Origin of the sequence: Bradyrhizobium sp. WSM2793 (genome assembly GCF_000379585.1) — a bacterium.
GTDB lineage: Bacteria > Pseudomonadota > Alphaproteobacteria > Rhizobiales > Xanthobacteraceae > Bradyrhizobium.
Genome location: NZ_KB902770.1, coordinates 53531 through 165733, shown reverse-complemented (window position 1 = coordinate 165733; position 112203 = coordinate 53531). Strand labels below are relative to the sequence as shown.

Genomic DNA, 112203 nt, shown 5'->3' with positions numbered 1-112203 from the left:
GTGGACCAAGTACAGCGTCAATAAGATCATCAAGCAGTATGCCCACCTGCTGCTCGACACTTCTGCGGCGCTGGAGATGTTGACCTTCAAGTCGCCCGAGAGGGCCGAGGCGGTAGCCGCCTTCGCGGCCAAGCGCAAGCGTTTCGCGGAGCGATGAGATGAACGTCGCTGCGATTACATCCGGCGCCCAGTTGGCCGATACGACCATCGCGCAACTTTTGGCTGCGCGACTTGCGGAGCGGCCCGACAAGATCGCCGTGCAACAAAAGCGTCACGGCGCCTGGACCGCCATGACGTGGGGCGCCTATGCGCAGCATGTCGTGAACCTGGCCAGCGCGCTGCAGCGTGCTGGTCTCGAGCGCGGCGATCGGGTCGCGATCATGGGCGATTCGTCCGAGGAATGGTTGATCGCCGACATGGCCACGATGTGCGCCGGCGGCGTCATGGTAGGCGTGTACTTCACCTCGTCACCTGAAGAAGTGGCTTACTGTCTCACGGATTCAGGCGCGAAGTTCGCGTTCGTCGGCGGCGAGCAGCAGCTTCGCATCGTGATCGCCTCCAATCAGGCCGAGCAGCTCCGCGGCATCATCGTGCTCGACCCGGATTGGACCGGCGAGGCCACGGCGTCGATCAAGTCGCTGGCCGACTTTGTCGGAGCACACGACGTCGATGCGCATGATTATCTGCAGAAGGAGAGCGCGACAGCAAAGGCGTCCGATGTCGTCAGCATCGGCTATACGTCCGGGACGACCGGGAACCCCAAAGGCGCCATGCTGACGCACCTTTCCATTCTCGCCGGCGTTCATTGCATCACCCTGTTCGGCCCCAGCATGCGCGAGGAGGAACATCGGGTGGTGGTGCATTTGCCGATGTCGCATACCGTCGCGCGCGGGCAGGCGACGACGTTGCCGCTGATCGCCGACGCAGTTCCTTATTTCGGCGAGACGACCGCGGACTTCGCCCAGACGATCAAAGAGGTGAAGCCGACCTACTACATGGCGCCGCCGCGGTTCTACCAGCGTTTTGCGACGCAAATTCTCAGCAAGGTGCATCCCGCTGGCGGCGCGGGAGATCAGAACTACACGCTCGCCATGACGATCGCGCGCAGGGCGCTCGAAGACCGCCAGGGCGGCCACGAAGACGCCTTCGTCTCGAAACTATTCGCGGCCTGCCGCGAGCAAGTGTTCCTGCCGCTGCTCGCGGAGGTCGGTTTCGACGAGCTGAAGGTCGCGTTCACCTCGTCGGCGGCGATGCCGTCCGAGCTGATGTCGCTGTGGCAGCTGTGGGGCTTGCAGCTCAAGGAGTGCTACGGCCAGACCGAATTGGTCGGTGCCAATCTGGTGCAGATGGCGGAGTGGCCGAAGGCCGGCAACGTCGGGGTCCCGTTGCCGGATCCGGCTTGGGAAACCGCCGTGCTCCAGGACGGCGAGATGATCGTCCGTGGACCGGGATTGTTCGCGGGCTATTGGAACAAGCCGGACGAAACGAAGGCCGCGCTTCGCGACGGCTGGCTCTACACCGGCGACATCGTCGAAGTGTCGCCGGAAGGAATCTTCAAGCTGGTCGACCGGAAGAAGGAGATCATCAACACGTCGAACGGTAAATCGATCAGCCCAACTCAGATCGAAAACGAGCTGAGGCACAGCCCCTTCATCTCCGAAGCGGCGGTCATCGGCGAGGGGCGAAAATATCTCACCGCCCTGATCGAAGTGGATGCTACTGCCACACTGGACTGGGCGAAGTCGCGCGACGACAAGATCACAGGTTACGCCGACCTGGCAGCCTCCGAGATTGTCAACCGGCTGATCGAGGCGGAGATCGGCAAGGCCAACGGAAGGCTGGCGCGAGCCGAGCAGATCAAGGCGTTCCGCATTCTGCCGGAGGAGCTGTCGCTCGAGAACGGCGTGATGACGCCGACGCGGAAGAAGCGTCGCAAGCAGATCAACGAGCGCTATCAGTCGTTGATCGCATCTCTCTACGACGAAACCGAGGAAAAGCTGATCAAGGCCGAGATGGGCCTTTGACGTCGGCGGTCGCTCCCCAAACCTACGAAGCTACTAGTCAAGATACAGTTCACTCCTTCAGCAACAGGACATCGAGATGACCAAGCGAAGCGGAATCACGCGGCGGACGATTGTCGGAAGCGGATTGGGAATTGCGGCAGGCCTGGTATCAAGGCCATCGTTTGCGGCGACCACGAAAGTGAAGGTCGGAGCGATCATGCCCAGCAGCGGCGTGCTGGCGTTTCCCGGTCAGGCCTGCGTGCGCGGCATCGATCTCGGCGCCAAATTCGCGCGTGAGAAGTTCGGCCTCGACATCGAGATCGTTCACGCCGACACGCAAAGCCGTCCGGAGAACGGCCGGATTGCCGCCGAGAGCCTGATCCGGCAGGGCTGCACCGTGCTGATCGGCGCGTGGGATTCCGGCGCCACCATTTCGGCGCTGCAGGCCTGCGAGGCCGCCAAGGTGCCGATGGTGGTCCACATCGCGAGCGCCACCCAGGTGACTTCGCAGGGCTTCACCCAAGTGTTCCGCTATTACCCCACGTCGCTGACCATCGTGCGGCAATCGCTGGCCGAGCTGAAGTCCGTGCTCGGCACGCTGAAGGATCCGCCGAGCAGCGCCGTCGTTCTCCATCTCAACAACACGATGGGGCAGTCGACGGCGGCCAGCATCGATCAGGCGTGGAAGGAGGTAGGTGTTCCGCTCAAGATCGCGCAGTACGTTGCCTATGACGAGAAGGCCAAGGACCTGTCGGTGGAAGTAGCCAAGGCGAAAGCGTCGGGTGCCGATGCCTTGATCTCGGTCACGCGCGTCAACGACGCGATCATGATCGCGCGCGAATGCATCAAGCAGGGCTGGGATCCCAAGATGGTGTTTTCGCCTAACTCCAACGGCGTGTCGGACAAGGCGTATCACGACGCGCTCGGAAAGTACGGTGACGGTCCGGTTCTGTCGGCGTTGTGGCTCAATCCCAAGGGCACCGAGACCGACAAGATCATGAAGATGTTCGCGGCCGACTACCCGAGCGACTGGTTCGATGCCAATGCGGGCTGCGCGTTCGAGGCGGTGCAGATCGTCGCAGATGCCGTGACGCGGGCGGCGTCGCCGGAGTCACCAGCGATTCACGGCGCGCTCAAGACGACCGACATGAAGCCTTTCCTGATGTACGGCGACAACACCAAGTTCGACGAGACCGGCCAGAACATCCACTGTTCGATGGTGATGCTGCAGGGTTTGAAAGGCAGGCCGCGGGTGGTGGCTCCAAAGGCCATCGCGGAAACGTCGCTCGAATATCCGCTTGCGCCTTACAGCAAACGCTGAGCTCGTCCCGTGCGGCCCCGCGAAAGTGTCGTGGGGTCGCGGTCGTCAAATACCGAGGCAGGGACGTGCGAGCTAGGGCAAACTGTCCGAATTTATCAGGCGCGACCGCTCGGCAAGGAAGCGGCGAGGGCTCTGTCCCATCGTCTTCTTGAACATCGTGATGAACGCGCTGGGCGTTTCGTAGCCCAGTTCCAGCGACACGGCCTGGACCGAACTGCCCGCCGTGAGGCGTTGCATGGCGATCAGAATGTGGAGACGCTGGCGCCAGCGCCCGAAGGTCATCCCTGTTTCCTTGGCGATGAAGCGTGCGAACGTGCTCTCGCTCATTGCGTAGCGCGAGGCGACTTCGTCCATCGTGCTGCGGTCGCCCGGATTATTCAACAAGGAAGTGGCGAGGTGTTGAAGACGGGCGTCGGGGGAGATCGGCAGATACATTTCATCCGTCGTCGGCATCTGCACGAGTTCGTCGAGCAATACCCGGCCGAGACGGCTGGTCGGTCCTTCCAGCGGATAGAGCGGTGGGAACACCGAGAGGCGGTGGATCAATTCGCGCACCAGCGACGTGATCATCAGCGTGCAGCAGGTCCGCGGCAGCATGCTGACCTGTGGATCGATGAACACGGTGTAGAGTTTGCCGAAATCGGCCACGCAATTGCTGTGCTGCACGCCGGCCGGGATCCATACCGCGCCTTGCGGAGGTACGATCCACAAGCCGCCAGGCGCCCGGCACATCACCGAGCCATGAGATGCGACGACCAATTGGCCTTTGCGGTGTGAGTGCAGCGGTAGGTCGTCGTTGTCTTTGCTGGTTTCGAGACAGAATGAAGTGACGGGACGATCGAACTGATCCGGATCGACCGGATCATAGTTGATCCGAAGATCGGGCAGATCCATTCGCGCAAAATCCGGATCGAACTCGGTCTCGGGCGGCATTTCAATCCTGCCTATTCGTCAAGTCAGTCAAGCCTTGATGCAGATCCTGCTGTTAACTGAGGTTAGCTGTTTTGAAAGGTCAGGTCACTAGTCGCGGCGAGCCGTTGAGTTCGCTGATCTGCGACAAGATGCCCGCTCCTGCGGCGTGAGCGCTTAGTGATGCGTCATGTTGCGCCGTGACCAAGCGGAAGCACCTGTCAGGCGGCCCACGGTTCGATCACTTGCTGATTAAACCAACAGCAGAGAATGCTGCGACGCGAGCCTCGGCGTCCCTCCGGAGTCGGGCAATCCGTCGGAACGCGGCCGTATTCAGCAGCACGTGCCATAGCACCCGATGCTACCAAGTGCCGGCTTTCTGGAGCCCGACGCATGACTGCACACATCGATCCGCCACGCAAGGCGGTCAACGCCGATCAGGACACGGTCGAAACCGCCGATTGGCTCGCATCGCTTGGATCGCTCCACCGCAGCGCCGGTGCCGAGCGCGTGCGATACATCCTGGCTGCGCTTGATCGGCGTGCGAAGGAGCTTGGAGTTCTGCCGGACTCTCCGCCGTTTTCGCCCTATCGCAATTCGATTCCGCTCGAGCAGCAGAAGCCCTACCCCGGCAACATCGCGATCGAGACGCGCCTGACGGCGATCATTCGCTGGAACGCGCTCGCGATGGTGGTCCGTGCCAACAGGGCCTATGGGGAACTCGGCGGGCACGTCGCCAGCTATGCCTCAGCCGCGGAGATTTTCGAAGTCGGATTTAATCATTTCTTTCGCGCGTCAAGCTCCGAGTCGGAGGGGGACTTGGTGTATTTCCAGCCGCATTCGTCTCCCGGAGTCTATGCACGAGCGTATCTCGAAGGCCGTCTGTCGGACGAAAATCTCAAGCTGTATCGCCAGGAACTGAGCGGTCCCGGTCTGTCGTCCTATCCGCATCCCTGGCTGATGCCGGAGTTCTGGCAGGTGCCGTCGGCGTCGATGGGCCTCGGCCCGATCAGCGCGATCTACCAGGCGCGGTTCATGAAGTATCTGCAGCATCGCGGCCTGGTGCAGACGGCTGGTCGCCACGTCTGGGGTGTGTTCGGCGACGGCGAGATGGACGAGCCGGAATCGATCGCCGGGCTCGCCCTGGCGGCGCGGGAAAATCTCGACAACCTCACCTTCGTCGTCAATTGCAACCTGCAGCGCCTGGATGGGCCGGTCCGCGGCAACGGCCAGGTGATTCAGGAACTCGAATCTCTCTTCCAGGGCGCCGGCTGGAACGTCATCAAGGTGTTGTGGGGATCGGACTGGGACGATATCTTCGCACGCGACAGCAAGCATGCGCTGCTGCGCAAATTCGCCGACACCGTCGATGGCAAATATCAGACGCTCGGCGCCAAGGATGGCGCCTACAACCTCGCCAACTTCTTCAGCGAGGACCCCGAGGTCCGGGCGCTGGTTGCGCACATGTCGGACGCGGATATCGACGGCCTGAAGCGCGGTGGCCACGACTTCAAGAAGCTGTTCGCTGCCTTTGCTGCCGCTAAGGACATGAAGGGTCGGCCGACCGTCATTCTGGCGAAGACCAAGAAGGGCTACGGCATGGGCGGCGCCGGCGAGTCGCGCATGACGTCGCACCAGGCCAAGAAGCTCGACGTCGATGCGCTGTATGCGTTCCGCGACCGGTTCGCTCTGCCGCTCAGCAACGAGCAGGTCGAGAATCTGGAGTTCTTCACGCCTGCGGAAGACAGCGCGGAAATTCAGTATCTGCGCGCCCGTCGCGCGGCACTCGGCGGCTACATGCCGGTGCGGCGACGCGCTTCGGCGACGCTGCCGGTGCCGCCGCTGCAATCCTACGCGGAGTTCGCGTTGCGCGGCGACGGCAAGGAGACGTCGACGACGATGGCGATCGTGCGGCTGTTCACCAATTTGCTCAAGGACAAGACGCTCGGCCCGCGCATCGTTCCCATCGTCGCCGACGAAGCCCGCACCTTCGGAATGGCGAACCTGTTCAGGCAGGTCGGCATCTACTCGCCGGCAGGGCAGCTCTACGAGCCGGAAGATGCCGGCTCGATGCTGTACTACAAGGAAGCGATCGACGGTCAATTGTTGGAGGAAGGGATCACCGAGGCGGGGGCGATTTCGTCCTGGACCGCGGCGGCGACCTCCTACAGCATCCATAACTTCCCATTGCTACCGTTCTATATCTACTATTCGATGTTCGGCTTTCAGCGGGTCGGCGATCTGATCTGGGCGGCGGCGGACCAGCGCGCGCGTGGCTTTCTGATCGGGGCGACGGCCGGCCGGACGACGCTCGGTGGCGAAGGCTTGCAGCATCAGGACGGGTCCAGCCATCTGATGGCGGCGACCGTTCCGAACTGCCGGGCCTACGATCCGGCATTCTCCTACGAGGTGGCCATCATCGTGGATCACGGCATGCGGTCGATGCTCGAGCAGGGCAACGACGAGTTCTATTACCTCACGGCGATGAACGAGAACTATGCGCAGCCCTCGATGCCCGACGATGCGCGCGACGGCATCATCAAGGGACTCTATCGGGTTCTGCCGAGCGCTAACGGGCCGGCGAAGATCAGGCTGGTCGGCTCGGGCGCCATTCTTCCGGAGGCGCTCGCTGCCGCGGCGATGCTGCAAAGCGAATGGAAAGTGCCCAGCGAAGTCTGGTCGGCAACGAGCTTTTCCGAGCTGGCGCGAGAGGCGCGTGAGGTGGAGCGAACTAATCGGCTCTCGCCGCTGTCGACCCCGGTCGAGAGCCACGTCGCACAATGCCTCGGCGGCAAGGTGCCGATCGTCGCGGCTTCGGATTATGTCCGGGCGTATCCGCAACTGATCGGTTCTTACATCGAGGCCCCCTATACGGTGCTGGGCACCGACGGCTTCGGGCGCAGCGATACGCGCGCCGCGCTGAGATCTTTCTTCGAGGTCGATCGCAAGCAGATCGTCGTTGCGGCGCTGTCGGCGCTGGCAAAATCGGGTGACGTGGCGCGTGAGCAGGTCGCCGAAGCCATCGCCAGCTACGAATTGCCGACCGGCGTTGCATCGCCTTGGTCTCGCTGACAGAGGGCGGAGCGCGCATGTCTCATTCAATTGAAGTCGTTCTGCCGGATATCGGAGACTACAAGGATGTTCCGGTAGTCGAGATCAATGTGTTGGTCGGCGACGAGGTCACAATCGACATGCCGTTGCTGTCGATCGAGTCCGACAAGGCGACGATGGAGGTGCCATCCCCGGCCGCAGGCACGGTGGCCAAACTGATGATCGACGTCGGGGCGCGGGTTTCACAAGGTTCGGTTCTGATGATCCTCGAAGGTCGCGGTGAATCCACCGCGCCTTCGCCGGCGGCTGCGTCGTCGCCACAGGTGGAGCAACGGTTCTCGCAGCAGGAGGCGCTGTCACAGGCGGCGCCCGCCGCTCCAGTCGATGGTTCGCGAGCACGTGCACAACAGCCGCGGCCCAGCGGGGCTGCGCATGCGTCGCCGTCGGTGCGCGCTTTGGCGCGTGAGCTCGGCGTGGCGCTGGACTCTGTCGTGCCCACCGGCCCCAAAGGCCGGATTCTGCGCGAGGATGTGGCGGCCTTCGTCAACGGACTGGCGCGGTCGGGACCGGCGCTGGCGCTTGCGCCCGACGCGCCGGTCGATCGGCCCAAAGTGGATTTCGAGAGGTACGGCGCGGTCGAGCGCCTGCCGCTGACGCGGATCCAGAAGCTGACCGGCGCGAACCTCTCGCGCAACTGGACCGTCATTCCCCACGTGACGAATTTCGACAAAGCGGATGTGACCGACGCTGAAGCCTTCCGCCAGCTCGCCAATGCCGAGGCCGCGAAGGACACGGCGAAACTCACCATGGTGTCGCTGCTGATCAAGGCCGCGGCCTTGGCGCTGCAGAAGTACCCGCGCTTCAATTCATCGCTCGATGGCGACGAACTGATCCTCAAGCACTACGTCCACATCGGCTTCGCCGTCGACACGCCGAAAGGTCTGGTCGTGCCGGTGATCCGGGACTGCGATAAGAAGGGCCTTCGGCAGATCGCCGCCGAGATGCGCTCGCTTGCCGACAAGGCGCTCGCGGGGCAGCTCGCGTCGGGCGACATGCAGGGCGGCTGTTTCTCGGTGTCGTCTCTGGGAGGCGTCGGCGGTCAGGGATTTACGCCCATCATCAATGCGCCCGAGGTGGCAATCCTCGGAGCCGGTCGTGCCGCCACCGAGGCAGTCTGGAATGGGCGCGAATTCGAACCGCGGCTCGTCCTTTCCCTGAGTCTGTCGTGGGATCACCGGGTCGTCGACGGCGTAGCCGGGGCCCGGTTCCTGGGCTTCGTCGCGTCGGTGCTCTCCGATCTGCGGCGTTTCGCATTGTGAGGACGCAGATGCGGACAGAGGAGATCCGGGTCCCCGACATCGGGGACTTCCGAGACGTCGAAGTCGTCGAGATCCACGTCAGGGCGGGCGACGTCGTCGCGCGAGAGCAGGCGTTGATCACCGTGGAATCCGACAAGGCGACGCTGGAGATTCCGTCGCCGATTGCAGGGGTGATCACGAGCATTTCGCTACGCGTTGGAGACAAGGTGTCTCAAGGCACCATGATTGGCACGGCGTCGGCGTCGGACAAAGCGGGCCCGCAAAGCGAGGCGGTCTCGGCGGATCAGGCCGATGCTGGCCAGCGTGCAACAGATCATGCACGCTACGATCTCGTCGTGATCGGAGGCGGGCCGGGCGGCTATTCAGCAGCTTTTCGGGCAGCAGATCTTGGACTGAGGACCGCGATCGTCGAACGCTACGGCACCTTGGGCGGAGTTTGCCTGAACGTCGGATGTATCCCGTCGAAGGCGCTGCTTCATGTTGCGGCCGTCAAGGAGGAGGCCGAACGGATCGCCGACCTGGGCATTCGCTTCGCCGCGCCGCAGATCGATCTGCAGGAGCTGCGCGCCTTCAAGCACGGCACTGTCAAGAAGCTGACGGATGGGCTGAGCCAGATGGCGGCAGCGCGCCGCGTCACGGTGATCCGCGGCACCGCAAAATTCGCCTCCGCCACGCGGCTCGAGATTGTCGGTGAGGGGGCAGGATCGCAGCAAATTGAATTTGGTCAATGCATCATCGCCACGGGCTCGCGCGCGGTGCAGCTGGCGGTGCTTCCCAAGGACGAGCGGGTCGTGACCTCGACCGGCGCGCTCGCGCTGCGAAGCATTCCGGGCCGCATGCTCGTGATCGGAGCGGGGATCATCGGGCTGGAGATGGCGACCGTCTACAACTCGCTCGGCACCAAGATCGATCTTGTCGAAAGGCTTCCCGATATCCTGGCGGGCGTGGATGCCGACGCGGTGAAGATCTGGCGTTCGCGCAACGCGCATCGCTTCGAGCATATCGACGTCGCAAGCAGCGTATCAACCGCCGAAATCACGCCGGACGGCGTGAGTGTCGGTACCACAGGCGCATCGGTACGGACACGATCGTACGATTTGGTGTTGCAATCGGCCGGCCGTGTTCCCAACAGTAGCGAGCTCGGCCTCGAACGGATCGACGTTGCCATCGATTCGAACGGCTTCATTCAGGTCGACGAGCAGATGAGAACGACGGCGCGCAACGTCTTCGCCATCGGCGACGTCGTCGGCGGTTCGATGCTGGCGCACAAGGCCGTTCACGAGGGGCACGTCGCCGCGGAAGTAGCTGCCGGGAAGCCGGCGGTCTTTACCGCGAAGATCGTCCCCAATGTCGCCTACACCGATCCTGAGATCGCCTGGGTCGGCAAGTCCGAGCGTGATGTCGCCGAATCCGGAGGGAAGATCCGTTCGGCAAAATTCCCGTGGGCCGCGTCCGGCCGGGCCATCGCGTCGGGCGCATCCTATGGCATGACCAAGCTGTTGTTCGACGTCGAAACCAGTCGCATCGTCGGGGGTGTGATCGTCGGACCGCATGCCGGCGATATGATCGGGGAAATCTGTCTCGCGATCGAAATCGGGGCTGACGCGATCGATATCAGCAAGACCATTCACCCGCATCCGACCCTCGGCGAGACGATCGGCATGGCTGCCGAAGTCTATGAGGGCATTTGCACCGACCTGCCTCCAATCGCCCGAAAACGGTAGACCAGTTGGCCCAATCGATGTCCGTTATCGAAGCCCTTGAACAACGTCGCGCCGGCGCAAAGCTCGGCGGCGGGGAGAAGCGCATCGAGGCGCAGCACGCCCGCGGCAAGCTGACCGCGCGTGAGCGTATCGAGCTGTTGCTCGACAAGGGATCGTTCGAGGAGTTCGACATGTTCGTCGAGCACCGCTCCACCGAGTTCGGCATGGAGAAGAACAAGGTGCCCGGCGACGGCGTCGTCACGGGGTGGGGCACCGTCAACGGCCGCAAGACGTTCGTGTTCGCCAAGGANTTNACGGTGTTNGGCGGCTCGCTNTCGGAAACGCANGCGCTGAAGATCACNAANCTCCAGGACATGGCGATGAAGGCGCGGGCGCCCATCATCGGCCTNTATGACGCGGGCGGCGCCCGCATCCAGGAGGGTGTCGCCGCGCTCGCCGGCTATTCCTACGTNTTCCGCCGCAACGTGCTNGCCTCCGGCGTGATCCCGCAGATCTCCGTCATCATGGGCCCTTGTGCCGGCGGCGACGTCTATTCGCCTGCNATGACCGACTTCATCTTCATGGTGAAGAACACCAGCTACATGTTCGTGACCGGTCCTGACGTCGTGAAGACCGTCACCAACGAGGTCGTCACCGCCGAAGAGCTNGGCGGNGCCTCGGTGCACGCGACGCGCTCCTCGATNGCNGACGGCGCCTTCGAGAACGACGTCGAGACGCTTCTGCAGATGCGCCGCCTGATCGACTTCCTGCCGTCCAACAACAGTGACGGCGTGCCGGAATGGCCGAGCTTCGACGACATCGGTCGCGTCGACATGTCCCTGGATACGCTGATCCCGGACAATCCGAACAAGCCTTACGACATGAAGGAGCTGATCCTGAAGGTCGTGGACGAGGGGGACTTCTTCGAGATCGCGGANANNTTCGCCAAGAACATCGTCACNGGCTTCGGCCGCATCGCNGGCCGNACCGTCGGCTTCGTCGCCAACCAGCCGATGGTGCTGGCCGGCGTGCTCGACAGCGACGCATCGCGGAAAGCCGCGCGCTTCGTCCGCTTCTGCGACGCCTTCAACATCCCGATCGTCACCTTCGTCGACGTGCCGGGCTTCCTTCCCGGCACCGCACAGGAATATGGCGGCCTGATCAAGCATGGCGCCAAGCTCCTGTTCGCCTATTCGCAATGCACCGTGCCGCTCGTCACCATCATCACCCGGAAGGCCTATGGCGGCGCCTTCGACGTCATGGCCTCGAAGGAGATCGGCGCCGACATGAATTACGCCTGGCCGACCGCCCAGATCGCGGTGATGGGCGCCAAGGGCGCGGTCGAGATCATCTTCCGCTCCGACCTCGGCGACCCCGACAAGATCGCCGCCCGCACCAAGGAATACGAAGACCGCTTCCTGTCCCCCTTCATCGCCGCCGAGCGCGGCTACATCGACGACGTCATCATGCCGCATTCGACGAGGAAGCGGATCGCGCGGGCGCTGGCGATACTGAAGGACAAGAAAATGGAAGCGCCGGCGAAGAAGCACGACAACATGCCGTTGTGAGAAGAGCAGTGTTCAAACGCATCCTGATCGCCAATCGCGGCGAAATCGCCTGCCGGGTCATCAAGACTGCCCGCAAGATGGGAATTCAGACGGTTGCGGTTTATTCCGAGGCCGACCGCGATGCCCTCCATGTCGAGATGGCCGACGAGGCCGTGCTGATCGGCCCGCCGGCAGCCGCCGAGAGCTATCTGGTGATCGAGAAGATCGTGGAGGCTTGCCGCAAGACCGGCGCCGAGGCCGTGCATCCCGGCTACGGCTTCCTTTCCGAGCGCGAAGCGTTTCCGCGCGCGCTGGAGGCCGCCGGCATCGTCTTCATCGGCCCGAACCCGGGCGCGATCGCCGCGATGGGCGACAAGATCGAATCCAAGAAGGCCGCTGCGAAGGCCAAGGTCTCGACCGTGCCCGGCTACCTCGGCGTCATCGAGGACGACAAGCACGCGGTCAAGATCGCCGACGAGATCGGCTATCCCGTGATGATCAAGGCCTCGGCCGGCGGCGGCGGCAAGGGCATGCGCATCGCGCATTCGACGGCCGAGGTCGCCGAGGGCTTCAACCTCGCCAAGGCCGAGGCCAAGGCATCGTTCGGCGACGACCGCGTCTTCGTCGAAAAGTTTATCGTCGATCCCCGCCACATCGAGATCCAGGTGCTGGGCGACAAGCACGGCAACGTGATCTATCTCGGTGAGCGCGAATGCTCGATCCAGCGCCGCAACCAGAAGGTCATCGAGGAAGCGCCGTCGCCGCTGCTCGATGAAGCCACCCGCCGCAAGATGGGCGAGCAGGCCGTCGCGCTGGCAAAAGCCGTGAATTACGATTCCGCCGGCACCGTCGAGTTCGTCGCAGGCCAGGACAAGAGCTTCTACTTCCTGGAGATGAACACGCGCCTCCAGGTCGAGCATCCCGTCACCGAGCTCGTCACCGGCATCGATCTCGTCGAGCAGATGATCCGCGTTGCCGCCGGCGAGAAGCTCGCCATCGCGCAGAAGGACGTCACGCTCACGGGCTGGGCGGTGGAATCGCGCCTTTATGCCGAAGATCCGTTCCGCAACTTCCTGCCCTCGATCGGGCGGCTCGTGAAGTATCGTCCGCCGGCGGAAGCCAGCAAGGACGGCATCACCATCCGCAACGACACCGGCGTGCAGGAGGGCGGCGAGATATCGATCCACTACGATCCGATGATCGCCAAGCTCGTCACGCACGCGCCCTCGCGCGCGGCCGCGATCGAGGCGCAGGCCACCGCACTCGACTCGTTCTATGTCGACGGCATCCGCCACAACATCCCGTTCCTGTCGGCGCTGATGCATCATCCGCGCTGGCGCGAGGGCCGGCTGTCGACCGGCTTCATCGCCGAGGAATTCCCTAAGGGCTTTGCGGTGCGCGTGCCGGAAGGCGAGGTCGCGCGGCGCATCGCCGCGGTCGGCGCCGCCATCGACCACGTGCTCGGGGAGCGCAAGCGCCAGATCTCGGGCCAGATGGGCGGACGCATCATGCAGCGCGAACGCCGCCGTGCGGTCTGGCTCGAGCGCCAGGAGATTTTGCTCGAGGTTGCGCGTGAGGGCGAGGCCATTGCGATCCGCTTCGTCGACGCCGAAGGCAAGGCCGGCAACGCGCATCTGTTGCAGTCGCCATGGAAGCCGGGCGATCCGGTCTGGCAGGGCACCATCGATGGCCATTTCGTCGCCGTGCAGGCGCGCCCGATCGCCAACGGCATCCGTCTGGCGCATCAGGGCGTCGAGGTGCCGGTCTATGTCTGGACCGAAGCGGAAGCCGCATCGGCCCGGCTGATGCCGGTGACGACGGCCTCCGACACCGGCAAGAAGCTGCTCTGTCCGATGCCCGGCCTCATCGTCTCGATCGCGGTGACCGAGGGGCAGGAGGTCAAGGCCGGCGAGACGCTCGCGGTGGTCGAAGCCATGAAGATGCAGAACGTGCTCCGTGCCGAACAGGACGGTACGGTGAAGAAGATCCACGCCAGCGCCGGTGCGACGCTGGCGGTGGACGCGCTGATCTTGGAATTTGCGTAAGCAGGCCATGTAGCCCGCGATGCGTGGTCGACAATTAGGTCGGTAACCGGTGCGAGATCAGGAATGTCGATGTCATTTCCAGATGAATGGAAGAGGATTGCCGAGAAGGAACTAAAAGGCGATCCCATCGCGCTCGTGCGGAAGCTTCCGGAGGGCATTGAAGTCAAGCCGATCTATACGGTGTCTGATTTAGATGGGATCGAGCATCTGGACACGTTACCTGGCATGTCGCCGTTCGTTCGCGGTCCTAAGGCGACGATGTATACTGGCAGACCGTGGACAATCCGCCAGTATGCGGGATTCTCGACTGCAGAGGCGTCAAACGCATTCTATCGTTCCGCCCTTTCCTCAGGACAGAAGGGCTTGTCGGTTGCATTCGACTTGGCGACCCACCGCGGCTATGATTCTGATCATCCTCGCGTCCTAGGTGATGTCGGGAAGGCGGGCGTTGCCATCGACTCAGTCGAAGACATGAAGATCCTCTTTGACGGCATTCCCCTCGGGGAAACGTCGGTGTCGATGACCATGAACGGAGCGATAATCCCCATTCTCGCAACCTTCATTGTCGCCGGTGAAGAGCAGGGAATTCCGCGCGAAGCTCTCTCGGGAACTGTCCAAAATGACATTCTGAAGGAGTTCATGGTCCGCAATACATACATTTATCCGCCGGAACCATCGATGCGCATTGTTGCTGACATTATAGCGTTTACCGCGCAGAACATGCCGCGCTTCAACTCCATCTCGATTTCAGGCTACCATATGCAAGAGGCGGGGGCGACGCTCGTCCAGGAGCTGGCCTTTACGCTTGCTGATGGACGTGAATACGTCCGGTCTGCTCTTGCCAAGGGCCTTAACATCGATGACTTTGCAGGGCGGCTTTCATTCTTCTTCGCTATCGGAATGAATTTCTTCATGGAAGCGGCGAAGTTGCGCGCTGCTCGGCTTATCTGGTCGCGTGTTATGGCGGAATTCAATCCTAAAAAGCAGTCGTCCTTAGTGCTTCGTACGCACTGTCAGACGTCGGGAGTGTCCCTCCAGGAGCATGATCCGTATAACAATATCGTGCGGACCGCTTATGAGGCCTTAGCCGCCGTTCTGGGCGGCACGCAATCGCTGCACACAAATTCGTTCGACGAAGCCATCGCATTGCCTACTGAGTTTTCGGCTCGGATTGCCCGGAACACCCAGCTGATCCTTCAGCATGAGACGGGCGTCGCCGACGTCGTCGATCCCCTCGCGGGATCCTACTATGTCGAGCGCCTGACGGACGATCTCGTCAAGGCTGCCTGGCAACTCATGGAGGAGGTCGAAGAGCGGGGAGGGATGGCGAACGCGATCGCGACAGGGTGGCCTAAGCGATTGATCGAAGAATCGGCGACGCGCAAGCAGGCCGCGATCGATCGCGGCGATCAGGTTATTGTCGGAGTTAATCGGTTTCGGCTTGAACAAGAGGAGCCAATCGACATTCTGGAGATCGACAATTCGACTGTGCGCGCTTCGCAAATTCGCCGCCTGACCGATATCAAACGGTCGAGAGATTCTAAGGGCGTCTCCAGTGCGTTGGCTCGACTAACCCGGGTCGCGCAATTAGGTGAGGGAAATCTGCTGGAAGCCGCGATTGAGGCCGCTAGGTCTCGAGCAACCGTCGGCGAAATGTCTGATGCAATGCGGCAGGCTTTTGGAGATCACCAGGCGATACCCGATGTTGTTTCGAGTGTCTATGGCCCTGCTTATGGAAACGATCCCGAGTTCACCAATCTTGTCTCGCGGCTCGACGAAGTGTCACAAGTGATTGGCGTGAGGCCAAAGATTATGGTCGCCAAGCTAGGACAAGATGGTCATGATCGAGGTGCGAAGGTTATTGCGTCGGCATTCGGCGATATGGGGTTCGATGTTGTTGCCGGTCCTTTGTTTCAGACGCCAGCCGAAGCTGCCGCGATGGCCGTTCAGGCAAAGGTACATGTTCTGGGGGTCTCGTCGCTCGCGGCCGGTCACAGGACGCTCGTTCCTCAGGTTGTCAGGGAGTTGAAGCTGGCTGGCGCTGGCGGCATCATTGTTGTTTGCGGGGGCGTCGTGCCACGGCAGGACTACGAGGAATTGCTTCGGAGCGGAGTGGCAGCCGTGTTTGGACCTGGTACCAACGTACTTGAGGCCGCTATGGCAGTTCTCGATCTTATCGAGGGACGGCGAAGAAATCGCTGATCGAGGCCCGACCGCTTTGAAGTTGCACGGGCTTCGATCAGGATCCGTTCTATTCATCCAAGCACTAGCGCGCGCCGCGAGCGTACGGACCGCGGCTGGCCCGCGGGGGTGATGGCCACTTCGGTTAGCGGCACGTCGAAGACGTCATGGAGAAGAAAAGCGGCCCGCTCCAGAGGAGACAGACGCTCGAGGGCCAGCATCAACGTGACCGTGACGTCGTTGGCGACCGTCTCGTCTGGCTCCATGGAACCCACGAGAGGATCTGGCAGCCAGGGTCCCAGGTAGGCTTCCCGGCGCGCGCGCGCGGCGCGCGTCGTCAGGGCACAGGCGTGTGACGATGCGGGTTAGATGGGCGGGAGGCGAATCGACGTAATCCTCCACCCCGACCCACCGCAGCCATGCGTCCTGAACGACCTCCTGCGCCTCGGCGAGCGAGCCCATCATCCGATGGGCCAGGCGTGTCAGGCGCCTGCGCTTCGCTTCGAACTCGGTGTCGCCGACTCGATGGAAACCCGTTGGCCATAGAGTTGGCTGCCGCCGAACGGCTGCCGAAATCGCTGCCGCCTGTCATCCGTCGGGGAGGAAGCAATAGCCTCGTCCTGGTACATTGGAAACATAGCCATCGCACTGCGACGCTGCCATCAGCGGCGACGACGTCGTACGAGATCCGCCCCGCTGGCAAATAGAACAGCGCGCCCGCTCGCAAGGGCCTTCGAGCCGCTGCTCGGCTCATTAGCCGCCCGAATAACGGGCAATCGGAAAGGGCGCTTTCTCGTCCGGTGTGGGATACCGGATTGATCCAGCGAAACGAGAAGCGCTTCTGCAGGCGATCGCCGGCTTGGAGCAGCAACGACGGTGCGACGGCGCTTACGCGTGGGATCTCTTCGAGGACGCGGCTGTGAACGGCCGCAACCTGGAGGCTTTCAAGGTCGCCTCGTGGCTCGAGCACCTGAGGCAGCCCAGCGCGTGACAAACGCTGACCGTGCATCCAGGATGCGATCGGCGGCGTCAACGCATCAGCCGCTCCAACCATTACGCATTTCATCGCCACCGATCTTCGGATGCGCGATTAAGCGGGCTCATTCCCCTGCGGCGATCAGAAGCCGAAGGACCGGATTTGGCCAGAGTTGGCTTCGGGGAGCCTTATGGGTCCGATCTGAAACCCGTCATTTTTTAAGTGGGCCATTTTTGGCGGGTTGAGTGTTACGGCTTCTCGCCTACGCGCCGTGTATCGCTAAGACGGACTCACAGCGGGCCGGAAAGCCCATCATGAGTCTGCGTTCCGCCGACAGCCACCACCTGTCGCAAGTCAGCTCATGGCGCAAGGCTGACGTGATGCAGTTACCCGCCGAAGTGCGCTCTCAAGGCCAAAGCAGGCAAGACGATCCCTTGCAGTTACATATTCAGCGAGCAGGTTCAAATTTGACGAAGGTCGCGCTCTAGCTGACGACCAAGGTGGCTAGGAATTGCTCCATGGATGGCTGTGCAGCTTTCTGCATCTTGTGCAGATCTTCGGGCTTGAGATTTGTATATCGGCGCAACATTCGCCAGTCTTTATGGCCTGTCACCATCGCAACCTGCTGTATCGAAAAGCCCGCTTCGAAGAGTCTACTTGTTCCTTCATGGCGCAAATCGTGAAAGCATAGGTCATCTATATCGATAGCGTTGCATGACCTGCGGAAGGCAGCTCCTACCGACTTCGAGTGGTATGGAAAAACGCGTCCGAGGCCGCGCGTGAGAATCCGCTGCTCGAGCATAAGCTGCCAGGCATCGTACCCGGTCGAATTGAGGAGAGGAACCACTTGGTGGTTTCCGTCTTTGCGTCGAGGATCTTTGCGGTCGCGAATAGTGACGGTTCGCTTTGACATGTCGACATCAGTCCACTCGATGCGGCAGATCTCAGCTTGGCGCATTGCTGTCGCCACAGCAAAGCGAACAATTCTACCGAGTGGTAGATACTGTTGGGCGTTAGATTCGGTGTATCCGATCAGTCGATCGAGTTCGTCTTGGCTAGGGCGCCGATCTCTCTCGTTTGACTTTCCGACGAGATCCAGGTGCTTTAGCGCAGCTCTGGCCAGCTGTACGTTCTCGACTGAAACGTTAATGCCGTGGACTGCGGCAGCGTGAAGTAGGATCGTTCGGATGAATGAGAAATCGATCGCAAGGGTCGCCGGTCCAGCGCCTTGAGCAGCTCGCTTTCGCCCGAACTCAATCAATCTCTCCCTGGTCAGCTCTTTGAGGTTTGTTCGTCCAAGCGAGATCTTGAGGGCCTTGAGCACCATCGACTTGGATCGTCGTACGGGCTTGCCGACCTGGGCAAGATCGTCGAGATGCAGGGTGATCAAATCGGAAAAAATTCGAGGCTGCTCAAAAGGCCGGGAACGTCGAATTGGGGTGCCGCGATCGATAGAGCGCTCCACATCAAGCGCCCATTCTTCAGCATCGCGCCGTCGCACGAACGTGTTTGCGATGTACTCGTTTTTCCTCCTGACCTGAACGCGCCAGCTTCCCGATCTGAGTTTTGTAAACGTCGGCATTGCGTGTGCACTCCACCCCGATTTCGTGTGCGCTACGTGTGCACCGGGAGATCAAATGCGGTACAAACGTGTGCAATTTGGGCTAGTTTAAGTGCACACGTGTGCACCTGGTTCACGTTCTAGTCCATTGAAAGAATAGGACAACTTATTGAAATATCAAGACTATCGCTTTTCCGTGGCCCCCATGATGGACTGGACTGATCCACGCTAGCTCACGTTGCCTGGTACTGGATGAGTTCGACTTGCGGCCGACCTTACGGAGTGAACGTGCTCCAGGTCGCGTGTTCGCTCGCAAGTCTAGCAATGGCGAGAGGCGCCCTCCTAGTGGGGCGATCAGTGATTGGTTCTTAATTCCGGCTACCAATCGGCTCGGCCTAAATATTTATTCGTGTCGGAAGTTGTTCTTGGGGTTGTTGGTATTTCTGTTGGTATGGGCCAGACCCGTAGCAAACAAACTGAACGATTTCAGTTAGCTAGGTGCCAATATCCGTTACCTCGTGGGTAATGGAAGGGCCGAAATCGGCATGATAGGTTTCTGGTCATGAACGCACATGCATCCACGGCACAGGCCGACCGCAGCCAGCCGGTTCACATCGGCGACCATTTGCGCGAATGGCGGCAGCGCCGCCGCATGAGCCAGCTCGATCTCGCGGGCGAGGCCGAAATTTCGGCGCGTCACCTAAGCTTCGTCGAGACCGGCCGCGCCGCGCCCTCGCGCGACATGGTGCTGCGGCTTGCCGAGCGTCTCGACGTGCCCTTGCGCGAACGCAACGTGCTGCTGGTCGCCGCCGGCTATGCGCCCGCGTTTCAGCAGCGCCCGCTGGAGGACCCGGCCTTGAAATCAGCCCGCCAGGCGATCGACCTCGTGCTCAGGGCGCATGAGCCCAATCCCGCGCTCGCGGTGGACCGGCACTGGAACCTGGTATCGGCGAACCGCATGGTGGCGCCGCTGCTCGACGGCATTCCGCAGCGGCTGCTCGGCCAGCCCTTCAACGTGCTGCGGCTCGCCTTTCATCCCGAGGCGCTGGCGCCGCGCACGGTCAATCTTGCGGAGTGGTGCGGTCATCTTTTGGAGCGTCTGCACCGCCAATGCGAGGTGACGGCCGATCCTGAGCTGATCAAGCTCTACAACGACCTCAAGAGCTATCCGATCCCGGCGCGGACGGGGCCGCTGTCGAGCGACAACGTCGCGATCCCGTTCAAGCTGCGTCACGGCGGTGAAATCCTGAGCTTCTTCTCCACCACCATGGTGTTCGGCACGCCCGTCGACATCACCCTGTCGGAGCTGGCGCTGGAGACCTTCTTCCCGGCGGACGAGCGCACCGCCGAACGGCTGAAGCAGATGGCGGCCGGGCTGCCATAGCGCCGTTTACAGGCAGCAGCGATCCCCGCATAATCCGTCGATGGACACACGCTCGTTTCGGCGATTGCGCCCGGCCAATCCCGTCGGCGATCTCTTGCGCGCCTGGCGCATGCGCCGGGCGTTGAGCCAGGCGGAATTGGCATTCGAGGCCGGCATTTCGGTCAAGCATCTGAGCTATGTCGAGACCGGCAAGGCGGCGGCAAGCCGGGACATTCTGCTGCAACTCGCATCCGCTCTCGATTTGTCGCTGCGCGACCGCAACGCGCTGCTCGAGGCCGGCGGCTTCGCCCGGCAATATGGCGAGCGCGATCTCGCCGCGCCCGAGCTTGCCGATGCGCGCCGGGCCATCGATCTTCTGCTGCGGCGGCACGAGCCGTTTCCCGCGATCGTCACCGACCGGCGTTGGAACGTGATGCAGACCAACCGTGCCGCATCGCGCCTGATGACGATGCTGCTCGGACCTGAGCGCATGCAGCGGCCGCTCAATCACATGCGCATGTTCCTGGCGCCGAACGAGCTCAAGCCGTTCGTCGAGAACTGGACCATGGTGGCCGCGGCTCTGCTGTCGCGCGCCCGCCATGAGGCAATGGCCGCGCCGCTCGACGAAGCCTTGCAATCGACCTGGCGCGAATTGATGCGGCTGCCGGAGCTTCCCGCGCTTGGGATCGAGGACAACGCCGTGCCGGGGCCGCTCTGCGAGGTGCGCCTGCGCAAGGGCGACGCCGGCGTCTCACTGATCGGCGCGGTTCTGACTTTAGGCACGCCGCAGGACGTGACGCTGCAGGAGTTGCGCGTCGAGATGTTCATGCCTGTTGATGCCGCCTCCGAGGCGACCCTGGTCGCGTTTGCGGCTCAAGACGCCTGAGCTTGCGCGGCCTCACGCCGCTCGAAGCTCATGGCCTGCATCACCTCGGCAAACGGACCCTTGAGATCGCTCAAGGTCGCCGTGGTGAGGCCGGCGCCGTTGGCGCCAACGCGCGTGGCGGCGCGGATCAGGATCCATTCGCTCTCGGGCGGACGGAAGAAGTAAAGGCTGATCTCGGGATTGATGAAGGTCCAGTCGCGCATGTCGACGATCTGCGCGACCCCGCTGGCGAAATCCGCGGCCTGCACCGCCTGGAGCAGCGGCGTGTTCGGCTCGCCCTCGACCAGCGCCGCGTCAAGCCGCATCCAGGCCGCCGCCGGGCCCGGCTTCTCCAGCGCGCCCTCGATCAGCCGCACCGACACGTTCTGGAAATAGCGGCTCCATTTCTGCGCGAAGGCCGGCGGCGGGCTGCCCGCCTCGGGCGCCTTGTCGAGCGCCATGGGGCTCGCAAAGGGATCGGTGGGGGATTCCCCGCTCGGCGCCGTCAGCAGCGCCGTGCAGCGGCCGATCTCGGTCTCGCCGTCCATCAGCCGCACCTGCAAGGTCTTGGCCTTGCGGCCGTCGCGCAGCAATTCGCTGACGGGCCTGAAGGCGCGGAGGCCCGCCGGTCGCCACAGATCGAAGGTCAGGCGTCGCACAACAAAGCCGGATTCGACGGCAAGACGCTCGACCTCGCGGGTCATCAGGGCAGTGGTGGCGCTTCCCTGCAGCATGTCCGGAGACCACGGACCGCCGGCATGCTCCGTAGCCCGGAACTGTTGGCCTTCCGGCCTGAAAATGGCGCTCATCGCGGTCTCCTCTCGGACTTGATTGTGGCCGCGAGTATCGGGGCGGGGTGCAGCGGTCACAATAACCGCAGAGGTGAAGTCGTGAGCCATGCAGGACCGGCGGCTTGCGCCGCCCCCGGTTCGGCTTATCTTCCGGCGAACCCGTGACCCGCCCGAAGGAGGCGCCTGACATGAGCACGCTGAAACCGCTCCAGATCGATGTCGTCTCCGACGTGGTGTGCCCCTGGTGCTATATCGGCAAGCACCGGATCGAGAGTGCGCTGGCGCTGGTGCCGGACGTTCCGGTCAAGCTCAATTTCCGCCCGTTCTTCCTCAATCCCTGGGTGCCGCGCGAGGGCATCAGCCGCGAGGCCTATCTCACTCAGAAGTTCGGCTCGGTCGAGGCCTATAAGGGCATTGCCGGACGCGTCGTTGCGGCCGCGAGCGAGGAGGGCCTTCTCTACAAGCCCGAGCTGGTGGCGCGGCAGCCCAACACCACCGACTGCCATCGCCTCATCCTGTGGGCGGAAGCGATCGGCAAGGCGCCCGAGATGAAGCAGCGCCTGATGGAGCTGTATTTCCGCGACGGCGGCGATCTCACCGATGTGAACGTGCTGGTGCAGGCGGCCGCCGATGTCGGCCTCGACGCCGAGGACGTGCGCCGGCGCCTTGCCACCGACGAAGACGTTGCGCGCGTCTCGGCCGATGCGCAGGAGGCGGCCGAGAAGGGAATTTCCGGCGTACCGACCTATGTGTTCGCGCAGAAATATGCCGTCTCCGGTGCTCAGGACCCGAACCTGCTCGCGCGCGCCATCCGCCAGGTCTCGGAGGAGATCAACGCCCAGGCGGCGGAGTAGCTTTCGCTTATTTGCGGAGCCGGCGGACCACGTGTCGCGCGCCCTCGTGCGCGGCATTGAGTCCGGCTAGTGCTGCGTGAATCAGCGCCACGACCGGATCGTGCCGCCGCAGCGGGATCAGAACGTCGCCGACCGCGAAGCGCCCGCGCCAGATCGGGTTGATCATGGGGTGATCGGCGCTCGCGGTGGAATCCGCGCTGGTGATGGCGGGATCGGCGCAGAGGTGGCGAGTGAGATCGAGCGTCAGCTGCACGCCCGGCGAATATCTTGCAAAGCGCTCGTCGATGCCGAGCTTGAAGAAGAAGGCGCGATCCTGGTGGCGCAGCACGATGCCCGCGGCCACCGGTGTCGTCCCGGCGCGAAGCGTGACGATCTCGCACTGCGCGGTCTCCGCCAGCGCCGGCACCGCGCGGCGAATGAAGGTCGCATCGCCGGCATGCTGAACCAGCGCGGTGCCGCGCTTGCCCTTCCAGCCGCTGGCTTCGAGCTGCAGGAATGTTTCGAGCGCGGGCCCGATCTCGTCAGGCCGGCGTGCGACGTCGAATGTAACAGGGCCGTGCTCTTCGAGGCGGTGGCGTTGTCGGCGCAGCTCCTTGAGCTTCTTGGTGCCCAGTGCGTCGCGCAGCAGCGTCTCGGCATCCTGCGTCGCATCGAGGCTGGCGCGGATGTAGGAGGAAAGGACGCGCGGCCTCAGGCCGTCGCGGATCAGGACCTGCTCGAGCGCAGTCATCGCGGCGCCGTCGAGCGCGACGTCGTTCAGCACGAGCGCATGCGCGCCGGCCTCGCGTGCCCGCTGCAACAGCTGCGTGGCCGCCTCGATCGGGGCGTCGCGGTCGATCAGCGGGCTGCACAGCGTGCCGTAGGGATGCGCGCTCACCAGCGCGGGCAGGGGAATCTTCAGGGCGTGCCACAGCGGGACCACCGGCATCAGCCCGATCAGCCGCGTCGACGTGCCGTCGAATGCGGGCAGGGCCGAGGCGTTCGTGCGGCCGCGCGCGGTGGCGCTGACGGCGAGCTCCCAGGCGGGCAGGTAATATCCGTTCGGCTCGATCGCCCGCTGCGCGAGCGCGCGCCATTGGCCAGGATCGATCGCCGCGAGCGGGACGCGCGCCGCCGTGGCATCCTCTGCCGATGCCGCATGGATCGCTGCCTGCTGCGCGATATCGACCACGTCCCCTCGTCCCGTTCACGCGGGCAAATGCCGCGTCACGTGGTCATGCTTAGCGCAAAGATTGGAAAATACCGTTGGGACGCGGCTCCAATTCGAACGGTAATGTTAACGTTTCGTTGAGCATCCTGCGCCGGATTGCTCAACGCAGACCTTACTTGTCGCCGGGCAGGAAGTGATCACGGGCGCTTGCCCGTCCACCGCCGGCGGTATCGGTTATCGTGACCTCGACATCGCGCGAGGTCTTCGGCAGATCGGCAGGCCCGACCTGCACCGACAGTCTGACCTCGCGGGTCTGGTCCTGTCCGACCTCGACGACGGGAGCGGCTTCGATGCCCGCAATCCGAATGTTCGCGCCGGGCAGCCCGGAGACCTCGATCGCAAACGATCGCTGTGCGCCCTTGTTGAGGATGCGCACGGTGTAATCGTTACGCACGCCGCCGTCCGAGAGCTGAACGAACAGAGGATTGCGCTCGTGCAGCACGTTGACGTCCATGGTCGCGCGCGTGGCGAGGGTGTAGACCATGATGGTGCCGACGATGCCAATGGCTGCGGTATAGATCAGCGTGCGCGCGCGAACGATGCGATAGATCGGCGGCTTGCCTTCGCGCCGGCGCTGCATGTTGATGTCGGTGTCGTAGCCGATCAGGCCCTTGGGCCGGCCGATCTCGCGCATGACGTTGTCGCAGGCATCGATGCAGAGGCCGCACTGGATGCAGCCGAGCTGGATGCCGTGGCGGATGTCGACGCCGGTCGGGCAGACGTTGATGCATTGGTGGCAGTCGACGCAATCGCCGGCGAAATCGCCAAGAGCGCGGGCGGTTTCCGCCTTCTTCACCGACATGCGCGGCTCGCCGCGGTCGCGGCGATAGGTGACGTTGAGGGCCCATTCATCGGTCAGGGCCGCCTGGATGCGCGGCCAGGGGCACATATAAATGCACATCTGCTCGCGGGCGTGGCCGGCGAAGACGTAGGTCGTTGCAGTCAGGATGCCGATCCAGAGATAGGCGATGAACGGGGCCTGGAAGGTTGCGAGCTCCTTCACCAGCGTCGGCGCATCGTCGAAATAGAGCACCCAGGCGCCGCCGGTCCACCAGGCGATCATGATCCAGAGGAAGTGCTTGAGCGCGACCTTTCGGATGTGGTCGAACGTCCAGTAGCGCTTGTCGCCCTGCATGCGCTCGCGCCGGTCGCCTTCGACCCAGCGCTCCACGGCATAGAACAAATCGGTCCACACCGTCTGCGGGCACAAATAGCCGCACCACAGTCGCCCCGCGACTGCGTTCATCAGGAACAGTGCCATCGCCGCGATGATGAGCAGGCCGGTGAAGTAATACACTTCCTGCGGCCACAGCTCGATGAAGAAGAAATAGAAGCGGCGATGCGGCAAGTCGATCAGCACGGCCTGGTCGGGCAGGCCGGGTCCGCGATTCCAGCGCACGAACGGCAGGAGATAATAGATCCCGAGCGTGACGCAGAGGATCGCCCATTTGATGCGGCGGAACGGCCCGTGGACCGATTGCGGATAGACCTTCCTGCGCTTCTCGTAGAGAGGTCCTTCGATGAAAGTGTCGTCGGTCATGCCGCGCTCCCGCGTTTGCGCCGGCGAAGTCCTAGGGTGCGCAGAAGAGGCGGTACAGAGTCTCCAGCACCACGCGGACTTCCCGGCTCGCGATGCTGTAGTATATCGTCTGGCCGTCCCGCCTGGGTTTGACCAGGCTCAATGCGCGCATCTTGCCGAGATGCTGCGATAGCGCCGCCGAGGACAGGCCCGCGATCTCGGCGAGTTCGCCGACGGACTTTTCGCCCTCCAGCATGTTGCAGAGAACCAGCAGGCGCTTGGGATTGCCCATGGCGGTGAGGAGGCGGGAGGCCTCTTCGGCCTTCTCCTCCAGAGCGATCAATTCCTGATTGCGGGGCTTGCGATTCATGGTCGGCTGATATATTAGTATATTCGAAAATAAGAAACAATTGAAATAAAGGTATTCGCCGCCCGTGAAGGGCGCTCTCGGTCCGGAGGGTCGAATGGTTGCAACGTCTTTCACGCCAATGGCTTCGCTTGTGGGCGGCGTGCTGATCGGCCTGTCCGCCGTTCTGCTGATGTGGGCGAAGGGACGGGTCGCCGGCGTCAGCGGCATCGCGGCACGGTTGTTTCCGCCCTATGAGGACGGCGAGTTCGCCGGTCGGCTCGCCTTCGTCGCCGGCCTTGTCGCCGCGCCCGTGCTGGTGCGGCTCGCCACGGGAGGCCTGCCGTCGCAGACGATCGAGGCGGGAACGGCAATGCTGATTGTCGGCGGCCTGCTCACCGGCTTCGGCTCGGTGTGGGGCAGCGGCTGCACCTCCGGCCACGGCGTCTGCGGCCTGTCGCGGCTCTCCACGCGTTCGCTGGTCGCGACCGTGACCTTCATGGCAGCCGGCATGGCGACCGTCTTCCTGACGCGGCATTGGAGCTGACGCCGATGGCCATTCTCGTTCAATTCGTGATCGGCCTGATCTTCGGTCTCGGCCTCATCGTCTCCGGCATGTCCGACCCGGCGAAGGTTCTGAACTTCCTCGACGTCGGCGGCATTCCGGCGGGGACATGGGATGCGAGCCTTGCCTTCGTGATGGCCGGCGCGGTGGCCGTGACCTTCATCGGCTTCAATCGCGTCCTGCGGCGCGCCCGTCCGTTCTTTGCCGAACGATTTTTCCTCCCGACGCGAAACGATATCGATCCCAGAATCGTCGCAGGTCCGGCGATCTTCGGTATCGGCTGGGGATTGGCCGGCTTCTGTCCGGGGCCGGCGCTGACCGCGCTCGGGTTCGGGTCTTCTTCGGCCTTCATCTTCGTCACGGCGATGTGTGCCGGCATGGTGCTCGCACGCTTTGTCGCCCACCTGCCGTCGCTGACGCGCTTCGTCGCGCCGGCCGATCCGCTCGAAACCTGAAGTCACTGCAGAGAGTAAAGATCATGGACAAGAACTATCCCGACATCGTCAGGCAAATCTCCGCCAACATGCGCAAGCTGCGGAGCGACATTCCCGAGACCATGAAGGGATTTTCCGCACTCGCCCAGGCTGCCACGCACGAGGGTGCACTGGACAAGAAGACGAAGGAGCTGATCGCGCTGGCGCTCGGTGTCGCCGCGCGTTGCGACGGCTGCATCGGCTTTCACGCCGAAGCCCTCGTCAAGCTCGGCGCGACGCGCCAGGAGGTCGAGGAGACGCTCGGCATGGCCGTCTACATGGGCGGCGGACCGTCGCTGATGTACGCCGCCGATGCGATCGCGGCCTACGAGCAGTTTCAGCAGCAATCCGTCGCCGCCTGACGTGGTGATCTGAGTCAAGCACGCGACGGGACCGGGCGAGTTGTCTCGTCCGGTCCCGTCCGTGCTCGATCTATCAACTACCAGCGGTCGCCGACACCGACGCCCACGCTGACGCCGGGTGTCCGGATGCCGACGCCGGCACGCGGACCATCGTCCCAGTCGCGATAGGTGCGTCGCTCATAATAGCGATCGCGCGGCATGGTCGCGTAGGAGTCGCGCACGATCACGCGCGAGCCGCCGCGGGTGCGGTAGCAATTGCCGGCGTCGTCGCAGACAAGCCGGACTTCCTGAATGAGATCGGGGTTCGTGTATTCGCTGGTCGAATAGATGTCCGCCGCCTTGGCACCGGTTGCCGCGGCCAGCGCGCCGACACCCGCCAACAGCGCAATCGTAAATGTCTTCATCGTGTCCTCCACCGAAACTGCCCTCGGCGGTAACAAGAAGGGGAGGCGGCGATCGTTCCCGGTTGCGATGCTGGTTTTTCCCGGAACCGGAGCTTTGTTACGCAGATTCGCTGCTAGATCGGCTCGTAGGTTTCCGTTCCGCAGATGTCCTCGGCTTCTGCCCGGCGGCGGTCGACCACTTTTCCGCCTGATATCGTCACGATGTAGGTCTGGGCGCCGAGCGAGGTGCCGGTCGCAGAGGTGAGCTGGGCCCGGACGCAGGCGGTCCAGCCCGGCCCGCGCACCTCGCGGTGGGGCGCAGCGACGTGCACCTCGCGCGGATAGGAGGTGGCAAGGAAGACGACGTCGATCTGCTCGCGCACCACGCGCTTGACGTCGGGGGCGGGTTCAGGCGGCGGCTGCTCGGTTTCCTTCATGCGCATGAATTCCGGCACCGGCGCGCGGCTGTCGGCAAAGCCGCAGGCGCCGAGCGCGAGCGCGCCGGCGAGCAGCGCCGCATGAGCAATGATCCGTAACATCCGTGAAGGTCCCCTGCGGGCCAACAGATAGGCAGGAATGCGATCCGGCGAAGTCCCCGGCGATCAAGATTTGCTGAAGTCTCCAGGAGGTCCTGGAACTCGCGGCATTTCATATTCCGGAATTGCAGGCTAAGTTTGTACCCCAGACGAGGGGGGTTGCATCAATGAGGATTTTGGTCATCGCGGCTGCGGTCATGGCGCTGACGGTTGCATCGGCGCAGGCGCAGGGCCGGCGGCCACCCAATGAGGCAGCTAAACCGGCGGACAACAAGCCCAAGGTCGACGAGAAAGCCTACAAGGCCGCGCTTGAGCGCATTCCCGAGCCCAAGGACAAGTACGACCCGTGGGGCGGGGCCCGCCCGAGTGAACCCGCCAAGAAGCCGAAATAGGGCGAGGCGAGCGTTGCGGACCGGCCTGCGATTTCCGATCGGGCTCGTTGCGCTGCTGTTGATCGCCGTGCGGCCAAGCGCGGCCTGGGAGAGTTGGGGCGGCGATGCCGGCGGCTCGCGCTTCTCGCCACTGCAACAGATCACGCCCGACAATGTCGGCAATCTGGTTCGGGCCTTCGAATTCCGCACCGGCGATCTCGCGGTGCGCCCGCCGCAGGTGATGCGGCGAACCAAATTCCAGGCAACGCCGCTGTTCGTCGAGGACAGCCTGATCTTCTGCTCGCCCTTCAACGAGGTGATTGCGCTCGATCCCGGCTCGGGCGCGCAGAAATGGCGTTATGATCCGAAGATCGCGACCAATCAGCGTCCCGCCAATCGTTACGTCTGCCGCGGCGTCACCCACTGGACCGACGATGAGGCGCCCGCGAATGCCGCCTGTCGGTCGCGCATTTTCATGGGCACGAACGACGTCCGCCTGATCGCGCTCGATGCGAAGACGGGAATTCCCTGTGCCGGTTTCGGCAATAGTGGCGAAGTGAAGCTCGATATCGGTATTGCCCTGGAATGGCCCGGCGAGTTCCAGATCACCTCGCCGCCCGCCGTCGGTCGCGGTGTCGTCGTGGTCGGCTCCTCGATCTCCGACAACCGACGCGTCGATGCGCCGAGCGGCGTCGTACGTGCGTTCGATGCGCGCACCGGCCGGGCGCGCTGGAGCTTCGAGCCGCTCAAGCGTGACGGCATCGAAGCCGGGCACGCCAATGTCTGGGCGCCGATGTCGGTCGACACGGCGCGCGGCCTGGTGTTCCTGCCGACGTCTTCGCCGTCGCCGGATTTCTGGGGCGGCAAGCGGCCGGGCAACAACGAGCATGCCAATTCTGTGGTCGCATTGCGCATCGAGACCGGTGAGCTCGCATGGGCATTCCAGACGGTGCACCACGACGTCTGGGATTACGATCTGGCGGCGCAGCCGACGCTTGCGCGCCTCGATGCGGGAGACGGCCAGCGCGACGTCGTGATCCAGCCGACCAAGCAAGGTTTTGTCTTCGTGCTCGACCGCGATAGCGGCAAGCCGGTCTGGCCGGTGGAAGAACGTGCGGTGCCGCAGGGCGGCGCGGAAGGGGAAACGTTGTCGCCGACGCAGCCGTTTCCGACGCATGTGCCGGCGCTGACATCACAGGCGATCTCGACCGACGACGCGCTCTCGCTGTTGCCGGAACTGCGCCCCTCGTCCTGCGAGCGCCTGTTTACGGAGGCGCGCAACGAGGGTCTGTTCACGCCGCCTTCCGTGCGGGGCACGCTGGAATTTCCCTTCACCGGCGGCGGCGTGAACTGGGGCAGCGCGGCCTTCGATCCGGTCCGGCAGATTCTCTACGCCAACACCGGGCGCGCCGTTCATCTCATCAGGCTGATCCCGCGCACCGAGGCCGCCGGATTCAATCCGCCGCCGGGGCATGATTTCGGCCAGCAGCGCGGCGCGCCGTTTGCGATGTCGCGCGCGGTGGCGATGTCGCCGCTCGGTCTGCTCTGCAACAAGCCGCCCTGGGGCGAGATGGTTGCGGTCGATCTGAAGGCCGGCAAGATCCTCTGGCGTTCGACCGTCGGGACCACCGAAGACCTGGCACCACTCGGCGCGCCGCTGCCCTGGGGCGCGCCTCTCGTCAACGGAGTGGCGGTCACGGCAGGCGGCCTCGTCTTCACCGGCGCGATGGATGCTTATCTGCGCGCCTTCGATGCGCGAAGCGGCAAGGAACTGTGGCAGGGACGGCTGCCGGTGCCCGGCGTCGCCAATCCCATGACCTATCTGTGGAAGGGCGAGCAATATGTCGCGATCGGCGCCGGCGGCCACTCCGAAGTCGGCACCTCGATCGGCGACAGCGTGGTCGCGTTCCGCCTGGCGCGGCCGGGCGAGGCGCCGACATTGTGGTCGCGCACCATCGATCGTCCCGGTGGACGATTTTTCGGAGCATCCGCGGCGATCGGAATCGCAATCGCCGCGCTCGTGATCGCAAGCCTGCGCTGGCGTCGCCGTCGTCGTATCACGCAATCATAATCGTGTTGTGGATGCGATGCGAACGTTCGTTCACATCGCGCGCGCTATTGCACGAAGGCGAGGCCGACGCGCTTGTCACTGCGCCAAACTGTGCGACAATTCCGCACGAAATCGTCGCGCGCGATCGATAGCGTGAACGATTGCGGCAATGTGACGGGGGTGTCGAGGTCGATCGCCGCGCCGCCCGCCGACATGTTTCGCACGGTGCAGGGGATGCCGCTGCTTTCGAAGGTGATCGTTCCACCCTTGAAAACACGGTGCCGCTGCGCTGTACGCTTCTCGATCATCCGCGTTGGTCCATCATGATGATTGTGAAGTAATGCATAGAAATTACGTTGAACTAAACTCAATACTGGCGCTACTTGCACAGCGCTTCAGACTTCGTTTACGACGTTGACGCGGAGAATCTCTCCGCCGACTTTCCCCACACGCACTTCTTTTATGGCGCTACGCGCCGATGGAGATACTGATGAAGACCACGCTTTCGATTTTGCTCGCCGCCGCGTTCTCGCTGTCGTCGATGCCCGCCCACGCCGTCAAGTGGGACCTTTCGACCATGAGCTGCAAGCAGTTCCTCGAGAGCGGCGAAGACAACATCCAGGTCGTGCTGACCTGGATGGACGGCTGGTACAAGGGCGACGAGGACAACGCGATCATCGACACTGACGTGTTCATCGAGAACGCCAAGAAGTTCGGTGCCTATTGCGGAAAGAATCCGACCGCCAGCATCGTCACCGCAGCCGACGAAGTGCTCGGCAAGTAATCTTTGAAGCCACCTTTGAAGCTTGCCGACTGAAGCGCGGACGCAATCGTGCTTTCCGTCTCTCGCTTTGATGAGAACGTCATCGAGAGCCGCGGTGCGCTTTGCGCCCACGCGGCTCTCTTCTTTTGAGATGCTGCTCAGCCCGGCAGCATCGCGAACGCGCTCGATACCATCGCGATCGGTTTGTTGTCGGTCGCCGAGAGCAGCGTGACGCGGCCAAAGCTCATGGTGCGCCCGAGCCGCACCACGCGCGCGTCCGCCAGCACGTCCGACGAGGAGGCCGCGCGCATGAAATGCGTGGTCTGGTCGACCGTGGTCATGGGGCGGTAGCCGCGATTGGCCGCGAGGTTCGCGATCACCATCGCGGTGTCGGCGAGCGCCATCAGGGCCTGGCCGCAGACCATGCCGCCGTTCCGGCACAGCCGCTCCGAGAACGGCATGCGCAGGAGTGCGCCCGGCTGCCAGTCCGGCGCATCCGCCGGCTGCACGTGCTCGAGGCGCTCGACCGCAAGATTGAGATCCTGGACCCAGGGCGCAATAATCTCGCCGAGGATGCGTCTGGCGTCGGAGAGGCCGAATTCGGTGTCTGGCTGCATTTGCATTGCTGGCGCGCTCTTCTGTATTGCCGGATGTTTCGTCCCATTGTGCGCGCATCGGCGCGGCAAAGTCACCCGGTCTGGGGCCGGTCCCGTCGGCTTGAAAATGCCTGACTTGGCCCGATATGATGGCTTGCTCGGGGTATGGGTGGATGATGTTGCGTCGGTGTGTCCTCGTCTTTTGTATGGCCGCGCTCGGCCTCGCGCTGAGCGGGTGCACCAAATGCGGTCCGATCTGGGACGACTGGCTGCATGCGCCGAAATCGTGCAGATCGGATCGGCTCTAGGGGCCCGGACGGCCTCGGCGGTCGCGACCGGCCGCGACAAGGATGACCAGGCGCGGGCGAACCGTGCCTCCATGGATGATCAAGGAGTAGACGATGAAGCTTTTCCGTTTGGCCGCGGTGCTGGCCGTGCTGGCGGGACCTGCCTATGCGCAAATGCCCAATCTGAATTTGCTGCAGGACGCCCCGAGCAAGACCCCCGAGGAAAAGGCCGCGGAAGCCGAGCGTGACAAGGCCTATAAGGAAACGCTGAAGAAGATCCCGGATTCCAAGACGTCCAACGATCCCTGGGGCGGCATGCGCTCCGATCCGCCGAAGCAGCCGGCGGCGCCGAAGGCCTCGGCTGCAACCAGCGCGCCGAAGAAGTCCAAGAGCGGCACCGCCGCCAACTGACGAGCGGCGCCAGCTGACCGCAGCTCCATCCGGGGGCGGCACAACGCCTTCGGGAGGGGACTCCTCTTCGTCCGGCCCACGCCCTACATTTGGCTGGACCGTAGCGCGTAGAGGAGGAGGACATGGCCGATCGTCCGCGGGATCTCGCCGAGCGGATGGCGGGCCGGCGCAAGATCGCCGGCAAGCCGGGCCAAACGGTCGGCGACGGCTATCTGCGCGAGACCTTCACGCTGCCGCGCGCGGCGGCACGGGAAAGGGCGCAGGCCTTCTTCGCCCGCTACCCCAAGGCCGGCTACATGAGCGCGGTCGAGACCTGGCGCGAGCTGCCCGGCGGCGACATCGAATTCACCATGCGGCGGCTGCCCAGCGCGGATTGAAGCTGCTTGCTAGTCGAGGGTTTCGGCAACGATGCGGATCCGGAACACGGGCTCCTTGGCCTCGTCCAGCAGCTCCATGTGCCATTCGGAATTTTCCTGGAGCTTGCGGGCAATGCCGGCGGTCATGTCGGCGCAGACATTGGTCATCTCTTTCCAGGCCGAATCGCGATCGGCGAATTCCGTCGCCTGGTCCGCGCAGCCCGAATAACGGCCATTCCGGATTCGAAAGAAATACAGTGGCATGGCTGGCACCGATCGCGCGCGTGATGGCCTTGCCCCCAGGGCCATGAGCGCGCGCAGTCCAATCCCAAACCACCGTCAGATCAATTCCGGGCGGCTACGGATGATGTTCCGCCGCCAGCCGCGGCGGCACAAGGCGCCATCCGACGCCGACCTTCATCCGGCCGGTTCAGTCGGCCCGGCCGATCGCTTCAGCTCCCGATCGATGCGCAGCTGCACGCGCCGGATCGCCAACAGATCGATTTTCGTCTCGGTCTTGCCGGTCTTGACCTGCTCGCCGATGCGGAACTGCCATTGCCAGATTCCGGGAATCGCCGTCTTGGCGACAGTGAATTCGATGCCCCTGTGATTCATGGTGACCTCCCCACGATTCACTCTCCATGTCTGCAAACATGTTGGGCGTCCCAATATTCCGGAGACAAGCAAATTCTGTCGGTAAGCCCCGGATAGTTCGGGGATATCTCGAAAGCGCGCGTGCGCCGAAACAAGCGGAGCCGGCTTTCGAAAGACGCCGGGCCGTGAGACAGTAAGGCTGTCGCATACCCGTGGTTCTCCGACCATGAACAAAGTTCCTGGGCTGCACCCGGTTGCGCCGGTACGCCGATCGGACGGGGCCGCGGGGGGCCCCGCCGAGGATCACTGATTTCCCTGCAAGCGGCGGCATATGCCTTGCTTGGTCTGAACGACGGCAAGAAACAACATGGGCCCGGTCATGCTCGGCATTCCCCGCCGCTACAGTCATTTCGTCTTCGGAATCATCCAGTCCGGACTGACCTCGCTGATCGCGGCGGGGATCGCCAGCTTGCCCGCCGGCAGCGCGATGAGCTTCGTCGGGCACTGGATGGTGTCGTGGCTGATCGCATGGGCCGCGATGCTGCCGATCGTTCTGCTGGCTGCGCCCGCGATCCGCACTTTCTCGCTGCTCCTGACCCAGGAGGAGAGAGATCCGCGAACCGCCCGGCACGGATGAAAAAGCCCCGCCTGGGGAGAGCCAGGCGGGGCAAAAAGTTATTGGAGGCTGAGGTGCTGGGCTGCAACACCATAGCCACATCATTCTAGCCGGCTGCGCTTACGGCAGCCTGACAGGCGGCGGATTTCCGGGCCGAGCGTCGAGGCCGCAGACTGGCCCCGCACCGGTCCCAATTTCGACATCCGTTCGCACAACTGCGGACACACCGGTCGGCAAGATTCCACATCGTTCGGCGCAGCCATGGGGGAAACGTGGCACGCCGACCACGGGGTGGCATCATGGATAACGTAGAGCGGTCATTCGCCGCCGCGACAGCGGCTGGCTTCGTGGTGCTGGTGATCGGCCTCGTGCTGCTGGCGCTGCTTTAAAACAGGCGCGCGAGCGGCAGCCTTTCCCCGGATGACGGGTTACGGGGCGTGCCGCATTCTCAAAACTGGAAAAACAACCCCATGCACAGTAGGCGGCATGGAAATTCGGTTGTTCTTTCAGTGACTTATGAGTAGTGTTTAGATACCGTCATTCCGCGCGATGCGCCCCGTGGAACCGCTCAAATCGACTCGAGCTGCGCTGCCGACACCTTGCGGTGATCGGACGACTGCTTCCCGCCGCCGCCGCCAGCCGCATCGCCGGCGCGCCCTTATCAGCTTCGGACGCCGGCCCCCGGGCCAGGTTTAGTGGATCTTGATTTCGTTCAGGGGAAGGTGGAGCTCGGCGGCGCGCTCTTGGCGGTCCTTCTTGCGGAACTCGTTTTCCGCGCGCTCGAACTTCATCAGCTCCTCCTGCGCCGCCTCCAGCAGGGGATTGCGCCTGATCGTGTCGCGGTTCGTGTTGTCCGTCATGACTGAGATCCCCAAAGTTGCGGTCCCATCCTGGAGAAGGCCCAAGACCGCGAAAAGGTTCGGTGCCGCAGGATTACGGAATTCTGACGGCGGCCGGGCCATGCGTCTTTGATGCGCGTCAGCTTCGGCCGGGCAATGACGTTGCGGCAGCCCTGTTATTTCGGCGGTTGCAGCCCGGGGGATATGACCCAGTCGTGCAGATGATTGGCGACATCGGCCTGGCGGGCCTTCTTGAACAGGGCGTCCCGCTCGGGCCCGGGCGGAAGCCTGGAGGCCTGCTCCTCGACCTGCTTCACCCAGGCGGAGAGTCGATCTTGAAGCGTCAGCTGCTGCTTGAAACGTCGCCGCTTGAGCATGGCGCGCTCCTTTCCGTGCGAGGAAGGCGGGAGCGCAATCGGGCGTTCTCATCACCGATAGTGGCCACGGTTCGTGCGGTGATGGCCCATTGAGGACCATTAACGGGACCGGCGTCTGTCCAGTTGTGTGCACAACGCGAATGAGGAGAGGGACTGGGGGGATGCTCACGGACAACCCCCAAATCCGCAAAAGAACATATTGCGAACCTAGAACAAATGGGGTACGTTACTTTTATCGACGAGCCGCCTCGCCAATCGTTTGTCCCTCACGCGAATCCTCGCCATAAGGAGCACGACCCAATGTCCGCCACTGCCCTGCGTATCGTCGAAGGATCTTCCATGGACAAGAGTAAAGCTCTGGCCGCCGCGCTCTCTCAGATCGAGCGTCAGTTCGGCAAGGGCTCGGTGATGAAGCTCGGCAAGAACGACCGGTCGATGGACATCGAGGCGGTGTCGTCAGGCTCGCTCGGGCTCGATATCGCGCTCGGCATCGGCGGTCTGCCCAAGGGACGCATCGTCGAGATCTACGGGCCGGAATCGTCGGGCAAGACCACGCTGGCGCTGCACACGGTGGCGGAAGCGCAGAAGAAGGGCGGCATCTGCGCCTTCATCGACGCCGAGCATGCGCTCGATCCGGTCTATGCCCGCAAGCTCGGCGTCAACATCGACGAGCTTCTGATCTCGCAGCCCGACACCGGGGAGCAGGCGCTGGAAATCTGCGACACGCTGGTGCGCTCGGGTGCGGTGGACGTGCTGGTGGTTGATTCGGTCGCAGCGCTGGTGCCGAAGGCCGAGCTCGAAGGCGAGATGGGTGATGCGCTTCCGGGTCTGCAGGCGCGCCTGATGAGCCAGGCGCTGCGCAAGCTGACGGCCTCGATCAACAAGTCCAACACCATGGTGATCTTCATCAACCAGATCCGCATGAAGATCGGTGTGATGTACGGCTCGCCCGAGACCACCACCGGCGGCAACGCGCTGAAGTTCTATGCCTCCGTCCGGCTCGACATCCGCCGCATCGGCGCGATCAAGGAGCGCGACGAAGTGGTCGGCAACACCACGCGCGTCAAGGTGGTCAAGAACAAGCTGGCACCGCCCTTCAAGCAGGTCGAGTTCGACATCATGTACGGCGAGGGCGTCTCCAAGATGGGCGAGATCCTCGATCTCGGCGTCAAGGCCGGCATCGTCGAGAAATCCGGCGCCTGGTTCTCCTATGACAGCCAGCGTCTCGGCCAGGGTCGCGAGAACTCGAAAGCCTTCCTGAAGGCCAACCCCGACATCACCGCCAAGATCGAGACCTCGATCCGCCAGAACTCCGGTCTGATCTCCGAGCAGATTCTGGCCGGTACGCCCGAGAGCGACGCCGACGGCGAGGAGCCGGCAGACGAGTAAGACGAACCGCGAAAGCTTTTCGCGAGGAGCGGGCGCTGAAGACGTTGAGTTGCCGACGTCGTCAGCGCCCGTTTCGTTTTGCGTTGTCGGGATCGGGTGGTGGTGTGATGAAGCGTCTGATCCTGACCAGTGCGGCCGGCGCCAATCTCGCCAAATCGAAGCTGGCCGAGATCGTCGTTCTGTTCTTTTTTCGCTTCACGTGGGGGCCGTTGCCTTCGTCCGACTATTTCGCAGCCTATTTCGGGGCGCAGTCAGGGACGCTCAGGCCGGGCGATCATTGGTCGGATTGGGGTACAAAATGGCCCTCCAAGTTCAAGGAACTCAGGAAGCTACCCTTTGCCGATTTTTGCGAGCGCTATGACGAGATCGAACTTTGGTTCGATCCGAGCCCAGACGATCAACTGCAGCTGATCTGGCTGCTCGACTATCTTGCCTCATACCCTGAGTTGCTGAAAAAACTCAGGTTGCGTCTGCTTGCATCCGATCTCTTCGATCTGAGAGACCGAGTTTCCGAAGCGTCCGCGTCGCATATTCCTATGGTGGATGTTCAGGCCCGTGAACTTAGCACTGCCAGAATGGCCTGGCAGGCCTATCGCACGCCGACGCCCGAGGCCTGCGCCAACCTACTTTGGAGCGATCTGAGCGCCTTGTTGATGTTGCGACCGGCATTGCAAGAGCTGTTGGCAGAGCTACCGTCATCCTCGACGGGTCTTGGTGCGACCGAGATGCGATTCCTGGAGCTGCTTTCCAGAGGATTTGCAAATACGAACGCCCTGTTTCATCTGCGCTCGCAGCGGCGCACGTACGTGTTCAGCGAATTTGATTTGGGTTCGCTGTTGGAGGGGCTCGCGCTTGGCCCCAGGCCCGCCGTAGCCGGTTTGGGCGATGAACTGCGTACAATCGACCACGGCAATCTAAGGGCTCGGCATGAGGTCTATCTCCGCAGCCGATTGTCGTTGACCGAGTTCGGGAAGGCTGTCCTGGCCCATCAGGAGGATTTCAGCCGATACAATCCGATCGACCGCTGGTGGGGCGGCACGCATCTGACCAATGATAAGCTATGGCGCTACGGCGCAGTCCTGACGAAACCCTGAGGATCCCGCATGACGCGGCTCATCGTGACGACCGATTCGTCCGCCGCCGGCGCGATACAAGGCGCCGGCCTTGGCGATCTCGTCCTTGCGATCGGGCGCCGGCTTGTCTTGGGGCCGCTGCCGTCTGATGCGGAACACCGGGCATTCTTCTCCCCGCGAACGACCCAAGCGCTCGGCCTGCACTGGCTGGACCACACCCCGGCCTGGCGTCTGGAAGGGTCTGGGGTGAGGGGGCGCGGACTGGTCGACCTGTTGTCCGAATGCGACACGGCCGAACTGTGGATGGGATCAGAGCCAAATGCACAGTTAATTCTGCTTTGGTTGCTCGATCATTGCAGCACCGAGAAAGCGGCAGTTTCCAAGCTCTCGATACGTCACCTGGACTTTGCCGTGGGTGATGTCGCGCCGGAGCAACTTGTGAAGCTGAATCCGCCAATAGGAAAACTTGCGGAAGATCACCTTGAACTGGCCGGTCGCGCATGGTCCGCTTATTGCGGACCCACGCCGCAGGCCTGGTTCAACCTGCTTGAAGCGGACTTGAGTCCGCTTCCGCAGCTCGAGCATTGCGTTGTTGACCTGCTCGAAGAGCTTCCAAACGTGACCAGCGGCCTCGGGACCACGGAGAAACGGATGCTGCAACTCATCGCGCCGGGCGAAGTGCAGCCCTTTCACGTCTTCCCGGGACATCAGAAACCCAACGACCGGCGCGTGTACGATTACTGGGAGGTCGGCGCGCTGCTCGATGGACTCGCGCGATGTCCAGTGCCGGCCGTAGCCGGGCTGGAGGAGGGGCCATTCACGCTCGACATGCATGACGATGCTCGCCGTTTCGCGCAATACAAGCAGTCCCTAATGTCGCTCACCGATTTCGGGATGGCGGTGCTGACGGGAGAAGAGGACTTTCGGCGCCATAATCCGTTTCGCCGCTGGTGGGGTGGCACACTTCTCACCAGCGAACGGCTTTGGCGATGGGACGCCGAGCACCGCGCGTTGATCGCACCTGACTAAGGGCGCGCAAGGCTCTCAGCGTTCCTGTACGCGAATCAATTTTTAAGAGGCGATCGTGTCTCATTTGATCTTATCCACGAACCACCTTGACGAAGACGTGCTTGCCCAGTCGCGCCTCGCGAATGTCGTGGTTGGATTCAATCTACGCTTCGTGTGGAGGAAATTGCCTCCCGAGGAACAACTATTGCTTGGGTTGGAGCGCCGATCGGCGAAGCACGGCAATCCTGGCGATCATTGGCTCGATGAGGCTTGTCGCGGCTCGCTGGAGGGGTTCGGAACGCGTGATATCGGTTTCTTCGAGCTGTGTGCGAAGTTCGACTCAATTGAAATCTGGGTCGACCCTCGACCAAACGATCAGCTTGTGCTGATCTGGCTGCTGGACCTGCTTCGCCCCTACAAGGAGATTACGACGAAGCTCAGTCTGGCGCACACAGATGATCATGTTGCGGACTATGCTCCGGAATCTGTCGCAAAATGGAAGCTGCCGGCCTTCAAGGTGACCGAAAACCATTTGGCCTTGGCACGCCGCGCCTGGCAAGCCTATCGGGCTGAAACGCCAAAGCCCTGCTTCGATCTTCTGATGACGGATCTGACGGCCCTGCCGAGACTTCGGCCGGCGCTCATCGCGTTGCTCGAAGAGCTTCCGGACAGTGTGACGGGCCTGGGTGCCAGCGAAATGGATATTCTGGAGTTTGTGAACGATGGGCACACCGACCCGAGGATCGTCGAGGGAGCGAGGTGGCTTCGCAATGTGTTTGACGAAAACGACGCGTTTGATGCCTTGCTCGAACTGGGGGCGCACCCGGCCCCGCCGATCCTGCTGGGCGATCCGGCATTCGACAATGAGGATCGCTATTTCGGCAGGAGCGAGTGGAAGGTCACGCTCACTGAACTCGGGCGTTCAATTTTTGCGCGCGAGGATGATATGTGGCGCCACAACCGGATTTATCGCTGGTGGGGCGGGACCGAACTCACCAACGAACGGCTCTGGCGCTGGGATCGTGAAGGCCGGCTGTTGATTGCGCCATAGCGGCGCATCCGGTGCCGTAGGGTGGAAAAAGGCGCGCAAGCGCCGTGCCCACCATTTTCAACAAGCAAGAGGTGGTGGGCACGCTGACGCTTTGCCCACCCTACGAGAGCTCCGCCGACGAGACCTCCGTCGTGGCTTACTCCGCAGCTTGCGCGTAATCGCTCACGGGCGGGCAGGAGCATACGAGGTTGCGGTCGCCGTAAACGTTGTCGACACGGCCGACGGGGCTCCAATATTTGTCGGTGCGAGAGGTGCCCGCGGGGAAGCAGCCTTCGGCGCGGGTGTAGGCGCGCTTCCAATCGTCGTCCACGATGTCGTGCACGGTGTGCGGGGCGTGGCGCAGCGGCGAGGCTTCGATCTTGAAGCGGCCGGCCTCGACCTCGGCGATCTCTTTCCGGATCGCGATCATGGCATCGCAGAACCGATCCAGCTCGGCCTTGGATTCCGACTCGGTCGGCTCGATCATCAGCGTGCCTGGCACCGGGAAGCTCATGGTCGGGGCGTGGAAGCCGTAATCGATCAGGCGTTTTGCAATGTCGTCGACGGTGACGCCGGACGTCGTCTTCAGCGGACGGGGGTCGACGATGCACTCATGCGCGACGCGGCCCTTGGCGTTCTTGTAGAGCACCGGGAAGTGCGGATCGAGGCGCGCTGCGATGTAATTGGCGTTGAGGATCGCGATCTCGGTGGCGCGCTTCAGGCCTTCGCCGCCCATCATCAAAATGTAGATGTAGGAGATGGTGAGGATCGAGGCCGAGCCGAACGGCGCCGCCGAGACCGGGCCGACCGAAGCATCGCCTTGGGTCGCGGGGTGACCGGGCAGGAACGGGGCGAGGTGCGCCTTGACCCCGATCGGGCCCATGCCGGGGCCGCCGCCACCGTGCGGGATGCAGAAGGTCTTGTGCAGATTGAGATGGCTGACATCGGCGCCGTAATCGCCGGGCCTGCTAAGGCCGACCTGCGCGTTGAGGTTGGCGCCGTCGAGATACACCTGGCCGCCATGGCCATGCACGATGTCGCAGATCTCGCGGATGTGCTCCTCGAACACGCCGTGCGTCGAGGGATAGGTGATCATGACAGCGGCGAGGTCGCTCGAATGCTTCTCCGCCTTGGCGCGGAGATCATTGACGTCGACGTCGCCGTTTGTCTCGCAGGCGACCACCACCACGTCCATGCCGACCATCGCGGCCGAGGCCGGATTGGTGCCGTGGGCGGAGGAGGGGATCAGGCAGATCTTGCGATGGCTCTCGCCGCGCGCGGCGTGATAGCCGCGGATGGCAAGAAGTCCGGCATATTCGCCCTGCGCGCCGGAATTCGGCTGCAGCGAGATCGCGTCATAGCCGGTGATGTCGCACAGCCACTTTTCCAGCCGCGCGAACAGCGCGTGATAGCCTGCCGCCTGCTCACGCGGCACGAATGGATGCAGCGAGCCGAACTCCGGCCAGGTCAGGGGCATCATCTCGGTGGTCGCATTCAGCTTCATGGTGCAGGATCCCAGCGGGATCATGGCGCGATCGAGCGCGAGGTCGCGGTCACTGAGCTTGCGCATGTAGCGCAGCATCTCGGTCTCCGAACGATGCGCGTGGAAGACGGGATGGGTGAGGAAGGAGGTCGCGCGCTTCAGTGCCTCCGGCAGCGCCTCGCGCGTGGTCGCCTCTAACTCGGCATAGGCGAGCTTGCCGCCGAACGCGCGCCAGACTGCTTCGACCGTCGCGGGCGTTGTGGTCTCGTCGAGCGCGATGCGCAAGCTGGTGTCGCCGACCCCGAGATTGATCTTCTCGGCCGCCGCGCGCGCGACGATCTCGGCGCGCCTGGCGCCGGCATCGACGCTGAGCGTGTCGAAGAAATTCTCGCTGTCAGGCGCAAAGCCAAGCTTGCGCAGGCCGCTCGCGAGCACGGCGGCGCGGCGATGCACGTTGCGCGCGATCTGTGAGAGGCCCTCGGGCCCGTGATAGACCGCATACATCGAGGCGATCACGGCGAGCAGCACCTGGGCGGTGCAGATGTTGGATGTCGCCTTCTCGCGGCGGATGTGCTGCTCGCGGGTCTGCAGCGCGAGGCGGTAGGCCGGTGCCCCGCGCGAATCCACGGAGAGGCCGACGATGCGGCCGGGCAGCGAGCGCTTCAGCGCATCGCGCACTGCCATGTAGGCCGCGTGCGGTCCGCCATAGCCCATCGGCACGCCAAAGCGCTGGGCCGAGCCGATCGCGATGTCGGCCCCTAACTCGCCCGGCGAGGCGAGCAGCGTCAGCGCCAAAAGGTCGGCGGCGACAATCGCGAGTGCGCCCTTGGCCTTCAGCGTGGCGATTGCAGGCCGGAGGTCGCGCACCGCGCCGGAAGAACCCGGATATTGCAGCAGCGCGCCGAGCACGTCGGCCTGGTCGAGATCGGTGAGGGGATCGCCGACGACGAGAGTCCATCCGAGCGGCTCGGCGCGGGTGCGCATCACGGCCAGCGTTTGCGGATGCACGTCCTTGTCGACGAAGAACGCTTGCGCTTTCACCTGCGAGTGACGCTCGGCGAGCGCCATGGCTTCGGCGGCCGCGGTGGCTTCATCGAGCAGCGAGGCGTTGGCGACGTCGAGCCCGGTGAGGTCGCAGATCATGGTCTGGAAGTTGAGCAGCGCTTCCAGCCGGCCCTGGCTGATCTCGGGCTGGTAGGGCGTGTAGGCCGTGTACCAGGCCGGGTTCTCCAGGATGTTGCGCTGGATCACCGCGGGCAGGATCGTGCCGGAATAGCCTTGGCCGATCAGCGAGGTGAAGACCTGGTTCTGCCGTGCGAGCTCGCCCATATGCGCGATCGCCTCGGTCTCGCTGAGCGGCTTGCCGAGGTCGAGCGGGGCGGCCTGCCGGATCGAGGCCGGCAGCGTCTCCGCCATCAGCGCGTCCACACTCTTGGCGCTGACGGTTTCGAGCATGGCGGTGACATCGCGCGCCGACGGGCCGATGTGGCGGCGAACGAAACTGGCGGCGGTGTCGCCGTTGGTCTTGCGGTGCGCGGTCATCGCTTGCTCCATCGTCCTTAAGCCGTGTGCGCCTTGTAGGCGGCTTCATCCATGAGGCCGCCGAGTTCGCTTCTGTCGGCCATCTTGATCTTGAAGAACCACGCCTTGCCTTGCGCGTCCGAGTTCACCAGCGCCGGCTCGGCCGCGAGCTCGGCGTTGGTCTCGAGCACTTCGCCTGTCACGGGCGCGTACACGTCGGAGGCCGCCTTGACGGACTCGACCACGGCGGCGGCTTCCGCCTTCTTCAGCGTGCGGCCGACCTTGGGCAGTTCGACGAACACGACGTCACCGAGCTGCTGCTGGGCGTAGTCGGTGATGCCGACGGTGGCGACGTCGCCCTCGATGGCGAGCCATTCATGGTCGGAGGTGTACAGCGTCGTGGTCATTCTCGAATCCTCAGCGTTTGTAGGTGTTTTTGACGAAGGGCATGGCCGCGACAGCGACCGGCAGACGCTGGCCGCGCACCTCGGCGAAGAGTTGTGTGCCGAGCGCGCTCGATGCGGTGGGCACATAGCCCATCGCGACCGGCGCATTCAGGCTTGGGCCGAAACCGCCCGATGTGACTTGTCCGATCGGCTCGCCGCCCGCGTCATTCGCAAACAGCAGCGCGCCCTCGCGCACCGGCGCGCGTCCCTGGGCGAGCAGGCCGACGCGGCGGCGGGCCGCGCCGTTGTCGAAATGGGCGAGGATTTTTTCGGCACCGGGAAAGCCGCCGGCGCGCGCGCCCCCGCTGCGGCGGCTCTTCTGCACCGACCATTCCAGCGCGGCCTCGACCGGCGTGGTCATGGTGTCGATGTCGTGGCCGTAGAGGCAGAGCCCGGCTTCCAGCCGCAGGCTGTCGCGGGCGCCCAGGCCGATCGGCAGCACGTCGGGATTTTCGAGCAGCGTTTTGGCGAGACGTTCCGCATCGGCCGCGGGAACCGAAATTTCAAAACCGTCCTCGCCGGTGTAGCCGGAGCGCGAGACGAAGCAGTCGAGGCCGGCCACCTTGCGCGGGCCGGAATCCATGAACTTCATGGCGGGCGCCTCTGCACATAATGTCGCCAGCGCCGCCTCGGCCTTCGGCCCCTGCAGCGCGATCAGCGCACGATCTGCGAGGGAAGCGATGATGCAGTCGTCAGAGAGATTCGCGCGCAGATGCGCCTCGTCGGCGTCCTTGCAGGCGGCGTTGACAACCAGGAAGAGGTGATCGCCGAAATTGGCGACCATCAGGTCGTCCAGAATGCCGCCGTCGGCGTTGGTGAACTGGGCGTAGCGCTGCCGTCCCGGCGCGATCGCCACGATATCCTGCGGCACCAGCCGTTCCAGCGCGCGGGCGGCGTCCTCGACCCTGCCGGATTTCGGCCGGAGCGCGATCTGGCCCATATGGGAGACGTCGAACAGGCCGGCGGAGGCTCGGGTGTGGAGGTGCTCCTTCAGCACGCCCGCAGGGTATTGCACGGGCATGTCGTAGCCCGCGAACGGCACCATCTTGCCGCCGAGGGAGACATGAAGCCCATGAAGGGGCGTACGTTTCAGGGAATCTTGGTCGTCGCGCGCTAGCATCACAGGGGCCCTCGGCGGTTCCCCCGGGACGATTCCCTGAGGACACCAGTCGAAGCCCCATCTGTCGCTGTGCCTGAGAGTATTATCCCGTCGGCGGGAGCCATCCGGGTCTAAACCCGTCGGCGCCTCTTTCCAGATGCTGTCAAAGCCACGCGGTCCTTTTGCCTGAGAGTTTCCGGGGCGGTTGCTCCTTCGGCGCCGGCTGCCTAAAGCCGGTCTCTCCCGACGTGGCCGTACGATACAGATGGGTACAGACCACAGCGGGGCCAAGCCTGTCAACGCGTCCGCTTGCCCTATCAACGGGATTGCAGCGGGGATTGAGCGGCTGCGGCAACCCTCTGATCTCCTTGCACAGTTTCTGGACAGCGAAGCTGGCCTTGTCTAAAAGCGCTGTAGCCCGCAGATATCAGCCTAAATGTCAGGTTTGGATGGCCTATAGCGGGTCCAAGCACACCCGATTGGATGAACATGAGCGGCGTCAACGAGATCAGGTCGACCTTTCTGAACTTCTTTGCCGAGAACGGCCACGAGATCGTGTCGTCCTCGCCATTGGTGCCGCGCAACGATCCGACGTTGATGTTCACCAATGCCGGCATGGTGCAGTTCAAGAACGTCTTCACCGGCGTCGAGAAGCGGCCCTATCAGCGCGCCACCACGTCGCAGAAATGCGTGCGCGCCGGCGGCAAGCACAACGACCTCGACAATGTCGGCTACACCGCGCGCCATCTCACCTTCTTCGAGATGCTCGGCAACTTCTCGTTCGGCGACTACTTCAAGGAGCGCGCGATCGAGCTCGCCTGGAAGCTGATCACCAAGGATTTCGGCCTCAACAAAGACAAGCTGCTCGTCACCGTCTACCACACCGACGACGAGGCGCACGGGCTCTGGAAGAAGATCGCCGGCTTCTCCGACGACCGCATCATCCGCATTCCGACCTCCGACAATTTCTGGGCGATGGGCGACACTGGTCCGTGCGGCCCGTGCTCGGAGATCTTCATCGATCGGGGCGATCACATCTGGGGCGGCCCTCCGGGCTCGCCGGAGGAGGACGGCGACCGCTTCCTCGAATTCTGGAATCTCGTGTTCATGCAATATGAGCAGGTGACGAAGGAGGAGCGCGTGGATCTGCCGCGTCCCTCGATCGACACCGGCATGGGCCTCGAGCGCATGGCCTGCATCATGCAGGGCGTCGACAGCGTGTTCGAGACCGACCTGTTCCGTCATTTGATAGATGCGACATCGTCCGCGCTCGGCAGTGGACCGAATGAGCAGACCGTCGCCTCGTTCCGCGTCATCGCCGACCATTTGCGTTCCTCGGCCTTCCTGGTCGCGGACGGCGTGCTGCCCTCGAACGAGGGCCGCGGCTATGTGCTGCGCCGGATCATGCGCCGCGCGATGCGCCATGCTCAGCTGCTCGGTGCCAAGGAGCCGCTGATGCACCGCCTGGTCTGGGCGCTGGTGCGCGAGATGGGCCAGGCCTATCCCGACCTGATGCGCGCGGAGAACCTGATCGAGGAAACGCTGCGGCTGGAAGAGACCCGCTTCCGCAAGACGCTGTCGCGCGGCCTTGCCATCCTCGACGAGAAGAGCGCGTCCTTGAAAAAGGGCGACATGTTCGACGGCGACGTCGCCTTCACGCTGTACGACACCTACGGCTTCCCGCTCGACCTGACGCAGGACGCGCTGAAGTCGCGCGGCATCGGCGTGGATCAAGCTGCGTTCACCGACGCAATGGAGCGCCAGAAGGCCAAGGCGCGCGAGTCCTGGAAGGGGTCCGGGGAAGCTGCGTCCGAGGCGATCTGGTTCCCGCTGCGCGAAAAGCTCGGCGCCACCGAATTCCTCGGCTACGAGACCGAGAGCGCCGAAGGCGTGGTGTCGGCGCTGGTGAAGGACGGTGCAGAGGTCGCCAGCCTGAAGGCCGGCGACACCGGTGCGATCGTGCTGAACCAGACGCCGTTCTACGCGGAGTCGGGCGGCCAGGTCGGCGACACCGGCGTGCTCACGGGCGAGGGCGGCATCAAGTTTCGCGTCACCGACACGCAGAAGAAGCTCGGCGATTTCTTCGTGCATGTCGGCAACGTGGAGAGCGGCGAGCTGAAGCTCGGCACCGCGCTGCAGCTCGAGGTCGATCATTCCAGGCGCTCCTCGATCCGGGCGCATCATTCGGCGACGCATCTCATCCACGAGGCGCTGCGCCAGGTGCTCGGCGACCACATCGCCCAGCGCGGCTCGATGGTCGCGCCGGATCGCCTGCGCTTCGACTTCGTGCATCCGAAGCCGATCACGGCAGAGGAGCTGGCCCGCGTCGAGGACATCGCCAACGACGTGGTGCTGGAGAATGACGAGGTCACCACGCGTGTGATGGGCGTTGATGAGGCCCGCGAAGCCGGCGCGCGCGCCCTGTTCGGCGAAAAATACGGCGACGAGGTTCGCGTCGTCTCGATGGGCCGGACCGCGCGCGAGCGCGGCGCCAACGCGCTCGGCTGGTCGGTCGAGCTCTGCGGCGGCACCCATGTCAAGCGCACCGGCGACATCGGCCTGATCACGCTCACCGGCGAGAGCGCGGTTGCTTCGGGCGTGCGCCGCATCGAGGCGCTGACCGGCAATTATGCGCGCAGGCACGCCAACGAGACCATGGCGCTGGCCAAGACCGCGGCGAACGAGCTGCGCACGTCGCTCGACGACGTTCCGGCGCGCATCACCGCGCTGATGGAGGAGCGCAAGAAGCTCGAGCGCGAGCTCTCCGACGCCCGCAAGAAGCTGGCGATGGGCGGCGGCGCTTCGGCCGGCAGCAATGGCGCAGCTTCAGGCGTGCGCGAAATCGGCAACGTCAAGCTGATGGCGCGCGCGGTCGAGGGCATCGAGATGAAGGATCTCAAGAGCCTCGCCGACGACGGCAAGAAGCAGATCGGCTCCGGCGTGGTCGCCATTGTCGGCGTCACCGAGGACGGCAAGGCCGGCATCGTGGTCGGCGTCACCGCGGATCTCACCGCGCGCTTCAACGCGGTCAACCTCGTGCGCGTTGCCTCCGAGGCGCTCGGCGGCAAGGGCGGCGGTGGCCGGCCCGACATGGCCCAGGCCGGCGGCCCTGACGGGGCCAAGGCGACCGAGGCGCTGGCGGCGATCGAAAAAGCAATGGCAGGCGCGTAAACGGCCATGCGCCCCGGTCTGCGAGGGCGTGGGCTTCGCGATCCCAATTTGAGGGATCGCCTCTACGAATTGCTGGAGCACGATCCGCTGGCTTATTCAGCCGGATCGCGCTTCATCCAGCTCATCATCGGCGTCATCGTGCTCAATGTGGCCGCGATGATCCTCGCCTCGGTGCCGGAGCTGGACGCCCAGTTCGGCACGGTGTTCTCGGCCATCACCGTCCTGTCCGTGATCGTGTTCGCGCTGGAATATCTGGCGCGGCTGTGGACCGTGGCGGGCCACACCCAGCGCAAGGGCTCCGCGCTGTCCGACCGGCTGGGCTACGCCTTCTCCGCGCTCGGCATCATCGACCTCATGGCGTTCCTGCCGGCGGCAATCGTGCTCGCCACCGGCCGGCACGCGACGCTGGCGGCGCTCGGGGTGCTGCCGTTCTTCAAGCTAATCCGCTATTCGCCGGCGATGCGCTCGTTGCTCGCCGCCGTGCATGCCGAGCGTCGCGCGCTGATCGGTTGCATCGTCATCCTGATCGGCGCGGTCCTGACCTTCGCCTCGCTGCTCTACGCCATCGAGCGCGACGTGCAGCCTGACAAGCTCGGCACCATCCCGCAGGCGATGTGGTGGGCGATCGTGACGCTCGGCACCGTCGGCTATGGCGACGTCGTGCCGGTGACGCCGCTCGGCAAGCTGGTCTCCACCTTCGCCATCATCTCAGGCTTCGCCATGATCGCGCTGCCGGTCGCGATCATCTCCACCGCCTTCGCCGAAGAGGTGAAGCGGCGCGATTTCGTCGTCACCTGGGGCATGCTGGCGCGGGTGCCGCTGTTCTCGCATCTGTCTGCCGCGGAGATCGCCGACATCATGCGGCTGTTGCGCGCGCGCACCATCGAGCAGGGCGAGATATTGGTCCGCCGTGGCGATGTGGCCTCGTCGATGTATTTCATCACCGCCGGCGAGGTCGAGATCGCGCTGCCGAGCCAGCATGTGCACCTCACGGACGGCACCTTCTTCGGCGAGATCGCGCTGCTGCATAAAACAAAGCGCAGCGGCACGGTGACGGCGACGCGCAAGACGCGCCTTTTGGTGCTCGACGCCCAGGATTTTCACGCTTTGATCGAACGGATGCCGACGCTCGCCGACCACGTCCACACCACCGCCAAGGCACGGCTTGCCGACAGCGGCGATCTCGCGCTCGCGGAGCTGGCGCAGGCGGAGAAAGACGGGACCGACCGCTGAGCGGTCAGCCTTTCTTCAGGAAAACATACTCGGCCGAGTAGGGTGCGCTCCTGAACTCGCCGGCCTTGTCGCACGCGCCGTCGAGCTTGCCGCCATGGGTGTTGATGCGCTGCACGGTCGTCACCGGCGTCAGTACACCGCTGCCGCGGCGGGCGGTTACGTCCAGCTTCAGCCAGGGGATATCGGCCGCCGTTGCGCCCGGCGCGTTGCCAATGGCCTTGCCGACGACGGCGCTGCCGTCGGCGAGCTCCCAGTTCGGGCCGGCATAGTGCCGGCCGATTGTCTTGCCCTCGGACAGCAGCGTCGCGATCGGTTCGCGGAAGGCCCAGGCGAGCTTGCCGTCGGTGCCGGCCTTGCACTCATAGACCTGCGCGCCCTCGGCGTGGACGCTAAGCACGACGCTCTCGCCCGGCGCGGCGATGGCGTCGGGGAGCGGCTCGGCAGCCCCGGCCGGTCCGATCAGGGCCGCGAGCAGCATGGTGGGGCCGGCAAGCTTGATGAACATGGTGGCATCTCCGCGCAAGGTCTCAAAAAGAAACGGGCCGCGCTGTTGCGCGGCCCGTGATGATGTCTGGCCCAGTCGGGCGAAATTGCGGTCGGCTCAGGCCGCCAACTCTTTCGTGAGGTTCTCCGCGACCTTGTCGAGGAAGCCGGTGGTCGAGAGCCAGCGCTGGTCGGCGCCGACCAGGAGCGCGAGGTCCTTGGTCATGTAGCCGGCCTCGACGGTGTCGACGCAGACCTTCTCCAGCGTGTTGGCGAACTTGGCGAGCTCGGCATTGTTATCGAGCTTGGCACGGTGGGCGAGGCCACGGGTCCAGGCGAAGATCGACGCGATCGAGTTGGTCGAGGTCTCCTTGCCCTTCTGGTGCTCGCGGTAGTGGCGGGTCACCGTGCCGTGGGCGGCTTCGGCTTCCACGGTCTTGCCGTCGGGGGTGAGCAGCACCGAGGTCATCAGGCCGAGCGAGCCGTAGCCCTGCGCGACCGTGTCGGACTGCACGTCGCCGTCGTAGTTCTTACAGGCCCAGACATAGCCGCCGGACCATTTCAGCGCCGAGGCCACCATGTCGTCGATCAGGCGGTGCTCGTAGGTCAGGCCCTTGGCGTCGAACTCCTTCTTGAACTCGCGGTCGAAGATGTCCTGGAAGATGTCCTTGAAGCGGCCGTCATAGACCTTGAGAATCGTGTTCTTGGTCGAGAGGTAGACCGGATAGTTGCGCAGCAGGCCGTAGTTGAACGAGGCGCGGGCGAAGTCGATGATGGAGTCGTCGAGATTGTACATCTCCATGGCGACGCCTGCGCCGGGCGCCTTGAACACTTCCTTCTCGATCACGGTGCCGTCCTCGCCGACGAACTTCATCGACAGGGTGCCCTTGCCCGGGAACTTGATGTCTGTGGCGCGGTACTGGTCGCCATAGGCGTGGCGGCCGATGATGATCGGCTTGCTCCAGCCGGGAACCAGGCGCGGCACGTTCTTGCAGATGATCGGCTCGCGGAAGATGCAGCCGCCGAGGATGTTGCGGATGGTGCCGTTCGGCGACTTCCACATCTGCTTGAGGTTGAACTCCTTCACCCGGGCTTCATCCGGGGTGATGGTGGCGCACTTGACGCCGACGCCGACCTTCTTGATGGCTTCGGCGGCGTCGATGGTGACCTGATCGTTGGTGTGGTCGCGGTACTCCATGCCCAGGTCGAAATACATCAGCTCGACATCCAGGAACGGGTTGATCAGCTTGTCCTTGATGTACTGCCAGATGATCCGGGTCATCTCGTCGCCATCGAGCTCGACGACGGGATTGGATACCTTGATTTTTGCCATGATCGGGGAAGCCTCTTGGGAACGGCGCTTTTGGCGCGCCACGGGAATATCCGCCGCCTCTTAGCACCCAGACGCGGCGGGCGAAAGCCAAGGGATTATGCACTTTTAGCTCATCCAGCTTCCCCAGACGTGGGGGCAGGGCCGCCCTGCCGCAGGGCCGGATCCGAGGATCCAGTGGAGATTCAAAAGTCGATTCCAACCCGTTATTTCCCTTGAGAATTTCGTCAGGACAGGCAAACGAGGCGGACAGCGCCGGCCGGCCCAGGGACGACTTGGGAAAGGCTGGCTTGAATCAATTCCTGAGAGTGCCCTGGCAAGGCCTTGAGACGAAGAGTGAAAGCGAAACGAGATGTCGGGGACTGACAAGAGCAAGGCGGGTTTGTCCCTCGACGGTCCCATCGTGATCCTGGTCGAGCCGCAGCTCGGGGAAAACATCGGCATGGCCGCGCGCGCCATGGGCAATTTTGCGCTCGGCGCCTTGCGCATCGTCAACCCCAGGGACGGCTGGCCCAACATCGCGGCACAGCGGGCCGCCGCCGGCGCCGACCACATTCTGGAAAAGGTCGAATTGTTCGGCACGGTCGAAGAGGCCGTCGCCGACCTCGACCTGCTGTTCGCCACCACGGCTCGCCCGCACGACCAGGCCAAGCCCGTGGTCGGGCCGGAGGCAGCCGCCAGCGAGATCGCAGGTCACGTCGCGACCGGCGGCAAGGCCGGTATCCTGTTCGGCCGCGAGCGCTGGGGCCTGACCAACGAGGAGGTCGGCCTCTCCAACCGCATCATCACCTTCCCGGTCAACCCGGGCTTCGCCTCGCTCAACCTCGCCCAGGCCGTGCTGCTGGTCGGCTATGAATGGTTCAAACTGATGACCTCGGGCGAGCTGCCGCACGCCATGCCGGAGCGCTCCGAGCGCGCCTCGCAGCACCAGATGCAGGCCTTCTTCGACAACCTCATCCGCGAGCTCGACAAGGTGGAATTTTTGCGCCCGGCCGAGAAGCGCGACACCATGCTGGTGAACCTGCGCAACATCTTCAGTCGGATGGAGCCGACCAAGCAGGACATGCACACCCTGCACGGGGTGATCATGGCGATCGCCGAGGGACGCAAGGGCCCGGCCAAGGGCGGCGTGCTCGACGGCGAGCAGGCGACGCGCCTGCGCGCGCTCTTGGCCGAGCACGGGCAGGGCGGCGGCGTGCCCGACAGCGGCTCGACCGTGCGCGGCCTCGCCCGCCTGCTTCGCCGCAACCCGACCGATGCCGAGCGTCTGCTCTGGCAGGCTTTGACCCGCGACCGTCGCTTCGCCGGCCAGTTCAAGCGCCAGACCCCGGTCGGCCGCCACATCCCGGACTTCGTCTCCTTCCCGCATCGGATCGCGATCGAGCTGGTCAATCCGGGCGAGGGGGAAGCGATCGCAGCGGATCGCGCATCGCGGCGGGCCTGGCTCGAGGCGCGGGACTATCGGGTGCTGGAGATTCGCGCCGCGGATGTGGAGCGGGATCTCGAGGCGGAGCTGGCGCGGCTGCAGGGGATGATCGAGCAAGCGATGTAGGTGCCGTAAGGCATAGCTCTCGTAGGGTGGGCAAAGCAAGCGTGCCCACCATCTCTCGCTGATCATCAAGAGAAGGTGGGCACGGCGCTTACGCGCCTTTGCCCACCCTGCGGCACTTCCTGCTGGTCGGCAGCGGATGACGTCAGCGCTGAAACACGACCTTGCCGCCCACGAGCGTCATGTCCACCTTGATGTCCTTGATCTGCTCCTCCGGCACCGCCGTGTAATCCGCGGAGAGCACCACGATGTCCGCAAGCTTTCCGGGCTCAATGGTCCCTTTACGTGCTTCATCGAACGTGTAGCGCGAAGCCGCGCTGCTGTAGAGCCGTAGGGCCTGCTCGCGCGTAATGGCTTCTGCCGCGCCGTAGACGTTTCCGTTGGGGTCCTTCCTGGTCACCATAATGTACATGTTGAGGAAGGGGTTGATCGGGTTGACGGGAAAGTCCGTCCCGGCGCCGAGACTATTGAGGCCCATTTTTTCGATTAACGTCCTGGTCGGTACGGCGCGGTCAGCGGTCGCTTTCCCGAGAAATCGTTCGACGGTCGCTGCCTTATCCCACATGAAAGCGTTCTGGAAATCGACACGGGCTCCCAGCTTCTGCGCCCGCTCCATCTGTTCTGGCCGGATCAGGCTGGCATGAATGAGGACGAAGCGACGGTCTCGGATCGATTTCTCCTTATCCGCGGCCTCGAACGCATCGAGCACCTGGTCAATACCAAGGTCACCCACCACGTGGACACCGACCCGCCAGTCATATCGGTGGCAGATGGAGACGAGTTGTTTCAATCGCTCAGGTGTCTGCTGCGCAACGCCATGATAGTTGTCATGTGACTCGGGATACACCTCGCGCATGAGCGCTGTCTTCAGCGTCATGCCGCCGTCGTAGAAGATCTTGATTCCTGCGAACTTCAGCCAATCGTCGCCAAAGCCTGAAGAGGCCCCATTGCCTGCCATGATCGCTTCCCACGCGGTCAGATCGGCCGGGGGCTCCGGTCGAAACATCACGCCGGTGCGCAATGTGGCTTTCCCGGATGCGACATGCTTCTGCAGCATGCGGATATCGCGTGCCTCTGTCGCGCCTTCGACCACGCTCGTGATACCGAAGCTGTTCAGCACACTTTCGGCAATCGTGAATTGCCGCATCTCATCGTCTTCTGTCCAGGGCGGTACGGCCTTCTCGACCCGATCGATCGCCGTCTCCACCAGCACGCCGGTCAATTCACCGGCCGCGTCGCGCTCAAACTTTCCCCCGTTCGGATCCGCGGTGGTCTTGTCGATTCCGACCCGCTGTAGAGCCATGCTGTTCGCCATCGAGAAATGCCCGACGGTGCGAAGATAGACCGGATTGTCTGGAGCAACGCTATCAATCTCCTGCCTGGTCAGATATCGCTTCTCGGCCAATTGTGAAGGCGGATGCCACGCGCCACCTACAATCCACTCGCCCGGCTTCTTCTTCGCAGCGAATGCCTTGATGGCCTCGAGCGCTTCGGCGACCGTCTTGGCTCGGCCCATGATGACGACATAGTCGCCAAGACCAGCGGCCTTGAAGTGAGCGTGTGTATCGATCAATCCGGGGATGACGGTCTTGCCAGCCACATCGAGCACGCGGGTCCGAGCGCCGGCGAGCGACCTCATCGAAGCACTGGTTCCGGTTGCGATGATCTTTCCATCCGCGACGGCCACTGCCTCCGTGATCGTCGATCGCTCATCCAGCGTCAGAACCTTTCCGTTGATGAGGACCAGGTCTGGCGCGTTGAGCTCCGGCTGCTGCGCCTCAACATTTGCGACGCCAGCGAACCACATGCCCGCGGCAACGATTGCAAATGCCATTAACTTGCGAACCATCACGTCCCCCTGGATCTTGTTTTTTCTGGACGAAGATTTTCAAGGGTATCTTTGATCAAACACGGGTTCAACGCTTCTCAAGGCCTGGCAGCGTCCACATGTTGGGCAAAGTGGATCGCGCCCCGGGCCAGCCGAGCGGCTGGCAGGCCCGGGCTGGTGCCAGGCGCTCGTGTCGCCCCTACGAAAGACGCCCGAGCTGCACGTCGCGCTCCACCGCAATCCATGTCTCTCGCCCCGTAGCCGCGGACCAGGGCCGCCTTGTCGTCGGAGCCGACGCCGGCGACGACGCGCAGGCCGAGATGACGGCCGAGGTCGACGGCGGCAAGCCCAACTCCGCCGGCCGCGCCGGTAACGAGCAGCGTTTCGCCGCGCTCGACTCGCGCAACGGCGCTTCGCGCCTTTGCCTACCCTACGAGATCAATGCAAGCTCACACCGCCTCTAACTGATCCGCCGCGCGCTTCTTCTTCGCCTTCGATTGCCCGAGCAGCGGACCCGCGGTGAGCGCTGCCGTGTCTGCCACGCCGGGATCACGCGAGATCATCGCGGCGACGATGGCACCGTCGATGATGAGGCCGAGCTGATGCGCGAGCATTGCGGGCTCGCTCGAGCCCAGCTCGGCGGCGAGCTTCTCGATGTGGCCGAGTACGATCTTCTTGTGCTTCAGCGCGATGTTGCGGAATTGCTTGGCGTCCTTGTCGTGCTCGCCGACCGCGTTGATGAAGGGGCAGCCGTAGAACCGCTCTTCGGCAAACCAGCTCTTCAGGGCCGGGAAGATGCGCGTCAGCTTGGCCTGCGCGTCGCCGCCGCCATCTTCCATGGCGCCGATGAACCATTCGCGCCATTGCTTGCCTTCGCTCTCCAGCACCGCGTTGACGAGGTTGGTCTTGGAGCCGAACAATTTGTAAAGCGTGGTCTTCGCGGTGCCGGCCTCCTCGATGATCGCATCGATGCCGGTGGCGTTGATTCCGTTCTTGCAAAACAGATGCGAGGCGGCGCTGAGCAGGCGCCCGCGCGCGGATTCGTCATCGCCGGCGCCTGAATGCGGCGCGTTCTTCTTCGACGACATCTTGTTCAGTGAAGGCTTGTTCAGTGAAGCTTTGGCCATGGATTGCAACTTAATCGCAGCCGCGCGGTATCTTCAAGTCGCATCTGCTCCGCGCTAAAAAGATTCGCACTGGCGATCTCATCTGCATGGCCTTTGAGCAGAGCGCGGCTGATCAATCCGCAGGCAGCCATCGCTAAGCGGCTCCAATGCCTCGCATTTCGTTTTCGGTCTCGTCTGGCACGCTCCATGCAAGGAAACAGACCGTTCGGTATCCTGCCGTTTTCCACGGCTGCCAGGGAGAAGATGATGACTGCCGTCGTTCAAAAGACAGTGCTGACGGGGTGCCTTGCGCCCATCGACAAGAATGGCCTCGAGCAACTGATCGCGAGCGGCAAGGCCAATCCGAAGGTCGTCAAGACCTTGAAATGCAAGACGGTCGCGGAAGGCAGATTCCGCCACGCCAACTACATCCGCAATCTGCAGCCCTATATCGTCGACGAGCCGCCGGGGCTGCTGGGCGACGACACCGCGCCCAATCCGTCGGAAGCCTCGCTTGCTGCGCTCGGCTCGTGCCTCGCGGTCGGCCTGCACGCCAACGCCGTGCATCGCGGCTGGATCGTCAACAAGCTCGAGCTCGAGCTCGAAGGCGATCTCAACATCACGGCGGTCTGGGGCACTGGCGACACCTCGGACAAGCCGGTCGGCTTCACCGATGTCCGCGTCAAGGTCGACATGGCGTGCGAGGGCGTCTCGCAGGCCGAGATCAACGCACTGGTCGCCCATGTGAAGAAATGGTCGCCGGTCGCCAACACCTTCACGCGCCCGGTCAATCTCGAGGTCGGCATCTAGCTGTTAGCAACCAGGACAAGGTGCGGGAGACGATCATGGAGTCACTGGCTTTATCGCGGGCCGAGGTTTTGGATCAGCCCGCACCGTCCATTGCAGGGGAGGTGGCGCGGATCGCGCGCGAAGATCTCGCGTCGCTTGCCCCCGGCATCGACGACGGCTCGGTCTATCCGGCCGAGGTGCTGCGCAAGTTCGGCGCGGTCGGCGCCTGGGGCAGTCACGTGCCGCATGAAGGTCCCGCGGATCTGCGCTGCGCGATCCAGGCGATGGCTGCGATCGGGGAGGTCTGCGGCGCCACGGCCTTCATGGCCTGGTGCCAGAACACGCTGGTCTGGTACGCGGCCAACTCGACCAATCTGAAGCTGGCAAAACGTTTCGGCGATGCGTTCTCGACCGGCCGCGTGCTCGGCGGCACCGGGCTTTCCAACCCGATGAAGAGCTTTTTCGGCATTGAGAAACTGAAGCTGAAAGGCAAGAAGGTCGAGGGCGGTTATATCGTGCGCGGCGCGCTGCCCTGGGTCTCCAATCTCGGCCCCGATCATTATTTCGGCACCATCTTCGAGCGTGAGGAGGATGAAGGTACTGTGATGTTCCTGGCCGATTGCTCGGACCCCGCGATCACGCTGACGCCGTGCAAGCCGTTCATGGCGATGGACGGCACCGGCACCTATGGCGTGCAGTTCCGCGATGTCTTCGTGCCGGACGAGCTGGTCCTTGCTGATCCTGCGGCGCCCTTCGTGAAGAAGATCCGTGCCGGCTTTATCCTGCTCCAGGCCGGCATGGCGCTGGGAGTGATCCGCGATTGCATCAACATCATGGACGAGGTCGGAAGTCCGCTCGGCCATATCAACCGCTATCTGCCGCAGCAGCCGGTGCATTTCCGCGATCTCGCTGCCGAGCTCGAGGCCGAGACCATGGCGCTGGCGCGCGATCCCTACAACGAGGACGAGACCTACTGGCGCAAGGTGATCGCGCTCAGGCTTCGCGCCGGCGAGGCCAGCGTCGCGGCGGCGCATGCGGCGATGCTGCATTGTGGCGCACGCGGCTATCTGAGGAGTCACCGCGCGCAACGACGGCTGCGCGAGGCCTATTTCGTCGCGATCGTCACGCCGGCTACCAAGCAGCTGCGCAAGATGCTCGCCGATTACTGAGCTTCACGAGTCCACCCCAGAAGACCACTTAACCTCAACGGAGAGGCTGCCAATGACGGACGTTCTGATCTCTGCCAGCGAACTTGCCGATCTCTTGAAGCTCGAACCCTGTGTCGTCATCGACACCCGCAATCCCGACGCCTATGGCGCCGGGCACCTGCCGGGCGCCGTGAACGTGCACGAGATCTTCACGTTTCTCGCGACCTCGACGCCGGAAGGCATGAGCGAGCTGAAGACCAAATTCGCCGACGCCTTCGGTGCTGCCGGCCTCTCCGGCAAGGAGACCGCCGTGATCTACGAGCAGTCGATGAATTCCGGCTTCGGCCAGTCCTGCCGCGGCTACTATCTGCTCACCATGCTCGGCTATCCCAAGGTGAAGGTGCTGCATGGCGGCTTCGACGCGTGGTCGGCCGCGGGTCTTCCGGTGACGAAGGATGTCCCGGCGCCGGCGAAGGCCTCGTTCGCGGTCGTGCCGGAAGCCGGCGATATCCTGATCGATGCGAAGACCATGCTCGCCGCGGTCGGCAAGCCCGGCATCGCCATTCTTGACGTGCGTGATGTCGACGAATGGATCGGCGACAGCTCTTCGCCCTATGGAAAGGATTTCTGCCCGCGCAAGGGCCGCATCCCCGGCGCGGTGTGGCTGGAATGGTACCGCATGATGAAGCCGACCGCGGAAGGGCCCCGCTTCAAGTCCAAGGACGAGATCCTGGCCGAATGCGCCACCGTCGGCATCTCGCCGACGACGCCGGTCTATCTCTATTGCTTCAAGGGCGCGCGCGCCTCGAACACCTTCCTGGCGCTGAAGAATGCCGGCGTGAAGGACGTCCGGATGTATTTCGGCTCCTGGAACGAATGGTCGCGCGATCCATCGCTGCCGATCGAGCAGGGATTGCCGATTGCATCGGGGGTGACGACCAAGGCGGCGTGAGCGCGCTTCCATCCAGCCTGACTAGATCGGGCCGTGTTGCCACGAAGGAAGTGCACTCCCTCTCCCGCTTGCGGGGGAGGGTTGGGGTGGGGGTGTTCCTCAGCGGGATTCCCAGTGTGGAGAGAGCCCCCACCCGGCGCTTCGCGCCGACCTCCCCGGCAAGCGCGAGAGGTGAAATGAGCCCGTGGCCAGCATCGAAGCTGATCGCTTCATGCCAAACCGTTGAGGCCAGTCCGCGAACGCGGCGCAATTCCCAGCGCCTTGATCCGCGAGGCCAGCGTGGTCGGCTTGATGTCCAGCATCTCGGCCGCGCCGCCGGGGCCGAAGACTTTTCCAGCGCAGGCCTCGAGCGCGGCCAAAATGTTGGCGCGCTCGTGGTCGCGCATTTCCGACGACGTCATGACGGCGGGACGCGCGTCGAGCTTCTGACGAGCGGCACCGCTAGGCGCTTGCGCGCCGGAGGCGTCAGGCAGATCGATGCGCAGGCGGCCGTTCTGCGACAGGATCGCGGCGCGCTCGATCACGTTCTGCAGTTCGCGGACATTGCCGGGCCAGTCGTAGCGGGTCAGCCGCCGCGCGTCGCCCTCCGACAGGCGCAAATTCGACTTCAACGCCTTGCTCTCGCGCGTCAGGAAGTGCTGGGCGAGCAGCGGAATGTCCTCGCGCCGCTCGCGCAAGGGGACGGTCTCGATCGGGAACACGTTGAGGCGGAAATAGAGGTCTTCGCGAAAGCGGCCGCGCTGGACCTCCTGCTTGAGATCGCGATTGGTCGCGGCGATGACACGAACGTCGACCGCGCGGGTGCGCGCCTCGCCGACGCGCTCGAAATGGCCTTCCTGCAGCACGCGCAGCAGCTTACCTTGGAGTTCGAGCGGAATCTCGCCGACCTCGTCGAGGAACAGCGTGCCGCCGTCGGCGAGCTCGAAGCGGCCGATGCGGTCGCGCGTCGCCCCGGTGAAGGCGCCTCGGACATGGCCGAAGAACTCGCTCTCGAACAATTCGCGCGGGATCGCGGCGCAATTGACGCGGATCAGCGGCCGGTCGCTGCGGGTGGAGTCCTCGTGGATGGCGCGCGCGATCAGCTCCTTGCCGGTGCCGGATTCGCCGTTGATCATTACCGCCGCGGTGGTTGGCGCCACCAGCTTGACCTGCCGCAGCGTCTTCTGGATCGCCTCGCTTTGACCGATGATGCCGCGCGGATTGGTCTCGATGCGGATTTCTTCCTGGAGATAGGCGTTTTCCAGCTCCAGCCGTTCGCGCAGGCGGTCGACCTCGGCAAGGGCGGCGTGCAGCTTCTCGTCGGCCTCACGGCGCTGGCTGACGTCGCGAAACACCACGACGGCGCCGACCACGACGCCGCGATCGCGGATCGGAGTCGATGTGTATTCGACCCAGGCGGGCGAGCCGTCCTTGCGCCAGAACACCTCGCCGTCGACCTGGTGCACGGCGCCGTCGCGGAAGGCGGCATAGATCGGGCAATCGTGGTTGTGATAGTGGCGGCCGTCGTGATGAGTGTGGTGGACGATCGGGTGGATCTCCTTGCCGACCAGCTCTTCGGCGGTCCAGCCGAGCATGCGCTCGGCCGCGGGATTGACGAAGGTGGTCTTGCCTTCCGCGTTCACGCCATAGATGCCTTCGCCGGCGGCGCGCAGGATCAGCTGGTTCTCGCGTTCGATGTCCTGAAACACGCGCTCGACCCGCTGCCAGGTCGAAATGCCGCCGCGCATGTGGTCTTCGGCGGCGGCATCGACATTGCGCCGGCGGCGCGCTTCGAGATCGGTCAGCGTCAGCAGCAGCAGCGAGCGGCCGTCATGCGGCAGCAGGCAGCCGGCATATTCGAGCCGGAGATCTTGCCCCGTGGCATGGCGGGGATTGAGCGCCGTGGTCCAATAGGCGCCCTTGTGCAGCACGGCCTGGGTGAAGACGGTGAGGGCGGCAAGCTCGCCGGCGTGGAGCGTGCTGGGCCTGGTCTGCCGGAGCAGGGCGCGGTCGTAGCCGAGAAGAGCACAGGCGGCGGGATTGGCATCGACGATCTGGTCGCCGTAGGGGTCGACCAGAAGCGTCGCCTCGACGGAGAATTCGAACGCCGCGATGCGCGGGTCGATGGCGGAAGCCACATCATCGTGGACGGGCACTGGCGTCGTTGCCATTACGAAATCTCGTCATTGAACTACGAAAATTCGTTTATCACGAGTTTTCGTAGTGGCCAAGCGCAGGCGAAATTACTGTGTCATCAAGGCGCTGGCCGCTTCTAGGGTCGTGGCATGCTCCTTGCGTAATTCCTCCCCGCAATGACGCGCAGGAGGGCCGATGTCCACGTTCGACAATCCGTTTGATCCCGATCGCAACCTTCGAGCCGGCTGTATCTGCGGCCAGCATCGCTCTGCGGCGGAGCACGAGCAGGCGATGGCTCTGCATTGCGAACCGGTCGAAAGCCAAGAGAAGCGTTACGAGGGCGTCGTCGCCTCCGCGGTGATGCGCGCGATGTTTCCGCAGGACGTGGCGCGGCGTGCATTCCTGAAGTCGGTCGGCGCATCGACTGCGCTTGCCGCACTGTCACAGTTCTTCCCGCTCAAGACGGCGACCGAGGTGTTCGCGCAGGCCGGTACGCCCGAGAAGAAGGACCTCAAGGTCGGATTCATTCCGATCACCTGCGCCACGCCCATCATCATGGCGGCGCCGATGGGCTTTTACTCCAAGCACGGACTCAATGTCGAAGTGGTCAAGACCGCCGGCTGGGCCGTGATCCGCGACAAGACCATCAACAAGGAATACGACGCCGCGCACATGCTGGCGCCGATGCCGATCGCGATCTCGCTGGGCCTGGGCGCAAACGCCATCCCGTTTGCGGTGCCCGCGATCGAGAACATCAACGGGCAGGGCATCGTGCTGGCGGCCAAGCACAAGGACAAGCGCGACCCCAAGGATTGGAAGGGCCTGAAATTCGCCATCCCGTTCGACTATTCCATGCACAATTACCTGCTGCGCTACTATCTCGCCGAGCACGGTCTCGATCCCGATACCGACGTGCAGCTGCGCTCGGTGCCGCCGCCGGAGATGGTCGCCAATTTGCGTGCCGACAACATCGACGGCTTCCTCGCGCCCGACAACATCTGCCAGCGCGCGATCTATGACGGCGTCGGCTTCATGCATCTGTTGTCGAAGGAGATCTGGGACGGGCATCCCTGCTGCAGCTTTGCCGCAAGCCGCGAGTTCATCACGTCAGCGCCAAACAGCTTTGCGGCGCTGACCCGCGCGATCGTCGATGCGACCGCCTATGCCTCGAAGGCGGAGAACCGCAAGCAGATTGCGGAGGCCATCGCGCCGGCCAACTACATCAACGCGCCCGTCACGGTGCTCGAACAGGTCCTGACCGGCACCTATGCCGACGGTCTCGGCGGCGTGAAGACCGACGCCAGGCGCGTCGATTTCGATCCGTTCCCCTGGCAATCCTTTGCTGTGTGGATGCTGACGCAGATGAAGCGCTGGGGCCAGATCAAGGGCGACGTCGACTACAAGGCGGTGGCCGAGCAGGTGTATCTGGCCACCGACACCAAGAAGCTGATGACGGAGATGGGCCTGTCGCCGCCGGCGAGCGCATACAAGTCGTTTGCGGTGATGGGCAAGACTTTCGATCCGGCCAAGCCGGAGGACTATGTCGCGAGCTTCAAGATCAGGAAGTCGTCGTGATGGGCTGCGCTTTCTCCCCAGCGTCGTCCCGGCGAACGCCGGGACCCATACCCCCAGGGAGACGTTTGGCGAAGACTCGTCGTTCGGTATGCCCACCGATTGCGATCGATAGATTCCGCGGTATGGGTCCCGGCGTTCGCCGGGACGACATTGGGAGAGGGAGATGACCAGCTCCTCCCTCCGTCTCCGCGCCGGTCTCGTTTCCATCGCGCTGCTCGCCGCGTTCCTCGGCATCTGGCATCTCGCCACGCGCTCGACGGGCCCCGTCGCCACGATGAGCCCCGAATATGCCAAGCTGATGGGGCTGACCGCGACGCAGGGCAAATCGGCGATGCCGGGGCCGCTCGACGTCGGCGCCAAGCTGTGGGAGCATCTGAGACGGCCGTTTTACGACAACGGGCCGAACGACAAAGGGCTCGGCATCCAACTTGGCTATTCCATCGGGCGCGTCGGCACCGGCTATCTGCTCGCGGTGCTGGTCGCGATCCCGCTCGGCTTCCTGATCGGCATGTCGCCGCTGCTCAGCAAGGCGCTCGATCCCTTCATCCAGGTGTTGAAGCCGATCTCGCCGCTGGCCTGGATGCCGCTCGCGCTCTACACCATCAAGGATTCCTCGATCTCGGCGATCTTCGTCATCTTCATCTGCTCGATCTGGCCGATGCTGCTCAACACCGTGTTCGGCGTTGCCAGCGTGCGCAAGGAATGGATCAACGTCGCGCGAACGCTCGAGGTCGGCACCGTCAGGCGCGCCTTCACCGTGATCCTCCCGGCGGCGGCGCCGACGATCCTGACCGGCATGCGCATCTCGATCGGCATCGCCTGGCTCGTGATCGTCGCTGCCGAAATGCTCGTCGGCGGCACCGGCATCGGCTACTTCGTCTGGAACGAGTGGAATAATCTGTCGATCACCAACGTGATCATCGCGATCCTCCTGATCGGGATCGTCGGCATGCTGCTCGACCAGATCCTGGCGCGCTTCACGCGCATGGTCACGTTTCCGGAGTAGGGGCGATGACCGACAAATTCATCTCCATCGAAGCCATCGCGAAGCGCTATCCGGGCGCCGGCGGTGCCACGACCACCGTTTTCGAGAACCTGTGGCTCTCGATGGCGCGGGGCGAGTTTGCTTGCGTGATTGGGCATTCCGGCTGCGGCAAGACCACGGTGCTCAACATCCTCGCCGGCCTCGATGCGCCGAGCGAGGGCGCCGTCATCGTCGACGGGCAGGCGATTTCGGGCACCAGCCTCGACCGTGCGGTGATCTTCCAGAGCCACGCGCTGTTGCCCTGGCGCACCGTGCTCGGCAACGTCACCTATGCCGTGAGCTCGAAATGGCGCAGCTGGGACCGCGCCAAGGTGAAGGCGCACGCGCAGAGCTTCATCGACCTCGTTGGTCTCACCGGCTCCGAGCACAAGCGGCCGTCAGAGCTGTCCGGCGGCATGAAGCAGCGCGTCGGCATCGCACGTGCGCTCTCGATCACGCCGAAGATCATGCTGATGGACGAGCCGTTCTCGGCGCTGGACGCGCTGACGCGCGGCACGCTGCAGGACGAGGTGCGGCGCATTTGCCTCGAGACTGGGCAGACCGCGTTCATGATCAGCCATGACGTCGACGAGGCGATCTACCTCGCCGACAAGATCTTCCTGATGACCAACGGGCCCGGCGCGGTGCTCGCAGAGGTCGTGGAGAATCCGCTGCCGAGAGACCGCGGCCGCATCGATCTGCACCGCCATCCGCTCTATTACGCGCTGCGCAACCACATCATCGATTTCCTGGTGACGCGCAGCAAGACGTTTACCGCCGAGACACCCGGTCACGATCCGCGGAATGTGCCGCTGGTGCATATCGGCAAGCCCGGCCTGACGATCGCGACCAGTGGTGACGAGCAACGCCAGACCTTGATTCCCGGGACCAGTCCCGGACTGACTGCCTGAAACGGAGACCTGACATGAAACGCGAAGACCTCACCGAGAAGCTGCTCGACATCAAGCGCGAGAAGGGCTGGAGCTGGAAGCACATCTGCGACAAGATCGGGGGGTATTCCGAGGTCCTCATCGTCGGCGCCATCCTCGGCCAGATGAAGCTGACGAAGCCGCAGGCGGCCAATGCCGGCGAGCTGTTCGGTCTGTCGAAGGCGGAGACGGCGATGCTCAACGAGGTGCCGATGCGCGGCGCCGGCACGCCGATGCCGCCGACCGATCCCTTGATCTATCGCTTCTACGAAATGGTGATGGTGAACGGTCCGGCCTGGAAGGCGCTGATCGAAGAAGAATTCGGCGACGGCATCATGTCGGCGATCGACTTCGACATGGGAATCGAACGCGTCGCCAACCCGAAGGGCGACCGCGTCAAGATCACCATGAGCGGCAAATTCCTGCCGTACAAATATTACGGCGCCAGCGGTAACGTGCCGGAATACGGCTTCAAGGAGGAGTGACTGCGGCGAAGGCGGCGCGCAGGTCCTTGATCGGTGCCATCTCGCGAACATAGGTGAAGGAGCCATTCTCCTTCATCTCGCGCGCGCTCTTCAGGAAGGCGGCCAGCGCGTATCGCGACATGGCGCCACCGACGCTGATGCGCTTGACGCCGGCCGCGGACAATTGCGCGAGCGTCAGCGTCGGATCGGCAAAACCCATCACGAGGTTGAAGGGTTTTCCGACCGAGGTCACGACCGTCCTGATCGTGGCAAGGTCGTGGACCCCGGGGGCGTAGAGGACATCCGCGCCCGCCGCTTCGTACGCCTGAAGCCGCCGGATCGTGTCGTCGAGATCGTTGCGCCCGTGGAGAAGGTTTTCCGCCCGCGCCGTCAGCGTAAAGGGAAACGACAGCGAGCGCGCCGTCTCGACGGCCGCCTGCACGCGCTCGACCGCCAGTGAGAAGTCGCAGATCGGCCGATCGCGATCGCCCGTCGAATCCTCGATCGAACCGCCGACCGCACCGGCCTCGGCGGCGCGCCGGATCGCCTCGGCCGCGCGTCTCGGATCGTGCGCGCCGCAGTTTTCCAGATCGACGCTGACCGGAAGATCGGTGGCCTGCGCGATCGCGCGGCAATTCTCGAGGATCTCGTCCAGGCTGACGGTCGAGCTTCCCTGCATGTTGGCAAGGCCGAGGCTCGTGGTTGCGAGCGCCTCGAAGCCGGCCGCGGCGAGCAGTTTTGCGGTGCCGACGTCCCAGGGGTTGGGAATGATGAACGCACCGGGCCGCTCGTGCAGGGCGCGAAATGCTTTCGCTTTGTCCAATTGGCTCGTCATGGCTCGTCTCCGCTTGACCTTGTCTGCCGGCAAGCCTTAGGGGCATTCTCGCCATCCGCCAAATTTGTTATTCCTCTTATAGTCATCAGTTTTTTGCATGAGGTGTCCGCCATGGACAGCGATGCCCTCAATACCTTCCTGACCGTTCATCGCAGAGGCGGGGTCTCGAATGCCGCGAAATTCCTGCATCGCTCGCAGCCGGCGATTTCGCGCCGTATTGCGCTGCTGGAGCAGGAGCTCGGCGTGCCCCTGTTCGAGAGGATCGCGGGCCGTACGCGGCTCAGCGACGCCGGGCGCGTGCTGATCCCCTATGCCGAGCGCGCCGTCGCGGCGGCGCAGGACGCCGAGCAGGCGATACGCGCGCTGACCAAGCAGCCTTCGGGTCCGGTTTCGCTGGCCGTGACCGGCACGCTCGCCGACGGCCGCCTGTCGGGCATCATGAAACGGTTTGCCGCGGATAATCCCGCGGTCGCGCTTGCCCTGCGGACCGCGACCAGCGCGGAGGTCTCTGATCTCATCCGGCGCGGCGAGGCCACGATCGGCTTGCGTTACAATACCGACCTGGCCGGCGATCTCGCCTGTGAGCTGGTGCTGAGCGAGGCGTTGCAGGTGGTCTGTGCGTCCGACCATCCGCTCGCCAACAAGCGCGTCAAGCGGCTTGCCGAGCTTCGCGGCGAGCGCTGGATCGCGTTCCCGGAAACGCGCGGCCGCCGTGAGATCGCAGCGGCTCACGTGTTCGCGCTGTTCCTGACGCAAGGCCTCGGGGACGTGGAGTGGACGGCGGTGGACAGCCTCACGGCGCAGAAGCGGCTCGTGGAGGCGGGCTTCGGCCTTGCGCTATTGGCGCGGAGCCATGTGGCGGAGGAGCTGCATGCGGGAGCGATCTCGACGATCACCGTCGGCGATCTCACCGCGGACCAGCACATTGTCCTGGTGACTCGTCTCGGCGGCTTCCTGAGTGCTGCCGCTCAGCGTCTGCTGGAGACCATCCGCCGCGACTACGCCACGTTCGACGGCCCGGCCAGGCGGGGCGCCCAAAAAAGACCGCCGGCGCGCAAGGTCATTGCGCGCCGGCGTCGGGCCTGAACGTATTATTTCCCCGCCTTCACCTCGGCGGCCGCTACCGCGAGCAGCTCGCTCATCTTGGCGCGAATCGCCTGCTCGGTGACGGCGACGTTCTTGGCGGCGAAATCGGTTGTCAGCTTGCGCAGGACGTCGGCATCGCCGGCCTCCTCGAAGTCGGCCGCGACCACTTCCTTGGCATAGGCTGTGGCGGCATCGCCGGACATGCCGAGCTTTTCGGCCGCCCACAGCCCGAGCAACCGGTTGCGGCGGGCCTCCGCCTTGAATTTCTGCTCCTCGTCGAGGGCGTATTTCTTCTCGAAACCTTCCTGGCGCTTGTCGAACTCGCTCATACCTGTTCCAAATCCCCTGCTGAATGGAGCGGGAGCCTTCCGTTGCGGCGACCCGACTGCATGCCTACATAGATAGCACGAATCGGCAAAACAACGGGCCGTTAAGCCGCAGGCAAGACGGTATAAGTTGGCGCCGGACGGCCGGATCGATTGTGCTCGGTCAGCCAATCGGATAGGTTGCCTGAAGGCATGGTTCCCGTTCTGTTTCCAAGGGTTATGGACGGGTTCCGAGCTGTTCACGGCAGCTCCGCTGTGGGTCGTAATCCTAGTAACCGGAGCACACCAAATACATGGATTTCAACAAAACACGGTACATCCCCATGAGCCGTCGGCGTCGCATTTATGAAGGCAAGGCAAAGGTTCTGTATGAAGGCCCGGAGCCCGGTACCCTGATCCAGCACTTCAAGGACGACGCGACCGCGTTCAATGCGAAAAAGCATCAGGTGATCGAGGGCAAGGGCGTCCTCAACAACCGGATCTCGGAGTACCTGTTTCAGCACCTCAACGACATCGGGGTGCCGACCCACTTCATCCGCCGTCTCAACATGCGCGAGCAGCTGATTCGCGAGGTCGAGATCGTGCCGCTCGAGGTAGTGGTGCGGAACGTCGCTGCCGGCTCGCTGTCACAGCGCCTCGGCATCGAGGAGGGCACCCAGCTGCCCCGTTCGATCATCGAATTTTACTACAAGAACGACCAGCTCAACGACCCCATGGTGTCCGAAGAGCACATCACGGCCTTCGGCTGGGCGACGCCGCAGGAGATCGACGACATCATGGCGCTTGCCATCCGTGTCAACGACTTCCTCACCGGCCTCTTCCTCGGCATCGGCATCCGCCTCGTCGACTTCAAGATGGAATGCGGACGCCTGTTCGAGAACGAGATGATGCGCATCATCGTCGCCGACGAGATCTCGCCGGACAGCTGCCGTCTGTGGGACATCAAGTCGAACGAGAAGCTCGACAAGGATCGTTTCCGCAGGGATCTCGGCGGCTTGCTCGAGGCCTATACTGAAGTTGCAAAACGCCTCGGCATCCTCATGGAGAACGAGCGTCCGCAGGGCTCCGGCCCGGTGCTGGTGAAGAGCTGAGGGGATTTTTGACGTGAAGGCACGTGTCACCGTTACCTTGAAGACGGGCATCCTCGATCCGCAAGGCAAGGCCATCGAAGGCGCGCTGAAGTCGCTCGGCGTCGACGGCGTCGCCAGCGTCCGCCAGGGCAAGGTGTTCGACATCGAGCTCGCCGGCGCCGACAAGACCAAGGCGGAAGCCGCGCTGAAGGAAGCCGCCGCCAAGCTGCTGGCGAATACCGTGATCGAGAATTATCGGGTGGAGCTGCTTAGCTAGGCCCGCCTTTGTAGCCCGGATGGAGCGAAGCGAAATCCGGGGCTATCCGCTATGGCACTTTCCCGGATTGCGCTTCGCTCCATCCGGGCTACGGGGTGGTTCGCTCACAACCACCCGGCGCGGCGAAACCGCCAATACAGCGAGCCGCATGCCGTCAGCATCACGCCGAGCAGCATGAAATAACCGTACTCCCATTCCAGCTCCGGCATGTGCTTGAAGTTCATGCCGTAGATCCCGGCCAGCGCGGTCGGGATCGCGATGATCGCAAGCCACGAGGCGAGCTTCTTCGACACCGCCGTCTCCTGCGCCTGGCCGACCAGCAGGCTGGCCTCGAAGGCGAAGGCCAGCACCTCACGCATGGAATCGATGCGCTCCTGGATGTTGCGGACGTGGTCGGTGACGTCGCGGAACAGCGGCTGCATGGCCTGCCGCACCATCGACAGCTCGTCATGCTCCAGCCGGCGGCAGACCTCCACCAGTGGCCCGATCGCGTTGCGCAGCCGCAACAGGTCGCGGCGCAGCATATAGAGCCGCTCGATCTGGGCCTTGCTGATCGGCTTGGACAGCACGTCGTCCTCGATGCCCTCGACCTCGTCGTGAATGCTCTCGAGCACGGGCGAGTAATTGTCGACGATGAAATCGAGGATCGCATAGAGGATGTAATCCTCGCCGCGCGCGAGTGCCCGCGGGCAGCTTTCGCAGCGTTCGCGCACCGGCGTGTAGGACGTCGAGGCGCCGTGGCGCACCGAGACCAGATAACCTTCGCCGACGAAGATGTGGGTCTCGCCGAAGGCGATGCGGCCCTCGACCAGCTGCGCCGTCCGCGCCACGATGAACAGGGCCTCGCCATATTGCTCGATCTTGGGTCGCTGATGGGCGTGGTTGGCGTCCTCGATCGCCAGTTCGTGCAGGTCGAATTGCTTCTGCACCGCGCCGAGCAGCGCCATGTCGGGCTCGTGCAGGCCGATCCAGACCACGTGGCCGGGCTTGGCCCGCCAACTCGAGGCCTCGCTGATGGCGATATTGGCGATACGGCGGCCATCGACATAGGCGCCGGCGGCGACGACGCCCTCGGTGGACACGGGCTCGGAGTGGGATGTGGGCAGCGACGGGACGTTCATGGCTTCAATCCCGGGCAAGATCGCGGGCAAAAGTGCCTCGGCTATGGCCTGTGTACAAGGCCGTCCGGCAAGGCTAGCACTGGTAAAATCCCCGTCAAATGGCTATGTCTCTTCACGAATTGGCCCTTTGGCCAGCCCGATTCCCATCACCGTCGGAACCCGAACATGAAAGCCGCCATCCTCGTCTTTCCCGGAATCAACCGCGAACGCGACATGGCGCGTGCACTGAGGATGATCTCGGGCAGCGAGCCGGCGATGGTCTGGCACGCCGAGACGGCGTTGCCTGCGGGCACGGATCTCGTGGTGGTGCCGGGTGGCTTCTCCTACGGCGACTATTTGCGCTGCGGCGCCATTGCCGCGCGCGCGCCGGTGATGGACGCGGTGCGCGACTATGCGGCCAAGGGCGGCCTCGTGCTCGGCGTCTGCAACGGGTTTCAGATCCTGTGCGAGTCCGGCCTGTTGCCGGGCGTCTTGATGCGCAACGAGCGGCTGAAATTCATCTGTCACGACGTGCATCTGCGCGTCGAGCGGTCCGACACGCCGTTCACCCGCGGCTACAATGCCGGACAGGTGATCCGCGTGCCGGTCGCCCATGGCGAAGGCAATTACGAGGCGGATGAAGAGACCATCAAGCGGCTCGAAGGCGAGGGGCGGGTGCTCTATCGCTACTGTTCCGCCGCCGGCGTGGTCGACGATGACAGCAACATCAACGGCGCGGCGCATTCGATCGCCGGCATCGTCAACGACAAGGGCAACGTGCTCGGCATGATGCCGCATCCGGAAAACCATGTCGAAGACATCATGGGCTGCACCGACGGCCGCGGCCTGTTCGCCGGCCTGACCGCGCATCTGGAAAAGGCCGCGTGATTTCGTTCGGGCTGAAGCGGTCGCTCGCCGCGATCGCGGCGCTGTCGCTCGCGTCATTTTCGTTCGCAACTGGCGCGTTCGGGCAGGATTATCCCAAGCGTCCTGTTACCATGATCGTGCCGTTCGCGGCCGGCGGCACCTCGGACGTGATCGCACGCGCCGTGGCCGAGCAGATGGGCATCGCGCTCGGCCAGACCATCGTGATCGAGAACGTTGCGGGCGCCGGCGGCTCGACCGCGCTGGCGCGCGCCTCCCGCGCCGAGCCCGACGGCTACACCATCGCGATCGGCAATGCCGGCACCAACGCCGCGACCTACACGATCTATCCAAAACTGCCGTTCACGCCTGACTCTTTCGTGCCGATCGCCATGGTCGCGAAGACGTTTGGCATCATCGCGCTGCGCAAGGACTTTCCGGCGAAGGACCTCAAGGAGTTCATCGCCTACGCCAAGGCCAATCCCGGCAAGATCAATCTCGGCCATGCCGGCGTCGGCTCCTCGAACTATCTGATCTGCAAGAGCTTCGTCACCGCCGCGGGCATCGACGCGACGCTGGTCGGCTATCGCGGCGCCGCGCCCGCGCTCACCGACGCCGTCGGCAGCCAGATCGATGGCGTCTGCGATGCCGCCGCCTCGGTCTCGCAATCGATCAACGAGAAGCTGGTGAAGGGGCTCGTGGTCGGCTCGACCGTGCGGCTCGCCACGCTGCCCGACCTGCCGACGTCGGTGGAGGCGGGCCTGCCCGAATTCGAGGCACAGGGCTGGAACGGCCTGTTCGCGCCGAAGGGCACGCCAGCGGCCGTGATTGCCAAGCTGAACGCCGCAGCGCGCACGGCCGTGGAGACCGACGCGGTGAAGAAGCGCTTTGCCGACCTTTCGACCGTTGCGCCCGATGCAGGCGAACATACGCCGGAGCTGCTGCAGCAGCTCGTGACGCGAGACGTCGAAAAATACCGGAAGATGCTGGCGGACGACGCCAAGTAGCAGGCGGCTTCTGCCGGCTCCCCCGTTGGCGGGAGACGGCTTTGCACGACTCAAGGAATCCGCGCGACGACCTTGATCTCGAAGTCGAACCCGGCAAGCCAATTCACGCCAACAGCCGTCCAATTCGGATAGGGCGCGTCGCCGATCTCAGTGCTGCGGACAGCCATCACGGTATCGATCTGTTGGGCAGGATCGGTGTGAAACGTGGTGACATCCACTACATCGTCCAGCGTGCATCCGGCAGCTGCGAGCACCGCGCGCAAATTGGCAAACGCACGCCGGACCTGGTCCTCGAACACGGGCTCGGGTGAGCCGTCCTCGCGGCTGCCGACCTGTCCCGATACGAACAGCAAGTCGCCGGACCGGATCGCGGCAGAATACCGATGGGCTTCATAAAGTGCGTGACGGTGAGCGGGGAAGATAGCCTCGCGCTGGAGCATGTGGCTGTACCTTTCAAAGGGATCGCGAATTGCCTCGCGGCGCCGGTCGTGACATTGTTCATATACGGTTCGTATGTGAGTGTATCGCTCACATACGAGGCGTATGTCAACAGGAAATGGGTCGCGCATGATCGAGGGAAAACGTGCCGCAGCCATGGCGGAAAATCGGGCCAAGCTCATCCGCGCTGCGCGCAAAGCCTTCGCCACGCAGGGTTATGCAGAAGCGTCGATGGATGAGCTGACAGCCTCGGTTGGGCTGACGCGGGGCGCGCTCTATCACAATTTCGAAGACAAGAAGGGACTGCTCTGGGCCGTCGTCGCGCAGATCGATGGCGAAATGGCGGAACGGCTGCGCGCGATCCGGGAGCAGGCGCCAACCTTGTGGCAGGGCCTGCTCGCAGAGGGCAGTGCCTATATCGAAATGGCGCTCGATCCCGAAATTCAGCGCATCATGCTTCTTGATGGACCTGCCGTACTCGGTGATCCATCCAAATGGCCCGGCGAGAACGCCTGCCTGGATATCACCATGCGAACGATCCGGTCACTGATCGACGAGAAGGTGGTGAAGCCTTTGGATGTTGAAGCAGCCGGGCGACTGCTGAACGGCGCCGCGCTCGGTGCCGCATTATGGGTCGCCGCAGCCGAGGATCCGGAAGTCGTGCTGAACAAGGCCGTGGACGCGTTTCGAGCGCTGGCAAGCGGATTGTTGCTCAAGCCGGCTTGACTGCGCATGATGCAAATGTTCGTGCCCCGCCCTGCGCAGCTCGCGGCCCGACATTAGGCGCGCTGCCGCTGATTCTTGAACCCCCATCGCGTTCAAGACGACTGACTCCTCGTCGCCATCAAGGCGCATGCGTTCGATATCGTGGATTTTCGCGAGAAGGAGCAACTCAAAGTTGTTTCATCGTATGAGTTGCGATATCAGGAGGCTTGCGCTGCCGTTGTGCTGTCCGGATGTCACATGCCCGTCGCTTTGGTCGTTCTGCTGCTCGATATCACCCTGATCTATCACGCCTCGCGAACCGGACGGTTGCGGCCCTGGGCCTTCATCATCCTGATGGTGCCGCTGATGGGCGCGATCGCCTATATCGCGGTCGAGCTCATTCCCGAATGGTTTTCCAGCCCCGGCGCGCGGCAGGCGCGCCAGCGTGTTGCCAACCGGCTCGATCCCGAGAAGCGCTATCGCGAGCTGTCCGACCGGCTGGCCGGCACCGACACCATCTCCAACCGTGCGGCGCTGGCGGAAGAGTGCGCAAATATCGGCCGGTTCGCCGAAGCGGAATCGCATTACGATCACATCCTGAAGCTGTCGATGGGCCACGATCCCGCCTATGCGCTGCGCAAGGCGCAGGCGCAGTTTGCCGCCAGCCGCCCGGCCGATGCGCTTGCGACACTGGACTATCTGCAGAAGCAATGGCCGGATTTCGATTCCGCCGACGCGCATCTGCTCTATGCCCGCGCGCTCGCGGAGGTCGGCCGGCTCGACGAGGCGCTCGAGGAATATCACGCGCTCGCCGGCTACTTTCCGGGCGCTGAAGCGCGGGTGCGCTACGGCATGCTGCTGCAAACGGTCGGCCGCATCGCCGAGGCACGCATGGTCTTCAACGAGCTCCTGATCCAGATGCGGCGCGCGCCGAAATATCTGCGCAAGGCGCAGGCCGAATGGCTGTCGATCGCGGAGAAGCAGATTTCGGCTTGAGCGGTGGCGGCGGGACTCGGCTCCCTCTCCCGCTTGCGGGAGAGGGGTGGGGAGAGGGTATCTCCGCGGTGGGACTCCCCAAGAGGATAGAGCCCTCACCCGTATCGCATCTTCGACGCGATACGACCTCTCCCGCAAGCGGGAGAGGTGATCCCGTGCTGGCCCAGCATCGATTCAAGCCAAGCTCATTGTGCTTCAGCGCAGCTTCAGACGCTCCGCCGGCACCGTCATCGCGGCGACGCCGGTCATGACCAGCACCAGCCCCAGGGCGAGGTTCGACGGCACCCTCTCGCCGAGCAGCAGCACGGAGAGGCCGACGCCGATCGGGATGCGCAAATAGCCTTGCGCGTTCGTGGTCAGCGTGCCGAGCCGGCCGAGGCAGACGTAGAACAGCATCAAGCCCAGCGCGCTCGAGACGATGCCCATGACGATGGTGGCGACGATTGCGGTCGAGGTCGGCTGCAGCGTCCAGGGCTGATCGATGATCAGCGAGGGCGGCAACAGGATGAGGCCGCCGAACAGCAGCGAGCCGGCCGCCACCACCATCGGGTCGTATTCGGAGAGGCGAAGGCCGAAGATCGTGGCGCAGGCAAAGGAGATGGTCGCGAGCAAAATCGCGATTTCCGCCACGATCTCGCTCCCAAAGCCGCGCAGCGCGTCGAGGCCGACGATGAGAATCGTGCCGGCGAGTCCCAAAATCGCGCCGGCGAGCTTGAGCAGCGTTGCCGGCTCATGCCGGGTGATCAGCGAGGTGATCAGGAATGCGAAGATCGGTGTCGTCGAGGCCAGCACCACCGTGTTCGACGCCGGCACATATTGCTGCGACCAGGTGATGATCAGGAACGGAAAGGTCGAGTTGATCAATTGCTGGGTCGCGAACAGCTTCCACGCTTTCGCGTCGGTCGGGACCCTGATGCCGCGCATCCACAGGATCGCGAACAGGAAGGCAGCCGCGATCAGCGAGCGTGCCGAGATGAAGGTGATGGGCGGGATGGTGGGAAGCGCCAGCTTGGCCAGCGGGTAGGTCGAGCTCCAGCAGCAGGCGAGCGCGAGCAGCAGCGCATAGTCGCGCCAGTTGCGCGCGCCGGTGGCGGCCATGGACGGCAACGGCGATGAAACGGAGGCCGCTGAGCGCCCCGCCTCCGATGTGCTCTGCGGCACCTTGTTCCTGCTCCCCGGCGCGATAGCGCTTGCCGGGAAGTCTGGGCGAGGGCGCGTGAAAAGGGAAGGCGCCGAGCTATGCGTTTGGCTGAGGTAGCGCCTTCCGCTTCATCCGCTTGATCGTGCCCGAAAAGGTCAGCAGCACCCGTGTCCCGGACATCATCTTGCCGCGCAGGAAGATCAGCGAGCCGCCGGCGCGGGTGACCTCGCCGGTGCATTCGATCAGCTCGCCCTCGCGTGCCGCGTCGAGGAATTCGCACGCGAAGTTGGTCGTCACCGCCCGGCTGTCCAGGACATGGGTGGCGATCGCAAACAGGGAATAGTCGGCAAAGGCCATGTAGCAGCCGCCGTGGACGTTCCCGGAGCCGTTGAGGTGCTTTTTCTCGACCCGAAAGGCGCTGCGGACGCTGCCGTCCGCCTCGATCCGGTGCCAGAAGGGGCCAACATGGGACTCAAAACTGTCGCGAATCCAGGTCCGCCAGCCCACAAATTCGCCCTCGGTGGCGACGTGGAGGTCGGGGCGGCGGGGCGGGGACGCCTTGGTCAATTCGTGCAAGGAAATGGGCCTTCAATTGCGGGTCTTTAGCCCTTAAATCCGATCCGTCCGCGCCGTGCAATTCCTGTTCCCGCCGTCCCCGCCTGCAAAACGTGGGACAGCGGGAAAATGCGCCAGAAAGGGCTTTCCGGAAGCCCCCGATGTTCCTAAGAACGGCCAAACCGCCGCCGAAAGCCTCGAATCCATGAAGAACGAACCCAAGATCACCCCCGAACTGGTTGCCGCCCACGGGCTCAAGCCCGACGAATACGAGCGCATCCTGAAGCTGATCGGGCGGGAACCGACCTTCACCGAGCTCGGCATCTTCTCGGCGATGTGGAACGAGCACTGCTCGTACAAGTCGTCCCGCATCCATCTCAAGGGCCTGCCGACCAAGGCGCCCTGGGTGATCCAGGGCCCCGGCGAGAATGCCGGCGTGATCGACATCGGCGACGGCCAGGCCGTGGTCTTCAAGATGGAGAGCCACAACCACCCGAGCTACATCGAGCCCTATCAGGGTGCGACCACCGGCGTCGGCGGCATCTTGCGCGACGTGTTCACGATGGGGGCGCGGCCGATTGCCTGCCTGAATGCGCTCAGCTTCGGCGCGCCCGAGCATGCCAGGACCCGGCATCTCGTCTCCGGCGTCGTTGCCGGCGTCGGCGGCTACGGCAATTCCTTCGGCGTGCCGACGGTCGGCGGCCAGGTGCGCTTCCACACCCGCTATGACGGCAACATCCTCGTCAACGCGATGGCGGTAGGCCTCGCCGATGCCGACAAGATCTTCTATGCGGCGGCCTCCGGCGTGAACATGCCGATCGTCTATCTCGGCTCCAAGACGGGGCGCGACGGCATTCACGGCGCCTCGATGGCGTCGGCCGAGTTCGACGACAAGTCCGAGGAGAAGCGCCCGACGGTGCAGGTCGGCGATCCCTTCGCCGAGAAGCTGCTGCTCGAAGCCTGCCTCGAGATCATGGAGAAGGGCTGCGTCATCGCGATCCAGGACATGGGCGCGGCGGGCCTGACCTGCTCGGCCGTCGAGATGGGCGCCAAGGGCGACCTCGGCGTCGACCTCGATCTCGATGCGGTGCCGACCCGCGAGACCGGCATGAGCGCCTACGAGATGATGCTCTCGGAAAGCCAGGAGCGCATGCTCATGGTGCTCAAGCCCGAGAAGGAAAAGGAAGCCGAGGCGATCTTCAAGAAGTGGGGCCTCGACTTTGCCGTGGTCGGCTACACCACGCCGAGTAAGCGCTTCGTCGTCAAGCATGGCGGTGACGTCATGGCCGATCTGCCGATCAAGGAGCTCGGCGACGAGGCGCCGCTCTACGACCGTCCGCATGTCCCCTCCGCCGCGTTGCCGGTCGTGCATGCGCGCGACGTGCCGGCGCCGATGGGCCTCGGGCCTGCGCTGGAGAAGCTGATCGGCTCGCCTGACATGTGCTCTAAGCGCTGGGTCTGGGAGCAGTACGACCACGTCATCCTCGGCAACACCATGCAGCGTCCCGGCGGCGATGCAGCGGTCGTGCGCGTCGAGGACGGGCCGAAGGGCCTCGCGCTCACCGTCGACGTCACGCCGCGCTATTGCGAGGCGGACCCGTTCGAAGGCGGCAAGCAGGCGGTGGCGGAAGCCTGGCGCAACATTACCGCGGTCGGTGGCAAGCCGCTCGCGATCACCGACAATCTCAACTTCGGCAATCCTGAGCGGCCCGAGATCATGGGCCAGTTCGTCGGCTGCCTGAAGGGCATCTCGGAAGCCTGCCGCACGCTGGACTTTCCGGTCGTCTCCGGCAACGTCTCGCTCTACAACGAGACCAACGGCCGCGCGATCCTGCCGACGCCCTCGATCGGCGGCGTCGGGCTCCTCGACGATTTCACCAAATCTGCCTCGCTCGCCTTCAAGGCCGAGGGCGAAGCGATCCTCCTGGTGGGCGAGACCCATGGCTGGCTCGGCCAGTCCGTTTACCTGCGCGATATCTGCGGTCGCGAGGAGGGCGCGCCGCCGCCGGTCGATCTCGCCGCCGAGAAGCGCAACGGCGATTGCGTGCGCGGCATGATCCATGGCGGTACCGCAACCGCCGTGCACGACCTCTCCGACGGCGGTCTGTTGATCGCGCTGGCCGAGATGGCGATGGCGGGCGGCATCGGGGCCAAGCTGCTGGCGGCGCCGACCTCGCTGATCTCGCAGGCCTATTGGTTCGGTGAGGACCAGGCGCGCTATCTCGTCACCGTGCCGGAAACCGAAGCCGGCCGCGTGCTCGCCAAGATGCGCGGCTGCGAAGTGCCCTGCGTGCGGATCGGCACCACCGGCGGCGATGCGATCGCGATCGCGGGCGAAGCGCCCGTGGCGATCGATGCGCTCCGTAAGTCGTTCGAGCGCTGGCTGCCGGAATATATGGGTGGGAAGGCGGCGTAGCGACGCCATCCGTCATTGCGAGGAGCCACCGGGTCCCGCCTTTGGCGGGCCCGATGACAGGCTCCGCGACGACGCAATCCACACTGCTGCCTGCGGTGAGATGGATTGCTTCGCTGCGCTCGCAACGACGATAGGAGGCCGGTGCCGCTTCCTCAAAGCACCTTCGTCGCGCCCGGGATCTGCCGCAACGCTCGCGTCAGCGCCCAGCTCGCCATGACTGTCAGTACAAATCCGATCGTGGCCTTGACGATCGCCGGCAGGCCATAGTCGAACAGCCAATATTGCAGCCACAGTGCGATCGGATAGTGCACCAGGAACATGCCGAACGCGTCGCTCTGCATTGGATCGAGCAGCTTGGCTGAGCCTGATTGCCTGAACCTCTGGAAAAAGGCCAGGATCAGAAACATGATGGCCACGCTGAAGACAGTGAAGCAGATGGCATAGAGCGCTTCATACCAGTCCGGCAACGGCGACGGGTTGCCCAGTATTTCGCGCTTGATAAAGATCAGCACCCACAAGAGGCAATACGGAACGATCGCCAGCACCATCCAGTCCCAGCTGACCTTTGCCATCCGGCCGTCGACAGCGAGCAGCCCGCGATCCATTTGCGCAACGCCGATGCCTGCACCGAAAAAGAAGTAGGTCGCGTAGAGCATCACGCGCCCGTGCTGGACCGAGAACGGCCCGAACTCGAACCAACTGCTTGGTCCGAAGTGAACCCTCCCGGGAATGTAGAACGCCGCGGTGACGGCAAGCATGACCGCGAAGAACACGGCGGGCCGACGGCGACCGTATAGCGAGAGGCGATTGATCGGATCGAGCAGATTGGGCGACAGCCGGTGCAGCAGGCAGGCAACCAGGTCGAAAGCGAACAAGACCCAAAGGAACCAAATCGGCCCGCTCGGCCACGGGCCCTTCGTGACCATATTCCACCAGAATTCCGAAAAGCCGATCTCGGGATGCTGCCGCAGGGAGATCGCGTAGTAGGCGAGCGGAATGACCGTAAGGGCGCAGATCGCGAAGGGTAAGCCAAGCCGAAGCAGGCGATCTGCCAAATAGCTCCGTGCTCCCTTCCGGGCGATGCCAGACCAGGCGAACAGCCCCGACAGGAAGAAGAACATCGCCATGAAGAAACTGTCGGTGGCGAGCACGATCATGTCGAAGCCGAAGAAGTACTTCGGATCGGTATGACCGAAATAGGTATAGGGGATCACCGCGTGATGCAGCAGCACCACCAGAGTCAGGAAGGTGCGGGCGCGATCAATCGCCAAATTGCGCGCCTTGCTCTTCGGCGCGGCATGCACCTCCGCGCCGATCGTCGCTGAATCTGCCATCGTCATCTTGGTCGCCCCCGCACTCCTGCCCCGGGCTGGACTGTGCCGCCGCGAGCCGGATTCAGCAAGGCTCGTTTGCGCGGTAGTTGAGCCCCACTTGAGCCCGACTTGGGTCCTGACACCCGTAGGAACCAGTTCCGCGCAGCGAAGTTAGCGTCCGCCGAAGGGAAGGGCTGACGGCCGCGACAAGCGGCACAATTCGGAGCTGGCAATGACGATCCTGAAATGGGCGCTGATCTTCCTACTTGTCTCGATCGTGGCCGGCGTGCTCGGTTTCACCGGCATCTCGACCGTCTCCGCCGATATCGCCCGCTTCCTGTTCTACGTCTTCGTCGTGATCTTCCTGGTGCTGCTGATATTGGGGCTCACGATCTTCAGGGCGTAGCGGGCAGTAGGTCGGACCGGAACGGGCGCCGGCCCCCCGGCGCAGGCCGTCAATGGCTTGCGAACGGTCTTATGCGAGCCACCAGCTCCGCCAAGAACTCATCGGGGCGATCGAACGGAATGAAATGGTCTCCGCCGCGAACCCAGACGAATTCCTTATGCGGGGCCGTGATCAGGTTGAAAAATTGCTCGGCGGGTCCTCCCGGCGTCACGGCGTCTGCATCGCCCTCGATGAAGAACATGGGTATTGAAAACTCGAACCCCATTGAGGCCATGTCGCTCTGAAACATCGGCCCGTTCCGTCCCGTCAGGTACTTTGCCGAGAAGGCGGCGCCCTTCCGCCAATTGTACAGATCAAGCAGCGAGACGTCCGGCATGAAGAGCGGCGGGATGGGACCGGCCAATTGGAAGCCGTCGGCGAGCGGCAGACCCAGCACATTGCTCCATTTGTCCGCAATCAGGCGATTCTCCGGGGTGAGGACCGGCTGCGAAGCGATCGGCGCCAACTCGGCCAGAGCCTCCTTGTTGTTGGCCGCTGCCGCAAGCCGCTGCAGGCGCGCGATCGTGAGCTCGAAAGCCTTCTCGAAGGTCGCCCTGCCGACCACCTGGCCCGTGCCGACATAGGCCGAGAACAGATCCGGACGTTGCGTCGCCATCCGAATTCCCAGGAATGAGCCCCAGGAATGCCCGACCAGGACGATCTTGTCCTTGTGCAAATGCGTGCGCAGGTACTCGGCCAATTCGATGCCGTCTTGCGTCATCCGCTCCAGTGTCATCGTGGGGCCGAGCGCGTCTCCAGCCGCGCCAAAGGTGCGTCCAGTGCCGCGCTGGTCCCACTGCACGACGGTGAAATGCTTCTCCCAGGCGCGCCAACCCGAGGAGATCGGCAGGGTGGAGCCGCCGGGGCCGCCGTGGACGAACAGGAGAACCGGGTTATCCCGATCCTCGCCGCGGATTTGAATCCATTGCTTGATGCCGCCGATCTCGATGAACTCTCCCTCCTGCACGCCGGCAGGAGAGCGGATCGCGAGAGTTTGGGCAGCAAGGTGCTGACGATAGGCACGAAAACCCAGCCCGGCAGCAGCGAGCACAACAAGGATGCCGGACAATCCCAGCAACGAGACCCCAATCAGTCTTGCGGCCCGGCGCGGCATCTCGTGCGCCTTGTGTCGACTGGAAGGAGGCGATCCAGGATCGCCCCGGCGTCACAGCGCGTGCGCCTACCCCACTTCCTCGATCTTCACCTTATCCGGATAGAAGGCGAGATGGCCGGAAATCTCGCTCATCGCGGGAAAGGGCGTCTCGTAGGTCCAGATCGCATTATCGAGCACCTTGCCGTCGGCCTTGACGCTGTAATAGCTCGCATCCCCCTTGTAGGGGCAGTGGGTGACGCGGTCGGTACGCGCCAGCAGGGCCATGTTGGTGTCCTCCCGCGGCACATATTGCACCGCCGGATATCTGGCCTCCTTCAGCGTCAGCGCCTTGCTGGTTTCGGCGATCACGATGTCGCCCGCGGTGACACGGACGCGGCGGGGATTTGGGGTGATGGTGATGGGATGGTCGGGCCCTGGAAGCTTCATGATTTCACACCTTTTCGATCAATCTGCCGCGCGCGGCACTTTGTCGTGCCTTTATCCTGATGGGATCATGGATATAGTGCCGGAAAGCGTGACGCAGAAGTCCGTTCACGCTAAGTTTGGCCCTGCCGGAGAGGGGACCCCGGCAGCGATTCGAGACCAGAAGGAGCAAGACCCGAATGCCCATGGACGCCCACGATATCGAGGCGATGATCAAGGCAGCGATCCCCGATGCCGAGGTGACCATCCGTGACCTCGCCGGCGACGGCGACCACTATGCCGCGACCGTGATCTCGGAATCTTTCCGCGGCAAATCCCGCGTCCAGCAGCACCAGATCGTCTATCAGTCCCTGCGCGGCCAGATGGGCGGCGTGCTGCACGCGCTGGCGCTGCAAACCGGCGTGCCGGGCGCTTGATCTGATCGCGCGACGGGGGACGACGATGGCTGCGGACAATTCTCGCGGCGCGATGTTTCGCGTCATCGTGCCGAACCAGCACAGCCGCGTCACCAATGTCGAGCTGTTCTTCGACCTCGTCTTCGTCTTCGCCGTCACGCAGGTGTCGCATACGCTGCTGCACCATTTCACGCCGCTCGGCGCGGTGCACGTCACGGTGCTGTTTCTCGCGGTATGGTGGGTGTGGGTCTACACCGCCTGGGTCACCAACTGGCTCAATCCGGAGCTGACGCCGGTCCGCGTCATGCTCTTTTTGATGATGCTGGGCGGGCTGGTGCTGTCGACGACGATCCCGACCGCCTTCGACGGGCGGGGTCTGTGGTTTGCGATCGCCTACGCGGCGATGCAAATCGGGCGCACGGCCTTCTGGCTGTTCGCGACGCCGCGGCATCGGACCGCGGTCCGCCACAACGCGATCCGCATTCTGACCTGGCTCGCGATCTCCGCGGTGTTGTGGATCGCAGGCGGCCTGTCCGAAGACGAGACGCGGCTATGGCTGTGGATTGCGGCAGTCGCCTGGGAGTACGTCTCGCCGGCGGTGCGCTTCTGGGTTCCGAAGCTCGGCTTCTCGTCGGTCGAGGCCTGGGCCGTCGAGGGCGGCCACATGGCCGAGCGTTGCTCGCTCTTCGTCATCATCGCGCTCGGCGAAGCCGTCGTCGTCAACGGCGCGACCTTCGCCGAGCTGGACTGGACCGCGGACAACATCATGGCCTTCGTCTCCGCACTGGTCGGCGCCATCGCGATGTGGTGGGTCTATTTCCACAAGGGCGCCGAGGCCGGCTCGGAGCGGATCTCGAAGTCCACCGAATCCGGCCGCCTGGCGCGGCTCGCCTATACCTATCTGCACACGCCGATCATCGCCGGCATCATCCTGACCGCGGTCTCGGACGAGCTGGTGCTGAAGCACCCGACCGGCCATTCCGACGTGCGCACCATCGTGAGCACGATCGGCGGGCCGCTGGTGTTCCTGATCGGCACCATCCTGTTCAAGCATGCGATCCGCGGCTTCCTCCAGCTCTCGCACGGCATCGGCATCATGCTGCTGCTGTTGCTGTGGTGGTTCGCCGCCGGCCTCCCGCCGCTCTGGCTGTCGGTCGCGACGACGGTGATCATGATCATCGTCGCGGTGTGGGAATCGGTGTCGCTGGGATCTGCTCCGGAAGAGGCCGAGGAGCACTGACCCTGGAGCGGTCTGAGCAAGCGTCTCGAAGGATGCGCTGCGGGGAAAGCGCTCTCGCGGAGAGCGGCCGCAGCGTTTACTCCGCCACTTCCAGCGCATGCACCGAGAACATCTTCGCCGCATCCGTCCAGCTCTCGCGGACGCGCCAACCCGCGCCCTGTGCCAGCGCGGCAAAACGCTCGATGCTGTATTTGTAGCTGTTCTCGGTGTGAATGCTTTCGCCCGGGCGGAACGAGAAGCTGGTGCCGAGCAGGCGCACGGTCTGGCTCTTCTTGCTGAACAAGTGCATCTCGATGCGGTGCCGCTCGCGATTGTAGATCGCGCGATGGGTGAAGGCGGAGAGGTCGAAATTGCCGCCAAGCTCGCGGTTGATCCGCACGAGAACATTGAGGTTGAAGCGCGCGGTGACGCCGGCGGCGTCGTTATAGGCATCGAACAGCACGCGCTCATCCTTCTCGAGGTCGGCGCCAATGATCATCTGCGCGCCCCGGCCCAGGATCGCGCGTGCGCTCTTCAGGAAGGCCTGGGCTTCATGCGGCTCGAAATTGCCGATGGTCGAGCCCGGAAAGAAGCCGACCTTGGGCATCGAGGCGACCGCCCTCGGCAGCTCGAACGGCGTGGTGAAATCGGCGGTCACCGGATAGATGCCGAGCGACGGGAAGTCGCGCTTCAGGCCGTTCGCCTGCGCTTTGAGGAAGTCACCGGAGATGTCGACGGGGACATAGGCCGCGAACCTGCACTGGTTGAGCAGCAGGCGGACCTTCGTGGTCGCGCCGGCGCCGAACTCGACCAGCGCGGCGTGCTCCGGAATGATCTTCGCGATCTCGCTGCCACGATCCTTCAGGATCGAGAGCTCGGTCCGCGTCGGATAATATTCCGGCAGGCGCGTGATCGCCTCGAACAGCTCCGATCCCGTCGCGTCGTAGAAATATTTCGGCGACAGTGTTTTGGGCTGCTGCGAGAGGTCCTTGATGGCCTCGCGGGCGAAGGCGGTGGTCTGTTCGTCGGGAAGATGGGCTTCGGCCAAAGCGCTGGCGTGCACATTCATGATACTCTCCTGAACGCGCTGTCCGGCGCGCATCTGTCGTCGGATGAGAACTAGTCGTAATCGGCGAGCCGCAGTCCCGTGAACTGCCAGCGGTGGTGCGGATAAAAGAAGTTCCGATAGGTGATACGGCTGTGGCCTTCCGGAGTTGCAAGCGAGGAGCCTCGCAGCACCAGCTGGTTGACCATGAACTTGCCGTTGTACTCGCCGAGCGCGCCTTCGATGGCGCGGTAGCCGGGATAGGGCGCGTACGAGCTGCGGGTCCACTGCCAGACGATGCCGAAGGCGTCGTTGAGTTGGCCGGCGCGGGCCGCGACCTCCCACTCCATCTCGGTCGGCAGATGTTTGCCGGCCCAGCGCGCGAAGGCGTCGGCTTCATAGTAGCTGATATGGCAGACCGGCGCGGTGGGATCGACCGGCTTCACACCGGCCAGCGTCATCACGTGCCACTGGCCATCGATCTCGCGCCAGTAACCCGGGGCCTGCCAGTCTTCCTTGCTGGCTGCGGCAAAGCCGTCCATCAGCCACAGCGTCGCACGTCGGTATCCGCCGTCCCGCATGAAGGCCAGCCACTCGGCATTGGTGACCAGATTGCGCGCGACCCTGACCGGGCCGACGAGGGCGCGATGCGCCGGCTTCTCGTTGTCGAAATGAAAGCTGTCGTCGACATGGCCGACGGTGTGGATACCCTCGTTCAGCGTCAGCCAGTCGTCGCCAGCGCGCGTCGCGGCCGGGAAGCGCCAGTCCGGGTCATAGGCCGGATAGACCGGGTTCTGCGCGAAGGCGTGCAGGACGTCGGTGAACATCAATTCCTGGTGTTGCTGCTCGTGGTTGAGCCCGACCTCGACCAGCGGTGCGATCGCGCGAAGCTTGTCCTCGACGGTCTCGCGGAAGAATTTGACGACGGCCGCATCGACATAGTTGCGATAGGCGCCGACCTCGTTTGCGCTGGGACGGGTGATGTCGCCACGATGATTGCGGGCATGACGCGGGCCGGCGCTGACGTAATAGGAATTGAACAGGAATGCAAAATCGGGGTGGAAGGGCCGGTAGCCAACCGCGTGCTCGCCGAGCAAAAATTGTTCCCAGAACCAGGTGGTATGGGCCCGGTGCCATTTCGTCGGGCTCGCATCCGGCATGGACTGGATCTGCTGGTCCTCCGGCGAGAGCGGCGCGGTCCGGCGTTCGGTCTCGTTGCGGACGGCGAGAAAGGCGTCTTCCAGCCGCTGGGCGAGGTTACCGGCAGAGGACAGTGACGAAAGCGAGGGGGCGGCCGTAGCGGAGGCTTGTTTCGTCACGTTTTTCTCCAGACAGGACAAGAGAACGTCGTTGGCGTTGCCCGGTTCCAAAACCGAGGTTTGTCCTAGATAGGGGCTCCGTTACGGTATGAAAGTCCTCCCAGGCGATGATATTGATGTCATCAGCCTATGGATCCGGCTGGGGGGCAAGCCGGCCAGCGGGGCATGTCGCCGCCATTTTACTTTGGATGCACAACGGTTTGGGCTACATATATAGGCAGGTATCGGGTTAGATCGGCGGAGCCAGCCCGAATTGATTGGTGGGGGCTCCGCCCCAGAAGGACACGGAAATGAGCATCGAGGAATTCATCGCCAACGAAGTGAAGTCGAACGACGTGGTTCTGTTCATGAAGGGCACGCCGCAATTTCCGCAGTGCGGTTTCTCCGGCCAGGTCGTCCAGATCCTCGACCATATCGGCGTCGGCTATAAGGGCCTCAACGTTCTCGAATCCGCCGAACTGCGCAACGGCATCAAGACCTTCTCCAACTGGCCGACCATCCCGCAGCTTTATGTGAAGGGCGAGTTCGTCGGCGGCTGCGACATCGTCCGCGAGATGTTCCAGGCCGGTGAATTGCAGCAGCTTTTCACCGAGAAGGGCGTCGTCGTCGCGGCCTGATAGGTGACCCAGCTGACGCGCCGGATTGGCGGCGCCGAGCTCGAGGTCATTGTCGCAGACATCACCACACTGAGCGTTGACGCCATCGTCAACGCGGCCAACACGTCGCTCCTTGGTGGGGGCGGCGTGGATGGTGCGATCCATCGGGCGGCGGGGCCCGATCTGGTCGCCGAATGCCGCATGCTCCACGGCTGCGAGACGGGCGATGCCAAGATCACCAAAGGCTACCGGCTCAAGGCTGCCCATGTGATCCACACCGTCGGACCGGTCTGGAATGGCGGCACGTTCGGAGAGGACGATCTGCTCGCGTCCTGTTATCGTCGCTCGATGGAGCTGTGCGGGAAGCACAAGCTGACCTCGGTGGCATTTCCCGCGATTTCGACCGGCATTTTCCGCTTTCCAGCCGACCGGGCCGCCGATATCGCCGTTCGTACCACAATCGAAGGGCTCGCTTTGGCGCCGTCCGTGGCCCGCGTGGTGTTCTGCTGCTTCGCCGAGCCGAGCGCCAAGCTCCACGCCGAGGCGCTTGCGCGACACGCCGGCCCTTGTGCCTGATGGCGCGCTCAGTACACTCCGCCGGGCCATGTTCCGGGGAGGGGATATGATTTCACAGTCTGGACTGCGTGCGCTGGTCTGCGGCGCGCTGGTGTTGCTCGGCGCGATGTCGCTGGCGCGAGCGGAGGGCACCTACGAGATTCCGGCCGGCGCGCATTTCAATCAGGAGAAGCTCGGCAAGATCAGCGAATTCTTCAAGAACGAGGTTGCGACCGGCAAGATCGCCGGCGCGACCGTACTGATCCGGCAGCACGGCAAACCGGTCTATCACGAAGCCTTCGGCGTGCAGGACGTGGTCAGCAAGGCGCCGATCACGGACAAGACGATCTTCCGCCTGTTCTCGATGTCCAAGGCGATCACTTCGGTGGTCGCGATGCAATTGGTCGAGGACGGCAAGATCAAGTTGGATGATCCCGTCTCGAAGTACATTCCGTCCTTCGCCAATGTGAAAGTCGGCGTCGAGAAGAAGGCGGAGGACGGTACCAAGTCGCTCGAGCTGGTGTCGCCGAACCGGCCGATGACGGTGCATGATTTGATGACCCACACATCGGGCATCACCTATGGCTTCTATGGCGACAGCCTGGTCCGCAAGGCCTATCGCGATGCCAACATCTACGCAGGCGATTTCGACCTCGCCGAGTTCGCCGAACGCGTCGCAAAACTGCCGCTGCACAACCAGCCGGGTGCGCTCTGGCAATACGGCCATTCCACCGACGTGCTGGCACGCGTGATGGAGATCGCGGCCGGCAAGCCGCTGATCGACATCATGCGCGAGAAGCTGCTCGATCCGCTCGGCATGGTCGACACCGGCTTTTTCGTCACCGCTCCCGAGAAGCAGAAGCTGCTGGCGCAGCCGGTACCGAACGACAGCGACTTCCGCGTTGGCCGGATCAATGATCCGACCGTGGTCAAGAAGATGCAGTTCGCCAGCGGTGGCATGGTGACGACCATGGCCGATTATGAGCGCTTCGCGCAGATGCTGCTCAACGGCGGCAGCCTCGACGGCAAGACCATTCTCAAGCCTGAGACGTTCAAGCTGATGACGACCGATCAGCTCGGCCCCAAATCAGGCGTCGATCGCGATTATTTCTACTTCCCCGGCGACGGTTTCGGCTTCGGCCTCGGGCTCGCGGTGCGCACCGACCCCGGCAACGCAAAACCGCCGCCGCCCGGCAATCTCGGCGAGTTGAAATGGGACGGCGCCTCCGGCTGCTATTTCGTCATCGATCCCAAGCAGGACATGTTCTTCGTGCTGCTGGAGCAGACCCCGACCGAGCGCCAGCGCGTGCAGCGGACATTGAAGCTGTTGGTCTATGAAGCCATGGAAAAGTGACATGTTCGGGCGCCGCGCTTTCATCGCGGCGCTCGTGCTTCTGGTCGGAGCGGTCGGTGCGAAGGCCGGCTCCGAAGCACGCAGCGCTCGCACTCTCTCGGCCCAAGGGCTGGCGAAGGTCTCCGACTACATCCGCAACGAGATCGTGACCGGCAAGATTCCCGGCGCCATTCTGCTGCTCCAGCAGCATGGCAAGCCGGTCTATTACGAGAATTTCGGCGTTCGCGATGTCGCGACCGAGAGTTCGATGAGCGCGGACACGATCTTCCGTCTCTATTCGATGTCGAAGCCGATCACCTCGGTCATGGCGATGATGCTGGTCGAGGAAGGCAAGCTCGCGCTCGAGGATGCCGTCGCAAAGTACATTCCGGCCTTTGCCGATATGAAGGTCGGCGTCGAGAAGAAGGCGGAGGACGGCAAGGTCTCGCTGGCACTGGAGCCGCTGCAGCGTCCCGTCACGATCAAGGATCTGCTGCGCCACACCGCGGGGCTGCCTTACGGTTCTTCTGGCGGCGGCGCGGTGCGCGAGCTCTATGCGGCCGCCAACCTCTTCAATGGCGATGTTTCCAACGCCGATTTCGTCGCGAAGCTCGCGGCGCTGCCGCTCGCCGAGCAGCCGGGCACGCTGTGGGACTACGGCTTTGCCACCGACGTGCTCGGCCGGGTTGTCGAGGTCATCTCGGGCAAGACGCTGCTGCAGTTCGAGAAGGAGCGGCTGCTCGACCCGCTCGGCATGACGGAGACGGCGTTCTACGTCACCGACCCCGCCAAATTCCCACGCATCGCCGAACCGATGCCGGATGATCGCAACATCAATGCAACGACACCGGTTCGCGACATCAGGCGCCCGGCGATCTGGCAATCGGGCGGTGCCGGCCTCGTCGCCACAGTCGGCGACTACGCCCGCTTCGCGCAGATGCTGCTGAATGGCGGCAGCTATGAAGGCCGGCGCTATCTCAAGCCCGAGACCATCGCGCTGATGGCGTCGGATCACATCGGGCCGGAAACGAAGATCGCGCGCGATCAGAACTATTATCCGGGCGGCAGCTCCGGCTTCGGCCTCGGTTTTGCGGTGCGCACTTCGGTGCCCCCGGGGACGTCATGGCCGCTTGGCGAATATCGCTGGGACGGCGTCGGCGGCACCTTCTTCTTCATCGACCCCGAAGACGATCTGTTCGGGATCTTCATGGTGCAGACCCCGTCGCAACGCGGCCGGATCCAGCTGGCGTTGAAGACGCTGATCTATCAGGCGATGGGTCGGTAGACTCTCGTTTTGACGCGTTTTCTTTACGCGAACCGGTATCCACTTCGCTCGAAAACGCTCTGACTACGCCCCGCGCACGATCTCGCGCACGTACCCGATGGTCTCCTCGATCTGGCTCGCATCGACGTCGAGATGGGTGCAGGCGCGGATGCGGCCGTCCATCATCGCAAGTGTCACGCCGCGCTGGCGCAGTGCCGCGACCATCTTGTCGCCGGCAATGCCGGCGCCGTCGGGCTTGAAGAACACGAGATTGGTCTCGGGCTCCTGCACCTCGATGCCGGGGATCTGCGACAGCCCGCGGGCGAGCGCGCGCGCATTGGCGTGATCGTCGGCGAGGCGATCGACATGGTGGTCGAGCGCGTAGATGCAGGCGGCGGCGCAAATGCCAGCCTGCCGCATCGATCCGCCGAGGCGCTGCTTCCACTGCCAGACCGCATCGATGAAGGCGCGCGAGCCCGCGAGCACGCCGCCGATCGGCGCGCCCAGGCCTTTGGAGAAGTCGATCCAGGCCGAATCCCAGCCCGCCGTCATGTCACGCGGGGAGATGCCGCTGGCGACGGTGGCATTGAGGAGACGTGCACCGTCCATGTGGGTGACGAGGCCGTGCTGTTTCGCGATCGCGACGATCTCGTCGAGCACTGCCTTCTTCCAGATCGTGCCGCCGCCGATATTGGCGGTCTGCTCGACGCTGACGACGGTCTGCGGCGGCTGGTAGCGCGTGCGTGGATGCAGGGCTTTCCGGAATGTCTCCGGCGTGAACTGGCCGTCGGGGCCCTTGAGCTGCGTCACCTGAAAACCGCCGATCGCCGCATGCGCGCCGCCTTCGCGGGCGATGATGTGCGCGGTCTCGTGCGCCAGGATCTCGTCGCCGGGGCGGCAATGCACCAGCGTCGCGGTGACGTTGCACATGGTGCCCGAGGGCATGTAGACCGCGGCTTCCTTGCCCATCAGTGCGGCGACGCGCTCGCACAGCGCGTTCACGGTCGGATCGTCACCGACCTGCTCGTCGCCGACCTCGGCGCGCGCCATCGCCTCGCGCATCGCGGCCGTCGGCTTGGTCTGCGTGTCCGAGAGCAGATTGATGCGCACCGGCGGCGCCTTGGGATCGATCGGGGGAGGGGTGTAGAGCATGCGACGGCTCCTAACGCATTTGCGGCCACTGAATTGTGGCTCTTAAGCAAAAAGGCCCCGGCGAACCGGGGCCTTTCGATATTCAGATCTTAGCGCGAATAGAATTCGACGACCAGATGCGGCTCCATCTGCACCGGGAACGGCACGTCGGAGAGGCCGGGGATGCGCACGTATTTCGCGGTCATCTTGCCGTGGTCGACTTCAAGATAGTCGGGAGTGTCGCGCTCGGGGAGCTGGCTGGCTTCCAGCACGTGGGCGAGCTGCTTGGAGGCTTCCTTGACCTCGATCACGTCGCCGACCTTGAGCTGGTAGCTCGAGATGTTGACCTTGCGGCCGTTCACCTTGATGTGGCCGTGGTTGATGAACTGGCGAGCGGCGAAGATCGTGGAAACGAACTTGGCGCGGTACACGACCGCGTCGAGACGACGCTCCAGCAGGCCGATCAGGTTCTCGCCGGTGTCACCCTTGAGGCGGCTCGCCTCGACATAGATGCCGTGGAACTGACGCTCGGAGATGTTGGCGTAGTAGCCCTTCAGCTTCTGCTTGGCGCGCAGCTGCACGCCGAAGTCCGAGAGCTTGCCCTTGCGGCGCTGGCCATGCTGGCCGGGGCCGTATTCGCGGCGATTCACGGGGCTCTTCGGGCGGCCCCAGATGTTCTGGCCCATACGGCGATCGAGTTTGTACTTCGCCTCACTGCGCTTAGTCATCGCGTCCTCTTCAGGTACATGGTTTGAGGAAACGCGCCCTCCTGTGTGACGGGCTAGCCCGGCACTGACAGGTCCGATCCCCAAAGCTTCAAGGGAGAGGACCACGGGTCGCGAAACGCTTCGCGGGCCGAAATCGGCCCGCGAGCAGGCGGCTTTTAGGGGAGTTTGGGGTTCGCTGTCAATTGTTTAGCCCGTCATTCCGGGCGATGCGCCAGCATCGACCCGGAAATCTCGAGGTTCCGGGTTCGGCTCTGCGAGCTGCCCCGGAACGACGGTGCTTATGTCCCGACCACTCTTATCGGCTTTGACCCCGCCGCCCGCAATTCGGCAGCGATTTCAGTGTTCAGGACCTGTTCCAGCCGGGTCAGGACCCGGGCGATCGGGGCGGCGTCGGTGACCCGGTGATCCCAGCGGATCACGACATGAATGGTCTGGTCGGGCTCGACCAGGCCGTAGCTGACGATGAAGGGGCCCGGCGTGATCGGATGGAGCTCTCCGCCGCCATAGGCGGCCACCGAGCTCACCGCAAAGCTGCCGAACCAATTGCCACGCTGGCGGCCGAAATTGAGGCCGATCGCCCAGGACAGGCGCCGCAGCGGCAGCGGCAGGCGGGTTGCCCGCATGATCTTCCGGAACATCGGAACGTCTGCGATCGGCGCCGTTTTGCCGCGCCGGATCTCGGCATCGACCGCGGCCAGCGCCATGGCCTCGGGAGCCGCGATTCGCTGCGGCATCACGCATTCCTCGCCGTCCTCGACCCGGGCGATCGCCACCGACGCCACGCTGTTCGGCAATTCGTAGAACGTCGGCCAGGGCCATTTGGCGTAGACGGTGCGCAGGATCGGCTCGTCCCTGGCGACCAGGGCGAACGCCTTGACGAAAGTGGCTGCCCAGCCGGCCGGCGTGGCGGCTCCGGCGCGAGCCTCGAGCAGGGGGCGGATATTGAGCGAACGGGAGAGCGAAACGAACGGCACGTCCATCGACGCGCGCATGAGGTCGCAAATCAGGCGGCGCGGCAGCGAAATGGGCTTTGGCGTCCCCCGCATCGGTCTTCGGTTCCTACAGATGAAAAAATGTGCAGCGAGCGGGTCCCGCTCGCCGTTTCCTTTAGCACGAACCAACCCGCCAGGGGTTGAACGGTTCGACCAATCAGGGAGCCGGCGAAGCCAGCGGCTTGGTCTTGTCGACGACGTAAACTCCAAGCACTTTCATGGCTTTATCGCCATGAGCCTTGGCGTCATGCACGACGCCTGCCGGGATCTGGTAGGAATCGCCGGCTTTCAAGGTCTTCTCCGGCTGCCCGTCGACGAGGAGATTGAGCTCGCCTTCCAGCACATAACCGGTCTCAATTCCGGGATGGGTATGGCGTCCGGCCGCGCCGCCCGCCGGGACCTCCGCAATGGCGGTGACGGTATTATAGCCCTCCGGAAATTCGACTTTCTGGAGCGGGGTGCGCTTGATGCCAGGCTGCTGGGCGAAGGCGGCGACGGCGAGGCCGGTAAAGGTCAGAGCGAGCAAAGTCTTCTTGAGCATGGTTTTTCCTCCCTATTCGGCCGACCCTAGCAGGGCCGCAGTTCCCGGCAAGCTGGCAGTCGGCCTGCTCAGCGCCTGATGCCCTCGAACGCCGCCATGATGCCGCGCTGGAGCAGCGACCAGTCGAAGCCCAGCGCGATCGCGCGGTAGCCGCGGTCGACCAGGGCGTTGGCCTGGTCGGCGGAGCGGGCCACGCCGCCGATCGGCACGCCGCTTCTAAGGATGCCGGCCTCGGCGCGCGCGACCAGCTCCAGCAGTTCCGGATCGTCCATCTGGCCGCGCTTGTTGATGGATGTCGCGAGATCGCCGGGCCCGATCACCGCGACGTCGATGCCCGGCGTCGCCATGATCTCGTCGATGCGGTTGACGGCATCGACATGCTCGATGGTGATCATGCAGATCATCTCGTCGTCGGCGCTCGCCATGTAGTCCGGCATCGACTGGCCCCAGCGGAACGGCGCGTGGAAGGGCCCCCACATACGGTCGCCGCGCGGCGGGTAGCGCACGCTGCGGACCGCCTTCTCAGCATCGTTGCGGTTCGTGATCATCGGAAAGTTGATGCCGAAGGCGCCGATGTCCATCGGGGCTTTCGCAAGCCACGGCTCATTCGCCGCGATCCGCACCAGGGGAGTGCACGGCGTGCCTGTGGTCGCGGCGATCATCGCATGCGCTTCGGTCAGCCCGATGGGACCATGCTCGAGATCGACGATGATCCAGTCGAGCGAGCGCGCCATGATCTGCACCATCTGCACGCTCGGGATGGTCGCGATCGCGCCGAAAGCGGGGCGGCCATCGCGCCACAATTGGCGAAGGCGGTTGAGCGGCGGAGTCTGGACCGACATGGAAAGGCCTGCAGTGAGGTGACGACGGCAAAACCTAGCAGCGCGGCGCCGATGCGCAAAGTCAGGCCAGCGCGCGGCCGCCGAAGAACGGCGTCAGCGTAGCCGAAAGGCCGTGCACGCGGTTCGAGGTGAAGATCATTTCGGCGCCGGCCTGTGCGATGCCGCCGATGCGCGGGCCGAGCAGATCCGAGACGCGGCGGGCGATCGCCGGCGCGGGATCGATCCAGTCGACCGGCCAGGGTGCCAGCCGCTTCAGCCGGTCGAGCAGCAGCGGATAATGTGTGCAGGCGAGCACGACGGTGTCGGTGCGCGAGGTCGCGTCTTCGCCGACGAAGCAAGGGGCGAGTTCGGCCAGGATGTCGCCGTCGCTGACGGAAGCGCCGCTGAGTTCAGCTTCAGCCAGCGAGGCAAGCTCAGGCGAGCCGACCAGCGTCACCTCGCAGCCCTGCGCGAAATCGCGGATCAGGGCCTTGGTGTATTCGCGCTTCACCGTGCCCTTGGTGCCGAGCACCGAGACGCGGCGGGTCCTCGATTGCGCGCAGGCCGGCTTGATCGCCGGCACCGTACCGACGAAGGGCACCGAATAAGTGGCGCGCAAGTGGGACAGGACCAGGGTGGACGCCGTGTTGCAGGCGATGACGACGATATCAGGGTCATGCGTGCCGATCAGCTCACCCATCAGCGGCACGACGCGGGCGATGATCTCGTCCTCGCTGTGGTGGCCGTAGGGGAAGAAGGCGTCGTCGGCGACGTAGGCGAAATGGGCGTCCGGACGCGCGGCCACGACCTCGCGGAGCACCGTGAGCCCGCCAAGGCCGGAATCGAACACCAGGATCGTCGGAGGATTGGTCACGTCATTACCCTAGCCCGTCATGGTTACCATTCGGTTTTTAGGGCGATTTTGCGGCGGGGCCGTTTTGGAGGGAGGCTGGAGGCGCCGCGGACAGGACATACCCGGTGGGCTGGGCCCCGGCTCTGCAGCGCCGTCGAAGCGGCACCGCGCTGCATCCGGGACGAAAGACCGAGATGCGTCCCCGGCAATGGCAGGCTATACGCGTCTTCACGACGTGCCCAACTTACCGCTGCAGGAGGCCGCATGCTCACCGTCCATCATCTCGGCAAGTCTCAGTCCGAGCGCATCGTCTGGCTGTGCGAGGAGCTGGGGCTTGACTACGAGCTGAAGCGCTACGCCCGCGATCCCGTCACCATGCTGGCGCCCCCGGAGTACAAGGCGCTGCACCCGAGCGGGGCAGCGCCCGTCGTGACTGACGGCGATCTCGTGCTCGCGGAGTCTGGCGCCATCGTGGACTACATCGTCGCAAAGTACGGCAACGGCCGTCTGGTGCTCGGCCCCAATGATCCCGCCTTCCCGCAGTTCCTGTACTGGCTTCACTTCGCCAATGGCACGTTGCAACCCGGCATGGGGCGGATGATGATTCTGAATCGACTCGATCTTGCAAAGGACAACCCGACCCTGCTCGCCATGAAGGGACGGCTCGATCGCTCCTACGATCTCCTCGACGCCCGCCTTCGCGATGCCGAATATCTGGCGGGCAATGCCTTCACCACCGCCGACATCATGATGGGCTTTTCGCTGACGACGATGCGCTACTTCCAGCCCTACGATGTCCAACGCTGCCCGAACGTGGTCAAATATCTCGGCCGTGTCAGTGCACGTCCGGCCTATCGGCGCGCGATGGAGAAGGGCGACCCCGGCATGGCGCTGCTGCTAGGCTGAGCAGCGGCGATCACGCGATCCTGTTCGTCGTGGCCGCCCGCTCCGTGGCGAGCTGCTTCTGCAAACGATCGATGTTCTGCAGCAGGCGCTGGCTGGTCAGCACCAGGAAGTAATAGCCGAACTGCGGGTCCTGGAAGTAGATCTCGAGCAGCCGGTCGTAGGTGATCGTCAGCACCTGGCCGTCCTCGATGCATTCGATCGTTCCGGTGCGCCGGTTGTCGGGCGTCAGGAAGCCGAGCTCTCCCATCAGCGCTCCGGGCCCGATCTCGACATTGATCTCCTTGACCAGGAACTTGCCGGTGACCGTGAGGAGCATCTCCTTGGCAGGATCGCCCAGTTTGAACAGCGTGTCGCCGCTTCGATATTTGCGCTCGGTCATGAATGGCTTGAGCCATTCGATCGACATGTCGCCTTCGGCGGCATGGCGCGCCTTCTTGACCAGCTTGAGCATCTGCCGCAGGCGCAGGGCGTTGATCGGAAGCAGCAGCAGATAGAGCAGGAACGTCGCGACGTTGGCGGAGAGCGCGCCGAAAACGGCGAAGAACGCGCAGCCGATCATGTTGGCGACGCGCAGCGGCACCATGGTCCGCATCAAGAGGGTGGCGACGAAGAAACCGGCGCCGACCGCGGCGAACAGATTGGCAAACGTGATGTTGTGGACGAAAATCTCCAGCAGCCTATTGAAGATCGCGTCATAGGTGACGTTGTTCGGATCCAGGCCCATCTGGACCAGGATCTTCGCGATCCTGAGGTTGTCCGTTGCCGCATCGAGAATGCGGTCGAGGATCGAGGAAATGTCTGCGCTGCCGGACGGCATGGTACTAACCCCGCGTAAGGCTTTCAGTCCTGGTCGGTATGCTCGACACGTATAGCCGAAATCGAATGACGGCCGCCTGAAATGAAGCCTTTGGCCGTCACGCCGCAAGAGGCAAATTTTAGCCTGATCGGGCGTTTCGGCAATTGCCCGTTGGTTGTGCGTCCGGCCGCAACGCGGCCGTGATTCGGGGCGGGCTTCGGCGTCGCGGAACGGCCGGATGCCCCTGGTGGGGCGCGTCTGACGATCTTCCCCTTATGGCTTGGCGGCGGGTTGGATGACCTGCTGCTCGACGAGGCCAAGACGTCCGGGCAGCGAGCCGGCGCGCAGCAGCATGGCGACGCTGTTCGCCTCTTCCAGGGTGAAGTTGCCGGAAATCTGGACGGAGCCGCCGGTGATGGGCTCGCGGATCACCGGGGAGGAGATCACCTTGTCGTCGAGCGCGATGGCGAAGGGCATTCCAACGTTCTCTGCGGTGATGTGAGCGAAGCGCCGCGTACCGCGGCCGTTGAAGCGGAACGAGGCGATCGGCTCCTTAGTGCCGCTCGAGAATCCCGGTCCCGCGTAGCTGATGTCGTCGCCGTCGAGCACGCTGGCCTTGACGAGGTAGGGAAGCTTGTCCTTGAAGCCGAACATCACTTCCGTGCCCGCCGGAGGCGTGCCGGATTGCGCCTGCTCCGCCGACATCGTGACATCGATCAGGCGGAAGCTGACCTTGACCTTCCTGGCGAAGATCGCGGTGATGCGCTCGGGCTCCATCGTGCCCGGCAGGAAGATGCGGATGCGGTCCGTTCCCTCAGGCTGGACGCTGGCCAGAGTGACGCCGGCGTCCTTGAGGCGCTGCTCGATCATGGCGATGGAATCCTCGACGAGATCTGCGGCGGATGCGGCATCGGTCGGCACGAGCCTGATCAGCCCGTCTCCGGCGTCGGTCACGGCGAGGGCGTGCGTGGGCAATCCCTCTGCCGCCGAGGCGAGCTTGCGCGTCAGCAGCTCGCGGCCCTTGGCGTCCGCGATCTTGACCTCGACGCCGCCGTCACGAATCGCAAGGCCGGAGAAGGCGATCCGGCCCTCGCGCAGGGTCTTGTAGACGTCGTCGCGCAGATCCGTGGTGACCGCCTCCCGCAAGGCGTCACTGTCCACCTTGTAGATGATGCGCGATCCGCCCAGCTTCTCCATCTTGTCGGTGATGAATGCCGCGATCTTGGCCCGCATCTTGTCAAGCTGGCCGTCCGCGGCGAATGTTGCGGAGGGCAGCGCGATGGCTGTTGAGATAGCGCACGCGGCGATCAGCCGTGTGATGCGGTTCCGCAGGGACATCGTCATGGTGACCTCAAGTCTTGCGGCAGGGCGCTGGCGAGCGAATTCAGTGCCAGTTCTTGGTCCCCGGATCGGCCGCAGAGGTTCAAGCGCCTTAGGTTCGCGTTCGAGTGCCGCAGCCCGTTGGCAATGGACGAACGCCAAATCATCCATCATTCTGTCGGCGCCCGGCTGGCCATCGGTCGGGGCCTCGCCGACCCAAAAATGTCAAAAGACAGGGGGCGTGGACATACATCTGAGGGAGGACGGAATTCCATGGCGGGCATCCACGCGCTCGATCGGCTCATTGGCAATGACTATCCGGATCTTTTGACCGACGAGGAGGTCCGGGCGTTCGAGCGGGTCCCCTATGCGGACCGCATCGCTGCCGAGAGCACGCTTGACGCCATCAAATTGGGCGCGGCGCGCAATCCCGACGGCGCGGCGATCCAGTTTCTGCAAAATGCTGATCCCGCCGACACGCCACTGGTGGTCACCTACCGCGATTTCATTGCGCGCGTCACGCAGGCTGCCAACATGTTTCACGCGCTCGGCGCGGAGAAAGACGACGTCATCAGCTTCATGCTGCCGCTGGTGCCGGATGCCTTCGTGACGCTGTTCGGCGCGGAGGCCGCCGGCATCGCCAATCCCGTCAATCCGCTGCTCGAGCCGCACCAGATCGCGGAGATCCTGGAAGCTGCGAACACCAAAATCCTGGTGGCGCTCGGGCCGATGCCGGGCACCGATATCTGGCAGAAGGTCGAGCAGATCCGCCCGCAACTCAAGCACCTCAAGGCGATCGTGCAGGTGTTCGGCGGCGGCGATCCGGCGAATGGCATCTTTGCTTTCAGCGACCTGATCAAGCAGCAGCCGTCGGATCAGCTTGTCAGCGGGCGCAAGATTTCGGGTGCCGACATCGCGGCCTATTTCCACACCGGCGGCACCACCGGCACGCCCAAGCTGGTGCGGCACACGCATACCAACCAGGTCTACCAGGCCTGGGCGCTCAACCTGCTGCTAAGGGCGAAGCCCGGTGCCAATTTGCTGTTCGGCATGCCGCTGTTTCACGTCGGGGGATCGCTGACCCAGGTGCTGACGATGCTGTCGGGCGGCGGCTCGCTGGTCGTGCTGTCGCCGAGCGGCTGGCGCAATCCGAATGCGGTGAAGAATATCTGGAAATTGGTCGAGCGCTTCAAGCCGGAAGCGCTGTCGAGCGTGCCGACGGTGCTCGCCGCAACGCTCGCGGTGCCACCTGATCAAGCCGACATCTCAAGCCTCAAATATGCCGCCGGAGGCGGCTCGGCGATCCCCGTCGCGGTCGGCTCGGCGATCCAGGACAAGCTGAAGCTGCCCGTGGTCGAGGTCTACGGCATGACCGAGACCTCGAGCGTGCACACGCTGGCCTATCCATCACGGCCGATCCGGCTCGGCTCGGTCGGCTTGCCCATGCCTTATGCGCGCGTGCGCATCGTGCAACTCGATGCCGATGGTCGCCTGATCCGCGACTGCGCTCCGGATGAGATCGGGGTCGTCATCATGGCAGGGCCCGGCGTGTTCGGCGGCTATCTCAACGACGAGCACAACAAGGGCGCGTTCGTCGACGGGGTCTGGGTCAATTCCGGCGATCTCGGCCGGCTCGACGCCGACGGCTATCTCTGGATCACCGGTCGCGCCAAGGACCTCGTGATCCGTGGTGGCCATAACATCGATCCCGCGCCGGTCGAGGAGATCATGTTCCGGCATCCCGCGGTCGGCTTCGCCGCCGTAGTCGGCCAGCCCGACGCCTATGCCGGCGAACTGCCGGTGGGCTACGTGCAGTTGAAGCCCGGCGCGACCGTGGAGCCCGGCGAACTGGAATCCTGGGTTCGCGAGCGCACGCCGGAGCGGGCCGCCGTCCCGGTGCAGGTCATTCCGATCGACCCGATGCCGGTGACCGGTGTCGGCAAGGTATTCAAGCCTCAATTGCGCTGGGACGCGGCTGAGCGCGTGTTCACCAAGGTGCTCACGCCGCTGGTCGAGCGCGGCATCGATTGCAGGGTCAAAGTCGGTGCCCATGGCAGTCACGGATCGATCGCCACCGTGACCCTTGCCGGCCTGCCATCGGACCAGCGCGAGGCGGTTGCGAGCGAGGTACACGCGCTGCTTGCACCCTTCGTCATGCGCCACGAGGTGGTGCAAATGTAGCGGCCCCGACAGACGGCGGCGTCACCTGGAAAAACCAGGGTGACGCTTCGCCGCATTATCCTTACCCCCGTTAGACCGGCTTGTGTGACAGGAATCACATAGGAAGAATTAGCAATCGGCGACGCTAGCGAATAGTCTCAGGGAATTGCATCCGGGGGGACGCAAGTGATTCCGTTTCGGCTATTTGCTGTGTTGATATTTGCGATTGGCTTTGCCTGCGGACCGGCGCATGCCGACCGGCGGGTCGCGCTCGTGATCGGCAATTCCGCTTACAAGAGCGCGCCCAAGCTCAGCAATCCCGTGAACGATGCCACGCTGGTCGGCGGCATGTTCAAGAAGGCGGGCTTTGATTCCGTCGACGTCCGGCTGGATCTCAGTGCCAGCGAGATGCGGCGCATGCTGCGCGAGTTTGCCGGCAGGTCGCGCGATGCGGACGTGACGGTGATCTATTACGCCGGCCACGGCATCGAGCTCGATGGAGCCAACTATCTCATTCCGACCGACGCGACACTGGAGACGGACGGCGACGTTCTCGACGAGACCATTCCGGTCGAACGCGCACTTTTCGCGGTCGAGCCGGCCAAGCAGCTGCGCCTGATCATCCTGGATGCTTGCCGCGACAACCCGTTCGCCAAGTCGATGAAACGCACGCTGGCTTCACGCGCCGTCGGGCGCGGGCTCGCCAAGGTCGAGCCGACCAGCCCGAACACGATGATTGCGTTCGCGGCCAAGGCGGGATCGACGGCGTCCGATGGCGATGCGCGAAACAGTCCGTTCGCCGCTGCGCTGGTCGAGCATCTGCCGAAGCCGGGCCTTGATCTGCGCAAGGCCTTCGGCTTCGTGCGCGACGACGTGCTCAAGAGCACGAGCTACAAGCAGGAGCCCTATGTCTACGGCTCGCTCGGCGGCGACGACGTGCCCCTCGTCGTGCGGCCGGCCGCGACCGGTCCGCAGGCCAACCCGCAGGATGCCATTCGCAGGGATTACGAGCTCGCGCTTCAGCTTGCGACGCGCGACGGCTGGGAAGCGTTTCTGGCGGCGTATCCGGACGGTTTCTACGCCAACTTGGCCAAGGGCCAGTTGAACAAGATCGCCGCCGAAGAGACGCGCGCTTCGGCTGAGCAAAAGGCCAAGGCAGCCGAGCAGGAAAAGACGAGGCTGATCGCCGAGCGCGCCCAGAAGGCCGAGCAGGAGAAGGCAGCAGCTGCTGCCAAGGCGGCGGAAGAGGCGCGGATCGCCGCAGAGAAGCAAAAGCAGATCGAGCAAGCGAAAGCGGAAGCGGCCGAGCACCAGCGCAAGGTGGCTGAGGCGGCGGCTGCGAAGGCGCTTGCCGAGAAGCAGGCAGTGGAGAAGGCCAAGGCCGAGCTTGCCGCGAAGCAGGCGGCGGAGAGGGCTGAGCAGGCCGCAAAGCCGGCTGCCGACCGGCAGCTGCCCGAAGTCGAGAACCAGAAAGTGGCCGCGCTCTCGCCGGGGTCGACACCCACATTGTCAGCGGCTGACCTCGCCAAATCCGTACAGAGCGAATTGCGCCGCGTCGGGTGCCTGACGTCGGCCGCTGAGGGCGAGTGGAGTTCGGCTGCGCAGCGCTCACTGACGCTGTTCAACAAATATGCCGGCACCCAGCTCGACGTGAAGNTCGCGAGCGTGNANGCGCTCGATGCGCTGAAGGCGAAGCCCGGACGGGTGTGCCCGCTGGTGTGCAATTTCGGCTTCAAGGCCGACGGCGACCAATGCGTCAAGATCACCTGCCGCGCCGGCTATCGCGTCGGCGAGGACAATGAATGCGAAAAGGTCCAGGAAAAGAAGCCGGTCGCGACGCGCGAGGACACGCGGAAGCGCGACGCAGACCGCAGGGCAAGCGAAACCGCGCCGTCGGCACCGCAGGCATCCGGCCAGATATTCTGCAATGCTGCCGGCTGCCGCCCCGTCGGCAAGGGATGCAGAATAGAGCGCGCCAGCACCGCTGATGCGAGCGCCGTGATGGCCGGCCGAACGAGAGAGGTCTGCAATTGAGAGCGTATCGCTTCATTGCTGCCATCATCTTCGGGACCTGGCTCGTTTGCGGGCCAGCGCAGGCCCAGAAGCGCGTCGCGCTCGTCATCGGCAATTCCGCCTACAAGAGCGCGCCGAAGCTGGGCAATCCGGTGAACGATGCCGGCTTGATCGGAGGTATGCTCAAGAAAGCCGGATTCGACACGGTCGACGTCAGGCAGGACCTGAGCGCACCTGAAATGCGCAAGGCGCTGCGGGAGTTCGGCACCCGGACGCGGGATGCCGACATCGCGGTCATTTACTACGCTGGCCACGGCATGGAGGTGGATGGCACCAACTATCTGATCCCGACCGATGCCGCGCTCGAGGCCGACACCGACGTCTACGACGAGGCGTTGCCGATCGATCGCGTGTTGGTGAGCATCGAGCCTGCCAAGCAGCTTCGGCTCGTCATTCTCGACGCCTGCCGCGACAATCCCTTTGCCAAGACGATGAAGCGCACGGTGGCCTCGCGCGCGATCGGGCGGGGCCTCGCCAAGATCGAGCCGACCACCCCGAATACGATGATTGCGTTCGCGGCCAAGGCCGGTTCGACGGCGTCCGATGGAGACTCCCGGAACAGCCCGTTCGCTACGGCTCTCGCAGAGCACCTGCCAAAACCGGGCCTCGATCTGCGCAAGGCATTCGGCTTCGTGCGCGATGACGTGCTGAAGAGCACCGCGAACAAGCAAGAGCCTTTCGTGTATGGCTCGCTCGGCGGCGACGACGTGCCGCTCGTTCCTGCCAAGCCCGTTGCGACCGGCCCGCAAGCCAATCCGCAGTCTGAGCTCAGGCGAGACTATGAACTTGCGCTCCAACTCGGCACCCGTGACGGCTGGGAAGCGTTCCTGGCGCAATATCCTGAGGGATTCTATGCGAATCTCGCCAAAGGCCAGTTGAACAAGATCGGCGCCGAAGAGACGCGTGCCTCAGCCGAGCAAAAGGCGAAGGCCGCCGAGCAGGAAAAGACCAGGCTTATTGCCGAGCGCGCCCAGAAGGCCGAGCAGGACAAGGCGGCCGCTGCGGCCAAGGTTGCGGAAGAGGCGCGGATCGCCGCAGAGAAGCAAAAGCAGATCGAGCAAGCGAAAGCGGAAGCCGCCGAGCACCAGCGCAAGGTCGCCGAGGCGGCCGCAGCGAAGGCCTTGGCCGAGAAGCAGGCGACCGAGAAAGCCAAGGCCGAGCTCGCCGCGAAGCAGGCGGCAGAAAAGGCGGAGCAGGCCGCAAAGCCGGCCGCCGATCGGCAGCTGCCCGAAGTCGAGAACCAGAAAGTGGCCGCGCTCTCGCCGGGGCCGACACCCACATTGTCAGCGGCTGACCTCGCCAAATCCGTACAGAGCGAATTGCGCCGCGTCGGGTGCCTGACGTCGGCCGCTGAGGGCGAGTGGAGTTCGGCTGCGCAGCGCTCACTGACGCTGTTCAACAAATATGCCGGCACCCAGCTCGACGTGAAGNTCGCGAGCGTGNANGCGCTCGATGCGCTGAAGGCGAAACCGGGGCGGGTCTGCCCGCTGGTTTGCAATTTCGGCTTCAAGGCCGACGGCGACCAATGCGTCAAGATCACCTGCCGCGCCGGCTATCGCGTCGGCGAGGACAATGAATGCGAAAAGGTCCAGGAAAAGAAGCCGGTCGCGACGCGCGAGGAGTCGCGGAGGCGGGATACGGATCGAAAGCAAACGGAAGCCGCACCGTCGGCGCCCCAGGCGTCCGGACAGATGGTCTGCGGCAACGCGGGGTGTCGGCCGGTCGCAAAGGGGTGCCGTCTCGGAACGGCGAAGCAAAATCACGGAGTCACTGTCACCACCGAGATCTGCAATTGAGCGTGTATCGGCTCATTGGCGTGATAGCCCTTGCGACCTTGTTCGCTTGTGGGCCTGTCTGGGCCGAAAAGCGCGTCGCGCTCGTGATCGGCAACTCCGCCTACAAGAACACGCTGCGGCTCACCAATCCCGTGAACGATGCTGCCCTGATCGGCGACATGTTCAAGAAGGCCGGTTTTGATGCGGTCGACGTGAAAACAGACCTGAACGCCTCCGAGATGCGGCGGACGCTGCGTGACTTTGCCGGCAGGGTCCGCGACGCCGACATGGCTGTGATCTACTACGCTGGCCACGGCATCGAGCTCGACGGCAACAACTATCTCATCCCGACCGACGCCATGCTGGAGACCGACGGCGACGTTCTCGACGAGACGGTTGCGCTCGATCGTGCGCTGTTCGCCGTCGAGCCGGCCAAGCGGCTGCGCCTCGTCATCCTCGACGCCTGCCGCGACAATCCCTTTTCCAAGACCATGAAGCGCATGGTGGCCTCGCGCGCGATCGGGCGAGGTCTTGCCAAGGTCGAGCCGACCAGCCCGAACACGATGATCGCGTTCGCGGCCAAGGCGGGATCGACTGCATCCGACGGCGATTCCCGCAACAGTCCCTTCGCCACGGCGCTGGTCGAGCACCTGCCGAAGCCGGGGCTTGATCTGCGCAAGGCGTTCGGTTTCGTGCGGGACGACGTTCTGAAGAACACCGGCAACAGGCAGGAGCCCTATGTCTACGGCTCGCTCGGCGGCGACGACGTGCCGCTGGTGCCGGCGAAGCCGGCCGCTGTCGCGGGGCCGCAGGCCAATCCACAGGACAGCGTGCGCAGGGACTATGAGCTTGCGCTTCAGGCCGGCCTGCGTGAGGCCTGGGAAGCCTTCCTGCAGACATATCCAGATGGCTTCTACGCCAATCTCGCCCGCGTGCAGCTGAAGAAGATTGCCGCCGAAGAGGAGCGCACGGCGGCGACCGAGAAGGCCCGGCAGGCCGAGCAGGAGAAGGTGAAGCTCGCCGCCGAACGAGCCCACAAGGCGGAGATGGAAAAAGCCGCCGCTGCCGCCAAAGCCGCCGAGGACGCGCGGATCGTGGCGGAGAAGCAGAAGCAGATCGAGCAGGCGAGGGCTGAAGCAGCCGAGCGCGAGCGCAAGATCGCCGAGGCTGCGGCCGCGAAAGCGCTGGCCGAGAAGCAGACGGCAGAGAAGGTCAAGGCCGAACTCGCTGCGAGGCAAGCCGCCGAGAAAACCGAGCTGGCCGCAAAGTCGGCGGCCGATCGACAGTTGCCCGAGGCCGAGCAGAAAGTTGCTGCCCTCTCGCCTGTACCAGCATACACCTTATCGGCGGCTGATCTTACAAAATCCGTCCAGAGCGAGTTGCGCCGTGTCGGCTGCCTCACCTCGGCTGTGGAGGGCGAGTGGACGTCGGCCGCGCAGCGCTCACTGACGCTCTTCAACAAATATGCCGGAACCCAGTTCGACGTGAAGCTCGCCAGCGTCGACGCACTCGATGCCCTCAAGGCGAAGCCGGGGCGCGTCTGCCCGCTCGTGTGCAATTTCGGCTTCAAGGCCGACGGCGATCAATGCGTGAAGATCACCTGCCGCGCCGGCTATCGCGTCGGTGACGACAACGAGTGCGAGAAGGTCCAGGAGAAGAAGCCGGTCGCGACGCGCGAGGATTCAAGGAGACGGGATACGGAGCGAAAGCAATCCGAATCTTCGCCGTCCAAACCCGAGGCCAGCGGGCAGATCTTTTGCAATTCGGCGGGCTGTCGCCCGGTTCAAAAAGGATGCCGGCTTGTAAGCGGGGTTATCCAGGGAAGGGTCAGTCCAAATGCCGCGGCCGGCGGCAATTATGAGGTCTGTAATTGAGCGCCGCTCGCAGCGGACGTGGTGGGAGAACGTAGTCCGCGGCCGACGGACGCCGTGCTACGTCGCCGTCGTCTATTCCTTCGCGCCGAGGGAGATCGCGTACTGGTGCCGCCGACACCGAAAAAGCTGATCGACCCTCGCCCGAACGTCGCGCTCGCGGCCAAGACCTGTGACGCTTATGTCAGGCCCGACGGGCTGATGTTCGTCTCCGACTGGAACGCCGGCATGCATGTGCTGCAATATCAGGGATGAGAGTGGGCAGGGTGGGTTAGCCGAAGGCGTAACCCACCCTGGCCATATCCGCGGAAACAGAAGTGGTGGGTTACGCCTAGTCGATGCGCTTGCGCATCCACGGGGCTAAAACCCACCCTACAGACCTTCTACCCCGCCGGCATCCGTGTCTCGACCAGGCGCGCCCAGAACGAGGCGCCGTGGCCCAAAATGTTGTCGTTGAAGACATAGGCCGGATGGTGGCACTCGTTGCCGTCGCCCATGCCGACTAGCACCATCGCGCCGGGACGCGCCTCCAGCATGAACGAGAAATCCTCGGCGCCCATCATCGGGATGAACTTGTCGTTGACGCGATCGGTGCCGACGATGTCGCGGGCGACGTCGGCGGCAAGGCCGGCCTCGCGCGCATGGTTCATCGTCACCGGATACATCCGGCTGTATTTCGTCTCGGCCGAGCCGCCATAGGCGCGGGCGACGCTCTCGGCGACTTCGCCGATGCGGCGCTCGACGAGATCGCGCACCTCAGGATCGAGCGTGCGCACGGTACCGCCGAGCTCGGCGACCTCCGGGATGATGTTGAAGGCGGTGCCGGAGTGGAATTGCGTGATCGAGATGACGGCTGACTTCAGCGGATCGACGTTGCGCGCCACGATCGATTGCAGCGCGTTGACGATCTGCGAGCCGATCAGCACGCTGTCGACGGATTTGTGCGGACCCGCGCCGGCGTGGCCGCCCTTGCCGTGGACGGTGATCTGGATGTTGTCTGAGGAGGCCAGCATCGCGCCGGGCGTGGTTGCGAAATGGCCTTCGGGCAGGCCCGGCATGTTGTGCATGCCGTAGACCTCCTGGATGTTCCAGCGCGTCATCAACCCGTCCTCGACCATGGCCTTGCCGCCCCCGCCACCTTCCTCGGCGGGCTGGAAGATCATGATCGCCGTGCCGTCGAAATTGCGCGTCTCGGCGAGATATTTGGCGGCGCCCAGCAGCATCGCGGTGTGGCCGTCATGGCCGCAGGCGTGCATCTTGCCGGGGACCTTCGACGCATAAGGCACGCCCGACGTCTCCATGATCGGCAGCGCGTCCATGTCGGCGCGGAGCCCAATGGTCTTGCCGGAGGCGGACTTGCGGCCGCGGATCACCCCGACAACGCCGGTGCGCCCGATACCCGTCACCACTTCGTCGCAGCCGAATTCGCGCAACTTCTCGGCGACGATGCCGGCGGTGCGGTGGACCTCGTAGAGCAATTCGGGGTTCTCGTGGAAGTCATGGCGCCAGGCGGCCATTTCGTCGGAGAGGGCGGCAACGCGGTTGACGATGGGCATGGGGTGGGATCCGTTTTTTCTTCGTAGGGCGGGTTAGCGTAGCGTAACCCGCCGCGATGCCGGGACGGAAGGCGGATTACGCTACGCTAATCCGCCCTACAAGATGTCAGCTTTCGCCGAACACGCGCTTGAAGATCGTGTCGACGTGCTTGAGGTGATAGCCGAGGTCGAACTGCTCCTCGATCTCGGCGTCCGAGAGATACTTCTTCACCTCGGTGTCCTTCTTCAGCAGCTGAAGGAAATCGCCTTCGCCGCGCCAGACCGGCATCGCGTTGCGCTGCACGAGCTTGTAGGCGTCCTCGCGGCTCGCGCCCTTCTGCGTGAGCGCCAGGAGCACGCGCTGCGAATGCACGAGGCCGCCGAGGCGGTCGAGGTTCTTCTGCATGTTGGCGGGATAGACCAGCAGCTTGTCGATCAGGCCGGCGAGGCGCACCAGCGCGAAGTCGAGCGTCACGGTGGCATCCGGGCCCATCATGCGCTCGGCCGAGGAGTGCGAGATGTCGCGCTCGTGCCAGAGCACGACGTTCTCCAGCGCAGGCGTCACATAGGCGCGCACCATACGGGAGAGACCGGTGAGGTTTTCCGACAGCACCGGGTTGCGCTTGTGCGGCATCGCGGAGGAGCCCTTTTGTCCTTCCGAGAAGAACTCTTCGGCCTCCAGCACTTCGGTGCGCTGCATGTGGCGGATCTCTACCGCGATGCGCTCGACCGAAGAGGCGATCACGCCGAGCGTCGAGAAATACATCGCATGGCGGTCGCGCGGGATCACCTGGGTCGAGATCGGCTCGGGGACGAGGCCCATGGCTTTCGCAACGTGCTCTTCGACGCGCGGATCGATCTGCGCGAAGGTGCCGACGGCGCCTGATATGGCGCAGGTCGCGACCTCCTTGCGCGCCGCGATCAGGCGCTCCTTGGCGCGCGAGAATTCGGCATAGGCATAAGCGAGCTTGAGGCCGAAGGTCACGGGCTCGGCATGGATGCCGTGGCTGCGGCCGATGGTCGGCGTCATCTTGTGCTCGAAGGCGCGCTTCTTGAGCGCGGCCAGCACCTTGTCGAGGTCGGCGAGCAGCAGGTCGGCGGCGCGGGTGAGCTGGACGTTGAGGCAGGTATCGAGCACGTCGGACGAGGTCATGCCCTGGTGAACGAAGCGCGCCTCGGGGCCGACGATCTCGGCGAGGTGAGTGAGGAAGGCGATGACATCGTGCTTGGTCTCGCGCTCGATTTCGTCGATGCGGGCGACGTCGAAGGTGGCGTCCTTGGCCTTGGCCCAGACCGTTTTGGCGGCCTCCTTCGGGATGGTGCCGAGTTCGGCGAGGGCGTCCGCCGCATGCGCCTCGATCTCGAACCAGATCTTGAACCGGGTCTGCGGCTCCCAGATCGAGGCCATTTCCGGGCGGGTATAGCGGGGGATCATCTGATGGCTCCAGGAAGGTGGGCGGGCGATCCCGAGGGGCGGCGCCAGCCAAAATGCTTTTTACGCCGTGATTTAACAGAGCAGACAGGGCGAAACAAACGGTCTGGGCCCCGCGAGAGGGGGATTGCCGAGCTATCCACCGGACCGGAGGCAGGGGTTGGCGACCCCAGCCGCAAATATTAACTGTCAATCACGGATCATTGACTGACAGATATTGAAATCTGTCAGCGGGACGTGTATATCCGTTCTCGGACGCTCCGATTGGGCGTCCCGCGACAAGCCCCGGGGAGCCCGACATCCGAGCCAAGCTCGGATCGGAGGGCGGATTGAAGAGCGGGGACCGCGGACGAATGGAGACTTAAGACAATGACAACCGAAATCATCAACCTCACCGGCGCGATTGGGCATTGGCTCAATTTGCTGGTAGCGCGCCAGATCGCGGCGCAGGCTGCAAAACTGCCTCATTAAGGCGAGAGCTTTCCGAAACAGCCGGCATGGGCGCTTCGGAAGCAGCTCCATCGCCGGATAACTGAGCCCAACGGGAACATGGTGCTGGCATGAATGAAGCCGTTGTCTTGACGCCGGAGCGGATCCTCGAAGTGACCGAGGACGTCTTGCGGCGTTACGGACTTGCCAAGGCCACCGTGGTCGACGTTGCCCGTGCGCTCGATGTGAGCCACGGCAGCGTCTATCGCCATTTCCCGAGCAAGGCCTCGCTGCGCGAGGCCGTCGCCAAACGCTGGCTGGACCGCATCGACGCGCCGCTCCGCCAGATCGCCGCGGAGCAGGGCCCGGCGCCGGCGCGGCTCGAGCGCTGGCTGCGCACGCTGTTCGCCGCCAAGCGTTCGCGTGTGCTCGACGACCCCGAGATGTTCGAGACCTATCTGACGCTGGCGCGCGAGGCCTGCGCGGCCGTCAAATGTCACAAGGACACCATGATCGACCAGATCTCGGCGATCCTGACGGACGGCGTGAAGCAGGGCGCATTCGCCATCGGCGACGTCAAAACCACCGCGCGCGCGATCTTCGATGCCACCGTCCGCTTCCACCATCCGGCGCATGCCGACGAATGGAAGGACGCTGATCTGCCGGCGCGTGTCGACGCGACGCTCGCGCTGGTGCTGCGCGGCCTGAAGGCGGCCTAGACCCTGAAGGCGGCCTAGACCCGGAGGCCTATCTCACCCTCTTGCCTTGTGAAGAAGCGCACTCTCCCGAACGGGGGGCGCGGCCGTTGCGTGCCTGCGCGGCTGAAACGCACCGCCGTTGGTCGCCGGGACGACTGGCGGGCTCTCCGGATATGCATTGACCGCGATTTCGACGGCATCCTTTGACCGCTTTCGAAGGCGGTAGAATGTCAGCTCCTGCTCGAGCATGGGGCAGCGGAAGTGGACGACGGCCGTATCGGGCAGGCGGCAAAGTTCATCGATGAGCTCGCCTACGGTGATGATCGGGGGATGGTCGACTGCCTTGTGATGAGCCTTACTCATGGCGATTCCTCCACTCTACTCCTAACCGGAGCCGGATGGCCTCCGTTCCATCGGGCCCGGCAGATTCCAAATCTTCAAGTGACGTGGGGAAAGCGGCAGCCCCGCTGCTAGATCTTCGTCAGCCCGCAGGTCGCGGCGAGCCGCACCAGCTGCGCGTCGGTGCGCGCGCCGGTCTTGGTCTTGATCAAATAGTGGTAGTTCTGCACTGTCTTCACACTGAGATTGAGATGCGTCGCGATCTGCTCGGTGGTGGCGCCGCCGGCGAACTGGCGCAGGATCTCGATCTCGCGTTCGCCCAGCTGATCCAGCGCTGAGCCCGCCGACAGGCTGTCCTCGGCGAGGATGTGCGCGATATCGTCGCTCATGGCCCGCTCGCCGCGCGCGACAGCGCGGATCGCGGTGACGACGGCGGACGGCTCGCTGCTCTTGGTGACGAAGCCGCTGGCTCCCGCGCTGAAGGCGGCTTTCACCAGCACGGCCTCGTTGTGCATGGTGAAGACGAGGATCCGCGCCCGCGGACTGCGCGCGCGGATATTGCGGATCGCCTCCAGCCCGCTCGCGCCGGGCATCGAGATGTCGAGCAAGACGACATCAGGATCATGCGCCTTGAATGCGCCGTAGGCGTCCGCGGCGTTGTCGGCCTCCGCCACGACATGCAGGTCGCCCTGGCTTTCCAGCACGCGCCGATAGCCTTGGCGGACGATCGGGTGGTCGTCTACGAGCAGCACGGAGATGCCTGTTGCTGCAACCTCGCTCATTCCGCCCTCACGCGGCGAGTGGGATGGTGGCGGCGACACTGAGGCCGCCGCGGGCGGGCAGGATCGAGAGCGATCCGCCGGCCGCCGTGACGCGCTCGCGGATGCCGGTCAGGCCGAAGCCGGCCGATTGCGAGACGCGCTCCGCATCACCGCCGCCGTCGTCCTCGACGCGGATCAGCAGCGCGTCGTCCTCGCCGGCCCGGCGTTCGATGCGCAAAGAGATCTCGCGCGCCGCACCGTGACGCAGCGCGTTGGTCAGGCATTCCTGTGCCACGCGATAGGCCGTGGTGGCGGCCGGACCGCTGATGTCAGTGAGGTCACCCCTGAGATCGAGCTGGATCGTCGGCCGCGCCGCGCTCTGCGAGCGCCAGCTGTCGACGAGGTTGACGAGGCTTGCCTCGAGCCCGAGCTCCTCGGGCAGTGGATTGCGCAGACGCTTCAGCGCATCGCGGAGCGATGCCATCAGATGATGGGTCGCCTGCGAGATCATGCGCGCATCCTGCGCGATGCCATTATCCCGGTTGTCCTTCGTGCTCGCCGTTTCGATCGTGTTGGCGAAGGCGAGAATGGCGGAAAGATTCTGTCCGAACTCGTCGTGCAGCTCGCGGGCGAGGGCGCGGCGCTCGTCGTCGCGGATCTCGATCAGGCGCCGCGTCAGCGCGGCGCGCTGCTCGGTGGCTTCCTCCAGCCGGCCGCCGAGTTCGTCGACGGCGCCGCCGATCATCGCCAGCTCCATGGAGCGGAAGCGCGGCAGTTTGGTGCGATACTGCCCGCGCGCCATGCGCTGCAGGGCGGTCACGATCGTGCGCGCCGGTGCCAGCGCATGCGCGATCGCCAGCGAAGCCAGCAGCGCGATCGCCGCCGCCATCAGTAGCGCGACGTCTATCACGTTGAGGATGTATTCCCAGGCGAGCGAGATGGCGGCCGCGGCATCCGGCGTCGCGACCACGGTGCCGGCGGCCGCGGCGCGTGGACTGACGGGCCGAACCACCTCGGCGTGGCTGCCGAGGAAGGTCGGCACGATCGCGGCGAACCAGCGCGGCGGGATCTTGCCCAGCCCTTCGCTCTGGCCGCAGAGCGGCTTCTCGAATGCCGCGGCTGGCTGGAACTCGACGCAGACTCCGGGCGAGATCAGCTTCATGGTCTCCAGGGTGCGCCAGTCCGGAACGGGCAGGAGATGCTCGCGCGCTCTGCTGCTGCGCAACAAAAGCTCGCGCCAATACAGCGCCTGAAGCGCCTGCGCGACCCGCTGCGCCGAGGCCGCAGTGGACCGGTCGACGCTGCGATAGGCGTCGAATGTGGCCCATATGGTTGCCGCGCCAAGGCACAGGGCCACGATAAGCAGCAGACGGGCGACAAGCTGAAGCACGAGGCGCATGCGATCATCCCCGACGTTTGATAAGCTCAGCCTAACAACGCCGCCGCGCCTTGCCAATTGCGGGGTGTGGCGGGACTGCTGCTCGGGCAAATTTCCCAAGCCGGATTGGGCATGGGTCTTTGGACCTGATACGGCGGCTTTGATCTAATCGACCGGAAATCTTTGCAGGCCAATCGTTGCGGGCCGGGAGCAGTGCAGCATGAGTTCGATCACGATTGGACCGATCGCGGGAACCGCGACCGACCCATCCGAGCGCAGCGCGCTCCTGTTCTGGATGATCTTCACGGGGCTCTCGATCTTCGCCGTCGTGCTGCTGTGGCGGTTCGGCCTGATCCATCTGATGCTGACCTCGGACCGGACCTACATTTCGAGCGTCATCGCGGTGCTCTATGTTCTGACCTGCGGCCACTGCTTCCTGCGCACGCGGGCGATCGCGCGTGAAGGCGCAGCGGCGCGGCGCTGCCGCGAGGCGCTCGCCGCGCCTGATGGCGGCAAGGTGCTCGATGCGAGCGCGGCGGCGCTGCCGCGTGGCCTGGTGCGCGACCACATCCAGAGCCTGGTGACGAAAGCGGCCGCGCAGGGCTACCGCCCGGTCGACCAGACGCTGCTGCTGCGGACGCTCGCGGACCGGCTGCGCGGCTCCAATGGGTTCGGCGCCTTTGTCTCGGATACGCTGATGAAGCTCGGCCTGCTCGGCACCATCGTCGGCTTCATCATCATGCTGGCGCCGATCGCGGGGCTGGATGCCGCCGACAAGGTCGCGATGCGCTCCTCGATGGGGCTGATGAGCGACGGCATGGCGGTCGCGATGTACACGACGCTCGCCGGCCTCGTCGGCTCGATCCTGGTCCGTATCCAGTACTACATGCTGGATGCCGCGACCCAGCGGGTGTTCTCGGATGCGGTGGTGCTGACCGAGACCTATGTGACGCCGGTGCTGGAGCGCAAGGGGTCTGAAAAGGGGTCTGGGATCAAGGGTGCCGGGATCCCGTCATGATGGATGATTTCGGTCTCTATCCGCGCGAGGAGCCGTTCGATCCGCTGGGCGTGATGCTGTTCAAGGCGCTCCAGGTGATCGCGTTCCTGTTCTTTCTTGCGCTGCTCGCGGTCTCCCCGGATGCCAAGGAGGGCAAGATCGATTCCAAGGCGGAGTTCATGATCACGCTGGACTGGCCGGACAGCCACCCCGACGATCTCGACCTGTTCGTGCAGGATCCCGCCGGCAATATCGCCTGGTACCGCCATCGTGAGGCCGGCTTCCTGACGCTCGATCGCGACGACCGCGGCGGGGCCAACGACTTCATCATCGTCGCTGGCAAGAAGATCGCCTCGCCCATCCGCGAGGAGATCGTCACCGTGCGCGGCATCCTCGCCGGCGAATACACCGTCAACGTCTCGCATTTCGTGGCGACGACAGGTGAGCCCGTTACGGCCAATGTGAAGGTGCAGAAGCTCAATCCGACCGCGCAGGTGGTCTTCGACAACAAGTTCACGCTCGATCACACCGGCGACGAAAAGACCGCGGTGCGGTTCCGGATCGACGCCGAAGGCAAGGTCGTCAATGTGGACCAGCGGCCGAAATCGCTGCTGGAGACGTTCCGCAGCAGCTGGCGCAACGGGGCCGATCTCGACCCGAGGACCGGGGTGAGCAGTAACGCCAAGAGGATACGCCGTGACTAATCTGCAAACGGTCATCCTCACGCTGTCGGTTGCCTATGCCGTGATCGGTGCGCTGCTGCTGATCGTGCTGGTCTATGGGCGGCTGCACTGGTCGTTCAAGGCGGTCGCGGTGGTGGTCACCAGCGCGTTCTACATCGTCAGCTTCAGCGAGATGCGCGGCCTGCTCGGTTGGGCCAGCACCGACCGGCTGCCGACGACGTTCAAGCTGCTGAAGTCCCGCATCGTCGAGCCGCATTCG

109 protein-coding genes, 1 pseudogene and 1 riboswitch (2 of these 111 only partly in view) are annotated in these 112203 nt (G+C 64.0%); of the genes and pseudogenes, 62 read left to right on the top strand and 48 right to left on the bottom strand.

Annotation, left to right across the window (positions count from 1 at the left end):
- From A3AS_RS0105845 to A3AS_RS0105835, 3 genes are all read left to right on the top strand, one after another.
- A protein-coding gene (locus tag A3AS_RS0105845; RefSeq protein ID WP_007594449.1) for an enoyl-CoA hydratase/isomerase family protein crosses the window boundary here: on the top strand, positions 1-157 show its 3' end. Its footprint begins 623 nt before the window's first position; only the last 157 of its 780 coding nucleotides appear in the window; the start codon falls outside the window, past its left edge; the stop codon is at positions 155-157.
- A 1-nt stretch (position 158) separates the two neighbouring features.
- A complete protein-coding gene (locus tag A3AS_RS0105840; protein WP_018316660.1) occupies positions 159-2024 on the top strand; it encodes a long-chain fatty acid--CoA ligase in 1866 nt (621 codons plus the stop codon).
- Positions 2025-2100: 76 nt separating this feature from the next.
- Positions 2101-3324 (top strand): ABC transporter substrate-binding protein, encoded by a 1224-nt coding sequence (locus A3AS_RS0105835; protein ID WP_026201712.1) that lies wholly within the window; start codon positions 2101-2103, stop codon positions 3322-3324.
- A gap of 72 nt (positions 3325-3396) precedes the next feature.
- Here the strand turns inward: A3AS_RS0105835 and A3AS_RS0105830 are convergent, their stop codons facing one another.
- Entirely contained in the window at positions 3397-4257 is an 861-nt protein-coding gene (locus A3AS_RS0105830) for a helix-turn-helix domain-containing protein (RefSeq protein WP_018316658.1), read from the bottom strand.
- A 369-nt stretch (positions 4258-4626) separates the two neighbouring features.
- Between A3AS_RS0105830 and mdeB the strand changes: the two genes are divergently transcribed.
- The 6 genes from mdeB to scpA all read left to right on the top strand — a co-directional run bounded on the left by mdeB (position 4627) and on the right by scpA (position 16100).
- Positions 4627-7305, top strand: a complete 2679-nt coding sequence (mdeB, locus tag A3AS_RS0105825) for an alpha-ketoglutarate dehydrogenase (RefSeq protein ID WP_018316657.1) — start codon at positions 4627-4629, stop codon at positions 7303-7305.
- A 17-nt stretch (positions 7306-7322) separates the two neighbouring features.
- Positions 7323-8603 carry a 2-oxo acid dehydrogenase subunit E2 gene (locus A3AS_RS0105820; protein WP_026201710.1) on the top strand — a complete coding sequence of 427 codons (1281 nt, stop codon included), beginning with the start codon at positions 7323-7325 and terminating at the stop codon, positions 8601-8603.
- Between the two features lie 8 nt (positions 8604-8611).
- Entirely contained in the window at positions 8612-10327 is a 1716-nt protein-coding gene (gene lpdA / locus A3AS_RS0105815; protein ID WP_018316655.1) for a dihydrolipoyl dehydrogenase, read from the top strand.
- A gap of 17 nt (positions 10328-10344) precedes the next feature.
- Entirely contained in the window at positions 10345-11874 is a 1530-nt protein-coding gene (locus tag A3AS_RS0105810) for an acyl-CoA carboxylase subunit beta (protein ID WP_018316654.1), read from the top strand.
- An 8-nt stretch (positions 11875-11882) separates the two neighbouring features.
- Complete coding sequence (locus tag A3AS_RS0105805) at positions 11883-13898, top strand: acetyl/propionyl/methylcrotonyl-CoA carboxylase subunit alpha (RefSeq protein WP_018316653.1); 2016 nt, start codon at positions 11883-11885, stop codon at positions 13896-13898.
- 63 nt (positions 13899-13961) lie between these two features.
- Positions 13962-16100: a methylmalonyl-CoA mutase gene (gene scpA, locus A3AS_RS0105800; RefSeq protein WP_018316652.1), complete on the top strand. Its 2139-nt coding sequence runs from the start codon at positions 13962-13964 to the stop codon at positions 16098-16100.
- A gap of 53 nt (positions 16101-16153) precedes the next feature.
- Here scpA and A3AS_RS49945 read toward each other — a convergent pair whose 3' ends face one another.
- On the bottom strand, positions 16154-16300 hold the full coding sequence (locus tag A3AS_RS49945) for a sigma factor-like helix-turn-helix DNA-binding protein (RefSeq protein ID WP_371260658.1): 147 nt from the start codon (positions 16298-16300) through the stop codon (positions 16154-16156).
- The gene (locus tag A3AS_RS43215) at positions 16245-16541 is read right to left on the bottom strand and encodes a sigma factor (protein WP_371260660.1); all 297 of its coding nucleotides are present in this window, start codon (positions 16539-16541) and stop codon (positions 16245-16247) included. The genes A3AS_RS49945 and A3AS_RS43215 overlap by 56 nt, the downstream gene beginning before the upstream one ends.
- A 340-nt stretch (positions 16542-16881) precedes the next feature.
- Between A3AS_RS43215 and A3AS_RS48870 the strand changes: the two genes are divergently transcribed.
- Both A3AS_RS48870 and A3AS_RS0105785 read left to right on the top strand, forming a co-directional pair.
- The gene (locus A3AS_RS48870; protein ID WP_018316651.1) at positions 16882-17070 is read left to right on the top strand and encodes an MFS transporter; all 189 of its coding nucleotides are present in this window, start codon (positions 16882-16884) and stop codon (positions 17068-17070) included.
- 299 nt (positions 17071-17369) lie between these two features.
- Entirely contained in the window at positions 17370-17543 is a 174-nt protein-coding gene (locus tag A3AS_RS0105785; protein ID WP_157644208.1) for a hypothetical protein, read from the top strand.
- Here A3AS_RS0105785 and A3AS_RS0105780 read toward each other — a convergent pair.
- The gene (locus A3AS_RS0105780) at positions 17540-18637 is read right to left on the bottom strand and encodes a site-specific integrase (RefSeq protein ID WP_026201708.1); all 1098 of its coding nucleotides are present in this window, start codon (positions 18635-18637) and stop codon (positions 17540-17542) included. The genes A3AS_RS0105785 and A3AS_RS0105780 overlap by 4 nt on opposite strands.
- A gap of 541 nt (positions 18638-19178) precedes the next feature.
- On the opposite strand from A3AS_RS0105780, the gene A3AS_RS0105775 reads away from it, so the two are divergent.
- Together A3AS_RS0105775 and A3AS_RS0105770 are read left to right on the top strand one after the other, a co-directional pair.
- On the top strand, positions 19179-20000 hold the full coding sequence (locus A3AS_RS0105775; RefSeq protein WP_018316648.1) for a helix-turn-helix domain-containing protein: 822 nt from the start codon (positions 19179-19181) through the stop codon (positions 19998-20000).
- A 40-nt stretch (positions 20001-20040) separates the two neighbouring features.
- On the top strand, positions 20041-20865 hold the full coding sequence (locus A3AS_RS0105770) for a helix-turn-helix domain-containing protein (protein ID WP_018316647.1): 825 nt from the start codon (positions 20041-20043) through the stop codon (positions 20863-20865).
- Here A3AS_RS0105770 and A3AS_RS0105765 read toward each other — a convergent pair.
- On the bottom strand, positions 20853-21653 hold the full coding sequence (locus A3AS_RS0105765; protein ID WP_026201707.1) for a thioesterase family protein: 801 nt from the start codon (positions 21651-21653) through the stop codon (positions 20853-20855). The genes A3AS_RS0105770 and A3AS_RS0105765 overlap by 13 nt on opposite strands.
- Positions 21654-21823: 170 nt before the next feature.
- On the opposite strand from A3AS_RS0105765, the gene A3AS_RS0105760 reads away from it, so the two are divergent.
- Positions 21824-22489 carry a DsbA family oxidoreductase gene (locus A3AS_RS0105760; RefSeq protein ID WP_020508626.1) on the top strand — a complete coding sequence of 222 codons (666 nt, stop codon included), beginning with the start codon at positions 21824-21826 and terminating at the stop codon, positions 22487-22489.
- 7 nt (positions 22490-22496) lie between these two features.
- Here the strand turns inward: A3AS_RS0105760 and A3AS_RS0105755 are convergent, their stop codons facing one another.
- From A3AS_RS0105755 to A3AS_RS0105745, 3 genes are all read right to left on the bottom strand, one after another.
- Positions 22497-23660, bottom strand: a complete 1164-nt coding sequence (locus A3AS_RS0105755) for a GNAT family N-acetyltransferase (protein ID WP_018316644.1) — start codon at positions 23658-23660, stop codon at positions 22497-22499.
- A gap of 151 nt (positions 23661-23811) precedes the next feature.
- On the bottom strand, positions 23812-25239 hold the full coding sequence (gene ccoG / locus A3AS_RS0105750) for a cytochrome c oxidase accessory protein CcoG (RefSeq protein ID WP_018316643.1): 1428 nt from the start codon (positions 25237-25239) through the stop codon (positions 23812-23814).
- Between the two features lie 31 nt (positions 25240-25270).
- Positions 25271-25588 carry a helix-turn-helix transcriptional regulator gene (locus A3AS_RS0105745; protein ID WP_018316642.1) on the bottom strand — a complete coding sequence of 106 codons (318 nt, stop codon included), beginning with the start codon at positions 25586-25588 and terminating at the stop codon, positions 25271-25273.
- Between the two features lie 94 nt (positions 25589-25682).
- On the opposite strand from A3AS_RS0105745, the gene A3AS_RS0105740 reads away from it, so the two are divergent.
- From A3AS_RS0105740 to A3AS_RS0105730, 3 genes are read left to right on the top strand one after another with little or no spacing between them, the layout of a single operon-like run.
- A complete protein-coding gene (locus A3AS_RS0105740; protein ID WP_018316641.1) occupies positions 25683-26111 on the top strand; it encodes a YeeE/YedE family protein in 429 nt (142 codons plus the stop codon).
- A 5-nt stretch (positions 26112-26116) separates the two neighbouring features.
- On the top strand, positions 26117-26584 hold the full coding sequence (locus tag A3AS_RS0105735) for a DUF6691 family protein (RefSeq protein WP_018316640.1): 468 nt from the start codon (positions 26117-26119) through the stop codon (positions 26582-26584).
- A 23-nt stretch (positions 26585-26607) separates the two neighbouring features.
- Positions 26608-26964, top strand: coding sequence for a carboxymuconolactone decarboxylase family protein (locus tag A3AS_RS0105730; protein WP_018316639.1), 357 nt, complete (start codon positions 26608-26610; stop codon positions 26962-26964).
- 77 nt (positions 26965-27041) lie between these two features.
- Here the strand turns inward: A3AS_RS0105730 and A3AS_RS0105725 are convergent, their stop codons facing one another.
- Together A3AS_RS0105725 and A3AS_RS0105720 are read right to left on the bottom strand one after the other, a co-directional pair.
- A complete protein-coding gene (locus A3AS_RS0105725; protein ID WP_018316638.1) occupies positions 27042-27368 on the bottom strand; it encodes a hypothetical protein in 327 nt (108 codons plus the stop codon).
- A gap of 113 nt (positions 27369-27481) precedes the next feature.
- Positions 27482-27886, bottom strand: coding sequence for a hypothetical protein (locus tag A3AS_RS0105720; protein ID WP_026201706.1), 405 nt, complete (start codon positions 27884-27886; stop codon positions 27482-27484).
- A gap of 164 nt (positions 27887-28050) precedes the next feature.
- Here A3AS_RS0105720 and A3AS_RS0105715 point away from each other — a divergent pair, with 164 nt between their 5' ends.
- Complete coding sequence (locus A3AS_RS0105715) at positions 28051-28275, top strand: hypothetical protein (protein ID WP_018316637.1); 225 nt, start codon at positions 28051-28053, stop codon at positions 28273-28275.
- Between the two features lie 13 nt (positions 28276-28288).
- On the top strand, positions 28289-30325 hold the full coding sequence (locus A3AS_RS0105710) for a PQQ-binding-like beta-propeller repeat protein (protein WP_018316636.1): 2037 nt from the start codon (positions 28289-28291) through the stop codon (positions 30323-30325).
- A gap of 44 nt (positions 30326-30369) precedes the next feature.
- Here A3AS_RS0105710 and A3AS_RS0105705 read toward each other — a convergent pair whose 3' ends face one another.
- Entirely contained in the window at positions 30370-30612 is a 243-nt protein-coding gene (locus A3AS_RS0105705) for a PilZ domain-containing protein (RefSeq protein ID WP_026201705.1), read from the bottom strand.
- A gap of 182 nt (positions 30613-30794) precedes the next feature.
- Between A3AS_RS0105705 and A3AS_RS0105700 the strand changes: the two genes are divergently transcribed.
- Positions 30795-31088: an HdeA family protein gene (locus A3AS_RS0105700; protein ID WP_026201704.1), complete on the top strand. Its 294-nt coding sequence runs from the start codon at positions 30795-30797 to the stop codon at positions 31086-31088.
- A gap of 137 nt (positions 31089-31225) precedes the next feature.
- On the opposite strand, the gene A3AS_RS0105695 is transcribed toward A3AS_RS0105700, so the two are convergent.
- Positions 31226-31690, bottom strand: a complete 465-nt coding sequence (locus tag A3AS_RS0105695) for a PaaI family thioesterase (RefSeq protein WP_018316633.1) — start codon at positions 31688-31690, stop codon at positions 31226-31228.
- Between the two features lie 374 nt (positions 31691-32064).
- On the opposite strand from A3AS_RS0105695, the gene A3AS_RS0105685 reads away from it, so the two are divergent.
- Both A3AS_RS0105685 and A3AS_RS0105680 read left to right on the top strand, forming a co-directional pair.
- On the top strand, positions 32065-32361 hold the full coding sequence (locus tag A3AS_RS0105685) for a hypothetical protein (protein ID WP_018316631.1): 297 nt from the start codon (positions 32065-32067) through the stop codon (positions 32359-32361).
- A 122-nt stretch (positions 32362-32483) separates the two neighbouring features.
- The gene (locus A3AS_RS0105680) at positions 32484-32738 is read left to right on the top strand and encodes a hypothetical protein (protein ID WP_018316630.1); all 255 of its coding nucleotides are present in this window, start codon (positions 32484-32486) and stop codon (positions 32736-32738) included.
- A gap of 9 nt (positions 32739-32747) precedes the next feature.
- Here A3AS_RS0105680 and A3AS_RS0105675 read toward each other — a convergent pair whose 3' ends face one another.
- Both A3AS_RS0105675 and A3AS_RS0105670 read right to left on the bottom strand, forming a co-directional pair.
- A complete protein-coding gene (locus A3AS_RS0105675) occupies positions 32748-32981 on the bottom strand; it encodes a hypothetical protein (protein WP_018316629.1) in 234 nt (77 codons plus the stop codon).
- Between the two features lie 153 nt (positions 32982-33134).
- Complete coding sequence (locus tag A3AS_RS0105670) at positions 33135-33332, bottom strand: hypothetical protein (protein WP_026201702.1); 198 nt, start codon at positions 33330-33332, stop codon at positions 33135-33137.
- 358 nt (positions 33333-33690) lie between these two features.
- Between A3AS_RS0105670 and A3AS_RS0105665 the strand changes: the two genes are divergently transcribed.
- Positions 33691-33948 carry a DUF2798 domain-containing protein gene (locus tag A3AS_RS0105665; protein WP_026201701.1) on the top strand — a complete coding sequence of 86 codons (258 nt, stop codon included), beginning with the start codon at positions 33691-33693 and terminating at the stop codon, positions 33946-33948.
- A 671-nt stretch (positions 33949-34619) separates the two neighbouring features.
- Here A3AS_RS0105665 and A3AS_RS46470 read toward each other — a convergent pair.
- Both A3AS_RS46470 and A3AS_RS0105650 read right to left on the bottom strand, forming a co-directional pair.
- Positions 34620-34787 (bottom strand): hypothetical protein, encoded by a 168-nt coding sequence (locus tag A3AS_RS46470; RefSeq protein ID WP_018316626.1) that lies wholly within the window; start codon positions 34785-34787, stop codon positions 34620-34622.
- A gap of 155 nt (positions 34788-34942) precedes the next feature.
- Complete coding sequence (locus tag A3AS_RS0105650; RefSeq protein ID WP_018316625.1) at positions 34943-35143, bottom strand: hypothetical protein; 201 nt, start codon at positions 35141-35143, stop codon at positions 34943-34945.
- A 300-nt stretch (positions 35144-35443) separates the two neighbouring features.
- On the opposite strand from A3AS_RS0105650, the gene recA reads away from it, so the two are divergent.
- The 4 genes from recA to A3AS_RS0105630 all read left to right on the top strand — a co-directional run bounded on the left by recA (position 35444) and on the right by A3AS_RS0105630 (position 39664).
- Positions 35444-36532: a recombinase RecA gene (gene recA, locus A3AS_RS0105645; RefSeq protein ID WP_018316624.1), complete on the top strand. Its 1089-nt coding sequence runs from the start codon at positions 35444-35446 to the stop codon at positions 36530-36532.
- Positions 36533-36639: 107 nt separating this feature from the next.
- Positions 36640-37626 (top strand): hypothetical protein, encoded by a 987-nt coding sequence (locus A3AS_RS0105640; protein WP_018316623.1) that lies wholly within the window; start codon positions 36640-36642, stop codon positions 37624-37626.
- A 9-nt stretch (positions 37627-37635) separates the two neighbouring features.
- On the top strand, positions 37636-38634 hold the full coding sequence (locus A3AS_RS0105635; RefSeq protein WP_018316622.1) for a hypothetical protein: 999 nt from the start codon (positions 37636-37638) through the stop codon (positions 38632-38634).
- A 55-nt stretch (positions 38635-38689) separates the two neighbouring features.
- Positions 38690-39664 carry a hypothetical protein gene (locus A3AS_RS0105630; RefSeq protein WP_063707536.1) on the top strand — a complete coding sequence of 325 codons (975 nt, stop codon included), beginning with the start codon at positions 38690-38692 and terminating at the stop codon, positions 39662-39664.
- A 136-nt stretch (positions 39665-39800) separates the two neighbouring features.
- On the opposite strand, the gene gcvP is transcribed toward A3AS_RS0105630, so the two are convergent.
- The 3 genes from gcvP to gcvT are packed head-to-tail and all read right to left on the bottom strand — an operon-like array spanning position 39801 to position 44213.
- Positions 39801-42668 (bottom strand): aminomethyl-transferring glycine dehydrogenase, encoded by a 2868-nt coding sequence (gcvP, locus tag A3AS_RS0105625; RefSeq protein ID WP_026201700.1) that lies wholly within the window; start codon positions 42666-42668, stop codon positions 39801-39803.
- Positions 42669-42685: 17 nt separating this feature from the next.
- The gene (gene gcvH, locus A3AS_RS0105620; RefSeq protein WP_018316619.1) at positions 42686-43054 is read right to left on the bottom strand and encodes a glycine cleavage system protein GcvH; all 369 of its coding nucleotides are present in this window, start codon (positions 43052-43054) and stop codon (positions 42686-42688) included.
- Positions 43055-43064: 10 nt separating this feature from the next.
- Entirely contained in the window at positions 43065-44213 is a 1149-nt protein-coding gene (gene gcvT / locus A3AS_RS0105615) for a glycine cleavage system aminomethyltransferase GcvT (RefSeq protein WP_018316618.1), read from the bottom strand.
- Positions 44214-44357: 144 nt separating this feature from the next.
- Positions 44358-44448: riboswitch (glycine riboswitch) on the bottom strand.
- A gap of 233 nt (positions 44449-44681) precedes the next feature.
- Between gcvT and alaS the strand changes: the two genes are divergently transcribed.
- Together alaS and A3AS_RS0105605 are read left to right on the top strand one after the other, a co-directional pair.
- Positions 44682-47363: an alanine--tRNA ligase gene (gene alaS / locus A3AS_RS0105610; RefSeq protein ID WP_026201699.1), complete on the top strand. Its 2682-nt coding sequence runs from the start codon at positions 44682-44684 to the stop codon at positions 47361-47363.
- A gap of 6 nt (positions 47364-47369) precedes the next feature.
- Entirely contained in the window at positions 47370-48596 is a 1227-nt protein-coding gene (locus A3AS_RS0105605) for a cyclic nucleotide-gated ion channel (RefSeq protein WP_018316616.1), read from the top strand.
- A gap of 4 nt (positions 48597-48600) precedes the next feature.
- Here A3AS_RS0105605 and A3AS_RS0105600 read toward each other — a convergent pair whose 3' ends face one another.
- Positions 48601-49101 (bottom strand): DUF3455 domain-containing protein, encoded by a 501-nt coding sequence (locus A3AS_RS0105600; RefSeq protein ID WP_018316615.1) that lies wholly within the window; start codon positions 49099-49101, stop codon positions 48601-48603.
- Positions 49102-49197: 96 nt separating this feature from the next.
- The gene (locus A3AS_RS0105595; protein ID WP_018316614.1) at positions 49198-50412 is read right to left on the bottom strand and encodes an NADP-dependent isocitrate dehydrogenase; all 1215 of its coding nucleotides are present in this window, start codon (positions 50410-50412) and stop codon (positions 49198-49200) included.
- Between the two features lie 349 nt (positions 50413-50761).
- Here A3AS_RS0105595 and A3AS_RS0105590 point away from each other — a divergent pair, with 349 nt between their 5' ends.
- Complete coding sequence (locus tag A3AS_RS0105590) at positions 50762-51961, top strand: TrmJ/YjtD family RNA methyltransferase (protein WP_018316613.1); 1200 nt, start codon at positions 50762-50764, stop codon at positions 51959-51961.
- A 142-nt stretch (positions 51962-52103) separates the two neighbouring features.
- Here the strand turns inward: A3AS_RS0105590 and A3AS_RS0105585 are convergent, their stop codons facing one another.
- The 3 genes and pseudogenes from A3AS_RS0105585 to A3AS_RS0105575 form a co-directional block, all read right to left on the bottom strand.
- Positions 52104-53807 carry an amidohydrolase gene (locus A3AS_RS0105585; protein WP_026201698.1) on the bottom strand — a complete coding sequence of 568 codons (1704 nt, stop codon included), beginning with the start codon at positions 53805-53807 and terminating at the stop codon, positions 52104-52106.
- A gap of 221 nt (positions 53808-54028) precedes the next feature.
- Positions 54029-54190, bottom strand: a pseudogene (locus A3AS_RS49940) (NADPH:quinone oxidoreductase family protein); the annotation flags it as partial.
- A gap of 45 nt (positions 54191-54235) precedes the next feature.
- Positions 54236-54913 carry a TetR/AcrR family transcriptional regulator gene (locus A3AS_RS0105575; RefSeq protein WP_018316610.1) on the bottom strand — a complete coding sequence of 226 codons (678 nt, stop codon included), beginning with the start codon at positions 54911-54913 and terminating at the stop codon, positions 54236-54238.
- A gap of 246 nt (positions 54914-55159) precedes the next feature.
- Between A3AS_RS0105575 and A3AS_RS0105570 the strand changes: the two genes are divergently transcribed.
- The 3 genes from A3AS_RS0105570 to A3AS_RS0105560 are packed head-to-tail and all read left to right on the top strand — an operon-like array spanning position 55160 to position 57781.
- Entirely contained in the window at positions 55160-55702 is a 543-nt protein-coding gene (locus tag A3AS_RS0105570) for an OsmC family protein (RefSeq protein ID WP_026201696.1), read from the top strand.
- A 35-nt stretch (positions 55703-55737) separates the two neighbouring features.
- Positions 55738-56850 carry an acyl-CoA dehydrogenase family protein gene (locus A3AS_RS0105565; protein ID WP_049814798.1) on the top strand — a complete coding sequence of 371 codons (1113 nt, stop codon included), beginning with the start codon at positions 55738-55740 and terminating at the stop codon, positions 56848-56850.
- Between the two features lie 52 nt (positions 56851-56902).
- Positions 56903-57781, top strand: coding sequence for a sulfurtransferase (locus tag A3AS_RS0105560; protein ID WP_018316607.1), 879 nt, complete (start codon positions 56903-56905; stop codon positions 57779-57781).
- A 209-nt stretch (positions 57782-57990) separates the two neighbouring features.
- On the opposite strand, the gene A3AS_RS0105555 is transcribed toward A3AS_RS0105560, so the two are convergent.
- Positions 57991-59931: a sigma 54-interacting transcriptional regulator gene (locus A3AS_RS0105555; RefSeq protein ID WP_018316606.1), complete on the bottom strand. Its 1941-nt coding sequence runs from the start codon at positions 59929-59931 to the stop codon at positions 57991-57993.
- Positions 59932-60091: 160 nt separating this feature from the next.
- Here A3AS_RS0105555 and A3AS_RS0105550 point away from each other — a divergent pair, with 160 nt between their 5' ends.
- The 4 genes from A3AS_RS0105550 (at position 60092) to cynS (ending at position 63909) form a co-directional block, all read left to right on the top strand.
- Positions 60092-61471, top strand: a complete 1380-nt coding sequence (locus tag A3AS_RS0105550; protein WP_018316605.1) for a CmpA/NrtA family ABC transporter substrate-binding protein — start codon at positions 60092-60094, stop codon at positions 61469-61471.
- 163 nt (positions 61472-61634) lie between these two features.
- Positions 61635-62477 (top strand): nitrate ABC transporter permease, encoded by an 843-nt coding sequence (gene ntrB, locus A3AS_RS0105545; protein ID WP_026201695.1) that lies wholly within the window; start codon positions 61635-61637, stop codon positions 62475-62477.
- Between the two features lie 5 nt (positions 62478-62482).
- Positions 62483-63406 carry an ABC transporter ATP-binding protein gene (locus A3AS_RS0105540; RefSeq protein ID WP_018316604.1) on the top strand — a complete coding sequence of 308 codons (924 nt, stop codon included), beginning with the start codon at positions 62483-62485 and terminating at the stop codon, positions 63404-63406.
- A 14-nt stretch (positions 63407-63420) separates the two neighbouring features.
- Positions 63421-63909 carry a cyanase gene (gene cynS, locus A3AS_RS43210; RefSeq protein ID WP_018316603.1) on the top strand — a complete coding sequence of 163 codons (489 nt, stop codon included), beginning with the start codon at positions 63421-63423 and terminating at the stop codon, positions 63907-63909.
- Here cynS and A3AS_RS0105530 read toward each other — a convergent pair.
- On the bottom strand, positions 63896-64723 hold the full coding sequence (locus tag A3AS_RS0105530) for an oxaloacetate decarboxylase (protein ID WP_018316602.1): 828 nt from the start codon (positions 64721-64723) through the stop codon (positions 63896-63898). The genes cynS and A3AS_RS0105530 overlap by 14 nt on opposite strands.
- 111 nt (positions 64724-64834) lie before the next feature.
- Between A3AS_RS0105530 and A3AS_RS0105525 the strand changes: the two genes are divergently transcribed.
- Positions 64835-65809: a LysR family transcriptional regulator gene (locus A3AS_RS0105525; protein ID WP_049814786.1), complete on the top strand. Its 975-nt coding sequence runs from the start codon at positions 64835-64837 to the stop codon at positions 65807-65809.
- A 5-nt stretch (positions 65810-65814) separates the two neighbouring features.
- Here the strand turns inward: A3AS_RS0105525 and A3AS_RS0105520 are convergent, their stop codons facing one another.
- Positions 65815-66138, bottom strand: coding sequence for a DUF1476 domain-containing protein (locus tag A3AS_RS0105520; protein WP_018316600.1), 324 nt, complete (start codon positions 66136-66138; stop codon positions 65815-65817).
- Positions 66139-66458: 320 nt separating this feature from the next.
- On the opposite strand from A3AS_RS0105520, the gene purC reads away from it, so the two are divergent.
- Positions 66459-67226, top strand: a complete 768-nt coding sequence (purC, locus tag A3AS_RS0105515) for a phosphoribosylaminoimidazolesuccinocarboxamide synthase (protein ID WP_173015815.1) — start codon at positions 66459-66461, stop codon at positions 67224-67226.
- 13 nt (positions 67227-67239) lie between these two features.
- Positions 67240-67482 (top strand): phosphoribosylformylglycinamidine synthase subunit PurS, encoded by a 243-nt coding sequence (purS, locus tag A3AS_RS0105510; RefSeq protein WP_018316598.1) that lies wholly within the window; start codon positions 67240-67242, stop codon positions 67480-67482.
- Between the two features lie 104 nt (positions 67483-67586).
- Here purS and A3AS_RS0105505 read toward each other — a convergent pair whose 3' ends face one another.
- The gene (locus tag A3AS_RS0105505) at positions 67587-68603 is read right to left on the bottom strand and encodes a magnesium and cobalt transport protein CorA (protein WP_018316597.1); all 1017 of its coding nucleotides are present in this window, start codon (positions 68601-68603) and stop codon (positions 67587-67589) included.
- Positions 68604-68768: 165 nt separating this feature from the next.
- On the opposite strand from A3AS_RS0105505, the gene purQ reads away from it, so the two are divergent.
- Positions 68769-69470 carry a phosphoribosylformylglycinamidine synthase subunit PurQ gene (purQ, locus tag A3AS_RS0105500; protein WP_018316596.1) on the top strand — a complete coding sequence of 234 codons (702 nt, stop codon included), beginning with the start codon at positions 68769-68771 and terminating at the stop codon, positions 69468-69470.
- Complete coding sequence (locus tag A3AS_RS0105495) at positions 69467-70453, top strand: tripartite tricarboxylate transporter substrate binding protein BugD (protein WP_018316595.1); 987 nt, start codon at positions 69467-69469, stop codon at positions 70451-70453. The genes purQ and A3AS_RS0105495 overlap by 4 nt, the downstream gene beginning before the upstream one ends.
- A 50-nt stretch (positions 70454-70503) precedes the next feature.
- Here A3AS_RS0105495 and A3AS_RS0105490 read toward each other — a convergent pair whose 3' ends face one another.
- Positions 70504-70893 carry a RidA family protein gene (locus tag A3AS_RS0105490; protein WP_018316594.1) on the bottom strand — a complete coding sequence of 130 codons (390 nt, stop codon included), beginning with the start codon at positions 70891-70893 and terminating at the stop codon, positions 70504-70506.
- Positions 70894-71020: 127 nt separating this feature from the next.
- On the opposite strand from A3AS_RS0105490, the gene A3AS_RS0105485 reads away from it, so the two are divergent.
- Positions 71021-71617, top strand: a complete 597-nt coding sequence (locus A3AS_RS0105485) for a TetR/AcrR family transcriptional regulator (protein WP_049814785.1) — start codon at positions 71021-71023, stop codon at positions 71615-71617.
- A 237-nt stretch (positions 71618-71854) separates the two neighbouring features.
- On the top strand, positions 71855-72592 hold the full coding sequence (locus A3AS_RS0105480; RefSeq protein WP_018316592.1) for a tetratricopeptide repeat protein: 738 nt from the start codon (positions 71855-71857) through the stop codon (positions 72590-72592).
- 195 nt (positions 72593-72787) lie between these two features.
- On the opposite strand, the gene A3AS_RS0105475 is transcribed toward A3AS_RS0105480, so the two are convergent.
- Positions 72788-73753, bottom strand: coding sequence for a DMT family transporter (locus tag A3AS_RS0105475; protein ID WP_018316591.1), 966 nt, complete (start codon positions 73751-73753; stop codon positions 72788-72790).
- 76 nt (positions 73754-73829) lie between these two features.
- Positions 73830-74309 carry a PaaI family thioesterase gene (locus A3AS_RS0105470; protein WP_018316590.1) on the bottom strand — a complete coding sequence of 160 codons (480 nt, stop codon included), beginning with the start codon at positions 74307-74309 and terminating at the stop codon, positions 73830-73832.
- A gap of 184 nt (positions 74310-74493) precedes the next feature.
- Between A3AS_RS0105470 and purL the strand changes: the two genes are divergently transcribed.
- Positions 74494-76704, top strand: a complete 2211-nt coding sequence (purL, locus tag A3AS_RS0105465) for a phosphoribosylformylglycinamidine synthase subunit PurL (protein ID WP_018316589.1) — start codon at positions 74494-74496, stop codon at positions 76702-76704.
- 152 nt (positions 76705-76856) lie between these two features.
- Here purL and A3AS_RS0105460 read toward each other — a convergent pair whose 3' ends face one another.
- Positions 76857-78044 carry an acyltransferase gene (locus A3AS_RS0105460; protein ID WP_018316588.1) on the bottom strand — a complete coding sequence of 396 codons (1188 nt, stop codon included), beginning with the start codon at positions 78042-78044 and terminating at the stop codon, positions 76857-76859.
- A gap of 205 nt (positions 78045-78249) precedes the next feature.
- Between A3AS_RS0105460 and A3AS_RS44755 the strand changes: the two genes are divergently transcribed.
- Positions 78250-78423, top strand: coding sequence for a DUF1328 domain-containing protein (locus A3AS_RS44755; protein WP_018316587.1), 174 nt, complete (start codon positions 78250-78252; stop codon positions 78421-78423).
- A gap of 49 nt (positions 78424-78472) precedes the next feature.
- Here A3AS_RS44755 and A3AS_RS0105450 read toward each other — a convergent pair whose 3' ends face one another.
- On the bottom strand, positions 78473-79576 hold the full coding sequence (locus A3AS_RS0105450; RefSeq protein WP_026201694.1) for an alpha/beta fold hydrolase: 1104 nt from the start codon (positions 79574-79576) through the stop codon (positions 78473-78475).
- Between the two features lie 66 nt (positions 79577-79642).
- On the bottom strand, positions 79643-80002 hold the full coding sequence (locus A3AS_RS0105445; RefSeq protein ID WP_018316585.1) for a DUF427 domain-containing protein: 360 nt from the start codon (positions 80000-80002) through the stop codon (positions 79643-79645).
- Positions 80003-80178: 176 nt separating this feature from the next.
- Between A3AS_RS0105445 and A3AS_RS0105440 the strand changes: the two genes are divergently transcribed.
- Together A3AS_RS0105440 and A3AS_RS0105435 are read left to right on the top strand one after the other, a co-directional pair.
- Positions 80179-80415 (top strand): BolA family protein, encoded by a 237-nt coding sequence (locus tag A3AS_RS0105440; protein ID WP_018316584.1) that lies wholly within the window; start codon positions 80179-80181, stop codon positions 80413-80415.
- Between the two features lie 25 nt (positions 80416-80440).
- The gene (locus tag A3AS_RS0105435) at positions 80441-81634 is read left to right on the top strand and encodes a low temperature requirement protein A (RefSeq protein ID WP_018316583.1); all 1194 of its coding nucleotides are present in this window, start codon (positions 80441-80443) and stop codon (positions 81632-81634) included.
- A 76-nt stretch (positions 81635-81710) separates the two neighbouring features.
- On the opposite strand, the gene egtD is transcribed toward A3AS_RS0105435, so the two are convergent.
- Together egtD and egtB are read right to left on the bottom strand one after the other, a co-directional pair.
- Complete coding sequence (egtD, locus tag A3AS_RS0105430; protein ID WP_026201693.1) at positions 81711-82682, bottom strand: L-histidine N(alpha)-methyltransferase; 972 nt, start codon at positions 82680-82682, stop codon at positions 81711-81713.
- A 50-nt stretch (positions 82683-82732) separates the two neighbouring features.
- Positions 82733-84028, bottom strand: coding sequence for an ergothioneine biosynthesis protein EgtB (gene egtB / locus A3AS_RS0105425; RefSeq protein WP_018316581.1), 1296 nt, complete (start codon positions 84026-84028; stop codon positions 82733-82735).
- 239 nt (positions 84029-84267) lie between these two features.
- Here egtB and grxD point away from each other — a divergent pair, with 239 nt between their 5' ends.
- Genes grxD through A3AS_RS0105405 form a run of 4 tightly spaced genes read left to right on the top strand, consistent with a single transcriptional unit; the run spans position 84268 to position 87746 of the window.
- Positions 84268-84594 carry a Grx4 family monothiol glutaredoxin gene (grxD, locus tag A3AS_RS0105420; RefSeq protein ID WP_018316580.1) on the top strand — a complete coding sequence of 109 codons (327 nt, stop codon included), beginning with the start codon at positions 84268-84270 and terminating at the stop codon, positions 84592-84594.
- 3 nt (positions 84595-84597) lie between these two features.
- Positions 84598-85149: an O-acetyl-ADP-ribose deacetylase gene (locus A3AS_RS0105415; RefSeq protein ID WP_018316579.1), complete on the top strand. Its 552-nt coding sequence runs from the start codon at positions 84598-84600 to the stop codon at positions 85147-85149.
- 46 nt (positions 85150-85195) lie between these two features.
- Positions 85196-86482 carry a serine hydrolase gene (locus A3AS_RS0105410; protein ID WP_026201692.1) on the top strand — a complete coding sequence of 429 codons (1287 nt, stop codon included), beginning with the start codon at positions 85196-85198 and terminating at the stop codon, positions 86480-86482.
- Position 86483: 1 nt separating this feature from the next.
- Complete coding sequence (locus tag A3AS_RS0105405; protein ID WP_018316577.1) at positions 86484-87746, top strand: serine hydrolase; 1263 nt, start codon at positions 86484-86486, stop codon at positions 87744-87746.
- 63 nt (positions 87747-87809) lie between these two features.
- On the opposite strand, the gene A3AS_RS0105400 is transcribed toward A3AS_RS0105405, so the two are convergent.
- The 6 genes from A3AS_RS0105400 to murI form a co-directional block, all read right to left on the bottom strand.
- Positions 87810-88877 carry a low specificity L-threonine aldolase gene (locus A3AS_RS0105400; protein ID WP_018316576.1) on the bottom strand — a complete coding sequence of 356 codons (1068 nt, stop codon included), beginning with the start codon at positions 88875-88877 and terminating at the stop codon, positions 87810-87812.
- Between the two features lie 89 nt (positions 88878-88966).
- Positions 88967-89584, bottom strand: coding sequence for a 30S ribosomal protein S4 (gene rpsD, locus A3AS_RS0105395; protein WP_018316575.1), 618 nt, complete (start codon positions 89582-89584; stop codon positions 88967-88969).
- A 278-nt stretch (positions 89585-89862) separates the two neighbouring features.
- Positions 89863-90630, bottom strand: a complete 768-nt coding sequence (locus A3AS_RS0105390; RefSeq protein WP_018316574.1) for an acyltransferase — start codon at positions 90628-90630, stop codon at positions 89863-89865.
- Between the two features lie 103 nt (positions 90631-90733).
- Complete coding sequence (locus tag A3AS_RS0105385) at positions 90734-91117, bottom strand: cupin domain-containing protein (protein ID WP_018316573.1); 384 nt, start codon at positions 91115-91117, stop codon at positions 90734-90736.
- A 68-nt stretch (positions 91118-91185) separates the two neighbouring features.
- The gene (locus tag A3AS_RS0105380) at positions 91186-91959 is read right to left on the bottom strand and encodes an HpcH/HpaI aldolase/citrate lyase family protein (protein WP_018316572.1); all 774 of its coding nucleotides are present in this window, start codon (positions 91957-91959) and stop codon (positions 91186-91188) included.
- 61 nt (positions 91960-92020) lie between these two features.
- On the bottom strand, positions 92021-92812 hold the full coding sequence (gene murI / locus A3AS_RS0105375; RefSeq protein WP_018316571.1) for a glutamate racemase: 792 nt from the start codon (positions 92810-92812) through the stop codon (positions 92021-92023).
- A 243-nt stretch (positions 92813-93055) separates the two neighbouring features.
- Between murI and A3AS_RS0105370 the strand changes: the two genes are divergently transcribed.
- Positions 93056-93697 carry a glutathione S-transferase family protein gene (locus tag A3AS_RS0105370; protein ID WP_018316570.1) on the top strand — a complete coding sequence of 214 codons (642 nt, stop codon included), beginning with the start codon at positions 93056-93058 and terminating at the stop codon, positions 93695-93697.
- Positions 93698-93707: 10 nt separating this feature from the next.
- Here the strand turns inward: A3AS_RS0105370 and A3AS_RS0105365 are convergent, their stop codons facing one another.
- Both A3AS_RS0105365 and A3AS_RS0105360 read right to left on the bottom strand, forming a co-directional pair.
- Entirely contained in the window at positions 93708-94514 is an 807-nt protein-coding gene (locus A3AS_RS0105365) for a Crp/Fnr family transcriptional regulator (RefSeq protein ID WP_018316569.1), read from the bottom strand.
- Between the two features lie 252 nt (positions 94515-94766).
- Positions 94767-95837 carry a preprotein translocase subunit SecD gene (locus tag A3AS_RS0105360; protein ID WP_018316568.1) on the bottom strand — a complete coding sequence of 357 codons (1071 nt, stop codon included), beginning with the start codon at positions 95835-95837 and terminating at the stop codon, positions 94767-94769.
- Between the two features lie 249 nt (positions 95838-96086).
- Between A3AS_RS0105360 and A3AS_RS0105355 the strand changes: the two genes are divergently transcribed.
- From A3AS_RS0105355 to A3AS_RS48160, 5 genes are all read left to right on the top strand, one after another.
- Entirely contained in the window at positions 96087-97994 is a 1908-nt protein-coding gene (locus A3AS_RS0105355; RefSeq protein ID WP_018316567.1) for an acyl-CoA synthetase, read from the top strand.
- Between the two features lie 189 nt (positions 97995-98183).
- Complete coding sequence (locus tag A3AS_RS0105350) at positions 98184-100007, top strand: caspase domain-containing protein (RefSeq protein ID WP_371260657.1); 1824 nt, start codon at positions 98184-98186, stop codon at positions 100005-100007.
- Positions 100004-101842, top strand: coding sequence for a caspase family protein (locus A3AS_RS0105345; protein WP_018316565.1), 1839 nt, complete (start codon positions 100004-100006; stop codon positions 101840-101842). The genes A3AS_RS0105350 and A3AS_RS0105345 overlap by 4 nt, the downstream gene beginning before the upstream one ends.
- Positions 101839-103695 (top strand): caspase family protein, encoded by a 1857-nt coding sequence (locus A3AS_RS0105340; RefSeq protein WP_018316564.1) that lies wholly within the window; start codon positions 101839-101841, stop codon positions 103693-103695. Before A3AS_RS0105345 ends, A3AS_RS0105340 begins: the two co-directional genes overlap by 4 nt.
- 105 nt (positions 103696-103800) lie before the next feature.
- Positions 103801-103947, top strand: coding sequence for a hypothetical protein (locus A3AS_RS48160; RefSeq protein WP_018316563.1), 147 nt, complete (start codon positions 103801-103803; stop codon positions 103945-103947).
- A 128-nt stretch (positions 103948-104075) separates the two neighbouring features.
- On the opposite strand, the gene A3AS_RS0105330 is transcribed toward A3AS_RS48160, so the two are convergent.
- Both A3AS_RS0105330 and purB read right to left on the bottom strand, forming a co-directional pair.
- Complete coding sequence (locus tag A3AS_RS0105330; protein WP_018316562.1) at positions 104076-105248, bottom strand: M20 aminoacylase family protein; 1173 nt, start codon at positions 105246-105248, stop codon at positions 104076-104078.
- A 106-nt stretch (positions 105249-105354) separates the two neighbouring features.
- Entirely contained in the window at positions 105355-106662 is a 1308-nt protein-coding gene (purB, locus tag A3AS_RS0105325; RefSeq protein ID WP_018316561.1) for an adenylosuccinate lyase, read from the bottom strand.
- Positions 106663-107219: 557 nt separating this feature from the next.
- Between purB and A3AS_RS0105315 the strand changes: the two genes are divergently transcribed.
- Positions 107220-107807, top strand: coding sequence for a TetR family transcriptional regulator (locus tag A3AS_RS0105315; protein ID WP_018316559.1), 588 nt, complete (start codon positions 107220-107222; stop codon positions 107805-107807).
- A gap of 449 nt (positions 107808-108256) precedes the next feature.
- On the opposite strand, the gene A3AS_RS0105305 is transcribed toward A3AS_RS0105315, so the two are convergent.
- On the bottom strand, positions 108257-108907 hold the full coding sequence (locus A3AS_RS0105305) for a response regulator transcription factor (protein ID WP_018316557.1): 651 nt from the start codon (positions 108905-108907) through the stop codon (positions 108257-108259).
- A gap of 7 nt (positions 108908-108914) precedes the next feature.
- Positions 108915-110285, bottom strand: a complete 1371-nt coding sequence (locus A3AS_RS0105300) for a sensor histidine kinase (protein ID WP_018316556.1) — start codon at positions 110283-110285, stop codon at positions 108915-108917.
- A gap of 199 nt (positions 110286-110484) precedes the next feature.
- On the opposite strand from A3AS_RS0105300, the gene A3AS_RS0105295 reads away from it, so the two are divergent.
- The 3 genes in view from A3AS_RS0105295 to A3AS_RS0105285 are tightly spaced (each overlapping or abutting the next) and all read left to right on the top strand, a layout consistent with a single transcriptional unit that may run on beyond the window.
- Positions 110485-111282, top strand: a complete 798-nt coding sequence (locus A3AS_RS0105295; protein WP_018316555.1) for a MotA/TolQ/ExbB proton channel family protein — start codon at positions 110485-110487, stop codon at positions 111280-111282.
- Positions 111279-111965 (top strand): hypothetical protein, encoded by a 687-nt coding sequence (locus A3AS_RS0105290; protein ID WP_018316554.1) that lies wholly within the window; start codon positions 111279-111281, stop codon positions 111963-111965. The genes A3AS_RS0105295 and A3AS_RS0105290 overlap by 4 nt, the downstream gene beginning before the upstream one ends.
- Positions 111958-112203, top strand: the 5' portion of a protein-coding gene (locus A3AS_RS0105285) for a hypothetical protein (RefSeq protein WP_018316553.1). The gene runs 360 nt beyond the window's last position; only the first 246 of its 606 coding nucleotides appear in the window; its start codon is at positions 111958-111960; the stop codon falls past the right edge of the window. The genes A3AS_RS0105290 and A3AS_RS0105285 overlap by 8 nt, the downstream gene beginning before the upstream one ends.

Excerpts from the sequence above, each read along its gene's own strand:
- A3AS_RS0105295 (WP_018316555.1), top strand. The coding sequence starts at position 110,485 with ATGAGTTCGATCACGATTGGACCGATCGCGGGAACCGCGACCGACCCA.
- purQ (WP_018316596.1), top strand. The coding sequence starts at position 68,769 with ATGAAAGCCGCCATCCTCGTCTTTCCCGGAATCAACCGCGAACGCGAC.
- A3AS_RS46470 (WP_018316626.1), bottom strand. The coding sequence starts at position 34,787 with ATGACGGACAACACGAACCGCGACACGATCAGGCGCAATCCCCTGCTG.
- A3AS_RS0105450 (WP_026201694.1), bottom strand. The coding sequence starts at position 79,576 with ATGCCGCGCCGGGCCGCAAGACTGATTGGGGTCTCGTTGCTGGGATTG.
- A3AS_RS0105760 (WP_020508626.1), top strand. The coding sequence starts at position 21,824 with ATGAGCACGCTGAAACCGCTCCAGATCGATGTCGTCTCCGACGTGGTG.
- A3AS_RS0105300 (WP_018316556.1), bottom strand. The coding sequence starts at position 110,285 with ATGCGCCTCGTGCTTCAGCTTGTCGCCCGTCTGCTGCTTATCGTGGCC.
- A3AS_RS0105560 (WP_018316607.1), top strand. The coding sequence starts at position 56,903 with ATGACGGACGTTCTGATCTCTGCCAGCGAACTTGCCGATCTCTTGAAG.
- A3AS_RS0105440 (WP_018316584.1), top strand. The coding sequence starts at position 80,179 with ATGCCCATGGACGCCCACGATATCGAGGCGATGATCAAGGCAGCGATC.
- A3AS_RS0105555 (WP_018316606.1), bottom strand. The coding sequence starts at position 59,931 with ATGGCAACGACGCCAGTGCCCGTCCACGATGATGTGGCTTCCGCCATC.
- A3AS_RS0105695 (WP_018316633.1), bottom strand. The coding sequence starts at position 31,690 with ATGCAAATGCAGCCAGACACCGAATTCGGCCTCTCCGACGCCAGACGC.
- gcvP (WP_026201700.1), bottom strand. The coding sequence starts at position 42,668 with ATGACCGCGCACCGCAAGACCAACGGCGACACCGCCGCCAGTTTCGTT.
- A3AS_RS0105565 (WP_049814798.1), top strand. The coding sequence starts at position 55,738 with ATGGAGTCACTGGCTTTATCGCGGGCCGAGGTTTTGGATCAGCCCGCA.
- egtD (WP_026201693.1), bottom strand. The coding sequence starts at position 82,682 with ATGAATGTGCACGCCAGCGCTTTGGCCGAAGCCCATCTTCCCGACGAA.
- A3AS_RS0105685 (WP_018316631.1), top strand. The coding sequence starts at position 32,065 with ATGAAGCTTTTCCGTTTGGCCGCGGTGCTGGCCGTGCTGGCGGGACCT.
- A3AS_RS43215 (WP_371260660.1), bottom strand. The coding sequence starts at position 16,541 with ATGGGCTCGCTCGCCGAGGCGCAGGAGGTCGTTCAGGACGCATGGCTG.
- A3AS_RS0105330 (WP_018316562.1), bottom strand. The coding sequence starts at position 105,248 with ATGCCCATCGTCAACCGCGTTGCCGCCCTCTCCGACGAAATGGCCGCC.
- A3AS_RS0105305 (WP_018316557.1), bottom strand. The coding sequence starts at position 108,907 with ATGAGCGAGGTTGCAGCAACAGGCATCTCCGTGCTGCTCGTAGACGAC.
- cynS (WP_018316603.1), top strand. The coding sequence starts at position 63,421 with ATGAAACGCGAAGACCTCACCGAGAAGCTGCTCGACATCAAGCGCGAG.
- A3AS_RS0105680 (WP_018316630.1), top strand. The coding sequence starts at position 32,484 with ATGGCCGATCGTCCGCGGGATCTCGCCGAGCGGATGGCGGGCCGGCGC.
- A3AS_RS0105550 (WP_018316605.1), top strand. The coding sequence starts at position 60,092 with ATGTCCACGTTCGACAATCCGTTTGATCCCGATCGCAACCTTCGAGCC.
- A3AS_RS0105780 (WP_026201708.1), bottom strand. The coding sequence starts at position 18,637 with ATGCCGACGTTTACAAAACTCAGATCGGGAAGCTGGCGCGTTCAGGTC.
- A3AS_RS0105505 (WP_018316597.1), bottom strand. The coding sequence starts at position 68,603 with ATGAACGTCCCGTCGCTGCCCACATCCCACTCCGAGCCCGTGTCCACC.
- rpsD (WP_018316575.1), bottom strand. The coding sequence starts at position 89,584 with ATGACTAAGCGCAGTGAGGCGAAGTACAAACTCGATCGCCGTATGGGC.
- A3AS_RS0105725 (WP_018316638.1), bottom strand. The coding sequence starts at position 27,368 with ATGAAGACATTTACGATTGCGCTGTTGGCGGGTGTCGGCGCGCTGGCC.
- A3AS_RS0105315 (WP_018316559.1), top strand. The coding sequence starts at position 107,220 with ATGAATGAAGCCGTTGTCTTGACGCCGGAGCGGATCCTCGAAGTGACC.
- A3AS_RS0105595 (WP_018316614.1), bottom strand. The coding sequence starts at position 50,412 with ATGGCAAAAATCAAGGTATCCAATCCCGTCGTCGAGCTCGATGGCGAC.
- A3AS_RS0105360 (WP_018316568.1), bottom strand. The coding sequence starts at position 95,837 with ATGACGATGTCCCTGCGGAACCGCATCACACGGCTGATCGCCGCGTGC.
- A3AS_RS0105365 (WP_018316569.1), bottom strand. The coding sequence starts at position 94,514 with ATGCCGTCCGGCAGCGCAGACATTTCCTCGATCCTCGACCGCATTCTC.
- A3AS_RS0105830 (WP_018316658.1), bottom strand. The coding sequence starts at position 4,257 with ATGCCGCCCGAGACCGAGTTCGATCCGGATTTTGCGCGAATGGATCTG.
- A3AS_RS0105840 (WP_018316660.1), top strand. The coding sequence starts at position 159 with ATGAACGTCGCTGCGATTACATCCGGCGCCCAGTTGGCCGATACGACC.
- A3AS_RS0105675 (WP_018316629.1), bottom strand. The coding sequence starts at position 32,981 with ATGCCACTGTATTTCTTTCGAATCCGGAATGGCCGTTATTCGGGCTGC.
- A3AS_RS0105480 (WP_018316592.1), top strand. The coding sequence starts at position 71,855 with ATGCCCGTCGCTTTGGTCGTTCTGCTGCTCGATATCACCCTGATCTAT.
- purC (WP_173015815.1), top strand. The coding sequence starts at position 66,459 with ATGAGCCGTCGGCGTCGCATTTATGAAGGCAAGGCAAAGGTTCTGTAT.
- A3AS_RS0105290 (WP_018316554.1), top strand. The coding sequence starts at position 111,279 with ATGATGGATGATTTCGGTCTCTATCCGCGCGAGGAGCCGTTCGATCCG.
- A3AS_RS0105520 (WP_018316600.1), bottom strand. The coding sequence starts at position 66,138 with ATGAGCGAGTTCGACAAGCGCCAGGAAGGTTTCGAGAAGAAATACGCC.
- A3AS_RS0105730 (WP_018316639.1), top strand. The coding sequence starts at position 26,608 with ATGGACAAGAACTATCCCGACATCGTCAGGCAAATCTCCGCCAACATG.
- A3AS_RS0105600 (WP_018316615.1), bottom strand. The coding sequence starts at position 49,101 with ATGTTCATCAAGCTTGCCGGCCCCACCATGCTGCTCGCGGCCCTGATC.
- A3AS_RS0105530 (WP_018316602.1), bottom strand. The coding sequence starts at position 64,723 with ATGACGAGCCAATTGGACAAAGCGAAAGCATTTCGCGCCCTGCACGAG.
- gcvT (WP_018316618.1), bottom strand. The coding sequence starts at position 44,213 with ATGCTAGCGCGCGACGACCAAGATTCCCTGAAACGTACGCCCCTTCAT.
- A3AS_RS0105390 (WP_018316574.1), bottom strand. The coding sequence starts at position 90,630 with ATGCGGGGGACGCCAAAGCCCATTTCGCTGCCGCGCCGCCTGATTTGC.
- A3AS_RS0105640 (WP_018316623.1), top strand. The coding sequence starts at position 36,640 with ATGAAGCGTCTGATCCTGACCAGTGCGGCCGGCGCCAATCTCGCCAAA.
- A3AS_RS0105735 (WP_018316640.1), top strand. The coding sequence starts at position 26,117 with ATGGCCATTCTCGTTCAATTCGTGATCGGCCTGATCTTCGGTCTCGGC.
- A3AS_RS0105670 (WP_026201702.1), bottom strand. The coding sequence starts at position 33,332 with ATGAATCACAGGGGCATCGAATTCACTGTCGCCAAGACGGCGATTCCC.
- A3AS_RS0105700 (WP_026201704.1), top strand. The coding sequence starts at position 30,795 with ATGAAGACCACGCTTTCGATTTTGCTCGCCGCCGCGTTCTCGCTGTCG.
- A3AS_RS0105740 (WP_018316641.1), top strand. The coding sequence starts at position 25,683 with ATGGTTGCAACGTCTTTCACGCCAATGGCTTCGCTTGTGGGCGGCGTG.
- A3AS_RS0105770 (WP_018316647.1), top strand. The coding sequence starts at position 20,041 with ATGGACACACGCTCGTTTCGGCGATTGCGCCCGGCCAATCCCGTCGGC.
- A3AS_RS0105405 (WP_018316577.1), top strand. The coding sequence starts at position 86,484 with ATGTTCGGGCGCCGCGCTTTCATCGCGGCGCTCGTGCTTCTGGTCGGA.
- A3AS_RS0105490 (WP_018316594.1), bottom strand. The coding sequence starts at position 70,893 with ATGCTCCAGCGCGAGGCTATCTTCCCCGCTCACCGTCACGCACTTTAT.
- A3AS_RS44755 (WP_018316587.1), top strand. The coding sequence starts at position 78,250 with ATGACGATCCTGAAATGGGCGCTGATCTTCCTACTTGTCTCGATCGTG.
- alaS (WP_026201699.1), top strand. The coding sequence starts at position 44,682 with ATGAGCGGCGTCAACGAGATCAGGTCGACCTTTCTGAACTTCTTTGCC.
- A3AS_RS0105355 (WP_018316567.1), top strand. The coding sequence starts at position 96,087 with ATGGCGGGCATCCACGCGCTCGATCGGCTCATTGGCAATGACTATCCG.
- ccoG (WP_018316643.1), bottom strand. The coding sequence starts at position 25,239 with ATGACCGACGACACTTTCATCGAAGGACCTCTCTACGAGAAGCGCAGG.
- A3AS_RS0105410 (WP_026201692.1), top strand. The coding sequence starts at position 85,196 with ATGATTTCACAGTCTGGACTGCGTGCGCTGGTCTGCGGCGCGCTGGTG.
- A3AS_RS0105385 (WP_018316573.1), bottom strand. The coding sequence starts at position 91,117 with ATGCTCAAGAAGACTTTGCTCGCTCTGACCTTTACCGGCCTCGCCGTC.
- A3AS_RS0105705 (WP_026201705.1), bottom strand. The coding sequence starts at position 30,612 with ATGATCGAGAAGCGTACAGCGCAGCGGCACCGTGTTTTCAAGGGTGGA.
- recA (WP_018316624.1), top strand. The coding sequence starts at position 35,444 with ATGTCCGCCACTGCCCTGCGTATCGTCGAAGGATCTTCCATGGACAAG.
- grxD (WP_018316580.1), top strand. The coding sequence starts at position 84,268 with ATGAGCATCGAGGAATTCATCGCCAACGAAGTGAAGTCGAACGACGTG.
- A3AS_RS0105445 (WP_018316585.1), bottom strand. The coding sequence starts at position 80,002 with ATGAAGCTTCCAGGGCCCGACCATCCCATCACCATCACCCCAAATCCC.
- A3AS_RS0105525 (WP_049814786.1), top strand. The coding sequence starts at position 64,835 with ATGGACAGCGATGCCCTCAATACCTTCCTGACCGTTCATCGCAGAGGC.
- A3AS_RS0105570 (WP_026201696.1), top strand. The coding sequence starts at position 55,160 with ATGACTGCCGTCGTTCAAAAGACAGTGCTGACGGGGTGCCTTGCGCCC.
- A3AS_RS0105370 (WP_018316570.1), top strand. The coding sequence starts at position 93,056 with ATGCTCACCGTCCATCATCTCGGCAAGTCTCAGTCCGAGCGCATCGTC.
- A3AS_RS0105540 (WP_018316604.1), top strand. The coding sequence starts at position 62,483 with ATGACCGACAAATTCATCTCCATCGAAGCCATCGCGAAGCGCTATCCG.
- A3AS_RS0105745 (WP_018316642.1), bottom strand. The coding sequence starts at position 25,588 with ATGAATCGCAAGCCCCGCAATCAGGAATTGATCGCTCTGGAGGAGAAG.
- lpdA (WP_018316655.1), top strand. The coding sequence starts at position 8,612 with ATGCGGACAGAGGAGATCCGGGTCCCCGACATCGGGGACTTCCGAGAC.
- A3AS_RS0105715 (WP_018316637.1), top strand. The coding sequence starts at position 28,051 with ATGAGGATTTTGGTCATCGCGGCTGCGGTCATGGCGCTGACGGTTGCA.
- ntrB (WP_026201695.1), top strand. The coding sequence starts at position 61,635 with ATGACCAGCTCCTCCCTCCGTCTCCGCGCCGGTCTCGTTTCCATCGCG.
- A3AS_RS0105605 (WP_018316616.1), top strand. The coding sequence starts at position 47,370 with ATGCGCCCCGGTCTGCGAGGGCGTGGGCTTCGCGATCCCAATTTGAGG.
- A3AS_RS0105460 (WP_018316588.1), bottom strand. The coding sequence starts at position 78,044 with ATGACGATGGCAGATTCAGCGACGATCGGCGCGGAGGTGCATGCCGCG.
- A3AS_RS0105635 (WP_018316622.1), top strand. The coding sequence starts at position 37,636 with ATGACGCGGCTCATCGTGACGACCGATTCGTCCGCCGCCGGCGCGATA.
- gcvH (WP_018316619.1), bottom strand. The coding sequence starts at position 43,054 with ATGACCACGACGCTGTACACCTCCGACCATGAATGGCTCGCCATCGAG.
- A3AS_RS49945 (WP_371260658.1), bottom strand. The coding sequence starts at position 16,300 with ATGCTGGCCCTCGAGCGTCTGTCTCCTCTGGAGCGGGCCGCTTTTCTT.
- mdeB (WP_018316657.1), top strand. The coding sequence starts at position 4,627 with ATGACTGCACACATCGATCCGCCACGCAAGGCGGTCAACGCCGATCAG.
- A3AS_RS0105720 (WP_026201706.1), bottom strand. The coding sequence starts at position 27,886 with ATGTTACGGATCATTGCTCATGCGGCGCTGCTCGCCGGCGCGCTCGCG.
- A3AS_RS0105650 (WP_018316625.1), bottom strand. The coding sequence starts at position 35,143 with ATGCTCAAGCGGCGACGTTTCAAGCAGCAGCTGACGCTTCAAGATCGA.
- A3AS_RS0105775 (WP_018316648.1), top strand. The coding sequence starts at position 19,179 with ATGAACGCACATGCATCCACGGCACAGGCCGACCGCAGCCAGCCGGTT.
- A3AS_RS0105435 (WP_018316583.1), top strand. The coding sequence starts at position 80,441 with ATGGCTGCGGACAATTCTCGCGGCGCGATGTTTCGCGTCATCGTGCCG.
- A3AS_RS0105590 (WP_018316613.1), top strand. The coding sequence starts at position 50,762 with ATGTCGGGGACTGACAAGAGCAAGGCGGGTTTGTCCCTCGACGGTCCC.
- A3AS_RS0105380 (WP_018316572.1), bottom strand. The coding sequence starts at position 91,959 with ATGTCGGTCCAGACTCCGCCGCTCAACCGCCTTCGCCAATTGTGGCGC.
- scpA (WP_018316652.1), top strand. The coding sequence starts at position 13,962 with ATGTCGATGTCATTTCCAGATGAATGGAAGAGGATTGCCGAGAAGGAA.
- purB (WP_018316561.1), bottom strand. The coding sequence starts at position 106,662 with ATGATCCCCCGCTATACCCGCCCGGAAATGGCCTCGATCTGGGAGCCG.
- A3AS_RS0105765 (WP_026201707.1), bottom strand. The coding sequence starts at position 21,653 with ATGAGCGCCATTTTCAGGCCGGAAGGCCAACAGTTCCGGGCTACGGAG.
- purL (WP_018316589.1), top strand. The coding sequence starts at position 74,494 with ATGAAGAACGAACCCAAGATCACCCCCGAACTGGTTGCCGCCCACGGG.
- A3AS_RS0105785 (WP_157644208.1), top strand. The coding sequence starts at position 17,370 with ATGAGTCTGCGTTCCGCCGACAGCCACCACCTGTCGCAAGTCAGCTCA.
- A3AS_RS0105485 (WP_049814785.1), top strand. The coding sequence starts at position 71,021 with ATGATCGAGGGAAAACGTGCCGCAGCCATGGCGGAAAATCGGGCCAAG.
- A3AS_RS0105400 (WP_018316576.1), bottom strand. The coding sequence starts at position 88,877 with ATGCTCTACACCCCTCCCCCGATCGATCCCAAGGCGCCGCCGGTGCGC.
- A3AS_RS0105585 (WP_026201698.1), bottom strand. The coding sequence starts at position 53,807 with ATGGTTCGCAAGTTAATGGCATTTGCAATCGTTGCCGCGGGCATGTGG.
- A3AS_RS0105835 (WP_026201712.1), top strand. The coding sequence starts at position 2,101 with ATGACCAAGCGAAGCGGAATCACGCGGCGGACGATTGTCGGAAGCGGA.
- A3AS_RS0105575 (WP_018316610.1), bottom strand. The coding sequence starts at position 54,913 with ATGGCCAAAGCTTCACTGAACAAGCCTTCACTGAACAAGATGTCGTCG.
- A3AS_RS0105665 (WP_026201701.1), top strand. The coding sequence starts at position 33,691 with ATGCTCGGCATTCCCCGCCGCTACAGTCATTTCGTCTTCGGAATCATC.
- A3AS_RS0105820 (WP_026201710.1), top strand. The coding sequence starts at position 7,323 with ATGTCTCATTCAATTGAAGTCGTTCTGCCGGATATCGGAGACTACAAG.